The following is a 96,860-nucleotide window of genomic DNA, read 5'->3' as shown; positions in this document are numbered from 1 at the left end:
GCGGGAATAGCTCAGTTGGTAGAGCACGACCTTGCCAAGGTCGGGGTCGCGAGTTCGAATCTCGTTTCCCGCTCCAAAAATCATATCCTTCATCTATACTTATTCACATCTTTGAGATTCGACTATTAGCGTCGATGTTTTACCTTTTTGGTATCAAAAATGGAGTAAGTGTGCAGTTCATGAAAAGTCTCATTTGGGGCCTCCTCAGTTTTTTTGTTTTTTTCTCGTTACACGCCAATGCTGAAAACATGTGTTCTTCGGTTTCTACGTCAGCAGCGTCGGGCAGTTTGTTTGATTCGGGAGGTAGTAGTGGTCAGTATTCGAGCCGAGAAGATTGCACTTTTTTGATTCAACCTTCAGGGGCTTCTAGCGTAACACTTACGTTTTCAGGCTTTGCGCTTGAGAGCGGTTACGACTATGTCTATTTATATGACGGTACCAGTGCATCCTCACCTCAGATAGCGCGCTTAAGTGGCTCAGCCGCAGGGACCTATACTGCTAATTCTGGGGCTATGCTAGTTCGTTTTACAAGTGATAGTTCTGTTACTGATAGTGGTTTTTCAGCAACGTGGTCAGCAGCGACCAGTAGTTGTGCAGCACAAAGCGTAGGTGATAGTTTTCCTCGTGTCTCTTACAGCCAAAGTAGTGGTAGTGCTAATTGGGCGGGGAGCTGGGTTGAAATCGGCGAATCTGATGGTGTTAGTGCAGGTATTGCCAGAGTGCGTAGTGATTTATGTAGTAGCGGGAACTGCCTGCGTTTAGGTGTTCCATCCGGCAGTCGTGCACAAACCTTCAGTGACCTTGGTGTTTATCGAGAGGCTGATTTAAGTGGTGCTACCAGTGCCACTCTATCATTTGTCTATCGTAGAGGGGTTAATCAAGGTAATCAGACTGTAGTGCTCTCGGTTTCTAATAACGGCGGCAGTAGTTGGACCAATTTACAAAGCTACTATATCGATAGGAGTAATACATCGGTTGTATCCGCTTCTTTTGATATTTCCGCTTACGCAAGTAGCAATACAAAAATCCGCTTTTTGGCATCAGGTAACAGAGCTGTGGTTGGTATGTATATTGATGATATTAATATTCGTTACCAGCCCGCCTGTGAGCCTGAAGTGCAAGCCGCATGGTATTTTGATGAATACTCTTGGGCTGCGGTGGCTGATGAGGTGTTGGATTCTGGTGATAATGGCTATCACGGAACAGCAGGTAAGCCGATAACAAATTCTACCGATGGTGTTGTTTGTAGTGCAGCAGACTTGCGTGAAGATGGTGTTAGTGATTATGTGTCATTAAACGGTTCTGCGCTTAACGGTCTTGATGACTTTTCAATCTCTGTTTGGGGGAAGTTAGATTCTACACGTGGTGGAGCTCAAGCTCTTTTTGCTGCAGCCTCTAGCTCGCATATAAACGGTGTGTTGATGTATTTCAACAGCGTAAGCTCTCTGCAATTATATTTTCGAAACGCAATAGTAGCAACATACTCATTACCGGCCATTAATGATGATCTTTGGCATCATTATGTGTGGACGCGCAGTGAAGGAAAGCACTGTCTGTTTATGGATGGTGTTAGTAAGGGGTGTCAGACTGACACCTATACGGGGGCTATATCAGTATCTTCTAATGGTTTGATTGTTGGTCAAGAACAGGACTCTGTCGGTGGTGGGTTTGCTGCTTATCAAGATTGGGAGGGCTTGGTTGATGAGCTTATGGTTTTTGGTGGTGAGCTTTCTGCGCTGAGTGTGCGTTCAATTTATACCAACCAATTGGCGGGAAGTAATTGGGACGGTACTTCAAGGATCTGTCCGGACCCTCCTCTTCCGCCTGACGGGACTCTCCCGCTGCCTAATGCTGATTGGCATCTTGATGAGGCCATTTGGGAAGCGGAGCCTGGTGAAATAAAAGATTATAGTGCTAACTCGTTTCATGGGGTGGCTAGTCAGTCCATGGCAACGAGTAGTGATGGTGTTGTGTGTCGTGCAGCAGATCTTAGTCGTGATGGTATTAGTGACTATTTATCGTTGGATAATGCGGCTCTTGATAATTCAAATGACTTTTCTATCTCTGTTTGGGGCAAGCTGGACTCTGCGCGTAGTGGAGCTCAAGCTATTTTTTCTGCAGCATCTAGTACGCATACAAATGGTGTGCTGATGTTTTTCTCTAGTACAAGCAGTCTGCAATTATATTTTAGGGATTCAATAGTAGCGTCATATTCACTGTCACCTATAAACGATGATCAATGGCATCATTATGTGTGGACACGTAGTGCAGGGCAGCATTGTTTGTATCGCGATGGTGTGGCTCAAGGCTGTCAAAGCTCATCTTATACGGGTGTTATTGATGTAGATGCTAATGGGCTGATAATCGGTCAGGAGCAAGATGCTCTGGGAGGGCGTTTTGATTCTTCCCAGGACTGGGAAGGGCTGGTAGATGAGCCTATGATCTTTTCCTCTAAGCTAAATTACGCGCAGGTTTCTACTTTATATGATAACCAACTAGCCGGTAAAAACTATGACGGTACGGAGCGGCGTTGTGAGTTGCCTTCTCCTGTCGTTAATTATCGATTCGATAGTTGTAATTGGTCTGGTGGGCAAGATGTTGTGGATAGCGGCCCTAATGGTTTAGATGCTTATGCGGTTAATGGCGTGCTCTCTACCATTGATGGGCAAGTATGCGGTTTAGCTCAGTTTGATAGTGAGGATGATTACATCAACCTAGCTGACTCAAATTTGGTTGGTTTGCCAGCCGCAATGACAGCGATGGCCTGGATTCGTCTGAGCAGTACACCGACTGAATTAAAGACCTTTATATCAAAAGATAGTAATTATGAAGTACACATTAATAGCAGTCGCCAAGTGTATTGGTGGTGGCAGGACTCCAATAATGTGACACGTAGCTTTACATCTGGAAGTACTATTAATTTGGGGCAGTGGCATCATGTTGCTGTTACTTACAAAGATGGGCTTCAGGTTATGTATATCGATGGGCAAGAAACAGCCCGTCAAACCCATGCGGGGCTGTTGAAAACAAATAGTAATGCCCTGCAGATTGGCCAGGATCACAATGTTGCTGCCAGATTTTTTGATGGTGACGTTGATGAAGTGAAAATTTTTGATGTTGACCTAACGGCTTTTGAAATTGAAAGTATGGTTGCTAATGAAGCTGCAGGTAGGAGCTATGACGGAGCTTTGCGCCCTTGTAACTGTACTGAGCCGGTGGCAGTAGATCATTATGCGATTACGCATGATGAGTCGATGGTTAGCTGTTTGGCAGAAGAGATTACCTTTACTGCTCATGATAATACAGATACGGCTGTTGATGCTAAAGATGCGTCATTGCAAATATCGACCTCGACAGGAAAAGGTGAGTGGTTGTCCGTTGTTGTTGGATCAGGAGTACTAAGCAATTCAGGCGGTGGGCAGGCGACTTATCAGTTTCCCGATAATGGTGAAACGAGTGTGACGCTGCGTTTCTCTTATCCGGATTTGATTTCAGACCCTGAGGTGCTGAATTTTAATGTAACGGATGGTGTTTCTTCTGATAAAGGCGATGCATCCCATGCTGAAGATAAAAACTTGTCAGTATCGGATACAGGTTTGGTATTTTCTATTCCGGATACGCAGTCATGCCAATCTTCAGGGGGGGTTGTTGTACGTGCAGTGAAAAAATCTGATAGTTCGGCTAGTTGTGAAAGTGCGGTTGCGGGTGATCAAAACGTTAACTTTTATAGTCGTTATGTGGCCCCAGCGACAGGTACTAAATCTGTGCTTTTGAGTACAGAGGGCGGTGGTGATTATTCGTTGGCGTCTACTGCCCCCGGGACGCCAGTCTCAATGAGCTTTAATGCTCAGGGAGAGGCTGAGATGACTGTCCAGTATTCTGATGCGGGTGAAGTGGAGTTAAATGCTGAGCTTACCGTTGATGGTAAAACCTTATATGGGGCGGATACATTTGTTGCATATCCTGCAGGGCTGTCTTTAGTGGCGGACAATGGGCTGGCGTCTCCTGAGACGCTGAATAATACGGGTGTTTCTGGTGGGGCTGTGTGGTCTGCTGCAAGGCCCTTTACTGTACGTGTGTCTGGGCAGTGTGCAAATGGTGATGTGACGCCTAATTATCAGCCATCAAATACAGAGCTGGGTTCTGCTTTGCGTATACCCACTTTATCTGAAGGTGGCTCTAGTGGTGTGATGACGGTTACTGCAGGGAGCTTATCTGTAAACGATTCTTTGGGTTGGCTAAATATTTCGGCCGACTTTAGTGATGGTGTTTTTAAAGATGAAGATGCTCGTTATTCGGAAGTAGGGGTGATTAATTTGTATGCCCGAGATACTAATTATTATGGGCATAGCTTGGGGCAAGCTAGTACGCCAGTAGGGCGCTTTATTCCGGGGTATTTTAAGGTGGTAGCCAATACTCCAGAATGGGATACGCATTGTTCCTCAGGTACGTTCTCTTATATGAATGAAGAGGTTGATTATGCCGCAGCGCCAGAGGTTGCTGTGAGTGCTTTCAATGCAGCAGGAGGGGCTATTAAAAACTATGGTAAAGATCTTTGGAAGTTGTCTGAGAAGCGGTCAGGGCGCTCTTATGCAGATGTGAGTATGGCTGTATCAGCAGCATTAGTGGAAGATATTGATTTATCTGCAGATACGTGGAGCGGTTCTGAAGATGATTATGATGGAGAGGCTACTAATACTCTAGGTGGTGATTCGATTCTGTATGACCGTGTTGCGCTAGAGGCGCCGTTTGAGGGGCTTGTGGATCTGTCTTTTACTGTGGCTGATTTTACTGACGCGGATGGCGCGTGTTACCGCATTGATTCTGATGGTGATGGTGACTTGTTGGAAGAGGTCTGTAGTGGTTTTAGTATAGAAAATATTTCCGCTAAGGAGATGCGTCTTGGTCGTCTTAATGTAGTGGATGCGTATGGGCCTGAAACTGAGTCTTTGGCTTTTCCTTGGCTTGCTGAGTACTATGATGGAGCTAACTTTATAACCAATACAGATGATAGCTGTAGTGCTTGGTTAGAGTCTGACGTAACTTATGCTGACGTTGAAGGCTCGTTAATAGCGTCTGGGCTTACAGCGCCTAGCTATGCATTTGCGGCGACTCCGGTGACTACTTTTAGAGTGGATAAAGGCGATGCTGGCGCTATGATGAGTGCTCCGGGTGCGGGTAATACGGGGGTTGTGAATGTGTCCGTTGACTTAGCGGCGGCTCCTTACTTTAAATTTGATTGGGATGGTGATGGCAGCTTTGAAGAGGAGCCTTCTGCGAATATTGTCTTCGGGCAGTTCCGTAGTAATGATAAAGTAATATTTCAGCGACAATGGTGATATTTATCCTTGACATAGGTCCTTGGAATCACTAAGATTTGCGCCTCTTTAAAGGGTACTGCCTTTAAGAAGAAGTCCCATTCGTCTAGTGGTCTAGGACACCGCCCTTTCACGGCGGTAACAGGGGTTCGAACCCCCTATGGGACGCCATATTTTGGCTGATAATTGGCTAAAATAATGTTGCGGGAATAGCTCAGTTGGTAGAGCACGACCTTGCCAAGGTCGGGGTCGCGAGTTCGAATCTCGTTTCCCGCTCCATATTTACAGTAAGCTTTAAAAGTGCTTTTTCTAAAAAGTACTTATGATATGTCCCATTCGTCTAGTGGTCTAGGACACCGCCCTTTCACGGCGGTAACAGGGGTTCGAACCCCCTATGGGACGCCATTTTTTCTTCTTGAAACGCTCACATTTTTTCTATTTTTCGTATATAATCAGTCGCTTATATGGGATTTTTATCTGCTTTGTCGCCTTACGAGGGACCGTAGTGACGCGCAATTTACGAAAACACCTGGCTATAATGTTACTGGCGCTACCGCAGGTATCGCAAGCAGGTATCGTTATCGCGCACCCAGGTGTCGCTATTAGTAGTATCTCTTCGCAAGGATTGCGGTCGGTTTTTTCTATGCGTTCCTCTCGTTGGCCTGACCAAAAGCCAATACGTGTTTTTGTGTTAACAGATAAGCACCCACTTCATCGATCCTTCGTAAAATCTAATCTCGGTATGTTTCCGTATCAGTTGCGGATGATCTGGGATCGTTCTGTTTTCAGTGGCGCTGGCTTTCCTCCAATACTGGTTTCTTCACCTCAGGAAATGCTTTTACGTGTTCAAAGTTCCGAAGGCGCTGTGGGTTACATGGATGACAATAGCTTGCCTTTGTTGAAAGGAGTAAAGATCATTGAAGTACAGTAGATGGTTATCTTTATGGGGTTTCTTATTTATCTCCTGTAATGCGTTGGCACAAGAGGGTTTGTCTGATTGGTATTGGGGTGGCTTTCTGACTCAGGGGCTGTCACTCTCGGACAGTAATAACTTTGCTGGAAAGAGTAGCGAGAAAGTAAGTTCTGATTTTCGAGAGTTTGCTGTTAATGCAACATGGCGTGCTACAAGCCAGTTACATCTTGCAGGCCAAGTGATGTCTCGAAAATTTGGGGCCGTGGACGATGGCGAGTTACAGTTTGATTATTTGTTGGCTGACTTTGGCTTATCTTCCGATGTTTCTCGTGAATATGGCGTACGTATTGGCAGGGTTAAATTGCCTTATGGTTTTTATAATGAAACACGGGATGTTGCTTTTACAAGACCATCTATCGCCTTGCCCCAATCAATATATTTTAATACCACAAGAGAGCTACAGCTTTCAGCTGATGGAATGGTGCTCTATGGTAACTTTCCTGTTGCAGATATGCGATTGGATATAGATGTTCTTATAGGTAGGCCAAGAGGGAGCGTTAATACTGAGTATGCTTACTTTCGAACAGATTTTTCTGGAAAATTTGAAGATGATCTCGGAATCCTGTCACGTGTTTCACTCGTAGATAGCGCTGATGCGTGGCTAGTGGGTATTACTCTAGGTCAGTTTGATTTGGTCTATCACCCTGGAGTATTGGGTGAGTTGGGGCTTGAAGAAGGGGGGGGTAGTATTGATGTTGCTATTTTGGGTGGGCAATATAATACCGAAAGTTTATCCTTTACTGCGGAATATATGCTTTTACGCGTAGATAGAAGTGACTTGGGTGGTGCTTTTGAAAGAAATGGAAAAAGCACCTCGAAATCTTATTATTTACAAACAGAGTATCGCTTCGCTAAAAATTGGGATTTGATGCTGCGTTATGATGTGTTCTTTCTTAATAAAAATGACCGCAACGGTTTCAAAGCTGAGCAGCGTTCAGGCCGTCCCGCTTATGCTCAGTGGGCAAAAGACTATTCGTTAGGCATTGGGTGGCAGGCCTCGTCTAATATGAGTTTTCGTGCTGAATGGCATAGTATTAAGGGCACGGGTTGGTTGGCGATACAGGATAACTTGGATGCTAGTAAGCTCGAAAAAGACTGGAATCTTTATCTTTTGCAGGCGGCTTATCGTTTTTAAGAAAGGAGTTAAGCAAGGATGATTGTGCGACCTGCTTTTGTGAGCCTGCGTTGGAAAATACTCGTTCCGTTAGTATTCTTAGTTGTTGTGATTAATGTGCTGCTTTATGGCTACATTAATCAACAGCTATTACTCCAATATGAAGCAACGCGTAGCGAGTCCCATGCCGCAAACCTTAAAGCACTGAATGGATCATTGACTACCTCCTACCATAAGTTATTAGAAGTCGCACAAACCATTACGGCACTAACGCAAACGTCTGGTTCAGATCAAAACCAATATGTGCAGATAGTATTTGATTATGATTTTGCACAATTAGAAGCCCAGGGGGTATTAGACAGCGCTGTGTTGTTTAGCCCAGAGGGTGAGTTAATTATGACGTGGGGTGTAGCTACCTCCTCTTTTGATTTTATAGTGAAAAAAGCGATTGCTCAGGAATATCCTGTTCGGGATTTGGTTTGTCTTGAGCAGTGCTCGCATTATATTGCGATACCTTTGTTAAGTAATGGCCATGTCAGTGGTGTACTTGTCGTCGGACGGGTTATACAGGGAACCGTTTTAGATTTTAAGCAGTTAACCGGTGTAGACATCGGTATTGCTAAAAAGATTAAAGAAAGTGAATCTGCAGTTACCCATTGGCCATTACTTTTTACTCAAATGACACAAAAAAACCAAAACATCCAACTGTTAAATTTGTTAAGCCAGACGGAGCCTAAATTTGTACAGGATACCCTGTACTCGGTACGTGCGTTTGGCCATAGTTATGACGTCTTTTTTACTGTGCCTGATAGTATTGAGTCCGATGAAACCGTGTGGGTACTCATCGCTGACAAAACACAGAATGTGAATCGCTTAAAAGAAATCCAATTTAAGTATAAAGCAGGAATGATTGTTGCGAGTATGATGCTGATTTTGCTGATTGGCGTGTTGGTTGGATGTGTTATTAAGCGTTTAAAACTAATATTGAAGCAAGCACCGTCAAGGTCTTTGCTCAATACTCAGAATGTACTTACTAAGACTGCTTTTACTGATGAGATCGACCAAATACGCCAGTGTATTGTCAGAAATGAAGAGTACACTTCTTTAAGCAATCATGAACTACAAGTAATATCCCCCCAGCTTTTTGAAAAAGATATTATCGCAAATTTGATGGGTAACGCTAATAGTGTTGTGTTAACTCAGTGTATGGATGGGCGAGTGCTAACGGTGAATGAGCTTGCCAAGCAACTGTTCGGTGAGTTTAAAGATTGTCCAGAGCAAATGTTTTCTGATTCTTTCTTGGTTGGAGATCATAATAAAACGGCGTTAGATGATATTAATAAGCTTTACATCGGACGTGAAAATTTAGTTTGTTTTGAAGCAAGGTGCCTGGATATTAAAGGAGAAACTCGCTATTTATATTGGATACATACGAATATGGAAAGCAACTTGGATCACCCCGTCATCCTCTCTATTGGTATTGATATCACTTCGAATAAAAAAGCTGAAGAGCGACTGGCTTGGTTAGCCTTTCACGACCCGGTGACTGAGGTGGCTAATAAGCATCTTTTCTTGCAGCTGTTGCCTGAGATGATGGCAAGCAGTTTGGAAAATGAAAGTTCATTAGCTGTTATGTGTTGTGAAGTGAAAAAACTCACGGATAGTCATTTCTTGATGGATCCTGCTGATGGTAATGTAACGTTGTTTTCTGTTGTTGCTAAACGTGTTTCTAGTTGCCTGCGTGGTGATGACCTGGTTGCTCGCTTTGGTGATGATCTGTTTATGATCATTCTGAATAACATTAAAACTAAGGGCAATGCTGCGAGTGTTGCTAAGAAAATCATAACGGCTTTTGAGGAGCCCTTCTTCACTAATGGTTGTCATTTTAAGGTGAGTATTAATATTGGTATTAGTATTTTTCCAAACCAGTCTAGTGATGTTGCTGAGTTGGTTCAAAGTGCAGAAATGGCAATGTACTTATCAAAGGAAGAAGGGTTAAATAACTTTGAGTACTCTGTAGAAGAGCATTCATTGGCTTCTCATTAGTGTGTACTGATAATACAGAGGGCAGAAGCACTTCGTTTGAAGTTGTAGTATAAAAAACGGCTGAGAAAGGGAGTAAAGCGACTCCCATTTTTTGCTTGAAATCTGGACAGGTCTTTGCCAAAACGTTATTAGTTCTGGCCGAACACACTTGCTCTCTTATTGAGATAGTCGAACTCTTCACCTTTCTCTTGTGCTTCAAAACGAAGTTCATCAAGACGTTGGAAGCTCTCAATCTCATGATCCGGCATGTTGTGAAGACAGCTTCCACCGAAGTACCACAGTAAATCACGAGCGATCAAGTGTGCTATTTCAGGGTACATTCTGAAGGCCCGCTCAAGAGCCGCTTCACCGTTGGTGTATACCTCTTCAGAACCCTCTTCAAAGTCTTTAACGAGTTGCTGAAAATCCAGTATGAACTGCTCATCTTCTTTAGAGATGTTTTCGAGCGTGAATGGCTCTTGCTTAATGAAGTTGTTATAAGCAATTTTCAGGAAGTTAAGATGATGAAATTGATACGGTGTCATTTGTGTCTCCGGTAAATTCAGGGAGACATTGTAGCGAGAGAGAGGTTAATCAGCTAGAGGTAGTATTTCGCTACCTTGTATAGTTAGGCTAGGGTAGGAGTTGCAATATATAATTAGGTGTTTGTTTTAGTGGGGAGGTAGAGGTGAGAGAGATAACTATTTTACACTTGGGATAACTCTGTTGCGTTTTTCAAACTGCTGTTTTTACCTGATATAATATCAAATATGCTGAAAGTATCTTATTTACCCTCCCGTGCTGATTTAATAACTAGGATAATGAAAAATGACAATAGCGCTATCAATTAAAGATTTGCGTAAAGTCTATGGTAATGGCTTTGAAGCTCTTAAAGGAATTTCATTTGATGTTCAACAAGGTGATTTTTTTGCATTGCTTGGGCCTAATGGCGCAGGCAAGTCGACAACGCTGGGTATCGTTTCGTCTTTAGTCAATAAAACCAGTGGGCAGGTTGAAATTTTTGGGTTTGATCTTGAGAAAGATAAGGCTGCAGCTAAGCGTAGTTTAGGTGTGGTGCCACAAGAATTTAATTTTAACATGTTTGAAAAAGTGGGTGATATTGTGCGTACTCAAGCTGGGTACTATGGTATTCCGGTTGAGCTTGCAAAACAACGTGCTGAATTTTATCTAAAGAAACTTGGCTTATGGGATAAGCGCGACAGCCGTGCTCAGATGCTTTCTGGTGGTATGAAGAGACGTTTGATGATTGCTCGTGCGCTTGTACATGAGCCCAAACTGCTAATCTTGGATGAGCCTACCGCAGGCGTTGATATTGAGTTGCGCCGTTCCATGTGGGCATTCTTGCAGGAAATAAACGAGGCTGGAACGACCATTATTTTGACAACGCATTATCTGGAAGAGGCTGAAAGCTTATGCCGGAATATAGCGATTATTGATCATGGGTCAATTATTCATAATACGTCTATCAAATCGCTTCTTCAGCAGCTAAGTACAGAAACTTTTATTTTGGATGTACAGCCTGATCAAGCAGAAAGTGTTGTTATTGACGGCTATTCAGTCCGCCTTGAGGACCCTCATACATTGGTTGTGCAAGTCAATAAAGGGCAAGGTTTGAACGGCTTATTTGCGCAGCTAAAAAACCAAAATATAGAGGTGACGAGTATGCGTAATAAATCGAATCGTCTGGAAGAGTTATTTGTTTCCATGGTTGAAAAAAATCTAGAGAAGAAAGACGCATGAGTCATCAAGAGTTATGGATTGCTTTTAGCACTATTGTTAGAAAAGAGATCAGACGTTTCACACGTATTTGGGCGCAGACCTTGCTTCCGCCAGCGATCACAATGACCTTGTATTTTATTATCTTTGGGAACTTGATTGGTAGTCGGATAGGTGAAATGGGAGGCTTCAATTATATGGAGTTTATCGTTCCCGGATTAATTATGATGTCGGTAATTACCAATTCATACGGGAATGTGGTTTCTTCATTTTTCAGTACTAAGTTTCAGAGAAACATTGAAGAGCTATTGGTGTCACCTACCCCTAATTGGGTGATTTTATCGGGTTATGTACTCGGTGGCGTTGCACGAGGTCTTGCCGTTGGCTTTATTGTTACGTTACTGTCTCTATTCTTCACCAAGTTACAGATTCATAGTTTTGGTGTGACTATAGCGACGGTGCTAATGACATCTATTTTGTTTTCATTGGGTGGCTTTATCAATGCGGTTTTTGCTAACTCATTTGATGATATTTCAATTATTCCTACTTTCATATTAACGCCGCTAACTTATCTAGGAGGGGTGTTTTATTCGATACAGTTACTGCCTGAATTTTGGCAGGGCGTTTCTCAATTAAACCCTATTTTATATATGGTTAATACGTTTCGTTACGGAATCCTAGGCGTCAGTGATATTAATGTTGGTTTCGCGTTTGCGGTCATAGTTCTATTTAATGTGGCGTTATTTTTGGTGGCGTTAAAGCTATTGAATATGGGTAAGGGGATTCGTCAATAATGAGTGAGCAAGATATTCTTGATCAGTCGCCGTTAGGCAATGGTACTGTTTATATTAACGAATATACACCAGACCTTTTGTTTCCCATTCAACGCGATTTGAACTGGAAAAATCGAGGAATTGAGAGAGCTTCGTTGCCATTTGTGGGTGAGGATATATGGAATGGTTATGAAGTTTCTTGGCTGAACCCCAAAGGGAAGCCCGTTGTTAGGGTAGCGAGCTTTTTTATCCCGGCGGACTCTCAAAGTATTGTTGAGTCAAAATCATTCAAATTGTATTTGAACTCCTTCAATTTGAGCCGATTTGATAGTGATGACAGTGTTATAAACCAGATGCAAAAGGATTTATCAGCATCGACTGGTGGTGCTGTAAGGGTAGAGCTGTATCATCCCGATCAAATGCCAGGCTTAAGCTGCTTTGAAGGGGAGTGTCTGGATGAGTTGGATATTACGGTTGATGATTACCAGCCGGCGCCACATTTGTTGAGTGTTGGTAAAAACAAGGTAACACAAGCGTTGTATAGTCATCTGCTTAAGTCAAATTGTCCTGTAACAGGGCAACCGGACTGGGCATCTATTCAAGTGCAATATACGGGTTTAGAAATTGATCGGGAAGGACTACTGAAGTACTTTATTTCTTATCGTGAGCACGGTGATTTTCATGAGCAATGCGTTGAAAATATCTTTATGGATATTTGGCAGCGTTGTCAGCCTGAGTCGTTAACGGTTTACGCTAGGTATGTGCGTCGTGGTGGGTTAGACATTAATCCTGTGCGTAGTAGTGAGCCTGTTAAACCTCTCAACCTTAGATTAAGTCGTCAATAAGGAACGAATATGGACGCTATTGAACTGTTGCATAACCGAGTATCTGCGCCGGTATTGTTTGAACCTGCTCCTTCTAAGGAGCAGTTAAATGTGATGTTTAATGCAGCACTAAGAGCACCGGACCATGCTGGGCTTCAACCATGGCGGTTTTTGATAATTGAAGGTGATGCTAGAAACAATTTGGGTGAGCTTTTTGTTAAAGCTATACGCACTAAAGGAAATGATCTTGCAGAGGACAAAGCGGCTAAGCTTCAAAAAAAGCCAATGCGTGCTCCAATGATTGTAGTGGCGATAGCTAATATACAGCAGCACCTTAAAGTTCCCGAAGTTGAGCAGGTGATAACAGCTGGATGCGCTGCTCATAGTTTGATATTAGCCGCTTATGCTCAGGGCTTGGGCGCTATGTGGAGAACCGGTGAAATGGCTTTTGATCCTGTTGTAAAGGCGGGGTTGGGGTTGCAGGCTCATGAGCAAGTCATAGGTTTTCTTTACCTAGGGACAGCAAAAAGAATGCGTGAAGTTAGCCAAGATAATGTAGGGCATGTCTTCTCTACTTGGAATGGAAATAGCTAATGCCTATTCAACATTCGGAAGGATTTCTTGAATGGCTTAAAACGCAAATACCCTTGTTAAACCATATGGGGTTAGGCCAGCTGACGTATGAAGGCAAGCAGCTAATTTTGCCGGCAGAGTTAGCGCCAAATGTTAACGATAAAGGAACAGGCTTTGGAGGATCGTTAGCCACATTAGCAACAATTTCTGGGTGGTGCCTAACAACATTATTGTTGAAAGAGCAAACGTTGGATTGTGATGTCATGATTCGCGATTGTGAAATGCGCTACCTTGCCCCGGTTACAGGTGATTTTCATGCACAAGTAGATACTCCATCTGTACTTGAGCTTGATAGCTTCCTATCGCGTTTAAAGGAAAAAGGGCGAGCCCGTCTAGCGCTTGAGGTGTTTATTGTTCAGGATGGGGTTACTGCGTTAAGCATGAAAGGCAATTATGTCGCCGTTATTCGTAACTAACAGGTGGCTATTGATCACCTAGTTTTTTTGACAAAGGTGATCAATACGTACATCAATACTTATATGTAACAGGGAAGAGCTAAAGGCGCTTAGCGCTTAAAATCAATATAGGGTCAACAGGTACGTTGCGGTAACGTGAGCGTGTGGTTGTTTTAACTTTTCCTATCTTGTCTATCACTTCTATACCCTGGCTTACTTCACCGAAAACTGTATATCCTGCACGATTTCCAACCTGATTAAGATTGAGGTTATCGACTAAATTGATAAAAAATTGGTTGGTTGCACTGTCAGGATCTTGAGTTCTAGCCATGGCAATGGTACCGCGTTTATTACTTAACCCGTTTGATGATTCATTCTTTATTGGCTCATGGTTTTGCTTTTTTTTCAGGTCCTTAGTGAACCCTCCTCCTTGAATCATAAATCCGCTGATCACTCTATGAAACTGCGTATCGACATATAGGCCTTCATCAATATAGCGCAAGAAGTTTTCTACCGTCACAGGCGCTTCGTTTGAGAATAGCTCTATCATAATGCTGCCAGCTGTTGTTTCAAGTGCAACCCTAGGGTTGGTCGTTGTGTCTTGAGCGTAGGCAAAATGGCTGAATAGAAAGATAAAAGTAATTAAGAGTAACTTATTGAGCTGAGTAAGCATGGCGTCAATCTGTCCTTTTAGATATGAATAAAAAAGCCAGTCTAAAATAAATAAGTGGTGCCGAATAGTAAGGATATGATCTTAGTCACTATAAAGTCTAATCTGTTTTATGTGTTTTATGTATTGTTGACTAAACTATTGATAAGAATTGTGAAAGCACGACTTACGTATTAAACAAAGGTCTGGTATAGGGGTGTTTTTAGATAGCCTGCTCCTACATCTTGGTTATTAGAGCATTTATGTCTTTGTGTGATTATTACAATCTTAATTAAAATAACAATGCGAGTTGAGGCTTACTACTATGAGTGCATTAAAGCTCAAACATAAAATGCTATTGCTAACGATTATCCCACTGGTTGTGGCCATTCTCGTCGTCATGCTAGTGGTAAAAGTAAAACTAGAAGAGATGGGTGTGCATGAAGTCGCTGCGATTCGCTCAACCATGATGCAAGCAAAGCAAGAAACGGCCAAAGCTTATATGGATATGGCATACACAGCGGTTAAGCCCATTACTGATAAAGCTTCTGGCCCAAACGATGTTGAGGCCAAGAAAAAAGCAGCAGAAATACTTAGATCAATCACTTATGGGAAGAAAAATGATGGCTATGTATTTGTGTATGACTACTCAGGTACAGCCATCGCTATGAGGCCTAAGCCTTCATTGGAGGGAAAAAATCTCATGGGGCTTACAGACCCCAATGGTGTCTATATTATTAGAGAGTTAATTGATAAGGCTAAGCAAGGTGGTGGCTATGTTACTTACTTTTGGAGCAAGCCTTCGAAAAACATGGATGTTGAAAAACTTAGTTATGCATTAGGCATCTCGAAATTTGGTTGGATGCTAGGAACGGGTTTTTATATAGATGATATTGATGATGCTGTAGCAGAGGCTCAGCAAAGTATTGATTCTAATATGGCAAAAACCCAAGTGTTTATTGCCGGAACAGGTATCGTGTTACTCATTTTCTTTGTGTTTATTGCTTTGTATATTGCGGGTAAGGTCACTCAGCCGTTACGTGATACTGCTGAAGCACTGACTGATATTAGCCAAGGCGAGGGAGATTTAACTCGTCGTTTGAAAGTTCTGTCTAATGATGAAGTAGGGCAGGTTTCGCAGGGCTTCAATGATTTTGCAGATAAAATTCAAGGCTTGGTGGTTGATTTAAAAGGCGGGATAGCGGACCTTTCAAAATCGACAGTGCAAATGAATAATGTAGTTACTAAAACACATACTGATGTTCAAAAGCAGAGACATGAAACGGCACAAGCTGCGGCTGCAGTACATCAGATGGCCGCTGCTGCACAAGAAGTGGCTGGAAATGCTGTTGGTGCCGCTTCCGCTGCGCAAGAAGCGGACAATGAAACTCAGAGTGGGCAAACAATAGTTGAGGACACCATCGTTGCTATTCAGGCTTTATCAGATGATGTGAATAAAGCATCGGATGTTATTGGCCAGCTAGATGTTGATGCCGACAAAATCGGTACTGTTGTGAATGTTATTAAAGAGATAGCAGGGCAAACTAATCTACTTGCGTTAAATGCCGCCATTGAAGCTGCTCGTGCTGGTGAATATGGGCGTGGTTTCTCTGTTGTTGCTGATGAAGTTCGAACGTTAGCAAACCGAACTCAGCAGAGCACACAAGAAATTCAAAGTATGATTGAGCGTTTGCAAACAGGAGCAAGAGAAGCTGTTGGCGTGATGGATACCAGTAAAGCCCAGAGTATTGCAACGGTAGAAAGAGCAGCGCAAGCCAGCGGGTCGTTAACGGTTATAACGGGTTCGGTCAGCACTATCACTCAGATGAATACTCAGATTGCCAGTGCTGCTGAGGAGCAAACGGCAGTTGCAGATGAAATTAGCCAAAATGTCCAGCAAGTTGCAGATATTGCAGAACACTCAGCTAGTAATGCCGATGCCCTATCAGCAACAACCAAAGAGATGTCTGCATTGGAGCAGCGCTTAATGAGAATTGTAAACCAGTTTAAAGTATAAATTTTATTTAAGAGAGACGATGCCGATAGCGTGACTTCACGCTATCGGTTTTTTTATGTCAATATAAGCCTTTGATAGCTACAGACAGGGAATAATGAAATGATGCGCTGGGATAAACTACTAACAGTAAAGCGTTATGGTCATGAGTCGATAGCTTCTCCTGAGGTAGGGCGTAGTCACTTTCATAAAGACCACGACCGTGTGGTGTTCTCCAGTGCGTTTAGACGGTTAGGGCGTAAAACCCAAGTGCACCCGCTAGTACTAAACGACCACATCCATACACGTTTAACTCATTCGATTGAAGTCGGAAGTGTCGGGCGTACACTGGGTATTAGAGTCGGTGAATTACTGACACCTGACCTGCCCGAATGGGTTAGCTCTCATGATATTGGGATGATTGTTCAGTCTGCCTGTCTGGCTCATGATATTGGTAACCCACCTTTTGGTCATGCTGGTGAGTATGCCATCAGGGATTGGTTCAAGCAGTCAAAAGGTGCTGAGTTCTTACAACCCTTATCATCGTTAGAATGCCTTGATCTTGAAACTTTTGAGGGAAATGCTCAAGGGTTTAGAGTGGTGACCTGTATTGAGAATCATCTTTATGATGGCGGGTTGCGTTTAACATACCCTACGTTAGGTACCTTACTTAAGTATCCTTGGACAGCGGAGCATGCAATAGGAAAAGGAAAATTCAGCTGCTACCTAACTGAAAGTGAAACACTCAATAAACTAGGCAATGAGCTAGGCCTAGTGCCTTTAGGAAAAAATCGTTGGTGCCGCCACCCACTTGCTTATTTAATGGAAGCTGCTGATGATATTTGTTATGCAATACTAGATCTAGAAGATGCGATTGAACTTAATATTCTTACTTTTGATGTGATTAAACCTATCTTATTGCAGTTGTGTGGTGATCTAGAGTTTGAAGATGGAATATTTTATAGCCAAGCATCTGCACGGCGTAAGGTCTCAGCGTTACGTGGTAAGGCCATGGAAAATATGGTTAATTCTGCGGTTGATGCTTTTAAGAATAATTATGCACAAATTATGGCAGGTCAGTATCAAGGAGAACTATTACTTGATGGTGATGTGGGTGTAAAAGAAGGGCTAAGTGCTGCTAAAGCTCTCGCAAAAAATAAAGTGTTTCCTGATACAAGAAAAACTGAACTTGAAGTAGGTGCCTATAGTTGCTTAGGGATTCTATTAGATGCTTTTTGCTATGCTGTTTATGAGCAGTACCAGAAAGGAAGTGCGGATAACTTAAGCTACCGAAGTGAAAAAATAATGAGTTTAATGGGGATTCATGCCCCGGATCCAAGTTGGTCGTTGTATCATGCCTATATTAGGGCACTGGATTTTATCAGTGGCATGACTGACAACTACGCCGCTTATTTGGCTAGACAAATAGGCGGGTTATCCCGTTAGGACCGAAAATATGGCCTCATTACAAAATCAACTAAGTCGACTGGTTTACTCAACTGAAGCGGGGGATGTTTGCCCGAATTGCAGAAAGCCTAAAGATGCATGCTGTTGCCAAGAAAATACCGATACTGATCGTATTGCTTCTTTAGATGGTGTTGTTCGTATTAGGCGAGAAACATCAGGACGAAAAGGCAAAGGTGTAACAACGATATCAGGTGTTCCGTTAGTTGATGCTGAACTGAAAAAGCTCACGAAGCGTCTCAAGCAGCATTGTGGAACAGGTGGAGCATTGAAGGGTGGTATTATCGAAATTCAGGGCGATCACCGAGAGAGTATCAAGTCTCTACTTGAACAGCTCAATTACACAGTGAAACTTGCCGGAGGTTAAATGCCTAAGAAAAAATGCAGGCGCTGTCAGCAAATAAGAATGGCCGCTATTTTATTGAGTATGATTGCTATTTTACTCCTTATGATGATGGGCAAGTCACAAGCAGAAATTTATAAATACACAGATGACAATGGCAAGCGCGTTTTTGTTGGCAGTCTAAGTCAGGTTCCTCAAAAATATAAAAACCAAATACAGCTCCAGATGCCTTCTGACGAAGTTAACAATACAAGTCACTTCTCTGAAAAAAACAAGAAAGCATCAGCTTCTATGAAAGTGCGCTCAGAAATTCGCAGGCTTGAGAGAATGCTAGCGCAGATGGAAACACCAGTGAAAATACAGAAAAATCAGATATTGATACCTGTTTCTGTGACTTATCACGGTAAGGAAGCCAAGGTACATATGCTGATGGATACGGGTGCCAGTGGTACCGTGTTTCATCGTGATGCTTTAGCGCGCCTTGATGCAATGAGTGAAGCTGCTGGTTATGCTCGTGTTGCTGGTGGCGGGGTTATTAAAGTTAGTAGTATAGAGTTTGATCGAATAAAAGTTGGGCCTTTTAAAGCACAGAATATCCGCTCTTTTGTGATTGATAATAAGTCGCCTGGAGGAAAATTTGACGGTCTATTAGGAATGGATTTTCTAATGAATGTTAAATATGAAGTCGATTTTGATAGAAAAGTTATTATATGGGATCCGAAACGTTACAAGGCAATGGAAGTGCTGCTAAAAGAAGCACAGTCCACGCCTTGAGTTTTTCTGCTATTAGCTTAGAGTGAATTCTCTGCTAGCTTCAAATCTAGTGTGGCTTTGAGTAGTTTGAAAAGACGAATAGCGGCATCGATCTCATCCTTCCGGTTAGTAAGGCTCTCAATATTTAATCCTAAAGGAATGCCTAAAGGGATACACGCTTCAATAATTTGTTCTAAGTTGCTGCGACAGATCCGAATTGATTCTGCTAACGGGTTATGTGCATCCAGAATGCGATAACTGGTTGCTTCTGGTACGGATATACCGAGCCACTCCATAAACTCTAATGTTTTAGCGCTACCACATGGTGTAAACGTCAGAATGACTCGCTGTGGTGTAATGCCTTGTTCTTTGCATTCACGAGCGTAGCGGCTCAGCATATCAACAGTTGCTTGTGGGTTATAGACGGCCTGCGAAACAAAAAATGAACACCCCTGAGCACTCTTTTTCAATAGTCTCTGATGCTCATCACCTTTTTTCGCATGCCTTTCTGCAATAGTGACACCGCCAAGATTATAATCTAGCTGGTGTTCTGTGAGCGCTTCATACGCATCATTCAGCGATAGCTGAACCTTGCCTTCGGAAGATGGGCTGCCTACCATGACAATATCGCGTATCCCGTAGTTGTTCCATGCCTCTTCTAGCCATTGTTCAAAGTCGTGTCGGTCTCGTTGCGAAACGCTTTTATAGGTAATAACAGGGTGCTGTGACTTTTCACGAATGAGTCGAGAGTAATCTCGTGGATCATGTGTTTGCATAAAGGGAAACGGGCGAGGTTTATCAATTCGGCTACTCTCATCCTGTATGTCATAGACAATAACACCATCAAAATCGATGGCAGAAAGACGCCCCAGTAGTTTATCAGCGATGTCGCTAACCTGATCAGAGGGTGTGTTATCCCTTGGTGGAGTCGTACCAATAAAGTAAACGCCACGCTGTGGATCTGAGAAACGGTCTTTCAATGATGAGTTCATAAGTGCCTAGCGTTTGATAATCGTTAATATGGAGCCAGTTTAACAGTGAATAGGATTCATGTGTTTGTATAAATGGATGAAATTTTTTCGATATAAGTTGAGATAATTTAATGGAGGATAGATGATGGCCTATATGTATTGAGTAGGAATAGCGAATAATGGACGTAACCAAACCAACTTTTGACTTTGCAGAAGTCAGTCGGCAAATTGATAAAGCATCGGGCAAGGGAGTGCCACCAGTGGATAAGTGGCATCCAGATTTTTGTGGCGATATAGATATGCGTATTTTACGAGATGGCCAGTGGCTGTATAACGGCTCGCCAATTGGTCGTCCTGCGATGGTTAAACTATTTTCGACTGTTTTATGGAAAGAAGATGAAGCTTATTATCTTAAAACGCCTGTCGAAAAAATCGGCATTCAAGTTGATGATGTGCCTTTTCACTTTATTCATGTAGAGACAGTCGCCCATGAACTTGGTGAGGCATTATGCTTTATAAGCCTTACAGGAGATAGAGTTATAGCCAGTGCTGATAACCCGATTCGAGTGGAGACAGATCCTATAACTGGAGAGCCGTCTCCTTATCTCTATGTGAGATTTGGTATGGAAGGCCTGATCACACGATCAGTTTTCTATACTCTTGTTGAAAAGGCTCATGAGGAGCAACGCGATGGTGTTACACAGGTGGTGATTAATAGCGCAGGGGAGACTTACGTTTTAGGCAATGTTGAGTAATTCTCGTGCTCTAAGGCCTTAACAGGGTAGTATCTTATCGTGCTTTAGCGAGTAAGCTATCTAGCTGATTAGCAAATGTTCTACGATCCTGCTCATTAAATGACTTCGGTCCACCTGTTTCAACGCCGGTGTTACGTAATGTGTCCATAAAGTCACGCATGGAAAGCAGTTGTCGAATATTTTCTAATGTATAGAGCTCCCCTCGTGGGTTTAAGGCTATACCTTTATTCTCAACTACTTCTGCAGCCAAGGGGATGTCGGCGGTAATAACTAAATCGCCTGCCGATAGCTTTTGCACAATGTAGTTATCGGCCACATCAAAGCCTGCAGGTACACGAATAGCATTAATCAATGGTGAGGGAGGAGTACTAATGAGTTGGTTCGCCACCAATGTCATTGTTGTATTAGTACGTTCTGCAGCTCTAAATAGAATATCTTTAATGACGCGTGGGCAAGCGTCTGCATCAACCCAAATGTGCATAATTACTCCGCTAATTTAATTATTATCAGGAATCATCATTCCTTTTTGAACAGCCTCTAATGTTAACATTCTTTGCATCCAGTTCTTTACATTAGGGTAATCTTCTAGAGCGATTTTTTGCCATGCATAACGTGCTGCCCAAGGGTAAATTGCAAAATCAGCGATGCTCAGTTGGTCAACGACATACTCTCTGTTACATAAGCGCTTATCGAGTACGCTCCATAATCTTTGTGCTTCGTTGTTGTAACGCTCTAGAGCATAAGGCACTTCTTCTGGGGCAAAGCGATTAAAGTGGTGTGCTTGGCCAAGAAAGGGGCCAAACCCGCCCATTTGCCACATTAGCCACTCCATCATCTCGTATCGTTTGATGAGTTCTGTGGGGATGAATTTTCCAGATTTTTCACCTAGATAAATTAGGATTGCTCCCGTTTCGAAAAGCGATATATGCTTGCCGTTCGGGCCTTCTGAATCGACAATGGCAGGGATCTTATTGTTAGGGCTGATTTTAATAAAATCAGGTAAGAACTGCTCATCTTTCAAAATATTAACAGTGAAAGTTTGATACTTGGCACCGATGGCTTCAAGCATAATCGAGACTTTTCTGCCGTTAGGTGTTCCCCAGGTATATAGGTCGATCATTCTGATTGGCCTTGTTGGCTATAGTGTTTATACACATTAAGTAGCTCATCTTCAGTAAAGGTCACAATAATCAATTGTTGCCCTGGCGTAATCAAATCTGGGTTCTGCCCAAGTAGGCCTTGCTGGAAATTATAGATGTGAGTAGTCGCTACTTTCTCATGAAGTAATTTGCCAAGAAAAGAACTCTTCTTATTTGTTAGGGTCTCGTCTGCCTCTTCTGGAATAGTCGCTTGAATGAGGGTTTTGTTATCCGATAATGTAATCCCTTTAGCAAACGTTTCTGTTAACCCATTTTGCATGATACCCCAAATGCCTTGCTCGTCTTTTTGATTAACTGCGTGTATATAAAACACTTTTTTTCCATTGCTATCTGATTGGTCCAAAAGCTCTTTTAATTTAATCTGAGTACCAATGGGTGTTGTATCAGTTATAGATGTTGGCTGCTCTTTGTCAGTCAACGTATTATTTTTTGGATTGAATACAGGGATGCTAACGCCAAAAGTTTGTGCCGTTTTGTTGTTACTGATGTCACCACTTTTTTTAACTAAAAGGCGAGCGTCTGCTGTATCTGGTAGCTTAATTAATTGATCCTCTGTGACAAAATGACTGGCTGTTGAGGCATCAATTGTTTTCTCAGAATGGTTGGTGATTTTTTTAATATGAGTGAGTGCTTGAGAACGTTCTTTGCTACTGACGGTTTTACTTGGATTGGCATTTTGTGCTGATTGCGTTTCAGTATTTAAGGCGTTATCGGTCGCACTTGGTACTGTAGGAGGTAAATAGAAATAGCCTGCTATGATGAGACCTAAAAGAACTAAAACTAGTACTGTACGAGTCATTTTTCCTATTCCTCATAGATGTAAAAATCCATTGTATTACATGACTCTAAATCAGTTTCGGTCTTGAATAAAGGGTGGCAACACAGAATAGTTATTTTAGCTGTATTGTTGATGAAACCTTATTAAGGTAAACATATAACATAAGTGCATGTATATTTTGCTTAGCAATGTACTTTTTATTTGGCAAAAGCTTATTTTGAAAAACCTATACGCTATTAATCGTTTTTCATCGGAGAAGGGGCATGAGAGTCGACATTGATGAGGTGTTACAGTTTTGGTTTGGCGATCTTGAAAATGGATTCCCTCTAATGAATAGGGAGTCCATTTGGTGGCAAGGTGGCGCTGAGCTTGATAGAGAAATTGACAAACTCTTTGGTGCCAAAGTTAATGCTGCATTACGGGGTGAGTTAGATAGTTGGAAAGGCACTCCAAGGGGGAGGCTTGCGTTAGTCATCTTGCTTGATCAATTTACACGTAATATGTATCGGGGCATGGCGGAAGCTTTTAAAGGAGATCATATTACTAGGGATATTGTTCTTGAGAGCCTTAGTTGTGGGCATGATGATGCATTAGAGTTTTCTGAGCGCATGTTCTTCTATATGCCATTGGAGCATAGCGAATCATTACAAGATCAGGATTTATGCATTAGCCGGTTAGAAAACTTATTGACTGAGGTGCCGCTAAAGGAGCGCCACAGAGTTGATTTTGCCATTGATTTTGCATCACAACATCGGGATATGATTATTCGTTTTGGCCGCTTTCCACACCGCAATCAAGTATTGGGGCGAGAGTCGACAGCAGAAGAGTTAGCATATTTGCACCAGTCTCATAACCGTTGGGGACAATAAGCATTTAGCACTAGTTATGAAGTAAGGGTATCTGCGTTATACTTGGCCTATATTGAATTGCAAAATAACGGGAACTGAATTGCCAAAAGTGCAAAATTTACAGCTTCATGAAATTGACGCCCACGCGCCAAAAAGCCAAAACGGTGTAATCAAGCCATTGGTGCTAGCAGTATGTATTATGGTTTGTCTTTTATTGGCAGTGCTAACTCTCCAGCTGGCATTAGTATCGTCTCAATCTTTGTTGTGGATTTTTTGGGGACTATCAGCGGCTTCTGGTGTTTTAGTTTTTCTATTAATAAGGTTTTTAAAGAAGTATAAAGAGCTTCAGGTGCGTCTTGATCTTATTAGTAGCGGAAAAGATTTAGTAACAGGCCTACCTGATCCTCATGAGTTTGGAGTGAGAGTTGATATAGAGTGTCGTCGCAGTGTAAGAGAGTTCACTCCCTTGACATTAATGTATGTCGGCTTTGATATAGAGGAGCTGGAAGAGCAGGATGCCGTTAAAGTGGCACAAAATCTTATTCATGCGGTTTGCCGCCCAGGCGATATGGTAGCGAAAGTGGATGCAACGACCTTTGGTCTTATCTTACCGGCTACGAATGAGTTAGTTTTACAGCTAGCTGACCGATGCTTGAAAGGACTTCAGCAGTTAGACATTAAGCACCCGGTGAGTATTGGCTTATGCACGTTTCAACCAACATCTGATTTAAACTGCGAAACAGCAACAGCTTGCGTTCAACAGCTATTGATTAATGCCAAAACCCGCGGTGGAAATCAGGTGTGCTCAGATGCAGAGCAGCATGTTAATCCTTCAGTAACTTATTCTTATTGATCTATATGTCTTGCTCAGCACCGAATAGTGTTCAAACGCTTCTTGCTCGGTTGATGTTTCAGGCAGAGCAAGGAAATATTCGTTACCCCTGTTGGTTAACAGGCTCTCCCGAATGGACAGCTGAACAAGCTCTTACCTATATTCAAAGCAATGATTCTCTGCGCTGTATTGTTATTTCATCTCGCGAGTGGGAAGGGCAGGTTACTTGCCCTATTCATCAAGCACATCGTTTATTAGGCCAGGAAGTAGACCTACTGATCTATGATGGTTTTAGTGGTATTAATCCTGATACGTTAGGCCAGATTTCGGGTTTGCTGAAAGGTGGCGGGCTATTCGTTTTTTTGAGCCCACCTCCTGAATTAGCTAGTTTTTTTGATGATCCCGAGAAGCAACGATTACGTGTTGAACCCTATACAAGTTTACAGGTGGGTAATTACTTTCTTGAGCATATGAAGCGTTGTTTTAATGAAGAGCGTTTCCTGTCGCGTTTTGATCAAGCCGGTGGTTTATTGTCACCGTTACCGTCTTCCTTACCTCATGTTTCAGCTGACGTGGGGCTATTTGATCAACATAAGGTTGTTGATCAAGTTACTCAGTATTTTGCTCTGTCTGGGCCGCAGTGTTGTGTTTTAACTGCAGCAAGAGGTAGGGGCAAGTCTGCTGCGCTGGGGATCATAGCGTGTCATTTGTTGGGTCAAGGGCGTAATGTGGTTGTGACAGCGCCTTCTGCTGATGCGCTTGATAGCTTGTTTCAACATGCATCGGCCGCTGAGGGCTTTCATCGGACGCGTTATCAAGTTATTGAAGAAAAACAGCAAATGCATTTAACATTCCAGCAACCTGTGGATGCTTGTTGTGAGCACAATGATGCTGATATTTTGTTAGTGGATGAAGCTGCCGGAATTCCAGTAAATCTATTAACTGGCTTTTTAGAGAAGTACTCAAAAATAGTATTCGCCACGACGACTCAAGGTTATGAAGGCACCGGGCAAGGGTTTGTTCTGCGGTTTTTATCTATTCTGAAGCGCCGAGCTAAAGCGCTGCATTGTTTTTCACTTGAGAAGCCAATTCGTTGGTCTGAGCACGATCCGTTAGAACCTTTTATTAACAAGCTTCTGCTTTTAGATACGGGTTATTTGAATCGTAAAATACCAGAAAAAACAGTGAAGCAAAGCCGTCCAGTAGTTCAGTATCGCTGTGTTGATTCTAAATGGCTTGTTGATAATCCAGACCAGCTACGAGCTTTGTTTGGTTTAATGATCAACGCGCATTACCGGACAACTCCAGGCGACCTAAGAATCATGCTGGATAGTCCTAATTTACAAATCTGGATTGCTGAAACAGTTGAGGGCATTGTTGGGGCTTGCCTTGTCGCCAAGGAGGGAGGGCTTGAAGGAGAGCTTGTACAGCATATATGGGAAGGGCGGCGCAGGCCTCGAGGGCATTTAATCCCCCAATTGCTGGTTGCTCAGGAGGGCTATTTAAATGCGACTGAGTTCACTGTGCTGCGAGTTGTGCGTATTGCTGTACGTGATCAATATCGGCGCAGCGGTATAGCTGCTGGTTTATTGCATGCAGTTGAGCACTCGATAGAAAACAGCCAATACCATATGATTGGGGCGTCGTTTGCCGCAACAGCGCCTCTGCTTGATTTTTGGCAAGCTGAAGGATATCAAGTTACTAGAGTTGGGACGCAGTGTGATCCTGTTAGTGGTTCTTATGCAACCCTTGTGCTTAAGGGGTTATCGGCTGATGCTAATAAGGCGATATGTGGATGGCAAAGTGAATTTCAAAAACGCTTTCTGTATTTGCAAGGCGAGTGGCTTCAGGCATTAGATAACAATATTTTAGCTCGCGTTCAGCGCCCCATGCTTGTTGAGTTTGCCCGCTTAGAGCATGAAGAGTGGTATGACTTATCCGGTTTTGCATTTCATTATCGCGCTTATGAAAGCAGTGCTTACATTTTTGCTCGGTTGGCAGAGCGATATCGATATCTTTGGGATATCGATTCAACAGGTAAGCAGATCAAATACTTGCTCGAAGAGCGCGTTATTCAACAAAAAAGTGAACAACAAATAATAGATGATATCGGTCTACAAAATCGTAAAGTACTATTGAACTCGCTTCGTTTAGCGGCAGGCTTCCTTTATCAGAAGGCTCAGCGAGAAGGTCTGCTTAACTAGTTGCTTAGGTAGCAACTTATATAGTTATCCATGCTTTTTCAAAATGAAGATTTCACCTGCAACGGGTTGGTTTTTTTCTAAGCGAAGATCGCATATGGTTGAGTGTTCTAACGAAAGATTATTTTTATTTAATAATGAGTGAATATAGTTTGCGCTGTGCTGGTAGCGTCCGGACTTGTCTAACCGCCAATGCGTAGAGCAAGATTCAACACTAAACGCAAAGATACCATTATCTTTTAGCGCATGGCTGACATATTTGAAGAGTGAGGTAAGCTCACCTATATAGATCAGCACATCGCCGGCCATAATGAGATCAGTATTTTTAGTGGCCTGTAGATTGCTCAGAACATCATCGTGTATGAGCTGATGATAGAGTTTAGTTTTACCTGCATGTTCGAGCATTACCTTCGAGACATCAACACCAGTGAGTGAAGAGATAGATGCTTTAGATGATAAAGCCTTACCTAATAATCCTGTCCCGCAACCAAGATCAACCACAGATATTGCAGTATTTGGTAAAAAACCGGCTAATTGTTTTACCATCTGTTCTGGCAAAGTGTACAGAAGCTGGTTTACTAGACGGTCTTCGAATTGGTCAGCACAACTGTTAAATAGTGATTCAATATATTCGCGTGGTGCTTGTGTGGAAGAAATGCCTTGTAATGCATTGAGTTGGTGATTAAGAGCTGCATGATTAGGGCGTTTCTTTTGCATTAACAAATAGAGCGCTTGTGCGATTTCAGGGTAGTTCTGCTCTAGTGCATAATCTCCAAGTGAAATCATGGCATCATCGCTGAGGTTTAAAATACTAAGTTGTTCCTCTACTTTATCTATACGGTTATTGATACCGCTCAATAAAGCCCACTCATTGAGCCAATCTTGTTCGGTATATTCAGGGCACTGCTCCAGTAACTCTAAGGCCGTATTCGAATCACCAAGGTGTCGTTTAGCTAGTGCTAAACTAATATAAGCCTCTGGAATATTAGGAGAGATCGAAATAGCTATCATCAGATCTTTCTGCATTTCTGACCAGCGCGAAAGTTGCTCAAAAATATTCGCACGGTTGCAGTAGAAAAGAGCTTGTTGTTTAAGGTTTAGCGCTTGATTAATATATTCTAAAGCTTCAAGAAACCGCTGCTGATAGCTCAATGACAAGGATAAGTTGCTAAGTGCTTGAGCTTTGTCGTGCTTACTTTTGGCGTTTTTCTGGGCAAGCTGTAAGTGCTTTTCTGCAATGCTGAGCTTATGGGTGTTGAGGGCAATCACACCTAGCAGTAAATTTGCTTGATAATGCAGTGGCGCACGAGCAATAATTCTTTTACAAATTTTATGTGCTGAGTCGTACTTGCCTTGATTTAGTAAAGTCATCGCTTTACTGATAGTTTGTTCGGTTTGTTTCATCGCGCATTATCAGAAGTGAATTTGGGATGCATTTTGTACTCAAAATTAGTGGATAGCAACGATACAACTTATGATGTCTTTTCAACCTCAACAGCTTAAAAAGCTGGCTACAATGAAAATGCCCTTTGGGAAATATGCTGGACGAATCTTAGTAGACCTTCCAGAACCTTATATATGTTGGTTTGAAAAGAAAGGGTTTCCATCTGGTGAGCTGGGTGATCTCTTACGTACATTATATGAAATTAAGCTCAACGGACTGGAGTATTTATTGCAACCATTGAAAGAGCCGTCATCAAGGTATGAGCGTTTCTCGTCAGAGAAAAAATCATGACGCCTGCGATTAATATTGTTAAAAAGGCGCAGGTTTTTTATAAGCTGCATGAGTATCAGCATAACCCTTCAAGTAGCTCTTATGGCGAAGAGGCGGCTGAACTATTGAACCAAGACTCAGCTCAAGTGTTTAAGACTTTGTTGGTAGCAGTAGAAGGGGATCAGAAGAAACTCGCGGTGGCTGTTGTTCCTGTGAGTGGGCAGCTGAATATAAAAGCAATGGCCACCGCTTTGAAAGTGAAGAAAGTTGTGATGGCTGAGGTTGCTGCGGCTGAGCGCATTACGGGTTATATCGCAGGAGGTATCAGCCCATTGGGGCAAAAAAGAGTGTTGCCGACTGTGATTGATGAGTCGGCAAATAGTTATGAAAGCATTTTTATGAGTGCTGGAAGAAGAGGTCTAGAGATTGAGATGTCTGCAGGGGACCTTGCCATCCTTACATCTGCTAGGTTTGCAAATATTAGCCGTTAAAATCAACTGGCTTGGCGAGACTTGATTAAATCAGCCTGGGCTTGGGCAGCAGCAATAGCTGCTGGCTTATATTCCGCTGCTTCGATGCTATGTCTATTGAGAAGTTTATAAAAATCGGTTCTATTTCGTTGAGCAATACGAGCCGCGTGTGTCACATTGCCTTCAGTAACTTGCATCAACTTAATCAGGTAGCGCTTTTCAAAGTCAGCTCGAGCTTCGTTGAAAGACGGTATGACAAGGTCTTGGTTAGACAGAGCATTTGCAACTAGGCCCTCTGATATGACTGGGCTAGCACTTAGTGCAACCACTTTCTCCATAACATTTTGAAGCTGCCTTACATTACCCGGCCAAGCTGCTTGGGCTAATAAGTGTAGGGCTCCTGGTGAAATGTTTCGTACTTTACGGTTATGTTGGTGTGTTGCTTTAGCGAGAAAGTGTCTTGCTAGTACAGGAATATCTTCAGGCCGGTCTCGTAAAGGAGGTAGCTCGATGTTAACGACATTCAAGCGATAGTATAAATCTTCTCTAAAATCTTCACTCTGCATCGCTTGATCCAAGTTGCGATGAGTTGCGGAGATAATACGCACGTCAATTTTGATATTATCGACAGATCCTACTGGGCGAATAACTCTTTCTTGTAATACCCTGAGTAGTTTTACCTGCAGGGGCTGTGGCATATCACCTATTTCATCAAGAAAAAGTGTGCCGCCATGAGCTGCTTGGAAAAGACCTTGATGGTTTGAAATAGCGCCAGTAAAAGAGCCTTTAGTATGTCCAAAAAGCTCAGATTCAAGCAATTGTTCAGGTAAGGCTCCACAGTTTATCGCTATAAACTTGCTACTTGCTCGTTGGCTAGCTTGATGAATAGCGCGGGCCATTAACTCTTTACCACTGCCGCTGGGGCCTGTGATAAGGACGCTCACATCAGATTCGGCCACTCGGTGCGCTTGATCTAGTAGATGTAGCATGATCGGGCTTTTGGTGATTATATCATCACGCCATTTTGTATTTCGTCGCCGCTCAGCCGAAACCAATGCCGCTTTTACTGTATCGAGTAACTGTGTCTTATCGATGGGTTTGGTTAAAAAGCCAAAAACACCTTGTTGAGTTGCCGCTACCGCGTCTGGAATAGAACCGTGGGCTGTAATGATAATGACAGGTAGCCCAGGCCAGTTCTGTTGCACATGCTTAAAAAGGTCAAGACCATCCATTTCGTCCATGCATAGATCAGTCAATACAAGGTCTACACGTTCAGTAGGTAATAGACGCAATGCTTCTTCGCCACTTGAGGCTGAAAGCACCTGGTATCCCGATGCTTCTAGGCGCATTGTTAGCAGCGATAGCACACCATTGTCGTCATCGACTAGAAGGATTCGTGGAAGTTGCGTCATGATTTAAGGTTCCTCACGTTGACGGGTAATGGCTTGTTCAATCTGAGTGAGAGCATCAATTTGCTGCTGTTGCTTTTCTATAGTGAGCTTTGCAGCGTTTAACCGAGCAGTAATAAAGTCTTTCTCTTCAATCGCGGCTAAGTTTGCCTGAACATGCCTGAACCTTAGATAAAGATAGCGATCTGCAGTGCAAGATTTATTAGGTAATAGTGGAATTTGTGCGAACAGAGGAAGTGACTGCTCTAATGTTACTTTATTCCTCGCAATGCTGAGTATGTTTGCTTGCCGTTCAAGAGAGTCTTTGGATGCGTCTAAAATTAATTTCTGTTGTGCCGTATCCGCTGTGATGAATTGGTGCTCATCTTCTAAAAATTGGTTTAGTGCTGTTTCTGGTAAAAAACAGTTAGGTTGAGGTACTTGGACTGGCTGAATAAATTTAGGCAGTGGGTGGCAGCCACCTAAAAAAAGTAGAGGAAATGTAAATAATAAAAAGTGCTTAGTCATATAAGTAGCTTGTTCAAAACGATAATTAAATTATATGGGTTTTAAAGGTAGTTCTAGGCGAAAAACGATTTCACCTTCTCTGTTCGTTCTTAGATTGAGCTCGCCATGCATGGCTTTACTTGCCTCCATTGCAATACTTAACCCTATACCAGAGCCTTTTAATGGACCTGAGCGTTTCTTTTTTCCTTGATAAAAAGGCTCAAAAATATTTTCTGCATCGCTTGCTGAGATTTGAGAGCCATTATTCTCGACATCAATGATTAGCTGTTTTTCAGATGCATAAGCGTCAATTGTGACATGTCCATCCTTGTCGGTATAGTAAATAGCATTAGAAACTAAGTTGCCTAGTACTCGGTGCAGCATGTCAGGGTCGAGTTGTACAGCTAAAGACGTTTTTGGAAGTGTTAGTGCTATCGATTTCTCCGAGATGAGTAGCTGTAACGGAGTGATCGCTTTCATTATTATGCTGCAGATATCCACATGCTGAATTTTTAAGGTGTGAGATTGTTGGAGCTTGTTATAGTCCAGTAGTTGTTCAATCAATCTTTGTAAGTTAATACTGCTACTTTGAAGAAGTGATACAACATGGTGCTGGCGCTCATTGAGTGTGCCTGGCACCTCTTCAGCCAATAGGTCCGCGCCTTCACGTAATGTTGTTAACGGTGTTTTTAGCTCATGAGAAATATGCTGAATAAATTCTCTTTTTAGTCGTTCTAGTTGCAGTAAATGCTGGTCTAACCAAAGAAGTTGATTGTTTAGTTGAACAATTTCTTTTGGTCCATTTATTGGGTTTTTGGGTAAATTTTCTCTGCGGCCTATAGCTTCTATACGACTCGTAAGTTTTGTTATTGGTCGCGTAATAGCGCTTGATAAAAATAGCATAAACAAGAATGTTGCCACAGCTAAGAAAGCTGTTTGCAACCACAGGTTTTCTCTGGTTATACGTGCTTGTTCCTGCAGGTTTGCTAACTCAATACCTGCTTTGTTAAAGCTCTCTTCTGCAAGCTCGCGTGTGAGTTGCGGTAACTCGTTAATTGTTTCATCGAAAGGGTCTTTTTGTATAGCCGCAAACAGGTTTTGAAACTTCTGTTGTTTTTGATTCTGTTCTGTAATAAACATTTGAATAGATAGGTGATTATTGAACCTTTCAATCTGATCAGTTAAACGTTCTTGTATCTCAGTTTTTTTGAGAATACGAAACTGTGTAGCAGCACGAACAATATCTTCAGCTAAACGTTCGAGTGAGTTATTTTGTTGGCTGAGCTCGAGCGAGATTTGCGCTAGCCTGTAACTCTGTTGTAATTGGTTTTCCAGAACCATGCTGCTTTTATACAGCATGAAGCCGATAGGCACATTAACCAGAAAGAAGGCAATAAACACCCATTGTTTTAGTGAGCGAAGCTGTAAGGCTCGTGTGAGGAGCGTCATATTACCTTGTTCTCTGTGCTATTGATGTGTTGATTATCCTTAATTTTTAGCCTTAGGTTAAGTATGTAGATGCTTAATAGTGATACCTATGTGCTTTCTTTTCCTCTAGATGCATTGAAGAGAGGCGAAGGTAAGCAATACTTTCAGTTGGTTGGCATCCATTTTCTTCGGTACTGACAACTCGTTTAAACTTAGGAAGCCATTTTTATTTGTATCCATTTGAAGAAAACGATCAGAAATTTCGCTATCGGCCATCGCTTCTAAATAGTTTAAGCGACCATCATTATTACTATCTAGGTTCTTCAAGAGAGCTTCAGGGTTTAAATATTCTTGTGGGACTGTTCTGTTTAACTGCGAAGATTCAGCTAATAGTGGCACGGTTGTCATGAACGAGATGGTAAGGGCAATAATTAAACGCATAGAAGGGTCTCCGCCAGTAAAGTTATGACAGAGATAGCAGATGTTGTGCCTATTGTTTGTTAGTTGTTAATTATCAATGATTTATGGGTTTTTTTAGTGGTTTAATAGAAAGAACATAAAGTGCTATGGATAAAAGTGTCTCTAATAAGAGTCTTTTTAGGATAGTGTGTTTAAATATATATATATTACAAGTACTTATGTTGTCTCTTTAAAAGGACGTTTTAATTTTCTAAGTACTGTATTTAACTGCATTTTATTTTTTCAGTACCTGGCTCCTTCAAGTGAAGCAAGCAAGTGGCTAATGATACCTTTGTAGATGACAGGGTCTGGTCGTGTGGTACTCATGACGCGTAGTCCCCAAATTCCAGTCATTAGCATTTTTGCTAAGCTATCACAGTCAGTATCTGACTTTATTTCACCTCGTAGGCGAGCATTTTCAAGTGAGAGATAAAAATGGTGTTCTATCCGGTTTAAGTATTCAGTGACTCTAACTCTGATGTCGTCGTCTTCTGTGGCAAGCTCTAGAAGTGTGTTTACCATCAGGCAGCCTTTACCTATTTCATCACATTCCATTTCTTTGCATATGCGGGAAAAAAAATGTGCAATAGCATCGATGGCAGAATCTGATTGTTCCATACATTCGCTGATGCGTGTTAAGCTGCGGTTCGCGTAATTATCGATAACTTCAAGAAAGAGCCCCCGTTTACTATTGAATGCTCCGTATAGGGATCCTGGTTTAAGACTAGTCGCATGCACAAGATCAGTAACCGATGTGGCGTTATACCCTGTGCGCCAAAAAACCTCCATGGCTTTATTGAGTACTTCGCTTCTATCAAACTCTGCTGGTCTTGCCATTTATCATGGTCCCTGAGTTAGTAGCGTGTTAGAAAAATTATTAAGTTTAATTTATGGTACATAGAAAGGGTTTCGTCAACCATGAATGGAATAAATAAGTCTTCTGTTTTATGTGTTTTCACTGCTTTTTTCTTATCAGGTTGTATAGATTCTCTTGGTATAAAACCCCAAAACACTGAGGTTGAGTTTGTAAGAGGAGTGGTAAGTAAAGACGGTGATGGATTTGCTATGACTCCTTGTTATAGCCAAGAGCGCCGCCGGTTAAATGACTCACGAGGGTTATTAGCTAAACGATTTTCTGCCCAGTCATCAAGTGTGGAGCTTCCTGTATATATGGAGGTAAAAGCTGAGCAGGGTGTTGATTTAGTATGGCGGGTGGATGATGTGATGATTGCAGGTGGTGGCAGTAAAATGTGTCATGTTAATTTATCTGCTATTCGCTTTCGTGCGCAAGGGGTTAATCCACCATGGTTAGCCGATATTTTGCCTGATCGAGTTCGCGTTCAATCTTATGAGACATTACAAACATTAAACTTCCCTATCGATGAATACGAAGGTGTTCAGGGTATTTGGGAAAGCTCACTTGAAAATACTAACGGCCAGTCTCACTCATTCCGTTTAGAAGTTCGTGATCAATCATGTACTGATGTTCTGAATATTTGGTATCGCTGGAGCGCAAGTATGACTTTGGATGGTAAGTCTTTTCAAGGTTGTGCTCGACAGGGTGATTTAACTAACCGAGCTTTATTGGGTCGCTATAGCAATGTTTTGACTGATAACGAAGCATTTGTTGTGTTGGATTTACTTCCTGAAAATGCCGTATTTATGTTGTTGGACTACCGTAATGGTCAGTCACTCATTGTCATGCAGGGAACTTGGCAATGGAAAAGCAGCGATAAATTAATACTTCATTTTACGCAGCAAGATGGTCGTAAGCAGGAGTCAGTTTTGTTATTGAAAAGAGCGCGCTCTGGTGAGTTTGTGCAAGAAGGCTTCTCTGCAGCATTTGGGCGAGCGGGTCTTTCACTCAAGCGCTCAGAGTAATTATTCTTCTAGGAGTAAGGATCTAGCTTCGTTAATTTGAGCCGCTAGGTAGTCGCTGCCACCTTGGTCGGGGTGAAGTTTTTGCATGAGTTTTCTATGCGCCTTAATAATATCTTCTTTAGTGCAGCCTTCAGCTAACCCCAGAATGTCTAGTGCATCCTGGCGAGTCATATTTGAACGGCTTTGTGAGCTTTCATTTTGGCGTTGATTTGGGCTTTTGAATAAGTGTTTTAGAAAAGGTAGCGCCCTGAAAATAAAATTATATTTTTTAAAGAGAAGAAAAAAACTGGCCAGTAATGCGCCTATCCAATGAAGACGCCCTGTGATTGTCAAAATCACAATGATGGCTATTAGTAGTAAAACCACTAGTTTAAAAAGAGCAAAACTGCGCCGTTGTGCAGGCAATGCTTTTATCCAGAGCATTCCTGTGATCAGAATTATTCCTAAAATGATAATAACTACAGGACTCATTATGTACTCAGCGTTTCTAATAGTTATTACAGAATATCGCGCAGTGCTCTCTTAGGGAAGTTTTAGGTTATGTTGTTACTGGTTTTTCATGCGCTGGTAGCCGAGCGCCTACATATCGTTGGTATTTTTTGTCTTTAACAAAATGCATATCGACCATTACTAAGCCATCGACGCAATAGTTAAAATCGGCATCAATACCAAAATCCATAAAGCAAACACCGCCAGCAGAGCAAAGTTCACTGTATTGTTTATAAAGTGTGGGGACTGATACACCTAAATAGTCCAGCTGTTCTTTAAGAATTTTAAAATCAGACTTGTAATCGTTACCAGAAAACAGGGTATGTAAGTTGTCTGTTTCTTCGCCTGATAATCTATAGGGCATATTGGCTTTTGCCAATTGGGCACTGGCAGCAAAATAATGTTGGTAAAACCAGACCAGCATATCTTTAGCGGGTTTTGGGTAGCTATTGCTTAGGCTCACTGGGCCGAACATATAGCGTACCTCAGGGTGTTTCTTCAAATATGCGCCGATACCATACCATAGATAATCTAAACTTCGCCTTCCCCAGTAACGAGGTTGTACAAAACTGCGTCCTAGCTCTATTCCTTGTTCAAAGTAGGGAACCATAGCATCATTGTATTGAAACAGGGTTTCGCTATAGAGAGGGCTTGCGGGGTCATGAATGAGCTTGTGTACTTCTGCTAACCTGTACGCCCCAGCGATCTCGAGATCTTCCTCGTCCCATAGAATCAGATGTCGGTAGTAGTGATCATACTTATCTAAATCTTTTTTCTCGCCGGTGCCTTCACCAACACAGCGAAAAGATATTTCTCGTAATCTTCCTACTTCTTGCATAACGGCTGAGTCGGGACGGTAGTCAAATAGGTATATTTTTTTTCCGTCAGCTGTTTCACCCAAAAGCTCTGATGATCTGAGTTCGTGTTTTAGTATACGTCGGTCTTGAGGGTGAGCAATAGTTTTTTCTGTGATAAAGAGAGGGCTTTTGCGTTTTGCTATACGGTATAAATGTTTACGTAAAAGCTTGGTCTTTTCGGCGGTAGAGACAGGAACGGCATCTATGTGGCTATACGGAATTGCTTGGCCTATACGAATCGGAATGATGACCGATTGCTTATTGAACATCTCTCTAGGTAAGAGCAGTGCGGATAGTGACTTATTAATATAAGACATGCCGTAAAAAAGAGGGGAGTTTTTTCCGCCTAAATAAACAGGTAAAATGGGTGCATTGGCTTTGCGTGCAAAGCGTAAAAATCCACTATTCCATTTTCCATCTTTAATGCCTGTCATGCCCGCTCTAGAAACTTCCCCCGCCGGGAAGACAATCACCGCTTCTTCGTTTTGCAGAGAGCCTGTAATGCGTTCAATGTCATTTTTTCGGGTACTTTGTCCCAAATTATCGACGGGTAAAAATAGCGAATGGAGCTGTTCAAAATTACTTAGCATATCATTGGCAACAATACGCACATCACGGCGAATCTCACCGATAAGTTTAAGCAGTGCTAAGCCATCTAAAGCACCTAAAGGATGATTTGCAACAATAACAACTCGGCCTGATGATGGGATATTCATTCTGTCAGCATGACTGAGACTGTAGCTGAAATTAAAATAATCTAGAACTTTATCAACAAACTCGAAACCTGTAGCTCCTTGGTTTTGAGTTAAGAATGTATTGATTTCATCTTCATGAACTAAACGGCGTAAGCAATAAACAGCTGAGCGGCGAAAGGGTGCTGGCTTTTGGGAAAAAGCAGGATATTTATGGGTTAAAACTTGCTCTACATTAATCACATGGTGACCCTGTCAAAAAACAATATGTAGAAAATAATATGGCAGTTATGTGGCAATTATTTGACGAGAAAATGACAAAGGTGTGACGAAAGAACTATGTTCACCTGACTCATATAACGGGCACTAGGCGGTATGTAAAGTTTTAGTTATACTGTTTTTATACACAGTTAATGTGTTCCGTTGTGCGAAAAATATATGAGAAAAATTATTCACTGTGATTGTGACTGCTTTTTTGCAGCTGTTGAAATGCGTGACAACCCTGAATATATAGATATTCCACTAGCGATTGGTGGGCGTGCTGATAGGCGAGGGGTCATAGCGACATGTAACTACCCAGCACGTGCATATGGTGTTCGTTCTGCTATGGCAACTGCACATGCGTTTAAACTTTGCCCTACATTGACGGTTATACCTGGGCAGATGGAAAAATACCGGAAAGTATCGGCTCAAATTATGGCCATTTATCGTGATGTCTCAAGCTGTATTGAGCCCTTATCTTTAGATGAAGCGTATTTGGATGTGACTGATAGTGAAGAGTATCAAGGAAGTGCAACTCGTATAGCGCAGATGCTGCGTGAAAGAGTCTTTGAGGAAACGGGAATCACTATTTCAGCAGGAGTTGCCCCTAATAAGTTTCTGGCCAAAATAGCCAGTGATTGGAATAAACCCAATGGTTTATTCGTAATAACACCCAATCAGGTAGATAGTTTTGTGCAAACCTTACCGGTTGGAAAGCTTTTTGGTGTGGGGCGTAAAACTGCGGAGAAACTAGAGTCAATTCATGTACAAACGTGTGGCGACTTGAGAGAGCTTTCAATAGTCCAATTAACTGAAAATTTTGGCCGTTTCGGACAAAGGCTTTATGAATTGAGCCGCGGTATTGATGAGCGTGAGATAATTACAGATAGGGTAAGAAAGTCTATTAGTGTTGAGCATACCTTTGCAAGTGACCTTCTTAGCTTGAATGAATGCTTATCTCATATCCCTGCGCTAAGTGACGAATTACTACAGCGCTTTGGTAAGCTTCAGCAACAACGGTCAATGCAAGGCTTGTTCGTTAAGCTTAAATTTAATGACTTTAGCCAAACAACCATTGAGCATCGTTCTTTAATACATAATGAAGAGCTGTGGTCAGCTCTTATGAGCCAAGGCTACCAACGGGTAAACAAACCTGTCAGGTTACTCGGTGTTGGCTTTCGCTTAAAAGGCCAAGAAGCCGAGTCGCTACAACAGTTAGATTTTTGGTCTTAAACTCTCGTATGAGCGCTATGAAATTTAGGGTAAGGATCGACTAAGAGTAAGGTAGAGATAATGGATATCGATGAACTGGTCCAACTCGTAAAAAAATATCAAATTAATCCACACTTTCGTGATGAAGAGGTTAGCTTTCGTTGTTGTGAATTAGCATTGAGTGCACTGCTATCAGGAAATTACGGTGTGGGTGCTGTGTTGTTAGATGCAGATGGTCAGGTTTTGATAGAAGAAAAGAACGCTGTTTTTTCTACTCAGTTTTGCTCTTCCGCGCATGCAGAGATGAGAGTGCTTGATCGGTATGAGGCCTGCTTTATAAAAGAGTACCCAGCGGCCCAGCTGAAGCTAGTTGTATCTTTGGAGCCTTGTCCTATGTGTCTGTCCCGCATATTGCTTAGTGGTATTGGTATCGTTAAGTATGTAGTAGAAGATGTTGCGGGTGGCATGGTGAGTCACATGAGCCGTATGCCACCTGCTTGGCAAAACTTAGCGAGTTTGCAATCGTTTTATCATGCCCATGTGAGTCCTGAGCTACGTCAGCTAGCAAAGGAACTCTCACAGCATAACCTTACCTACTTACGCACGGCTCTATTACAGCAGCGTAGTAACGGTGCGTAATTATACTTTGTAGCAGAGTTGGGTGGTGCCACAAAGTTGTCATGATTTTATGAGAGCCTAATGCTTTTAGATGCCGTATATGGTTGAGTCTTTTCTGACAGTGCTATGCATTTCTGTTAAAATTTGCGCCTTTTAAATTTCCCTAGAAATTATTTTTAATTTCAAACATCCCTTAAAAAATTCAATCGGGGCTATGAATGTTTCAACTGCTCGTATCTAAAACTCAAAGTATGAAAAACGATGTGCTTTCTGGGTTAACTGTGTCTCTGGCGTTGGTGCCTGAAGCCGTTGCCTTTGCTTTTGTTGCCGGCGTCGAGCCTTTGGTGGGGCTGTATGCCGCATTTCTTGTTGGTTTAATTACCGCGACTATAGGTGGCCGTCCAGGAATGATTTCGGGTGCCACAGGTGCTCTTGCTGTTGTTATGGTGAGCTTGGTTGCTCAGCATGGCGTTGAATATCTGTTTGCTACTGTGGTGTTGATGGGTATTTTACAAATGCTTGCAGGGGCGTTCCGATTAGGGAAATTTATCCGTTTAGTGCCTCACCCCGTTATGCTGGGTTTTGTAAACGGTTTAGCTATCGTTATCTTCTTAGCGCAGATGAAGCAGTTTAAATTTGCTGATGAAACGGGAGCGTTTCAATGGCTGCAGGGCAGTGAAATGGGCATGATGTTAGGGCTAGTCGCTTTAACCATGGCGATTATTCACTTTCTACCAAAATTAACACGTGCCATTCCATCGTCACTCGCTGCTATTTTAGTGGTCTCTTTGTTGGTTATTTTCCTCGATTTAGATACGCGGACGGTTCAGGATGTGTTGGCCAACATGACAGGTAATGCCGATGCTACGATAGCTGGTGGTTTACCTGCTTTTAGTATTCCAAGCGTACCAATGACGTTTGAAACGTTTTATATCATCTTGCCTTATGCTGTGATTTTAGCTGCGATTGGTTTGATTGAATCCTTACTAACATTGACCTTGATTGATGAAGTAACTGAAACCCGTGGGCGCGGTAATAAAGAGTGTGTGGGCCAGGGTGTTGCAAATATCGTTACAGGTTTCTTTGGCGGTATGGGTGGTTGTGCCATGATTGGTCAAAGTATGATCAATATTAATTCAGGTGGGCGAGGTCGTGCATCGGGTATTTCTGCCGCTCTGTTCTTGCTGGCGTTTATTGTCGTAGGTGCATCTCTTATAGAGATGATTCCTGTTGCTGCATTAGTTGGCGTGATGTTTATTGTTGTAATAGCAACGTTTGAGTGGGCTAGCTTTCGCTTGTGGGGCAAGGTGCCTAAAGCAGACTTACTGGTCGTCTTAACCGTAACTGTAGTTACTGTAATGAGTGATCTGGCTATTGCTGTTGTGGTGGGCGTTATCATGTCAGCTCTTATGTTTGCTTGGAAGCATGCTAAACATGTTGAGTTTGAAACATGGACTGAAAGCGAAGGACAAACAAAAGTTTACCTTTCTCACGGGCCGTTGTTTTTTGCGTCAGCGCAAAGCTTTAGAGATAACTTCAAACCTAAAAGTGATCCTGATGATGTGATTATTGACTTCAAAGACTCGCAGGTAATGGATCATTCGGGCATTGAGGCCATTGATGCGGTAGCTGAGCGTTATATGGCAGCAGGAAAAACGCTGCATTTACGTCACTTAAGCCAAGAATGTGTCGTGTTGCTTGAGAAGGCGGGGAGTCTGGTTGAGGTTAACTTGATAGAAGACCCTGATTATAAAATTGCAGACGACCGACTCGCATAGTTGTAAGTCGGTTGTATAAACGGGTGGGCGCTTACTTTTTAGTGAGCGCTTGTCCTTCAAAGCGAATGCCTTTCCAGCCATCACACATAAAGTTACGAATATTACCGTGGTCATCACCTTCAGGTGTGTTGAGAACATCCTGATAAAACCTACCAAAGCAGCGTAATGTCTGCTCTTCGCCAAGCTCTAATAGTTGTGAAAAAGCAAAGATTTTGCATGAGCCTTCATTCTTACCCGCTTCATTAGCTACTTTTTTGTCACTTAGACCGTTAGTAAAAGCGGTAGGCACATAATTAAAGTGCTCATTGATGACGGCCATGGTGTCTTCGAAATCAATTTTTCCTGATGTGCTAGATTGAGACATGAGTTGTGAAATAAAAATTTCAGGTGTCATAGGAGCTCCACTTTTAATGATTAATAACTATCTGTATGAAAATAAAGGCTGTTTGTAACATGGATAGGTTCGTTAATCACGGTTAAGAGGCATAAAAAAGCGACCTAATGGTCGCCTTTTAAAAATGTTACCCAGTTAATGTTGGATAATCTGGCTAAGGAAGAGCTGTGTACGTTCATGTTGCGGGTTGTTGAAGAACTCATGAGGCTCATTTTCTTCAATAATTTGTCCTGCATCCATGAAAATAACACGGTCGGCCACTGTTTTTGCAAAACCCATTTCATGAGTTACGCATAGCATGGTCATACCACCCTCATCTGCCAGTTCAATCATTACATCGAGCACTTCCTTAATCATTTCTGGGTCAAGTGCCGATGTAGGTTCATCAAAAAGCATTACGTCAGGGTTCATGCAAAGGGAGCGTGCAATGGCAACACGTTGTTGTTGCCCTCCTGATAATTGCCCTGGGAATTTTAAAGCCTGTTCCGGTATCTTTACGCGCTCTAGGTATTTCATCGCAGCGGCTTCTGCTTGTTTACGCGGCTCTTTCCTGACCCAAATAGGGGCTAAGCAGCAGTTTTCAAGAACCGTGAGATGTGGGAAAAGGTTGAAGTGCTGGAAGACCATGCCTACATCTTTACGGATCGTTTCAATGTTTTTTAGGTCGTTCGTTAGCTCCATTCCATTTACAATAATGTCACCTTTTTGATGTTCTTCTAGGCGGTTAATACAACGAATCATCGTTGATTTTCCTGAACCTGAAGGACCGCAAATAACAATACGTTCCCCTTTTTTAACCTGAAGATTTATATTTTTTAAGACGTGGAAATCGCCATACCACTTATTCATTTCTTTTAGTTCTATCATCAGTTGATCTGATGCTTCGTGTGTTTCTTGTGTACTCATAATAATCTCCACGTCTTTTAGCGCGTGTTGTGTCCGGTTTGTAAGCGTTTCTCAAGGTTTTGGCTATAACGAGACATACCAAAACAAAAGACCCAGAAAACAAAAGCAACAAAAATATAGCCTTCCGTTGAGAACCCGAGCCAAGCAGAATCACTATTCGCTGCTTGGACGATCGCAAGGATATCGAACAGGCCAATGATAAGTACTAGGCTGGTATCTTTGAACAGTGCAATAAAGGTGTTCACGATACCCGGAATCATCAGTTTAAGTGCTTGCGGAAGAATGATTAATGACATCGATTTCCAATAACCTAAACCTAATGCATCAGCTGCTTCATATTGACCTTTGGGTATTGCTTGAAGACCTCCACGAATAACCTCTGCCATATAAGCTGACTGGAAAAGTATGATGCCGATCAAAGCTCGTAGTAGTTTGTCGAAGGTGATCTCTTCAGGGACAAACAGAGGTAGCATGACCGAAGCCATAAACAGAACTGTGATTAGTGGAATACCGCGCCAAAACTCAATGTATATCACTGAAAAGGACTTCACGATTGGCATATTAGAGCGTCGACCTAACGCCAGCAGTATACCGAAGGGCATCGCTGCAACAATACCAATAACGGCAAGTACCAGTGTGAGGCTCAGGCCTCCCCATTTGTGAGTCTCCACCACCTCTAAGCCAAAGCTGCCACCATAAAGCAGGTAAAAAGCGATGATAGGGTAGATGAAAAGAACAAATACTGAGACATAGCCTTTGTAGGGTGTTTTATCAACAACCAGCCAGACAATAGCAACGGCAAAGATAAGGAAGGTAGTATTGATGCGCCAATATTCAGTATCAGGGTAAAACCCATACATGAATTGGTCCATACGGTAAGTGATAAATGCCCAACAAGCACCTCCACTGGTGCAGGCTGCAGGTGAATCACCAAACCAGTCTGAGTCTATAAATGTCCATTGTAATGCTGGACCAAGTAGTGTGACTAAAAAATAGCCAATAATAAGTGTGGCAATTGAGTTAGTCGCATTACTAAATAGATTTCTTTTTAGCCAGCCTAATACTCCCGTTGTACTGGGAGGTGCTGGTAGGGTGGGTTCTAAATCATATTTCATATTTTCTCTCCACCTATCGCTCAATCAAGGCTTTACGGCTGTTATACCAGTTCATAAAGATCGACGTCAGAATACTAAGCGTCAGGTATACGGCCATGGTCATGAAAATAACCTCAATGGCTTGTCCCGTTTGGTTTAGTGTTGTGCCTGCAAATACTGAAACCAGATCAGGGTAACCAATAGCGGTTGCTAGAGATGAGTTTTTTGTGAGGTTAAGGTATTGGCTAGTAAGCGGAGGTATTATGACGCGCAGTGCTTGAGGAAGAATAATGAACCTTAGTGTTCTTGCACGAGGAAGACCTAAAGCGCTTGCTGCTTCTAGCTGGCCGTTTGGCACAGAAAGAATACCACCACGTACTATTTCTGCGATAAAAGCGGCTGTGTAAATTGTGAGTGCAAGCCACAGAGCCATCAGCTCGGGAATTAATACCATCCCGCCTACAAAATTAAAGCCTTTAAGTGCTGGTTGCTCAATCTCTAATGGCATTCCCATAATGAGGAACACAACAAAAGGTAAGCCTATGATAAGCCCTAAACCTGCATATAAAGTAGGAAAATCCTGCCCAGTATCATCTTGGCGTTTATCTGCCCAGCGTTTTAGTAGCCATGTAGCAACTATGCCTAAGAAAAAGGCTATCCACACGTAATTGAATCCATCAGTCCCTATAGGTTCAGGCATATATATACCGCGAACGTTTATAAAGCTTCCTAGAAACTCAATACTTTGCCGTGGGCTTGGTAGTGTTCGAAGAACAGCGAAGTACCAAAAAAAGATTTGTAGTAAAAGAGGGATATTACGAAAAATTTCAATATAGACAGTACAAATTTTTGCGATTAGCCAGTTTTTTGATAGCCGGCCAACACCTAAGAAAAAACCTAGGAATGTCGCAGCAACTATACCCATTAAAGATACAAGAACAGTGTTTAACAAACCGACTAAGAATGTACGACCATAACTGTCTGTTTCAGTATAAGGGATGAGAGATTGTAGAATACCGAAACCCGCTTCCACATCAAGGAAAGCAAAGCCGGTAGTAATACCGCGTTGCTCAAGGTTACTTAGCGTATTGTTTATAATATAGAGGAAGAAGGCTGCAAGCCCCAAGACAAGTAATACTTGGAAAAACAGGGCGCGTTTATCCGGGTCGTTCCAGAAACGACCACTGCTTGGTTGAGTTGCAGAATTCTTTTGGTTTGATCGATCAAGTGTCGACATCGAATTCTCCACGGAACAGGTAGAAAGGGGTCTAAGAAGAACCCCTATCTGGAATCAACTATAGAGGGATATGGAACCTGAGCTCCATATCCAACTAAAAATGATTAACGCATAGGTGGTGCGTACTGTAGGCCACCATTTGTCCATAGTGCATTAATACCGCGACTTACTTTCAATGGTGAGTTAGCACCGACATTGTTTTCAAATGCTTCGCCGTAGTTACCTACTTGCTTAACAATTTGGTAAGCCCAGTCGTCATTAAGTCCAAGTCCTGTTCCTTTTGGTCCTTCAAGGCCTAGTAGGCGACGTACGTTTGGATTAGAAGACTTCAGCATTTCATCTGCATTTTCTGAAGTAATACCCAGCTCTTCTGCGTTTAGCATGGCATTGTGAGTCCATTTCACAACGTTAAACCACTGATCGTCACCTTGGCGTACGACAGGGCCGAGTGGTTCTTTAGAAATGACTTCTGGTAATACCATGGCAGCATCAGGTTTTTCTAGTTTGATGCGAATAGCATATAGCTGAGATTGGTCAGAGGTTAGTACGTCACAACGTCCTGCATCGAAACCTTTGGCCGTCTGATCAGATGTGTCGAATACAACAGGAGAGTATGTCATACCATTTTGGCGAAAATAGTCTGCTAAGTTTAGCTCTGTTGTTGTACCTGCCTGAATACAGAATGCTGCACCATCAAGCTCTGTTGCACTTTTAACACCCAGAGATTTAGCTACCATAAAGCCTTGGCCGTCATAGTAATTTACGCCGGCAAAGTTAAGGCCTAGTTGAGTATCACGAGTCTGCGTCCATGTAGTGTTACGAGATAGAACATCGATTTCACCAGATTGTAGAGCGGTAAAGCGTTCCTTAGCGGTTAGAGGAATATATTTAACTTTACTGGCATCACCTAACGCTGCTGCTGCAACTGCACGGCATAGATCAACATCTAAACCATTCCAGTTACCCTTTTCATCCGGATTAGAAAAGCCTGCGAGCCCAGTGGTAACCCCACACTGAACAACACCTCGGGCTTTAACTGCATCTAAAGTTCCTTCTGCCATAGCGTGGCCAGCAAAGCTTACTGTAAGAATTGCTGCTGTAATCAAACTCGTTTTCATCATTAGAGTAATCCTCCTAGGATCAGGGAAATTATTTTTATAGTGGTCTGTTGTGTGCTGCATTTAGATGCAGCACCCGTTGGAGAATAATGCAAAAGTCGTACCTATTTTTATTATTGTTGGTTTTATAGTTGTCAATTTCAGTGTAGTTGATATTTGATAAATTCCCCGCCTAAGGGTTTTTGCTTTATCTAGTGAATTATATTTCCAAAAATGAACAGCTAATACAACGCTTATACTACGTAGGGGTTATTACTTATTTTTTGTAAGGGCGTGTTTGAATTTGTTTATAGGGGCTTTGTCAGGTGAGTAAACTAGGTGCGCTGCACTGGTTTAGCGCATAATTAAGTCGTTTAAAAAGTCTGTAGTAATTAAGTCTTTAGGCGAAAAAAAGGCCCGTACGGGCCTTTTTATTGGAGTATTAGATAGCTATTTAATACGCATACCCGGTTGAGCTCCTTGATGAGGCTCTAAAATCCACAGCTCTTCACCGCCTGGACCTGCTGCTAATACCATACCCTCAGACATGCCAAACTTCATTTTACGAGGCGCTAGGTTAGCAACCATAACGGTTAGCTTCCCTTGCAGGTCTTCAGGTGCATAGGCTGATTTTATGCCAGCAAAGACGTTACGTGTCTCTCCACCTAGATCCAGTGTCAAGCGTAGTAGCTTCTTTGCACCATCGACATGCTCAGCTTTAGCTATCAGTGCTACTCGAAGATCAACTTTTGCAAAGTCATCAAAAGAAATAGTATCGCTGATAGGGTCATCACTTAGCGGTGATGATTCTGCTGGAGCTTGTACGGCAGGGGTTGCTTCCATTGTTTGACGGCTATCTTCAATCAGTGCTGCTATTTTATCTTCATCCACACGCTGCATCAGCGGTTTGAATTTATTAACAGTATGGCTGGTTAGCGGCTGTTTGACTGTATCCCATGCAAGCGAGTCCAGGTTTAGGAACGCTTTTACATCTTCAGAAACCTGAGGAAGTACAGGGGCTAAGTAGGTGCAGATAACGCGGAAGAGGTTAATACCCATGGAGCAGCAGTCTTGAACTTCTTGTTGTTTGTCTTCCTGCTTTGCGAGTACCCAGGGTTCAGCTGTATCAATGTATTGGTTGGCTTTATCAGCAATCGCCATGATTTCACGCATGGCTCGTCCAAATTCACGTTTCTCATAAGCATCGGCTATGGAGTCACCAGCAGTGACTGCTTCTTGGTATAGCTCAGGAGATGAAAGCTCTGCTGAAAGTTTCCCATCAAATTTCTTGTGAATAAAACCGGCACAACGAGATGCTATATTGACCACCTTATTAACTAAGTCTGCATTAACGCGCATGCGAAAGTCTTCAAGGTTTAGGTCAATATCGTCAATGCCTGAGCCCAGTTTAGCGGCAAAATAGTAACGCAGGTATTCTGGGCGAAGGTGATTAAGATATGTTTCCGCCATGATGAACGTGCCACGTGACTTCGACATCTTTTGGCCATCTACGGTCAAGAAGCCGTGGCAGAACACACCATCTGGCTTTTTAAAGCCTGCGCCTTCAAGCATTGCTGGCCAGAATAATGTATGGAAGTAAGCGATATCTTTACCAATAAAGTGATATAGCTCGGTGTTTGACGCTTCATCCCAGTATTCATCAAACTCTACACCCGTTTTATCGCACCAGTTCTTAAAGCTAGCCATGTAGCCAATAGGAGCGTCTAACCAAACGTAGAAATACTTACCCGGAGCATCTGGGATTTCAAAGCCCCAATAAGGAGCGTCACGGGAAATGTCCCAGTTCTGTAAACCAGACTCAAACCATTCATTTAGTTTATGAACCATCTGCGATTGAACATGCTTATCAACCCAGTTGCGTAGAAACTCTTCAAAATCTCCGAGTTTAAAGAAATAGTGCTCAGACTCTCTTTCTATTGGCTTAGCACCAGAAACAGCAGAATAAGCATTTTTTAGATCTACCGGGCTGTATGTAGCACCACATTTTTCACATGAGTCGCCATATTGGTCAAGAGCGCCACATTTAGGGCAGTCGCCTTTTACAAAGCGATCGGGTAGAAACATCTCTTTTTCAGGATCGTAAGCTTGTGTGATGGTCTTTTTAGAAATATGACCTTTATCGCGTAGTCGCGTGTAAATCAGCGATGCAAAATGCTTATTTTCTTCTGAGTGAGTCGAATAGTAATTATCGAATCCCACCATAAAACCCGAAAAATCTTTCTGGTGGTCTTGGCTGACTTTCTGGATCAGCTCTTCAGGGGTAATGCCTAGCTGGTCGGCTTTAAGCATAATGGGTGTGCCGTGCGCATCATCAGCACAAACGTACGTGCAATTATGGCCGCGTTGTTTTTGGAATCGCACCCAGATATCGGTCTGAATATATTCAACCAAATGGCCGAGATGAATAGGGCCGTTGGCATACGGCAGGGCGCTTGTAACGAGTATTTTTCGCTGAGTATCTGGCATGATTTTAAAGACGTAGCTACGTGAGTGAATATAAAAAGGATAGTTTACGGTGTTAAGTGAGGTTAATGAACCTAATTTGCATAAAATTAGTGGACAGTTTCCTTATGCTTGACTAAACCTTATACCAATAAGTGGTTAATATTGAGTTAAGGGGTTATGCATATGGATGCAAAAGTGAAGCTCACGCTGCATGACAAAAATATCTTGGTCTGTCGCTCAGCTTCGCTCAAGGATGAGGATATCAATACCGTAGCTGATCTTAACAATTGGTCAGTGTGTCGTGTAGATTCCGCTGAGAAAATGCTTGAACGTATTCAGCAGCAGCATTTTGATATTATCATTGTTGGGGTGTCTGATAATCCAGAGCAGATGCTGGCGGCGTTAATGTTGGTTATACAAAAAAGCCCAAATTCGATACGAATAGTAGTATCGGGAAATTTATCTCCGACTATTGCTGCTCGTGTTTCGGAAGTTGCACACTCTTCATTACCTGAAAATTGTACCGACGTTCAACTTTCTTTGTCGGTAGAGCAGGCCTTAAAAGTTGCTGGCCTGATTCACAAGCCAGAGATTAGGGACTTTATAGGCCGTATTGAACGTCTGCCGTCTTTGCCTGATATATATGAAGCCTTAAATAGGGCGCTTATGTCTGGCCAGTCCAGTGCTCGTGAGATAGCTCAAATTGTAGAGCGTGATCCTGTTATGTCGGCCAAAGTGTTGCAGCTGGTGAACTCGGCTTTTTTTGGTTTGGAAAGGCAAATCTATCGTTTGAATGAAGCTGTGACTATTTTAGGTGTTCGACTTATTCGTGATTTGACCTTAGCATCTCATCTTTTTGAGGCGTTTCCACAAAGCTCCGCATGGACTAGTTTTTCTTTTTCAGAAATACATAGCCGCTCAATGCTAGTCGCACGGTTCGCTCAAGATATTTGCCGGTCAGTAAAAGCTGATAGACATTTACAAGGGCAAGCCTTCCTGGCTGGCTTGTTACACGATTTTGGTATGATTGTTCTAGCCTCGCATGATCCTGAAAAATATCGAATTGTAATGAGTAAAGCGACTGAGTTATCTCAGCCACTGTATGTGGTAGAGAAAATGAACATCGGCGTATCTCATGCAGAAGCAGGGGCGTATATGTTGGGTTTATGGAATTTGCCGCCTAAGGTAATAGAAGCAGTACTGTTTCATCACTTTCCGGGAAGTAGCCCGTCCAATGACTTTCAGCCACTCACGGCAGTGCATATTGCTGATGCCTTGCTACCTTCCGTTGGTAATGGGATTGGTTGTTCTGTCTCTAGCCAGCTAGCGCTAAAGTATGTTGAGCGGTTAGGTTTGAAAAATCATTTGAATCAGTGGGAAATGATGGCCAACGAGTATGCAGTAAAAGTAGCTGATTAGCTTTGATTTCTTATGGTTATAAATAAAGAGGCTTTGAGCCTCTTTTTTTTCGATTGACCTCGATGTGATGACTGATAAAATGCGGCCTTCTTATTTACCCCCCCTTCCTATTTTTAAAAGTTTAGAGGTATTCAATGGCACTATCTGACATCCAGCCCGAACGCTATGATGAATTATTGGCTGAAAAGGTTGCAGGAGTGCGTGATAATTTTACTGCCTTTGAGCTTCCCGATATAGAAACCTTCGCATCACCTAAAACCCATTATCGATTACGTGCAGAGTTTCGGGTGTGGCATGAAGGAGATGATCTCTACTATGTGATGTTTGAGCCGGGTGATAATCGTAACCCTATTCGTGTTGATGAGTGTGCCATGGTGGCTCCTCGTATTCACGAAGTGATGTTTGATTTACTAGATGTAATTCGAGCAAATTCTTCGTTGCGCTTTAAGTTATTCCAAGTTGATTTTCTTAGCACCTTGTCTGGCGAGCTGTTAGTTAGCTTGCTATATCATCGTCCAATTGATAATAGTTGGGCTGAGGAAGTACAAGGGCTTCGTAAGCAGTTTAATATTGATATCGTTGGCCGTTCACGTAAGAAGAAACTGATTGTTGAGCGGGACTTTGTTATTGAAAACCTTGATATTAATGGTAGAACTTACGAGTTTAAACAGGTAGAGAATAGCTTCACACAGCCTAATGGGGAAGTATGTAAAGACATGATTCGCTGGGCTTTGGATGTAACTAAAGATGCCGGTGGTGATTTAGTTGAATTTTATTGTGGTAGTGGCAATTTTACTTTGCCTCTAGCGCAAAATTTTCGACGAGTGGTCGCAACTGAAATCTCTAAGACCTCGGTTCGGGCTGCTGAGTACAACATTGAGGTTAATGGGATAACTAATCTGGACGTACTGAGAATGCCCTCAGAAGACTTAACGTTAGTGCTTCAAGGGAAGAAAGAAACACGTAAAGTACAGGGGCTTGAATTAGAAACGTGTGAGTTTTCAACAGTCTTAGTAGATCCACCGCGTTCAGGGCTCGACGATGAAACTGTCGCGCAGATTACTGAATACGAAAATATTGTTTATATCAGCTGTAATCCAGATACATTGCATGACAATCTAATGTCGATAACTAATACCCATAAGATTGAGCGTTTCGCTGTGTTTGATCAATTCCCTTATACCCACCATCTTGAGTGTGGTGTTTACTTGACGCGAAAATAGAATTGATGCGACGCTTATGTTGAGCGTTAAGTTTGGGCACTTGGCTGTGTTGCTAAGTGCCTCACCATTTATAAATGGCTTCTTAAATTAGTGGTCTTTTAAGTAGGGGCATGTGTGCTAGCACTTTTAAGGGTTAAGGGTTTTTTAGCGTTTATAGGTGTCGCATTTATCAATGCTTTTGTTGATCTTGGCCATAAGATTATTGTTCAGAATACCTTGTTTAAGTCTTATGAAGGGCCTGAGCAGATTATCTTAACGGCTATTGTTAATAGCCTGATTCTATTGCCATTTATTCTACTACTCTCGCCAGCAGGGTTCATTAGTGATCGATTCTCAAAACCGATAGTGATGCGTTGGTCTGCGCGGTTAGCGGTGATCTTCACGCTCATTATTACGTTAAGTTATTATCAGGGGTGGTTTGAGTTAGCCTTTACTATGACGCTATTTTTGGCCTTGCAGAGCGCACTATATTCTCCTGCAAAATATGGATTTATTCGTGAATTAGTCGGCACGGATAATCTTTCCAAAGGTAATGCATGGATACAATCAGCAACCATGGTGGCTATATTGTCAGGCATTGTGGTTTTTTCATTACTTTTTGAAATACTATTGACTGACTTATATGTAACTGGAGAAGATCCTGCCGTTATTCTTCAGCATATAGCACCATTAGGCTGGGCTTTAGTGTTGGCAACAGTAATGGAGGCTGGATTAGCGCAACGCTTACCGGTTACATCTTACGCGAAGTCTTCGCTAGCGTTTGATTGGTCAGCTTATCGGCGTGCTGCTTTATTGAAGAGCAACATGAATGCCATTATTGAGCGCAAGTTGATTTTTAAATGTGTTCTTGGTCTGTCGATTTTTTGGACAATCAGCCAAGTGATGCTTGCTGTATTTCCCTCTTTTGCAGAAGAGACGCTAGCAGAACAGAATACTTTTGTGATTCAAGGAACTATGGCGTTAGCGGGTGTCGGTATAATGTTTGGCTCATTCTTAGTGGGGCGCTGGTCAAAACAGAGTATTAACCAAGGGCTGATTCCTTTAGGTGCTATCGGCGTGATGCTTGGGGTGTTTAGTTTACCTTTGGTGAGTTCATTACAATGGGCTAGCGTTGCTTTTTTGTTGATAGGCATTAGCGGCGCTTTAATGACGATCCCTTTAAATGCTTTGATCCAATTTCATGCACCCGTTGATAATATGGGCAAGGTACTAGCGGGAAGTAACTTTATTCAAAATATTTCCATGCTGTGTGGTTTAGTGCTGACCGTCATGTTTTCATTATTAAAGCTGGATGAAACGTGGTTGTTATATGCTATTGGCGTGCTTGCTATGATTGGTGCTTTTCATACAATATCGATGAAACGTAATGCTGCTTAGTCGTGCTCCAAATTAGTTGCTAAATAGCTTTGTATTCGGAGTGTGCGGAATAACCCCTTTCATGCCAAAATTAGTCATTGCCTGGTTCTAGTATGAATGCAGGTTGGTCATTGGCATTCAATCAAAATCTATGCATAATAACCAACTATAATACTGGGTTATTGGCGGCGATGTCGCCTTCAAGTGGAGAATATAATGCAAGCACCCGCAAAAGCTTCTGGTTTGCCAGGGGTTAAATACGTTATAGCTATAGCGTCCGGAAAAGGTGGCGTAGGCAAGTCAACAACGACTGCAAATCTAGCTTTAGCCTTGATGGCAGAAGGTCAAAATGTTGGTGTTTTGGATGCGGATATTTATGGTCCAAGCCAGGGGATGATGCTCGGTATACCTTCAGGCACACGACCCCAGCCTGTAGGCGAAAATGCCATGAAGCCGGTCTCTATTCATGGATTGCAGGCGATGTCGATTAGCTTGCTGATCGATGAGAATACACCGATGGTGTGGCGCGGCCCAATGGCCAGTGGTGCCTTGCAGCAGCTAATAACTCAAACACAGTGGGAAAACCTTGATTATCTATTGATCGACATGCCACCAGGAACGGGTGATATTCAGTTAACTCTTTCACAAAAAGTTGCTGTAGATGGGGCTGTTGTTGTTACTACGCCTCAGGATATTGCTTTGTTGGATGCTAAAAAAGGCATTGAAATGTTCAATAAAGTGAATATTCCCGTGTTAGGTGTTGTTGAAAACATGAGCACTCATATCTGTAGCGCATGTGGGCATGAAGAGCATGTTTTTGGCGCAGGAGGTGGGCAACGGATTGCGCGTGACTACGATACTGAATTACTCGGCTCGTTGCCATTAACTATGGAAATTTGCCAGCAGGCTGATTCGGGTACTCCTACTGTTGCAGCAGAGCCTGAAAGCGCGGTTTCTCTTATATATCGCGATGTTGCAAAAAAATTGATGGCAAAAGTACAGAGCCAGCCTGATGGTGCTTCTAAAATACCGCAGATCAATATTGTTGAAGATTAGCCTGCTGATAACAGCCTGATCACTTAAACCGCATTTTCTATTAGATAAATGCGGTTTTTTTTTATAAAAAACACTATAATTGCGTGCTTTTAATTTTTAGTTTGCGGAAGGTGTAATGGGCATTAAATCAGATAGCTGGATTCGTCGTATGGCGCAGGATCACGGGATGATCTCTCCGTTTGAGTCTAATCAGGTTCGCACGACTGAAAACGGGCCTATTGTCTCCTATGGTACTTCAAGCTATGGATATGATGTTCGTTGTGCAAGCGAGTTTAAAGTCTTTACTAATATCAACTCTACGATTGTTGATCCCAAAGACTTTGATGCGGGCAGTTTTGTTGATGTGCACTCTGATATTTGTATCATTCCGCCGAATTCTTTTGCGTTAGCACGTACTGTTGAGTACTTTAAAATTCCTCGTGATGTACTGACTATTTGTTTAGGTAAGAGTACTTATGCTCGTTGCGGTATTATTGTAAACGTAACGCCATTGGAGCCTGAATGGGAAGGTCACGTTACACTTGAATTTTCTAATACGACGCCGCTTCCTGCAAAAATTTATGCACATGAAGGCGTCGCTCAAATGCTATTTCTCGGTGCTGATGAAGTGTGTGAAACATCTTACCGTGATCGTAATGGCAAATATCAGGGCCAGACTGGCGTCGTAGTGCCACGTACTTGATGATGCAGCAAGACATTAAAAGAATTCAAGATTTCTGGCAGCAGTTAGAGCTGACAATTGATCAGTTGTTGAGTAGTCGGCAAGATAATCAATTTGATGCGGATAGTTTGTTGTCAGACTATCGAGATACATTGCAAAAAATTGATGAAAACCTGACATTTCATTTCGAACGAGATGAAGATGATGGGCCAGTAGAGATGATTTTTGGTTGTGATGGCTACCCCGAGTCTATCCATTCAGTCTTAAGCCTTGTAGGGGCTGCGCCTGACCTTAGCGGTATTCGCTTTACCGCGTTCAACCATCGTTACGACCCTATTCCAAATTATATCAATGTTGCTGATGAAGTTTGTGAGCTTTCAGATTACTGGTATTCACTACACACTATCGAGAACAAGCTCCACCTGAGTATCTATATGCATGATGTTTCTTTTATGCTGGATATCGACCCAAGAGTTGAGGCTGTCATGATCTTTCTTGACGCGTTGATTGGTGAATATGAGCTTATGACTCGTGTATGGTCATTGGATTGGTTGGAGCTGCCTACTGACCCAGTAGACTTTCATCTTAGGCCTTTGTCAGAATTACGCGAAGGCTTCGACCAGCTAAAGCATGCGGCTACACCGATTGGCATTACCGTCCACTGATTTTTCTGCAGCGATACGTTATTAAATTAAACATGGCGAAAGCCGCACTAAACTTCATGGCGTTGTTGTGCTTCAATAACAGTATGGACGTTTATTATTCTGAGAAAACCACATGAGCCAGATACTGAGCGATATTCTTGAAAATATTCGACAAGAATATCTGCAACTGATGGATGCTAGCCAGCGTACTCAGCCATTTTTGACGGCAGAAAAGCTCTGTCATGAGAAGCTTTATCTGGAAACAGACGTTTTAGCGCAAATAGTTGAAGAAGACCCTACCTTGCTGGCGACCCGTGCTAGTGATTTGATCGCTGACTCAAAAGAGAGAGACAATCCGGCTGTTGGCGCGATCATCAGTAGTAATATTGTGATGGCGGCTTTAGAGAGTTTGTTGGCATTAGCGGTCAGTAATAAATGGTTAGAAGTAGATGCTGAAGGGCATATTTTGGTAGAAGAGGCGGAGCTTAATCCGCATCGTGAATATAAGGTTTTGGCTGATTATAGCCAATCAGATACAGCAACGAAAAACTTGACTAAAAAAGGCGCTAGCCGATTAAGTTTGTTGCTGCAGGCAGCAGAAAGTGAATTTATGGAGCTGCTGGAAAGCGAAGTGCATGATGCTTACCAGTTGGCGTTGCAAGTATCAGGAAACTATGCAATTTTTGCACCTGAAGATATCGCGCCATTAGTCGCTGAAAACCCTCTGTTGTTAGGGCTAAGGCCGGACGATATGGTGGATGAGGAGCTGTTTGAGGGTGACCCTCCAGCGGGGATTATCATCAGTGGACACTTGACGCATATTCTACTGGATCAGTTGTTAGAGCTAGCAGAAAGTAAAGGGGCGTTGGCACGAGATGGCGCGGGGCATATTATCTTGCCAGAAGGCGATGACGATAGCCCAGTCATTCACTGACATTAGCTTTAATGGCAAAGTGAATAGCAGATATAAAAAAGCCCAGAATACCGGGCTTTTTTGTGTGTAAAAACAGGTTTATATAGTCAGAAATCAGTCTTCAGCTTTAACTTTCAATGACAAGCCATTTATCTAAACCAGATAGGTCTTCAGGGTTGAGTGTCCCTACCTGTTGCTTAAAAGTGAATAGGTTTAAAACGTAGTCAAATCGTGCCGTCGCATAGTCTCGTTTAGCTGTATAGAGTGCTTGTTCTGCCGCTAATACATCGACAACGTTACGGGTACCAACCGAAAAGCCTTCGCTGGTAGCATCAAGAGCTGCTTGGCTAGAAATAATGCTTTGCTGGCGCGCGTAAACGCTCTGTACATTGGTTTTAATGTTACGAAGCAGGCTACGTGTCGACTGTTTTACACCGCGTGCAGTGTCGTCATACGTTTGAGTGGCAGCATCAAGTTGGGCGTAAGCTTGGCGCGAACGTGAGCTTGTTGCACCGCCTTGATAAAGAGGTAGGCTAAACGTTAAGCCAACAACGTGGCCGTCATTCCAGTTATTACTGTTGGTGGTGCCTTTATCACGATCGTAGGTGGCATTAAGATCAAGCGTTGGGTAGTGGCCTGCTTTAGCTATTTGTGCACTCTTTCGGCTTACATTAATATCGGCTTTGACTACTTTTAGTGCGATATTGCTGGAAAGTGCTTTGGTCAGCCACTCTTCTGGCGCTGCGGGTGTTAGTTCCTGAATAGGATATTCTTCGCTTAGTAGGTCTGTTCTAGTGATGGTTTCACCTGTCAGGCGCTCTATCGCTTCATAACTATTATCCAGTGCGCCTTCCGCTTCAATTAGGTTAACACGAGCATTATCATAAGATGCCTGAGCTTCGTGTACGTCAGTAATGGCAATTAGCCCAACTTCAAATTGTGCGTTGACCTGGTCTAGGCGACGCTTGATGGCGCGCTCTTGCGACTCCGCTGTTTCTAGGTTGCTTTTGGCTCGTAGTACGTTGAGGTATGTTTCTACGGACTGAAGGATCAGATTTTGTTGCGCTAGGTCGAAACGTAATTGCGCCTGCTCATCAAGTGTTTCTCCTTGCTGGTAGGTAAACCATCGTGCTGCAGAAAAAACAGGTTGGACCAAGCTAACGGTGTAGCCATGGTTGTTAAAAGAGGCTAGATCAGAATCTGTATAGCTGGTGTTCGCTGTTGCGTTAATGTTAGGTAGCAATCCTGCACGCGCCTGCGGAAGCGCTTCTTTATTCGCACGAAACGTAGCTTCCGCAACTTTTAACTGAGCATCGTTGCTCAGTGCTTTTAGGTAGATATCTTCTAGGGCAGCGGCATTTGCTAGTGTTGCTGAGCCGCAAAGGCTGGCAAACATGGCTGCACGAATGGCATATGAGACAAATTTCATTGAGCTAATCCTTACTGTATCGTTTCTGCGTATGCTTGTTCAGTTGTGTTTGGGGTGCGTTTACCCAAGAAGCTGTAAACGGTCGGAATAACAAATAATGTCATCAAGGTACCAAATAACATTCCTCCGACAATAACCCAGCCGATCTGTTGGCGAGATTCTGCGCCTGCACCAACGGCCCATGCTAACGGTAATGCACCTAAAACGGTAGCACCGGTCGTCATTAAAATAGGGCGTAAACGCAATGTTGCGGCTTCCATTATGGCTTCGCGTACACTGTGTCCTTGCTCCTGAAGTTGGTTCGCAAACTCAACAATCAGAATACCATGTTTGGCGATCAAACCAATCAATGTAATGAGGCCAATCTGGCTATAAATACTCATGCTTCCTCCAGTGTAGTACAAAGCGAAGAGGGCGCCGAATATAGCGGGTGGAACAGAAAGTAAAATAATGAATGGGTTTCTAAAACTCTCAAATTGCGCGGCCATCACTAAGAAAATAAAGGTAAGAGCTAATACAAAAGTCATTTGTAGGCTATTGCTAGAATCTTTAAACTCTCGTGATTGCCCACCAAAGTCTTGTGATGCTTCAGGTGCTACTTCCTGGAGGGTTTTCTCTAAAAATTCGAGCGCTTCGCCAATACTAAAGCCTGGTGCTAACATGGCTTGCAGCTTAACGGCTTTCACCTTATCAAAGTGGTTTAGTTCTCGAGGCGCTACTGTTTCTGTGACACTTGTCAGGTTAGACATCTGGATCATGTCACCTCGATCACTGCGTACATACAGGTTGGATAAATCAGCAGGGTTATCACGTTGTTGTTTTTGAACCTGCACAATAACATCGTACTGATCACCTTCTTTTTTGAAGCGAGTCACATCACGACCTGCTATATAGCTTTCTAAAGTGCGACCTATACGCTCAATTGGAACGCCTATTTCAGATGCTTTATTACGATCAATGTCGATATGTAGCTCTGGCTTATTAAGCTTCAGGTCGGTATCTGGTTGAACAAACATCGGGCTTTGATAAACTTTGGCGAGCACTTTGTCAGTGATAGCTTTCAATTCGTCGTAAGTACCATTGGATTTGATAATGAACTCAACAGGGCGAGAAATAATGCTCTGTCCTAAGGAGGGGAGATTCATCGCAAACGACATATTGCCGGTAACGCCACCGAACAGTTTAGGGGTTAGTTCTGCCGCAATATCTTGTTGCTTCCTTTCGCGCTCATCCCATGGTTTTAAACCTAGGAATGCAAGGGAATTGGTTTCAGAAGGAAAGCCGACCACAGTAAAGTAGCGGTTATGTTCTGGCACGGTCGATATAATGCCTTCAACACCTTTAGAGTATCTATTTACATAATCAACAGATGCTCCATCAGGGTTGATTGAAAATGACATGATAGTACCGCGGTCTTCTACTGGTGCGAGCTCTTTTGGTAATAAATCATAGTAATACCAAGCACCAGAAGCGCTGGCTACCATGATGATGAGGGCCAAAAAACCGTTACGTAATAGCTTGTTAAGCAGTGCTTGGTAGCCATTAGTAATACTGTTGAGGAAGCGCTCAATAATATTAAAGATGAATGAATGCTTTTTCTCATGCTTCAGCATTTTTGAGCCCATCATGGGCGAAAGTGTTAAAGCAATGAATCCTGATATGAGTACAGCACCGGCGAGCGTTAAAGCAAATTCAGTAAACAGTTTTCCTGTTCTTCCTGGGGTGAGTGCTACGGGCACGTAAACAGCAACCAGTGTTAATGTGGTCGCAATAACGGCAAACCCTACTTCACGGCTTCCTACGAATGCTGCTTTAACGGGAGACATGCCGTTTTCGACATGCCGGAAGATATTCTCCAGCATGACGATGGCATCATCCACTACCAGTCCTATAGCTAACACCATTGCCAGTAATGTGAGTGTATTAATGGAGTAATCCAACACATACATGACAGCAAACGCGCCGACTAATGAGAGAGGAATAGTAACAACGGGAATCAAGGTAGCGCGTAGATTACGTAAGAAGAAGAATATAACGATAACAACGAGAATGCCGGCTTCAATCAATGTGGTAAACACGGAATCAATCGATGCTTGGATAAAGATAGATGAGTCATAAGCGACGTTAACTTGCATGCCTTCAGGCAAGACCTGTTTAATGCGCTCCATCTCGGCTTTAATACCATTAGATACGTCGAGAGGGTTCGCTGTAGATTGCTTAACGATACCCATCGCAACAGCATTTTTGCCATTATAGCGGCCTATAATACGCTCTGATTCAGGTGCTATTTCTACTGTCGCTACATCTTGGATACGAATAGGGTAGTTTGCATCATTACGAACGATAACCTGTTCGAACTGCTCAACCGTATTCAAATCGCTGTTAGTTAGCACGCTAAATTCACGTTCAGCGCTTTCGATTCTACCTGCGGGTACTTCAAGGTTTTGTGTTCGCAATGCCGATTCAACATCAACAGGCGTCATTCCATAAGACGTTAAGCGATCGGGATCCAGCCATACGCGCATAGAGTAGCGACGCTCGCCGGCGATACGGATACTGGCAACACCTGGTACAGTCTGCAGCGGATCTTTAACACGCTTATCAGCGAAAGAAGATACTTCCATTGGTGTGTGGCGATCAGATGAAAATGCCAGCCAGATAATGGGCTGAGCATCTGCTTCAGATTTAGCAACAATGGGTTCATCTATATCATCAGGTAATGCGCCGCGGACGCGGCCGACACGGTCTCGCACGTCACTGGCTGCTGCATCTGGATCGCGGTCGAGTTTGAAATTAATAGTAATTTGGCTCTTTTGCGAGCGGCTGATCGATGTCATGAAATCGATCCCCTCAATACCTGAGAGAGAGTCTTCAATAATCTGCGTGACCTGAGTTTCAATAATAGAGGCGCTGGCACCGGAGTAGTTTGTTTCTACGGTAATGACAGGTACATCAATTTTGGGGTACTCACGAACGGTAAGTTTGTCATAAGAGATAACGCCTATTAAAAGCAGCATCAGGCTCATGACCATAGCGAGCACCGGGCGTTTTATACTGATATCTGATAAAACCATGAGCGTTTAGCCTTCCTGCTTAGGAGTATTCTTGGGTTGTGGGAATATAGGAGTGATTGGCATACCCGGGCGTAGTTTTAAGTGTCCTGCAGTGACAATGACATCGTCTGCATTCAAGCCATTCAGTATTTGTACCTGGTCGCCTTGGCGTAAGCCTAGCGTGACAGGAACCATGGCAACGCTGTTATTTTTATCCATACGCATAACAAGAAAAGCACCGTTGTTTGGGATGATGGCTTCTTCGGGGACGAGCAGGGCGTTGTTATCAGCGCTTAATAAAACGCTAATTTTACTGAATAGTCCCGGACGTAATTGACCAGATTCATTGTTTACAATGGCTTTAATCTTAATGTTATGACTGCGGACATCAGCAACGGGAGAAATAGCATATATCTCACCACTGAATTTTGCCTGCGGGTAGGCCGCTACATTCAATGAAACGGTTTGGCCGGTTTTGATTTGGCTAAGTGTTGTTTCAGGCAGGCTGAATTCAACTTTCATTTTGCTAATGTCTGTCAGTTGAACCAGATCTTGACCTGAGGTTACATAATCACCGGGGCTTACATTTCTTAATCCGATGACTCCATTAAAAGGTGTTTTGATAGTCATTTTCTTTAAGAGTGTTCTGGCCACTTCCAGTTGTGCCTCATCAACACGTAATTGTGCCAGTGTTGTATCTCTATCATTGACAGATCCAACACGTTTTTTGAGCAGCTTTTCAGCCCGTTTAAACTCATTAAGGCTGAGGCTAACGCGTGCTTTCGCTTGAGATACCTCTGCACGATAAGAGTCGGCATTAAGCTCGAATAAGGTGTCGCCTTGCTTTACCGCATGGCTTTCTTTAAACAGAATTTTTGTAATGAGACCGTTTTGTTCTGGACGAATGACGACACTTTCCCATGCTTCTAGCGTACCGACTGCGTTTAGCTCATGACGAAGTGTTTCGGGTTGGATTTTGACAACCTCTGCTGGTAAACCACCTGGTTTTTCTGCCGCCGTGGCTAACATAGGTGCTGTAGAAATCAGTAGTAGCGTGGTGATCAACCACTTTTTTTTATGATTAAACATATGTTTTTGTTCCATTTTGTGGCGGTAGAATGTGATTCCAATAAAGGTCGAGCAATTCTCGTAGTGGCGCTGTTGAGCTTTCTACTTTCATGCGCAGTAGTGCGCCTTGCCAGCTATCCCAAAAAAGGTGTGCTAGCTGTTGCGCGCTAAGGTCAGCGCGGAGGTCCCCATCTGTTTGGCATTGTTGAAAATCCTTTTCTATGGCTTGTAATACATCAGATGTTGAGCGACGAATCGCTTCTTTAAATGCATGTGAGGCATTGCCCAACTCGCCAGATAGATTGGCAATTAGACAACCAAAATGTTCTTTTTCAGATTCAAATTCCTGAATTTCTCTTTCGAGCATTACGCGCATTTTTTCAAACTGCGGGCAATCCAGCTTAGATAGCTCCACTTCCCAGCGCTCACACTCTATTGAGTGATAATGATCGATAATCTCAACAGCAAACTCTTCTTTACTGCCAAAAAAGTTATAGAAGGAGCCTTTAGATACCTGGCAGGCTTTTAGAATGGCGGTTAAGCCAGTTCCGTGATAACCCTGTTGGTTAAAGAGTTCCATACCTTTTTCTAAGACTTGTTGGCGACTATGCTCTGGGCGTCTACCTTGAATCATATTTAACTAGACCGGTCGTTCTAAATTTGAATTGTATTGTACGCGGATAAGAATGAGACTCAAGTAGAGGGAAGGTGAAAATTGTTGTTTTTTTAGCAATAGACTGTTGATGATTGCGGAATTAAAAACGCCGGATAAATCCGGCGTTGAAGGTGGTTAACTATTAAGAAAGCATATTAGGCTTTGAGCGCTGCTTTTATACGGCCAATAGCATCTTCTAAAATGCTCATGCTGGTAGCAAAAGAAAGACGCATGTTACCAGGGGCACCAAAAGCAGAACCCGGCACCAGAGCAACACCCGCGTCGTTCAGCAAGAATTCGGCAAGCTCGATATCATTATTAAAGCGCTCGTCGTTATCAATTACTTGCTGAAAACTTGGGAAAGCGTAGAAAGTACCATCGGCAGGGATGCACTCAACACCTTTGATCTCGTTTAATGCAGACACAACATATTCATGACGCTCTTTAAAAGCGACCACCATTTTATCAACACAGGCATTACCGCCTTCAAGAGCTGCTTGCGAAGCTACTTGGGAGATAGATGTCGGGTTTGAGGTGCTTTGTGATTGCACTTTTTTCATGGCGCCAATCAGTTTAGCCGGGCCTGCTGCATAACCAATACGCCAGCCAGTCATCGAATAAGCTTTTGAAACACCGTTAAGCACGATGGTGCGATCATATAGCTCAGGGCAAGCGTTTAGAATGTTGCAAAATGGTAAGTCGTTAAAACGAATATGCTCGTACATGTCGTCAGTAACGACGAGTATATTAGGGAATCGTTTAAGTACTTCGCCAAGTTCTTTTAGCTCTTGTAGCGTATACGCAACCCCTGTTGGGTTGGATGGGCTGTTTAATACCACTAGACGGGTGCGATGAGTAATCGCTTCTTCCAGCTGAGCCGCAGTGATTTTGAAGCGCTGAGCTTGGGTTGTAGTAATAACCACTGGCTTGCCGTTAGCAACCAGTACCATATCAGGGTACGAGACCCAGTATGGTGCAGGGATAATAACTTCATCACCGTCATTGAGTAGCGCCAGAGACAGGTTGAAGAAGCTCTGCTTTCCACCGCAAGAAACCAAAATCTGATTAGCTTCGTAGTTTAAGCCATTATCATTCTTAAACTTGTTAATAATTGCATTTTTCAGACTCGGTGTACCATCAACAGCTGTGTACTTAGTGAAGCCATTATGAAGGGCTTCAATAGCAGCATCTTTAATATGCTCGGGAGTGTCGAAATCCGGCTCGCCAGCGCCTAGGCCAATAATATCTTTGCCTGCGGCGCGCAGTTCTGCTGCACGGTTGGTTACAGCTAATGTAGGAGAAGGTTTAATGCTGTTAACACGATCTGAAAGTTGGACGTCCAATTCATAGTCCTCTATGAAAAAATTAAGGAAAGTCGCTAAATAAAGCTGAAAAATTATACAGGATTAGGCATAAGCAAAACATCAAAAAACCTAATATTTAGTCGTAAAAATCTTCAAGTTTGAATTTATAAAAAAGAATGACTCACGAGCGTTTTTTAGAAGGGGTATAGGTTACAGCTTCAATAACCAAGACGTTAAGGATTTGAGTGGGTATACTAGCGCGTTCGATTCTTTGGCGCACGCGATCAACAGATAGCAGGGTATTATGAAAGAACGTTTCAAAGTTAATTCACCTTTTTCGCCTGCTGGCGATCAGCCAGAAGCTATTAAAGGGCTGGTTCAAGGGATCAACGACGGCTTGGCTGCACAAACCCTGTTAGGTGTGACCGGTTCAGGTAAGACATTTACCATTGCCAATGTAATCTCAGAAGTACAGCGACCTACTATTGTTTTAGCACATAATAAAACATTGGCGGCACAGTTATACGGTGAGTTTAAAGAGTTCTTTCCTGATAATGCCGTTGAGTATTTCGTATCTTACTACGACTATTATCAGCCAGAAGCTTATGTTCCTTCTTCAGATACCTTTATAGATAAAGATGCATCGATTAACGAGCATATTGAGCAGATGCGTTTGTCAGCTACCAAAGCGTTGCTGGAGCGTAGCGACGTTATTATCGTAGCAACGGTATCTTCTATTTATGGTCTGGGTGATCCTGAATCATATTTATCGATGATGTTACATCTAGATCGTGGTGATGTGGCTGACCAGCGTAAAATTTTGCGTCGCTTAGCCGAGCTGCAATACAAGCGCAATGATGTGGAATTACACCGTGGTACATATCGCGTACGTGGTGATGTTATTGACGTTTTTCCTGCCGAATCGGAAAGAGACGCACTACGCATTGAGCTGTTTGATGATGAAATTGAAAACTTAAGTTACTTCGACCCTTTAACAGGAGAAGTACTGCGTAAGGTTCCGCGCGCCACTGTTTATCCTAAATCGCATTACGTCACACCACGTGAAATATTGGTAGAAGCGGTCGAGAAAATAAAAGTTGAGCTACATGAACGCCTTACGTTTTTAAAAGAGATAGAGAAGCTAGTTGAGCTACAGCGCTTAGAGCAGCGCACCATGTACGACATGGAAATGATCATGGAGCTTGGTTACTGTTCAGGTATTGAAAACTATTCACGGTACTTGTCGGGACGCGAGCCAGGCGGAGCGCCACCTACTCTTTTTGATTATCTTCCTGATAATGCGCTGGTGGTGATTGATGAATCACATGTCACTATTCCGCAGCTAGGGGCAATGTATAAAGGTGACCGCTCACGTAAAGAAACACTGGTTGAGTATGGGTTCCGTTTGCCGTCTGCGTTGGATAACCGCCCTCTACGTTTTGAAGAGTGGGAAAGCCTCGCACCTCAAATGATCTTTGTTTCAGCTACGCCAAGTAGATATGAAGCGGCAAATGCCGGACAAATTGTAGAGCAGGTTGTACGTCCAACAGGCCTGATAGACCCTATTGTTGAGATACGTCCTGCTTCTACTCAGGTGGATGACCTGTTAGAAGAAATTAATAAGGTTGTTGTCGATAACTGCAGAGTTATTGTGACCGTATTAACCAAGCGCATGGCAGAAGACTTAACGGAGTATTTAGCTGAGCACGGTGTCAGGGTGCGATATGTGCATTCTGATATTGATACGGTTGAACGTGTAGAAATTATCCGTGACTTACGTATTGGTGAGTTCGATGTGCTGGTAGGTATTAACCTATTAAGAGAAGGTATTGATATGCCTGAGGTCGGGCTGGTGACGATTCTAGATGCTGATAAAGAAGGTTTCTTACGTTCAGATACTGCTTTGATTCAGACAATCGGACGTGCTGCTCGTAACATTAATGGGCGTGCAATTCTTTATGCAGACCGAGTTACAGGTTCAATGGAGCGTGCGATTGCAGAGACTGACAGGCGCCGCGAGAAGCAAGTCGCACATAATGAGCGACATGGAATTACACCAAAAGGGATTACTAAATCAGTTGCGGACATCATGGAAGGTGCTTCTACAATTCCTGGACGAAAGGCTGCACGTACGGCGAAGAAAGTAGCAGATAAAGCCGGTGATATTGAGTTTGATCCAAGTACTATGACATCCAAGCAGTTGGTTAAAGCGATGAATCAGCTGGAAGATAAGATGTATGAAGCATCTAAAAATCTTGAATTTGAACTGGCCGGCCATTACAGAGACCAGCTAGAACAGTTAAAACACGCCGCTATTTAATTTTTATTAAAGAACGACAAGTAGTGCTTACGAATGGACTGCTGAGTTTAGCTCGGGAAAGTCTTTAGCAAATCTTATAATCCATTCGTGAGCCGCATCTTCGCTACTTAATGTTCTGCCTTCATCGTGCTTTATCTCTTGTCGGTACTGCTCGATATGACAAATCTGCTCAATCATTCTTACGGCATAAGCGGTTGCCGGATCATCAAACACTAACCCGGTACGAAAGTTTCCATCTCTTTCAGGGATACACCATGCGACATACCCAGAAGCTTTGAAAGCGGGATCATTAATGGCAATTTCAATCTCAAGGGCGGTACCGATAGCGTAAAAGTTCTCTGTAGAGAGACTGACGCCTATTCTTCCTGAGTGACTGGCTGTATTTGAAGAAAGAATGTTCTGTGAACAGAGTGAGATCTGAGCGGGGATGTCATTAGGATGACGAATGTAACCGTGCGTTAGATCAGAAGCCATGATATGCACCTATATGCACTTAGATGTGGGCTAAAATTCGCTTGGTATTTGAAGCCAAACGTTTGAAACGATGACCACACATAGTAAATCGGCTATTTTTCATTCAACTTTAATACAAAATATAATACACCAGCTTAACGGATGATGAGCAGCACACTATAGTCTAAAATACAGCGTATTATAGGCGTACATGTTGCGGTAACTACGTAGTTTCCTCCTGATTACTACGTAAACCTGGATACAAAAGTGGAACAACAACCTAAGGTCAGGCAGGATACGCTGAGTTTTAAACACAAGGCGTTCATTATGCCACTTAAGCTCAAAATACTTACATTGGCTTTGTTACCGCTGTTATTGGTAACAGGCATCATCACCTTGATGAGCGTTAAGCAGTCGCAATCCCTCTCTGAGCTTGAAATCAAAACATTCGAACAAAACCTGCTGGCTTCCAAGCGAAGTGAATTGCAAAACTACGTTGGGTTGGCTTTAACCTCTATTGATCATGTTATGAATGCTCCATGGCTGCATGACTTTGAAGCGCAGGAAGAGGTGAAGCGGATTCTTGATAGTTTAACTTACGGCGAAGATGGTTACTTTTTTGTTTACGATGCCGATGGTGTTAACTTAGTTCACCCCGCGCAGCCTGAGCTGGTTGGGCAAAACCTGTTTGACCTTCAAGATGATAACGACACTTACGTATTTCGGGATCTATTTGCCGTTGCCAAGAAGGGCGGCGGCTTTCATCGTTATGTATGGCGTAAGCCTTCAAAAGGTGGCAATGAAGATAAGCTGAGTTATGTGGTTTTGTTGCCAGAGTGGGGTTGGATGGTAGGTACTGGCCTGTATGTTGATGACATCGCCAAAGAGGTGGCCAGGGCTCGGCAAGAAGTGACACTAAATATACGTAATACTTTTTTTACCGTATTGGTTATCACGGCAGCAACGGCGATTATTATCGTGATGATAGGTATCGCTATTAACGTGCATGAAAGCCGATTAGCCGATGCTCGTTTGCGTCACCTCGCGCATAAATCGGTGCAATTCCAAGTTAGCCAGCGGCGCCGCTTTGCCAGAGAACTTCACGACGGTATTAATCAGCTAATGGTCTCGGTTAAATTCCGTGTAGAGTTGGGTATTAATAAAATTAAAAAGGGTGACGAGAGTGCCATTCAAGACCTTTCAAAAGGGATGGATGTGCTCAATCAAGCGATACAAGAAGTGCGTTTGATCTCCCATGATCTGCGCCCCAGCCTGCTTGATGACATGGGGCTGACCTCTGCACTTAAAAGCTTACTCGATGAGTATGAATCACGAACGGGCATTATGGTAGAAACGGATCTGGATTTTCCGCAAGCACGTTTGCCCGATGATATAGAGATCACCTTGTATAGAGTTATTCAGGAAGCACTGTGTAATATAGATAAACATTCTGGTGCAGATGAAGTGCGTCTGAAAACATGGGTGCAAGGAAAGTACGTGTGGGTATCGCTAAAAGACAATGGAGATGGCTTTGATATCAAAGGCGCCGTGCTTAAAGAAGGCATTGGATTACGCAACATGCATGACCGAATAGAATTGTTAAGTGGTGAATTTGTACTAACCTCTGAGGTAGGTCAAGGCACTCAACTGCGGGTAAAGCTACCTTTAGTGTAAAGATGTTTGGGGAATAGGATGATACGGGTTTTACTGGTAGATGATCACCCCTTAGTACTGGACGGTATAAACGCCTGTTTATCCAGCCAAGAGGGTATAGAAGTAGTAGGCCAAGCAAACAATGGTCTTGAGGCATTAGAACTTGCAGAAGCACTAACGCCAGATGTTGTCTTGATGGATGTTTCTATGCCGGTCATGAACGGCTTAGAAGCGACTAAAGAGCTTAAAATACGCTTTCCGGATTTTCGGGTGTTGATACTATCAATGCATGAAAACCGTGAATATATTTTGCAACTGATTCAATCCGGTGCGGCAGGTTATGTGTTGAAAGATGTATCCTCTGAAGAGCTCGTAAAAGCGATTGAAGTGGTACATCAAGGCGGGACTTATTTTAGCTCACGTGCATCAGAAACGCTGGTAAAACATTTTGATTCAGGGCGCCGCCACTCAGTGACAGACGACTCGCGCCCGAACCTGACAAAGCGAGAAGAAACAGTACTTAAGCTATTAGCAGAAGGTGGCAGTAATAAAGATATAGCGCGTGAGCTTGATATTTCGGTGCGCACGGTTGAAACGCATCGCCAGAATATAAAACAGAAATTAAATATACAAACCGCTGCAGGTTTGGCGAAATATGCTATTGAAAATGACATCGTATAAAAAAAAGATGAAAAGTGAAAAGAAGCACTTGCGTCCGCCTCCCGCATCACTATAATACGCACCACACTTTAGGACTATAGCTCAGTTGGTTAGAGCGCTACCTTGACATGGTAGAGGTCGGCGATTCGAATTCGCCTAGTCCTACCAAATTACAGGGTTTCGACAGTAAGTAATCACTATCGGGACACCGCAGGGACACGAACGGGACACGGCTTAAGTGCTCGTTTTTGTCATCAGCTTCACTCAAAACCATCTCCTTCTAAGCAGTGCGCTATATAGTAGTCATACCAATCAAGCGGCTTGTTGTCACGTTTACATAATCCATCAATATTTTCACTACCGCCATCAGCCATAAATGGGCAAGAAGGGTCGCAATGAAAATCGCCCGTTATAATAGGCTCTAGCTTGTCGCTCATTAAAAGCTTCCTCCTAATTTCTTTAAACTCAACTCTTCAATTCCTATTTCAATATCTTCTATCTTGTGACCTGACTGGTAATGCTTAGTCATTTCAATATCACTGTGGGCCATAGCATTCATAAGCTTTGTTTGGTCGTCTTCGTCTTCATAAAGATGCGAACCAAGAGAGCGAACTTCATGTAACCCTGGGCGATTAGCTTTAGGTAATTTGTTGTATATACCGGTGTGGTCCCGCACTAAAGCGAAATCATCAGAAAGTCTGTCTGGTAGTATTTGGTGCTGGTGGATTTTCACATCACCCATAACAGAACGCTTTGACATATGAGACAGCAGGAAAGGGCACCGCTGGTGGCGCATTGATTTCTCTCTGCACCGTGAAACAATGCTTCTCAGTTCAGGCCACTGACTGAATAACCACCTTAAGCGGCGTGGCTTGCCCTGAGCTGTTGATTTACTAATTAGCTTCCATAGACTTTCGCCGTCCGAGTGTTCATCAAAGCGTAGGGCGCAGAGGTCGGCACGGCGCATAAATGTAAGTAAAGCGAGTGCCATAGCATCTTGAATGTAATCCAAGCCGACTTCAGGCGCAGCGTTATAGATTGTCCAATATTCTTTAAGCGTCATGCGTGGGCGTAGTTTAGCCCCAGCAGGCCGCATCATTAACAGGTTGAAAGGGTGCGGCTGTAAATTGTTTGCTACTTCTTCAGCTATCAGGTGATTGCAGAATCTATTTAGCTCTGATTTCTTATTACGCTGAGCGTTACCTGTTAGCGAGTCCCACCAAGGGCGTATATGTTTTAACGATAGGTGGTAAATTGGAACCCCGGCGAACTCTTTTGAAAATTCACGTATTGCTGAACGGTTTCTGGTTTTCCATGCGGCTTTATTTACTAAATTAGGGTCGATAGCTTCACGGTGAGTAATGTATTTTTCTGCCCAAAACTCACAAGCGTTTTCAGGTATGGCCGGATCAGCTAATTTCTCGCGCTGCTGATTGGCTTCCATTGCAAAATTGTTGGCTTCTTGTACCGTTTTGGCTTCAAAGTTCTGAAGAGAACCATCAGGCCAGCGATAACGCCACCGGCCTTCACGCTTCCTGTTATCTTGAAGCAGATTCTCAGCCAGTGGAACGCCATTAAAATACAATGTCTTAGCCATAACTCTTCCTTAACTAACAGCTCTTAATAACGGGTTTCTGCTTTTCTTCTCTGGTTGCCACGGCTCTTTGTTGTATAGAGCATCATCAGCAATCCAGACTTTCCCACAAACGATAGTGCCGCGCATTGTTCCAGACTCGACCGCTTGTTCTAGTTCGTCATCTGTTGGGCCTTTGCTCTCAAAGTAACGGCGACGAAATGCGTCTGTTTCTAGTAGCTTTGCCATAATTACCTCACTTCAATAACTGGTATTTTGCTTAACGCTTCGTTGCGCGGGACAGAGCCCGCGAACAGGGTTGTTACTTGGTGCTCAGTAGCACCCTTGAGAGTCAGTTAGAGCTGCATTAATCTGGTGATAATGCTTCATTCCTTCTGATCGTAAGCAATAAAAACAATCAACCTGGTCGCCATCGGTAGTTACTTCTTTTCTCACATACCCACAGGCCGCTTGATGAGAGTATTCAAATTCGGTTTGTCCTTGATTCCTGCAATCAACACCGATTACTTTGAAATGTTTTTTTGCCATACTTACCTCGCTTATCGCTTGCTTACATGCTGTATGAGAATTTAAACCAGCGGTCTATTGAAACTGGAATATAAACATCACCTGCATAGTCGTCGCCTGAATAGCCACCATTGCATACTTGGTTAACATGCCGATAACCATGCTCAAAGCCTTCTTCACAGTCTTGAATATCACCAGTAGGCTGAGAAACAATTTCAAACTGGTCTGTAAAGCCACCTTCTGAAAGCTCTTCAGTTATGTTTAAAAAGTCTTTAGCTGAAACCATGTCTTTTACTTGGCTTAGAATCTTTTGATTCTCTTGGCGCTCTACTTTCTGCTGTTCGCTAATTTGAAAAACTATGGATTTGCACTCTTCGGACTCGGTGTATTCTTTAAAGCTTTGCTCGCCCATACCTACCTCACTTATCGCTCATAACGTTTTTAATTGCGCTCAATCTCAACTTTCATCCCTGAATCAACACCCCATAGTGCAACGTTTATCTTGTCTAAAGCGGTAGCTAGCGCCCTTAGCTCATCGTATGCCTCGCCTTGCCAATAGCTTTCAAGATTACCATTGTGATAAAACCGGACCGTAAACGCGGTCATGATTCCTTCCCGTACTCTTCAACTTCTTTTGCTTGCTGCATGACCTCGAAAGACTGAGATAAATCACATGTGTATATTTCCTTTTCTTCATCCCATTCGCCGAACCAGTAGTCGCCACATACAGAGGTTTGTATCCAGGCAATCGAATAGCCATCTGGAATACTGTCTAAGCTTTTCTTGATCAGGTCTGCCTGATCTGAAATAGAGGAGTTCTCATTATTTTCGCCATATTCTTTAAAAGCAGTGAGTAAGCCATCGATTCCAGCTTTATCTACAATCGCTTTATCCATAGTTGACGCAAGAACTATTAGCTCAGCAGTGGTTAAAGGCTTCTCGTTTCCAGCGTTCCATACTCGGCGCTGCATGTCTTCATCAAAGTGCGGGAAGCTCTCAAGGCCGAAATAGCGCTTAGCAATATCGTTCCAAACATACATGGCGCCACGAAATGCGTTGCGGCATTCGCCTATTGAGATTGGCTCTTCATCCTGCTTAACCGCATAAATTAAAGTTGAACTCATGACTTCTTATCTCCCGCTGGTTTCTTTTTAGCTTTACGCTTTGGCTGCTCTAACAAATACAGCTGATCCATGCTTTTAATGATTCGCTTTTTCATAGGTAGAAACCTCTGATATCAGGCTGCAACCGGCTTCTGGAAAATTGTCTTCCCACCAATATTCAACGGTTACTAGATAATGGCCTTTGGGGAGATTGTCGATACCATCAATAACTTCCCAAGGGCTTTCGTCATTTAATAGCTGTACGATTTCCTGATCTGTTTTTTCCACATCAGTTACAGCCATGCATCCAAATCCATCAGAGAATGCCATAAGAGTTGTTTGCTTCACTTCTCACCCCCGAACATGTCAGGAGTGTCATCGCAACGCTCTGCTGTAGATTCAAAATGAGTACAGCGCACAACTTTAATACCAGGCTTAACTTTTTCGATTACTCGCATATCTGAGAACGGTAGGTCGCTGCAATTATCATTAGCCTTAGTGCAAGCGGCACACATAGAGCCTTTAGGTGTATGGCTCATGATTTAAGCTCCTGCTCTAGAGTTTCTTTAGCGAATTTACTCATCGCTTCATAATCAGCACCGCTAATAGCTGCATAACTCAAGCCGACTACAGCATTTGCACTGACCTCTTTCCATAATTCTTCAAACCCGGCCACCCGCGCCTTTAGGTCCAGACTTCCTGCTCGAGTAACACTTTCAAGGCTCTGCTTTGGCGTAGACTCTAAAACAGTCTCAGCAGACATAACCGCTTGCATTAAGCCTTCACCAGTTTTAGCGGCATGCGTAAAGTTCTTAAGTGATTCGGTGACCGCAAATAGATGAGCCTCTAGCTCTTTGACGCGTAGTCCTTGTTGATTAATGCGCCCACATGCCAATCTAGCGAGCTGAGTTATTGATACAGTCCAGCATCCTTCATTTCCATTAGCGTCTTCTCCGCATACCTCGATAGAATCATCTTCAATATCGGATGATTCATATGTAGCCAGAGTTAACAGCTCATAGTGCAGCAAGTCATCTTGTGTTGTTTTCACAGGTAGTTCTGCAGACTGGTTAGCGCCACGGTTTCCATAAACCGATACAGCGCCAAATACCTCATCTGAATTATTCATGCGCTCATCTCACCTAGATTGCTATCAATGCCACACTGCGGATCTCTACTAGAAAGCTGCGCATCTAAGCTTACTTTTTGGGCATCTGCGTGCCCTTTGCTTGCAGCAGCCTGCTCTTGCCAGCTGGGTGTTCTTATGCGCGGCCTTGCTGCGATTTTTACTGGCTCAAAATGGGCTTTGATTAATTCTTTCTTGCATATGACTAAAGATTTTCCATCTGTAGTTATGATTTTTTCTCTGTCTTTTACTATTGCAAGTATTCTGCGAGCGATCTCATCGGCAAAACCTAAGCGGTAGAAATTTCTTTCTGAGCGGCCTGTTATTTCTGTTTTTTCTAGCAATCGCTCGCACGCTTCTACTATGTAATCGTGCATATGCTTAGCCACAACAGCGTCTGCTTTAAATCCTCTGAAATTAAATGAAACAAACCCGCTCCGCTGCGTGATGCATTCACAGTCATTCAAGTAAGCAATGCTGGCGGCTATCTGCGCTAACCAGGAAGGCTTGTTTTTTGTTTGCTTGTGCCCAGTCGTTTCTCCAAACACCATACCTTCAGCCTTTAGCAGATCTTTTTTAGAGATCTGATGCTTATCCATCAAGCTACGCGCACGCCTTGCTGCAATTACTGCCTCGTTCGGGCTAGATAGATCGCCCGCCATTGCTAGAAGGTTTTTTATGCGCGATAAAATCTTTTCGTCGCTCATTTCACAATCCTCACTGAACTACCTACACCGAACCACTGAACCACAAGAGACTTAGCTGCTTCTTTGGTCATGCGAAGGGAGCTGATATTACCGATAGGCTTTCCGTCCTGGTTGAATATGGCGTAGTTCATGCTGGCTTTACTCCCATAACTACCCACCCATCAGAAAGACCGTAGCCGGACACGATCGATGTAATCTCTGTTACTAACTCGCTACCGGTATACTCAAGCGGTGCACCTTCTTGAATTCTGAAGCCTGTAGTGGTGGTTTCTTGAAGAACCAATATGTCACCTACAGCAAAATCACGGTCATTAAGGCGAATCTCAAAGGGCTTAAGCCCCGCAAGGTTTTGCTGAAATATTTGCGGGTCTGTTTTTAGGTGGTGCTTTTTCATGCTGCAATAACCCCCATCTTCCGCAAGCTTTCAAGGCTTACTAATTCATCAAAACGTGACTTGTCACAATCAAGCCACGCGTCCATGCTGTGAATAAGCACTGTTAGGACTTCAGCATCTTGCTCATAGCCACCAGCTTCTTTAATTCTGGCTAGTGCGTCGCTAGTGCCACGGAACATATCCATGTTGAAAGCCTTTGCGCCGACTGCTTCAAGGTGCTCTCTTTCGCCATCACGCTGTTTCTTCTTACGCTGATTGACTGTTAGGGCCATGGTTATTCGCCTCTACCGCTTTCAACGCGAAGATTGTCGCCATCTGGACCAGCTTTGCTTTCAGTGTTTTTCTCAGCCTGAATGCGCTCATAAATCTCTTCACGGTGCACAGCAACATCTTTAGGAGCATTAACACCAATACGCACTTGGTTGCCCTTAGTGCCCAACACAGTGACGGTCACCTCATCACCTACCATTAACGTTTCACCAACACGACGAGTAAGAATTAGCATTGTTCGGTTCCTTCCTTTTTGGGTTGAGTTTCATCAAATACTTTGCGGGCTTCTCTTTCGTATAGGCCCATTTCTAATATCAGGCGCTCTGTAGCTGGGACTTTATCCAGCAAATTTATGCCTGAAGGTGTTTTTATTGAGATAAGGTCAACGACGGTTTGGCCGCACCCATACTGGCCACCCATACGATCAGTGACGCTATAAGTCACATTGCACATAAGAGTGCTTGAAGGTAGGCAGACTAAACGTGCTGTTGTATGTGTGCCGATCATTAAAAGTTCCTCAAGCAGTGCATAACGGATGCAACAAAAGGCGCGCCGTGGTGATACTGAATAACGCCATGAATCACAGCAGTAACCGGGATGCACACAACCACCAGCGCTAAAAAACCAAATCCAAACATAAGTAGAGCGAAGTATTCAGGCAGCATAAGAGGCTCCAAAATCTGAACCGTTATAGAGGTCGTAAACAGCATCACCCACCAGCTTTTCAATATCGTCTAAGCGTGTGTTTCGTGTTCTGCTGGTGGTTCTTGTACGTCGACTGGTACGAGTGCGGCGGCTTAGTTCAATATCGGCGTCAGCGTCTATTTGCAGGGCTGGAAGCGTTAACCAGGTAAAACTCATAATCAGAATCAAACCAAGACGGTGAAGCGCTCCAAGATCCATTAATGAGTTGATAGCAAGTACCACATCGCTGGTGGAGGTTTTGAAGTAGATGGACTGCCACATTTGAACGATGTTGCTTTTACTGCAATGCATCTCTTGAGCTGCCTCTTTCTGAGAAAGTCCACCCATTCGGCATAAAACAGTACGAGCCTCTGTGGGTGTAAGATTGCGACCGTTGGGCAGTTTCATTGGTCGGCATTCCCACTTTGCTCGCGCATATCCTTCTGCTGTTCGTTCAATCATGATATGGAACCAATTGTTCTGTTTGTTGAGTGAATAATAGAACCGATAGTTCCATTAGTAAAGCTTTAATGGAATATTTGGTTCTTTATTTTTGCGGAGTATAGTTTGTGAGTGATAACGAAGTATTTTGAAAAGGGATTTATTAATGACGATAGGGAACGATGTTAATGGCCAGTCTGTAACCGCTCGGTTGCACGCCGCTAAACGCATGACTCGCGAAAAAAATGAGCTGTACGGCATATGTCGCGGGATTATCTTTGATGGTGAAGTAAATCAAGCTGAAGCCGAAAATCTTTTACTATGGCTGAACACCAACCCTGAGCTTACTCAGCATTGGCCGGCGAATGTTATTTATAAGCAGCTTACAGAAACCCTTTCTAACGGTGGGCTTAATCAAGAAAACGCCGCGGCTTTACTAAAGCTGTTGCGTGATGCTGTAGGGGATAAGCAAAAGCAAGAATGTATCGATACAAGTACCGGAGAGGTGCTGACGGACTCAATAAGTACCAGCTTGCCAGTCATAGAAATAGATGAGATTAAGACTGAAGGCGCGGCCTTTGTTTTGACGGGGAAGTTTGCATCAGGGACTAGAACAGAGTGCGAGGCAATGGTTATTTCTGGTGGTGGATCGTGCGCGAAAAGTCCAACTAAAAAGACCAATTATTTGATCATTGGCGATCTTGGCAGCAGGGATTGGGCAAGCACATCATCGGGCCGAAAGATAGAAAAAGCAGTGGCCATGCGAGAAGCTGGCCACCCTATAAAAATTATTAGTGAAAAGAACTGGGCTGAACTGCTATCTAGCTGAAGCGCCTATTTGCAACTCAGGGTAATCGAATTAATTGGTTTTTGCGCACACATACAATTGATATATTGTGTGCTCAAATACTCATCATCGCTGAATACTGCCTGCATTTGGTTGTCTTGAAAGCCAAAGAAATAAGCGCTTTTTCCTGCATAACCGCCGTAGCTGTTTTTCGCATTTACAGTTGCGCATACGAAGTAGCCGAATTTATCGCCAGAATAGTACCAGTGGCCTTTTTTAGGCTCGCCCGCGTATTTTACCCGCTTTGATTCAGGGTCTTTTAATGAGCCATCTAGATAGTCATTAATGGTTGCTTTGTAGGCAGTAGGCGGATGTCCGTAGGATGCGTTTTCAAGCTGCTCTTTTGTTACGTTTGGAGTGCAACCAGAAAGCAAGGTAAAAGCGGCCGCAAATATTAAAATCCCTTTTTTCATTTCTCTCTCTCGTTTATAGCAAGCTTCTCTCAACCACAAAAGCAGCCTGCCCAATAATTCTAAGTTGGTTGATGTTGTGTGCCGAAACAACTTCGTCACGATATAGGTTTTTATCTTCATTATCACTACTGATAAGCCACGATCCATCTAAGCGCTTATTAAAGCGCTTTATTCTAAGATCACCATCAAAATCGAACGCAAATATTTTACCACTTATAGGCTTGCGAACCGACGTATTGACTAGTAATAAGTCGCCTGAAATTAACGTTGGCTCCATCGACTCTCCTCGAATCGGAGCGATTGTTGCTGTGTTCTCGTTGATTTGGTACTTTTCCAGTCTATCGCGACCTATTTCCATATATTCACTTATTACATCTTCTGTTGCGTATGATCCAGCACCCGCAGCCAAAGATGCCTCAATGATAGGGATTTTTATAAATTTAGAATAAGGGCTGTAGAGCTGTGGATCTTCATGAGCCCCGCCTTCTGAGTCATCAGAGTATCTAGCCTCACCTCTGCCTGTTGCCAACCATTCTTGATTAACATCTAGAAGTTCGCAAATCACAGGAAACCTCTTTGTTTCACAAAAAGACTCTCCCTTACACCACTTTTCAACTGACTTGTAATTAAGGGACTCGTTTGCCTTTTTTACATACGCAACCGCGAATGCGTTGTGATCCGGCATCGTCTCGCCTTTATTTTTGCCACGACCAGGCTTTGAAAAACCATTTTCAATAAGTAGGGCGCTCATTCTTTTGCCGAATGCGGCTTTTTCTAAGCTTGAGTTCATTGTCATCAGACACCGGTTAGAACTTGAGGTTCTATTTTCTAGCAAATTAATGGAAGTATCAGTTCTTTACAATTGGAACTATTGGTTCTAATATATTTTCTGAATAATCAGGGGTAGTTATGAATAACAGCAAAGCAATACAGACATTGATTAAGAAAGCTATTACCGATGCTGGCGGCGTTGATGCTGTTGCAGCTCGCTTTAATGTCGGTGCTCGCTCAGTCCGCAAATGGTGGCAGGTTGGACGCGTTCCGAGTGACAACCTGTACACGCTCTGCGAAATGGGCTCTTTCAGCACTGATCCTAATCAGATCAACCCAAAAGCATTTCCTAAACCACTACCCCAAGCCACATAACCCATTATCCATATTTTCAATCGTTTTTTTATACAACGTGTTTCATGTGAATTTATACAGTACAGCGTGACCCTTGGCGTTTGCCGGTTCTTACCGGCTTTTTTTAAAGATCATTCAATGAGTGGTTTTTAAAAAGTTGTTCATAACAGCTAACGAGGTATCGGGATGATTGATCGAATTAAGCAGCACACTTTAAAAGCAGCGCAGTTTATCAAGCAGTTATTTTGCATTCATGATGATGAGTTTGTTGGGTTTGATCATCACATGAGCATTATGAGAACAAGATGCCCAAAGTGCGGCGCTTCTCAGTCTTACTGGGTTGGAACGTCGCCTAAGAAGATACAAGTTAAACCAAACGTGACATGTCACGATTTATAAGCAGGCAATAAAAAGCCCCGATATCTGTGGAGGACGCCGGGGCTAGTAACTCAAAAGTCGAGGTAATTATGAAACAGACACCGATTAAAAGCAATACAGGTTCCAGCGTATGAGTCGCTTGCTAGTCAATGAACACCCTTTGATTGTGTTGCCTTCTTTGGCTGCTGCTATTGGCTTAAACGAAGCTATGGTACTTCAGCAGGTACATTTTTGGGCTAACGTATCTGATAAGGAACATAAGGGTCATAAGTGGTTTTATCGCACAATGGAAGAGTGGCAAAGCACCTTTAGGTTTTGGTCGAAAAGCACGCTTGAGAGGGCTATTAAGTCATTAAAAGCACAGGGTTTAATAAAGGCTGAAAAGCTGGCAAAGCATTTCAATCGTACAAGTTTTGATCAAACCATTTACTACACCCCTAATTATGAAAATTTAGCCAAAATAGAGCTAGAGGCCAACAGCAACCCATACCGTCAAAATGATGGTATGGATACACCAGAAACAACCCGCTCCAGTGGTGGCCCATTACCTCAAATTGACGGTATGGGGAGTGGCAGTTTGACGGATTCTGAATGTCAAAATGACGGTATCAGATCACATCAAAATGACGGTATGTTAACAGAGAATACAACAGAGAAAACAACACACATCACAGCAGGCGAGATGGCCCCTGTTTTAGGATCTATTCCACAAATCGCACCACCAGATTTATTTAACACCTCGCTCACTGATCAACAACGCTTTTTCCCATTGCATGCCGACTGGCAACCAGACATCAAAAACCTGACTGAGCAATGCCGCTTAAATCGCGTCAATCTTTCCAAGTTTGATGATATGGATCGTGAAGATGCGTTGAGAGAGTTTGTTTCTCATTGGCTGGCCTCGGGCAAAGAGTTTACTCAGGCCCAGTGGGAGCAGCGATTTATTAAGCAGCTCAAGTATTTGCAGGATAAGCGCTCAGAACAGGTGCTAAGCCCTAAAAACAAGCGGGCTGAAGTGTCGGCGGCGGTCATGAACTTAGGGGATACAGACTGGTGAGTACTCAAGAGCGTGTCCGATTCAGCATAAGCAATCCTGATCGTCCTAAGAAAGAGACTCTTACAACTGCTGATCTGGGTGTAGATTTTGTTGCTATGCCAGTTAAAGGCCCAGCCCACAAATTAGCGCTGATTAATCAAAGCATCCAAATCATGGGCGAGCTCGCCGCCAAAGCGGAGAAAGAAGAGGCTTTGAAATCATGACCGCCTATAAGCCTGGACTAGAAGCCGTTGTTTTGCTGCCTTCTGCGCCAATGAGTCGCAAGGAAATCATCGAGATGATGCACGCAATAGTAATAGCGAACTATGCAATCAAAAAGATGATGGAGCAAACATTATGAATAGCACTACTCCTAACTCAATCACTCGATTTTGTGGATGCTGCGGAACCCCGCTGGCCCGTAAAACGTACAACGGCGGCAGGCTAGAAGCGCTAGCTATGTTTAAAGCCCGTAAAACCTGTGACCGAAAATGCACAGGTCTACTAAAGAGCAAGAATGAGAGTGAAAAGTCGTGTGAGCAATGCGACAAACCTTTGGTCAGGCGGAGCGATGAGCCCTCTGGAAATTTCAAAGTAAGAAAATTCTGCAACAACATATGCCGTGGTAAACACATGACAGGAAACAACAACTACAAGATGAAAAAGCCCGTAATTACGCCGGTTATTACTGCACCGCCTAAAGTTGTCAGTCCCGCCCACGCGATGCGCAGCAGCGTGTTAGTTCACTCTATTACAAAACCACAGAACGCGGCGTTTTCCGTCATGACGGTTATGAGTGGGTTAAATCAACCATGTCACTACAAAAGTTAAAGCGAGCGGCAGCGCGAGAAAAATCAGAACGGAGCTGTGTTTGATGAAAGATCCTGAAAAGGTCGTTGAATACGTACTGACAACGCAGCGCGATATTCCTGCTGTTCTGAATAAGGTCAGGCGCCAGATGGAGCTAGGGCTAAAAGATGGCCCGCTCGTTGTCCATATAGGCCGTCAAGTTGTTGATGGGTGCCGTTCTGGTGACCATAAAGACCACCAGCAGATTAAGGAAGTTTTAGAGCGCATAGCGGCTGAGGCAAACAATGGCAGCTAAACAGAAGGCATTCAGAAGCCCTAAGTATCTAAAGTGGGTTAAGTCTCTTCCTTGCTGCATGTGTTTCGGTAATGCGGACGATCCTCACCATATAAAAGGTGTCGGCCACCTTAGTGGGGGATCAATGACAGCTCCCGACAACTTCGTTATGCCTATGTGTCGAAATTGCCATGCTGAAATGCACCGAAATCCTGAGCTATGGCCCGACCAATGGGAATATGTCGCCCGTACCTTAGCGCAAGCAATTAGTGAAGGGGTGGAGGTATGAGCAAGAGAGAGCTGAAGGGTTTTAACATTACAGCGAGCGCAGCAGATTTTAATAAATCGATCAAAGCGGTGGCTTGCGCTTTTCAAGCATTAAAAGCGTCAATGGAGGTTGAAATACTCCCTGTTTCAGATGGTCGCCAGCGATGCAAAGCACCAGGACACTCGACGAGGTTAGCAACTCACTATACCGAGCATGGGCATTTCTGCCCCGAGTGCGTCCATAGGATTAAGCATCAACACCAATACGGCGGTCCGGCAATTATTCGGGAGATACAGCATTGAAAGAATTCATTATTGGTATTGATCCTGATTTAGAAAAAAGCGGTGTAGCAACTGTCTTGGATAACAAGATAGTTGCGCTCGATGCTATGTCATTCTTTGAGTTGATAACTTTCATTAACGAGCATATTAGAGTGGCTAGATTTGTTGTTGAAGATGTAGAGCACGACAAAGCCACGTACTACCGTCCTGGAACAACGCAAGCCGGCATGAGGAAGATTGCTCAGAACGTTGGTCAGGTTAAAGCTATTGGGCGCTTATTGGCTAATTACCTACGTGATAGTGATGCTGATTACATCTTGGTTAAGCCCCTAAAAGGTCACTTAAAGCGGGCTAAAAAGGATTCAGAATTCTTTAACCAATTAACGGGCTGGGTTGGTCGCACTAATGAAGATAAGCGCGATGCTGGGTTGCTGGCTCTGTATGGAGAGCCTCCAAGGAAGCTTGGCAGATGAAAGAAAAATCAAAACCTTTAGCCGTTGTTATCCCTGATCTAATCCGTTGTGATAACCCTGCATGTCATGGGGGCGTTATTAGCGGTTTGTTTGGCAGCAAAAACCCTTGTTATAAATGTAATGGTTCTGGTCTACTGGATAAAAACACAGTAGAGGCGGTTGATCCTGTTTTAATGGTCTACGCGCTAACGGAGCAGATAAAACAGCTACAGATAAAGATTAAAGCGTTAGAAGCAAACCAGAAGCCCGCGCCAGAGTTTAACCCTCATGCGGGCGCTTCAAAAAGGCATGGCGGTACATACAGGGGCGATTGATGGACAGCAAAGTAACAAATGTAGTTGATCGATATTTATCTGTAGTGCTGGTGGATGATCTTAATAAGGATGCTGGATGGAGACGTTCACACCAAATTGATCAGCTAATTGCTTATAAAGGCGACTTGCCGCGCTGTACTGGCGGCATTGGTGAGCATGACGATCAGATGATTAATCAAGTCTCGATGATGTTTGATCGAATTGTGAGCCCGTATAGCCAATGGTGCACTAAAGCAATGGAGCTACTCCAAAAGCAGAACAGCAAGCGCCATGATTGCCTAGTAGCTGATGTGTATTACTCTAAGCGTCCAAATATAGAGACTGGATCTGATTTTCACTCACAAGCAGAGATAGCCGCTATGGTTGGCTTAAGTCGTGCGGCGTACCAGGACAACGTATATAAGGGTGCTCAATACGTTAGAGACTTGGTTGATTTGCGGAATATTGAGGCCGCGTGAAACTTTATTTTGATTAATTGATATAGTGCCTTGATTAATCAAGGCAGAAAGAGTACCGTATTTTGTATTGTGGGACGGTTGCGAAAGCACTCCCTTATATTGTTTGTACACTGATTTTAGAGCCTCGCTTATGCGGGGCTTTTTTGTGCGCGTTGATAATTATGGATAGGGATATGAACCAGCATTCTACCGAGCAGATCGTTATTACAGGGAGTAGTTACTTCACGAAAGGCTCGGGGTTGGTTGCAGTTGCTGGCGGCGCATCGCAGAAATCAGCAAATGACTCGGCTGATGTTGCTAAAGGCATAGCAGAGAATGGCGTTGATGTAATTCAAAAAGCCGCCGATAGTGGTGTTGATGTAATGTCATTTGCTGATATGGGTGTTGTGTTTGGCATGATGGGCGTTGTGCTTGGCTTGATAGTGAATTCGTATGCGCTGGCGCGCCGCGATAAGCGTGAGAAGGAATTACACGCAATCAGGGTGAATACGCTTAAAACACATGGCAACTTGCCGAGCGAATATCATGAACCAGAATAGATTTGCTGTGTCGGCTTTAACGATAAGCGCTTTGGGGTTTGTCAGCATTACGGGCTACGAAGGATACCGAGAGAAAGCGTATATACCCGTTGTTGGCGATGTGCCCACGATAGGATTTGGCACAACCGAAGGTGTGAAAGCTGGCGACACCATAACGCCAGAGCGGGCACTTGCTAGAGCTCTTCATGATGTAACCAGATTCGAGGGCGCATTGCGCTCTTGTGTAAAGGTTCCGCTCCATCAGTATGAATACGACGCTTATATATCCCTCGCTTATAACATTGGTAGTAGTGCGTTCTGTAGATCAACTCTAGTTCGTAAGCTGAATGCGGGTGAATACTCGGCAGCATGTGAGCAAATCAAGCGATGGTCGTACTTCAAGGGGCGAAAGCTTAAAGGGTTAATCAAGCGGCGGAATTCTGAATATAAGCAGTGCATAGGAAATTAAGACGGGGTGAGTCATGGCAGCGTATAAAGCCGATTATCTATTGTTCGGAAGAACGACTGTTGAGAAGCGCTATTCTTGCCCTCACTGCTTCCGGTATGTGTTGAGGTATGACTTTGTTGATGAGTCCACTTTCACTGCCACCGTCACCGTTGAAGATAGACCGGCTGCTGATGATGGTAGTCGCACTATGTATGTGTGCATTGCTCTCTCTCAAAAGCCAGGTAACGGACACCTCACGCGAATGATTGCTGATACTCGTCAGTACTTTAAAGACGAGGGTTATACGCACGCTGAATATGTGATTGATAAAGAACAGCACCGGACAGAGTTATGACTGCTGATAATCGCTATCGTAGCCGTAAGTTCTGGCTGGCTGCCACTGCTGATTTGGTTTCTCATATCGCATTGTTTGCTGGGAAGTTAGACGGTGGAACATGGGTGGCAGCTCAAGCATTGATTCTTGCCATGTATAACGGCGCTAATGTTGGTGAGCTCTATGTTAGTAATGATAAGTAGGTTTCTAGCATCAAAGGTAGTGACTGTTGTGTTAGTGCTGATGATGGGTGGTGGTGCTTGGTTCATCTATTCAGAGCTGCAAGCCAAGGCCGTTATCGAGAAAGAACTTAAGGATATCAAAGACAACCAAGCGGTTGTTAATACTGCTGATCATGGCTTAGTGCAGGTTGAGGCAGCACTTAAACGTAATGCAGAACAGATCAAAGCGGCGGTACGGCATGCGACCAATACAAACACTAATGATCTTACTGATGAGTCTATCAGTATCATCCTGTGCTCTAACGGATTGGCTCACCCCTCGGCGTGTAGTGATCCCTGATCGATACCTAGCCGACTGCCACCAACCATTAGCAATGGGATTCAGTAAGCAGTTATTACTTGAGTGGGGATTAGACCAGCATGAAGCGAGTGATCTTTGTAATGCTCGTCTTCTATGTGCTCGGGAGATTAATAGCGGACGAATTAAAGACTGCAAAGTTAAGGAGTGAAAGCATGCCGCCACGGACGCCGAAAGCATGCAGGCTGCAAGGATGCCGCCACACCACACAGCATAAGCATGGCTACTGTGATGAACACGCGCACAAGGCAGAGCGCAAGGCATGGTCCAACTCAGGCAAAGGAAGAGGCGGCAGGCCTTGGCGACGTAAGCGCGACATAGTTAAAGCTAATGCTGATGGGTTGTGTGTCTTGTGTCGGTTGAAGGGAATTGTTTCGACAGGTTCTATCTGTGATCACATCGTGCCAGAGGCCGAAGGCGGCAGCTCAGACATGAGCAACCTTCAATGGTTGTGTGAGCCTTGCCACAACGAGAAAACCGCTAAGGAATCAAAGCGTGGAGTATCACGCACACCCACAAGGGGAGGGGCGGGGTAAATCTCTACAACCTACGCACACGGACACCGTCCCCCTTAGTCAATTTTTTACGTGTCTAGAATATAAATTTAAAACTGGGGAATTCAAATGGCTGGCGTCGCTGGAAAATCGGGCGCGAAGAAAAAGCCGAACGAGCAAAAATTATTATCTGGTAGTAGGAATGCGAACCCGGACGCAGTTGTTTTTGATCTCGTCGTAAATATTGATCCGCCCTGGTGGATGCAGGAAGAAGGCCGCGAACTTGCTCGCGAGATGTGGGAAAGGTTATGTCCTCATTTATGTAGTCAGAAAATATTAGCCGCTACCGATCTGCATAACCTTGAAATCTTTTGCTCTGCATACCAGACCTTTCGGGATGCAGATGCTCTTGCCTTAAAAGATGGAATTGTTGTAACGGGCGCCACAGGTGGTCCGATAAAAAACCCAGCGCTAACCGCAAAAAATGAAGCGATTCGACAAATTGACTCAATCGGGTCATCTCTTGGATTGTCTCCCGCAGCGCGCGGTCGCTTGATGGGCTCCACTGGTGGCAATAAGAAAGGGAATGCATTCGAGGAATTTTAATTAATGGCCAGCTATCCAAACGTCAATGCGGCCAATAAATACGCGCGCGATGTTGTAGCCGGTCGCATCCTAGTTTGTCGATACATTCAATTAGCATGCAAAAGACACCTTGACGATTTAAAAGAGTCAGAAAAGCGCTCTTATAAATACAAATTTGATAAGGCCGCAGGCGAGAGAGCTTGTCGATTTGTTCAAAAACTACCGCACACAAAAGGAAAGTGGGCACGGTCTAGGTTAAGTATAAAGCTTGAGCCTTGGCAGTTATTTCAATTCGCTTGTGTGTTCGGCTGGAAGATAAAGAAATCAGGATTTAGACGGTTTAGAGAGGCTTATTCAGAGATACCACGAAAGAACGGGAAGTCAGTAGTTGGGGCAGGTTCTGGTATCTATATGTTCGCTGCAGATGGAGAGGCTGGGGCCGAAGTTTACTCGGGTGCCACAACAGAAAAGCAAGCTTGGGAGGTGTTTCGCCCCGCGCGGTTAATGTGTACCAGAACGCCCGATCTGGTAGAGCGTTTTAGCATTGAGGTTAATGCTAAAAATATGAACATTGCTTCTGATGATTCGCGTTTTGAACCTCTGATTGGTGATCCTGGCGACGGTAGTTCGCCACACTTCGCCATAGTTGATGAGTATCACGAACATACTGACGACAAGCTATACGAAACAATGATTACCGGCATGGGTGCGCGGGAACAGCCTTTAATATGGGCGATAACGACAGCGGGCACTGATATCGCTGGACCTTGCTATGAGCATCGTCGCCGTGTGATTGAAATGCTAGAAGGCATAACGTTAGACGATGAGCTGTTTGGTGTTATCTATACCGTAGACAAAGAGGATGATTGGACTTCTGAAGCTGCTTTGCGCAAAGCTAACCCCAATATGGGTATCTCAGTTTTTGCAGAGTACCTTCTAGCCCGTCAAGAGAAAGCGATCAAAAACCCGCGTATGGCAAACGCGTTCAAAACAAAGCATTTAAACATATGGGTATCCAGTAAAAGCGCTTTCTTCAACATGGAAGAGTGGGCGAAGTGCGAAGATAAAACACTCACTGCTGAACAATTCAAAGGTGAAGACAGTTATTTAGGCGCCGATTTAGCCCGCAAGCTAGATATGAACTCGGTCCCGCGTGTGTTTGTACGCGATATTGATGGAAAGCTTCACTACTACTGTATAGCGCCTCGCTTCTTTGTTCCTTATGACACTGCCTTTGATACTGATAACCAGCGTATGGCCGACCGTTTTCAGGGTTGGTTTAACGAAAATCTGTTGATATTGACGGATGGCGCAGAGATTGATTACCGCGAAATACTTCATGAATGCCTTGGAATGCGCGAGCTCGCACCTATCCGAGCAATCGGTATCGACCCCGCTGGTGCAACTAGCTTATCTCATCATTTGCTTGATGAAGGACTAGAGCCGGTCACGATCACGCAGAACTTCACAAACATGTCAGACCCAATGAAAGAGCTTGAAGCCGCGATTAAAACCGGGCGCTTCCATCATGACGGCAACCCCATCATGACCTGGTGTATTTCTAACACCGTAGGCGCTCATGTTCGTGGCAATGACGACATAGTAAGACCTGTTAAAGAAGGCAATGACAACAAGATTGATGGAGCCGTTGCTTTAATCATGGCGATAGGTCGAGCGATGCTTGATCAGAACACGCCGCATGAAGATGACATTTCAGACCACCTTGAAACACACGGAATCAGGACTTTATAAATGGGCTTATTTTCTTGGTTTAGCCGTAAATCATCGGTAGAAATCATAGATACACCGGACAAGCTCGCCGCTGTTGTTGGCTATGGCCACGACACCTATACAGGTCGGGCCGTTTCAAGTAGTCAGGCGATGCAATTAACCACTGTTTTCGCGTGCGTTCGTGTGCTATCTGAATCAATGGGGATGCTTCCTTGTAAACTATTTGAACAAACAGACCGAATCCGTAAGCCTGCGACAAAGCACAAACTTTATTCACTGCTAACTATAGCGCCTAATGACTACATGACAGCCCAAGAGTTTTGGGAATTGCTTATGGTGTGCTTATGCTTACGTGGCAATTTTTACGCTTATAAAGTCAAAGTGATGGGTGAAGTGGTCGAGCTATTACCCATTGATCCGGGGGCGGTTACTCCAACGCTCGATACTGATTATGAGCCTAGTTACCAAGTTAAGTTTAAAAATGGCACTACTGAAACGCTAACACAAGATGATATTTGGCATGTTCGAGGATTAACGCTGGATGGGCTAACCGGATTAAATCCAGTGGCCTATGCGCGGGAAGCAATAGCGCTAGGGTTAGCGACAGAAGAGCATGGCGCCAGAATGTTCAAAAATGGCGCAACCCCAACAGGGATATTGAAAACAGCCGAATCTTTATCAGATACCGCATTTAATCGCTTAAAAGAACAATTCCAAGAAAACCATCAAGGCATGGCCAACAGTCATAAGCCAATGATTCTTGAAATGGGTTTGGACTGGAAGCCGATCAGTCTAAATGCCGAAGATTCGCAGTTCCTTGAAACCCGAAAATTTCAACGTGATGAAATATGCGCAATCTATCGAGTGCCGCCGCACCTTGTAGCCAACCTTGAAAAAGCATCTTTCAACAATATTGAAGAGCTTGGTTTGAGCTTTGTGAATTATGGGCTTGTTTCATACATGACCCGCATTGAAAGCCGTATAAATGTTGGATTACTTAAGCCCTCAGACCGTGGCCGGTATTACGCAAAGTTTAATGCGGCTGCTTTGTTACGCGGCAACCTAAAAGCGCGCTATGAATCATACGGCCAAGGTATTAACTGGGGAATCTTAAGCCCGAATGATTGCCGTGAACTGGAAGACATGAACCCGCGTGAAGGCGGCGACCACTACTTAACACCTCTTAACATGACCACAAACCCGGAGAGCAATAACAATGCTGACAAAGAAACGGCTTGATGTTGCCCTAAACATCAAGAGCGTAAGCGATACAGGCGAGTTTGAAGGTTATGGCTCTGTATTCGGTGTTAAAGATAGCCAGATGGATATCGTGGTACGCGGTGCATTTGAGAAAAGCTTAGCTGCCTGGAAAGAAAAAGGCCGCATGCCTGCACTGCTCTGGCAGCACAACATGAATGAGCCAATTGGTATTTATACCGAAATGAAAGAAGACGAAACCGGCTTGTATGTTAAAGGCCGGTTGCTGGTGGATGATGACCCATTAGCTAAGCGTGCACACGCCCACATGAAAGCGGGCTCTCTGTCAGGCATGTCTATCGGTTATATGCTGAATGATTACGACTACGACAGTGAAAAAGACGCCTTCATATTGAAAGAGCTCGATCTATGGGAGGTGTCGCTAGTTACTTTTCCATCTAACGATGAAGCCCGAATTTCTAACGTAAAAACCGCATTGGATCACGGAACAATTCCGCGTCCCAGTGAGATAGAGAGAACCCTGCGAGAGGTTGGGTTTTCACGTTCGCAAGCCAAAGGCTTTATGGCTCATGGCTTTAGTGCTCTCGATCTGCGAGAGGCAGAAACAGATAAAGCACTGCAATCCCTTAAAACAATTTCCAACCTCTTTACGGAGCAATAAATATGTCAGTTGAATTAAAAGATATTGAACAAGTCGCCGCCGAATTCAAAGGCAAGTTCGATGAATTTAAAGAAAAAAACGATAAGCGTTTTGATGCTATCGACGCAGAAAAAGGCAAGTTGGCAGAGCAGGTTGACGGGCTTAACGGCAAGCTGTCTGATCTGGATGAATACAAAACCGCGCTAGAAAAAGAATTGGCAGGCTTAAAGCGTCCAGGTGCAACGGGCGTGTCTAAAGAAGTGGAAGCGCACAAAACCGCATTCACTCAGTTCATGCGAAAAGGCAGTGATGATGGTCTTCTTGAGTTACAACAAAAAGCGCTGAATATCACAGCTGATGCAGATGGCGGTTTTGCTGTTCCTGAAGATCTAGACCGTACAATTATTGAGCTGATGCGCAATGAGTCGCCTATGCGACAAGTATGCAACACCATTACCATTTCAACAGCAGACCATAAAAAATTAGTGAACTTGGGGGGTGTAGGTTCTGGATGGGTAGGCGAAGAAGCTGCGCGACCTGCTACTGGCACACCAACACTGGCTCAGATCATCGCTACAATGGGTGAGATTTACGCTAACCCACAAGCCACACAAACGTCATTGGATGATGTGTTCTTTAATGTAGAGGCTTGGCTTAATGGTGAAGTAGCAATGGATTTTGCAGAAAAGGAAGGCTCTGCATTTCTTTTGGGTGATGGCACCAATAAGCCAAAAGGGATCTTGGCTCACACATTGACACTCACGGCTGATAATGTTCGCGCTTTCGGGCAGATTCAGAAAATTCATTCCGGCACATCAGGCGACTTTGATGGTGACGACCTGTTAAGCCTGATCTACGGATTGAAAAAAGGCTATCGCAACGGTTCTCAGTTCATGATGGCAGGTACGACATTGCATAAAGCCCGCACATTAAAAGATGCGCAGGGTAACTACTTGTGGGCGCCTGGCTTACAAGCCGATGAACCTTCGTCTTTACTTGGCTATTCAATCGCTGAAAACGACGATATGCCAGTGGTTGCCGCAGATGCAAACTCCATGATGTTCGGGCATTACAAGCGTGCTTACACCATTGTTGATCGAATCGGGACTCGAATCCTTCGTGACCCATACACCAACAAGCCTTATGTAGGCTTTTATACAACAAAACGAGTAGGCGGCATGCTGACCGACTCTAACGCGGTTAAAGTCCTGACTTTATCTGCATAAGAAGTAGTTTAATTAGTTAAATATAAGGCTCCTTCGGGAGCCTTTTTATTGGAGTAAATAAAATGCCTAAAGTAATCATTGCTGAAAAAGAGTTTCTACATTCAGAAGATGGCAACACTGTTACTGAATACGAAGCAGGCGAGCAGCTAGTAAGCGACCGCTGTGCTGAAGTTGCAATTAAGCAGCTTAAGGTAGCGAAGGAAAGCAAAACAAAGCCCGCAGATTTTATTGCCGCGCAAGAAAAGCAGGCCGCTGAACAGGCAGAATAACCATGCCAATCATTACCCTAGAACCTGCAACCACTGAGCCGGTATTGCTCGAAGAAGTGCGAGCTCAATGCCGTATCGATAGCGATATAACCGACGAAGACGCGTTATTGCAGGGGCTAATATCAACCGCGCGTGAGTATTGTGAAAAACATACAGGGCGTCACTTTGCTGCTAAAACACTGCATTACATCGGTAATTGGTGTGCTGGCAAGATTGAATTATCACCAAACCTTAAAACCGTTAGCTTTATTCAGTACCGCGACCATGACAACGAACAACAATCGTTTCCAGATACAGAATACTACGTTGATTCAGCCTCGCTGATGGGCGCAGTTATCCCGTTCAGTACTTGGCCTAGCACCTACCCGGCACACCCGCAGCCGGTCACTATCGAATTTGAAGTGGGTGACACCGACGAAAGCGGCAATTCATCATGCCCTTATGGGGTGAAGCAGGCCATTTTATTGCTGGTGGCTCATTGGTACGAAAACAGAAGTGCAGTTGCCTTTAGTGGCACCAGTAAAGAAGTTGAGTATTCCGTTTCTGCATTACTAGCACCCCACAGAGTTTTAAATGTATGAAGCGATTACATGCCGGGAAGCTAAACCAGCGCATAACGCTTTATAAGCCGGTCACAGGAAAAACCGCTTCAGGCGCACCCATTACTCATAAATTTGAAAAAGTAGGGGTAATGTGGGCGGCTGTTGAGTTGGTAGGTATTGCCGAAGACAACAGCGGCGAAAAAAATCAGGCGACAGGGAAGCACCTCATTACTTTTCGTTGGCGGCCGGTTGGCAAGAACTGGATATGCATTTGGCGTGATCAGATTTATAGAGTGATTGGCGTTGATGATACCGACCCACAAAAACGGCAAAAGCAGCTAACAGCAGAAACTGAAAACGCTGTTACAGAAATGTGGATCAACGAAAACACTCTGGTAGATGGCGCTATTACACAACTGAACTAAGTCGTGAATGAGGGTTAGTAATTATGATGAATGAGAGCTGGGAAATAACCGGCCTAGACGATCTTGAGCGGCAGCTCACTGCACTAGGTGGTAAAGACGGACTAACAGCCTTGCGCCGTGCGTCTCGTGCTGCCATGAAGCCAGTAAAAGAGCAGATGATAGCGAATGCTCCCTTTGATGATGACTCTCAAGCTGAGCATATGCGCGATAAAATCAGCATGACCACCAAAAAGACCGACAAACGCAAAGCCGGTAAAAATAATGCATTAGCGGTGCGGGTTGGTCCAACAAAAAAACACAGTCAAAAAGCTATAGCGGCAGAGTATGGTACCGAGAATCAAGAAGCCATCCCGTTTATGCGCCCCGCGCTTTACGATCAGCGTCACCGAGTCGTTGACGGTATGCGTACTAAATTAGCAGTTGAGATAGAACGCATCGTTAGGAAAAACGCCCAATGAGCATAGAGCAAGGGTTGCTCGTGTGGCTTCAGGCTGAACTCAGTCTTGATGCGTATTGGCTAGAGCGTCCGGAGGGAGTAAAGCGCTGCTGTGTTTATCGCTGTATTAGCCCCGGTACCATCAGCGGTAATCTAAAAAGCCCAGGTATAAAAGCCGATACGTATTCAATTACGGTTTACCACGACGACCCCGAAAAAGGCCGAATTGCTGCTGACATTATCAGAACAAAATTAAATGACTTCAACGGTGATTTAGGCAGCTATCCAGTCCAGCACATACAGCCAACAGGTGGCTTTGATCAGATACTCAATACAGAGGCCGGCATCAAAGTTTATCAGTTTAACCGTGACCTACTTATTAACCACTAAGGATAAATATCATGTCCGTTGCAGATCCTAGCACCTATGCAAAACTCCCCGCAGGGACGCGCACCCTCTGGGGGCCACTTGGTACACCAACCGTTGATCTAAAGCTTTTAAAGGATGCCAACGCGGTGGGTGCCACTGGTAAAAAAGGCGGCTTTGTTGAAGCCGATCGCCTGATTGATACTGAAAAAAAATACATCGCAGATATGAAAGACGGTGAAGACAAAGAGTTCGTCTTTCTGGACGACCCTACTGATGCTGATTTAAATGCATTTCTAGCAGCTGCAGAAGCAGAGCAAACAGTTATCGTGCGTATTGAGTTCCCTAATGGGCGTTTTGCAAATATGGATGTAGCTCTTAACGGTTGGTCTACCCAAGAGCTCGATAAAGGCAAGCCGATGATGTTGGTTGTCTCTGGAAAGCAGAACGCAATTTCCCGCGGCATGGTTTAGTCGCCTTTTACTAACATTTGGAATAGATCATGAAAACAAAATCATTAAAAGAAAGAGTACTAAACCCCGCTAAGTTGGCCCCTCATACGGTTTCTATTTTGGGTGATTCCTATCAAGTTGCACGTTTGTCAGCTGCTAAAGTGAATGCGGTTAATGGGGATCTACAAGGGAAAAAAGACCCTGATGAGTTGGCTAAAACTACAACTCAATTCATTCTTGATTCGATCATTGATGAAGACGGAGTTTCATTATCGAAAAGCATTGCATTAGAAGAGTTTCACCAGGTTTATGATCATTGCTCTATTCAAGAAGCATATACAAAAATAATGCAGGTTAATTTTGGTAATGTAGAAGGTATCGAAGAAGCAAAAAAAGACTAACCAGCACTCCAGCCTTAAGCTTTTGTTTTGAGCTGGGCGAAATGCTGGGCTTAGCCGATCCGCGCGATATCTATCATGCAGATGCAGAACTCCTCGCCTTATGGCGTGCTTATTTCAATCTGAAAAACAAACCACAAACCCCCATCGAAAACACCAATGATATCGATTCGCAGGTCGCTGCCTGTGAGCGTATTTTAGGGTAATAACGCGCAGGTATTTAAATGTCAGATATAGCAAAGCTAACGGTTGCGCTATATGCCAACTCTGCGCAGTTTGTTAGTGAACTGCAAAAATCACAGCGTAAATCTAATGAATGGAAGCGTGAAGTTTCAGCAGCCTATAACACGGTTAAAACAGCCGGAGCTGTAGCGGCAGCGGCAACCGTTGCAAGCCTTACCCTCATCTATAAGCAGCAATCAAAACTCATTGATCAAACCGCAAAGTTTGCCGACCGAATTGGCATTAGCACAGAGTCATTGAGCCAGTTTCGCTATGCGGCAGAATTAACGGGCGTAGGGCAAAAGTCACTTGATAACTCTCTTCAAGCAATGGTTCGTCGTCTTGCTGAAGCTGAGCAAGGAACGGGGGAGGCTGCAAAATCTCTTAGGCAGCTAGGGCTTGATGCTGAAGAGTTAGGACGGCTAACACCAGATGAGCAGCTCTATGTATTAGCTGATGCGTTCAAAGGCGTAGAGAGCCAATCAGAGCGCGTAAGAATTGCATTTAATCTGTTCGGGCGCGAAGGCGTAAGCATGGTTAACATGCTCGCTGGTGGCGCAGATGGTTTGCGCGCTATGGCAAAAGAGGCCGACGATCTAGGGCTTTCATTGTCGCGTGTCGATGCCGCCAAGGTTGAGATAGCTAACGATGCTTTTTTGCGGGCGACCAAGGCTAGCACCGCATTTGAGCAACAGATTACAACACAACTCGCGCCGGTTATCGCTGGCCTCTCTGATGAGTTTGTCAGAATGGCGAAAGAACACGGCGGCATGAGTAAAGTTGTGACTGATGGTATTTACTCAACAGCCAAAGGGGTTAGCTATGTTGGTGATGCTTATAGAGGCTGGACATTCATTTTAAAATCAGTAGAGGTTGCGTGGCTGCAATTAAAGCTCGTAGGAATGGAAGCCATGAACGCAATGGTGCGTGCCGCTTATGATTTCGGCACGTACATTGTTCAATATATGGTTTGGCCGACACTAAAAGCACTGGATGCTATGGGGCTTGTAAATGACTCAGCTAAAGAGATGGCCGACAGTTTACGTGAACTAACCACGATCAGTGGCCCGCCAATATTCAACCTAGAAGACACCTATCAAACGCGTAGCGAACTAAAGCGATCAGTAGATGAGTTTAGAGCGCTACTCTCTGAGCCTTTGCCCTCTGACAACATTGAAAATTGGTATCAAGAAAACAAAGCGCGAGTCGAAGCGTTAGCGCAGGATATGGCCAGCAGCGTTAACCGAAATTCAGCCTCAGCAGGAGCATTAACCCCTGAAGGCAAGCCAGCAAAAGAAGGCCCAACCGAGCAAGAAAAAGCACTAGAGCGCCACCGCTTAGAAATGGATCGAATCCGGCAGGGGTTTTTAGAAAAAGACCAGCTAGAGTATGAGCAATGGCAGGAGCGACAAAGCAAGCTAGCTGATTGGTTCCTTGCTGAATACGAGGCGTCAAAAAGTAATAAGGCTCAAATGGCTGCGTTAGAAGGTCAGTATCTAACGCTAAGCCAAAACAACCATAAAAAATACCAAGACAATATTAATAAGATTGAGTCAGCTCGAATGCAGACGCGGTATAAAGCCGCTTCTAGCATGTTCGGGTCAATGGCTGATCTCGCTAAAACATTTGGTGGCGAGCAAACCGGCGCATATAAAGCACTATTCGCTGTTAGCAAAGCTTTCTCTATTGCTGAATCAATCATGGCGATTCAAACCGGCGTAGCTAAAGCGGCCGCGCTGGGGTGGCCTGCTGGTATCCCTGCAATGGCGAGCGTGCTATCTGCAACATCAGGCATTATTTCAACAATTCAAGGCACAGCCATGCCGACTTATCACACAGGCGGTATGGCGGGTTATGGCTCAGATAACTTCAGTGACTCTTTAAAAAGAAACGAAGTCCCCGCGATATTAGAACGCGACGAAGAAATACTTCCAACCTACGACCCACGCCATCGCAGCAACCTACGGAAAAGTAGGGGGGCTGGTGGCGGTTTTGTCTGGACTGGCAACATCATCATGAACAACAACGGCGAACCAGTGAGAGCAGAGGCCAGCATGGACGATGAAGGCAATCTTCAAATGTGGTTAGAGCGCGCAGATGAATTTATTGCTCAAGGCTTTATTGAAGGAACGGGCCAAACCTCACAAGCAAACGATGCTGTTAATGGCAGTGGTCGCGCTAACACTGCAATTAGATAGGGTAAAAAATGGATATAACCGATTTAGAACCCTGGCCGCTTGAGCAGTTAGATTACCCTCTAAAGCGCGGCTACAGCTACGCGGTGCGAGACAATCGAGAAATGTCGAGCATGTATTCTGGCCCTGGTATCTCGCGCCTAATATCACGCTTTACCATTACCGATTATCAAGCCTCATTGCTGTTCTCGAAGGGCGAGGAGCTCTATTTCAGGTGGTGGATAGCTAATAAGCTAAACCACGGCAATGACTACTTTGCTATGCCGTTATTAACCGGCGCAGGAATTAATACCGTTGCAGCAATGTTTAGCAAAAAGGGTATAGGCGCAAGTGTCTTAGACGGTAATAGATACCGAATTAGCATTAAGCTCACGTCGTTTGCTCTTCCAGCGGAATTGCTAACAGAAGCAGAAGCGCTTAGTTTGCTATCAAGTGAGGTAGTTGCGGTTAATTCTGCACCAGTAGCAAGCAATATATCTAAAAGCGTTGATCAGGATGGTTCTGTTGTTATTGCTATTGTAGCAACTGACTACGACGGTTCTATTGACTACACAGCTACCGCCATTACTGCTGGCCCGAATCACGGCACGGTTTCTGTTCATCCTGTAACGGGCGCAGCCACTTATATTCCTACTACCAATTATTACGGGCCTGATGAGTTCAGATATACCGTTGCTGATAATAATGGTGCCGTCTCGAATGAGGGCATTGTATTGATCGCGGTTAATGAGCTGGGCGCGCCGGTTTATGATGTCGTTGGTGTTGTTGGCGAAACACTGATTGGCGGTATTGAGATCGATGCGGTAGGTGTGGTGGGTGAGACGATCATTGGCGGTATTGAGATCGATGCAGTGGGTGTTGTAGGTGAAACGATTTACGGCGGTATGAGTCCGCCGCCGCTCCCTGAGAGTTTTGAATTTTACCCTGACAGAGATGGTTCTGGTGTCGTGACTGCTGACAGCTTGCAGTCGTTACCTGTTAGGTCTGAATCTTCATTGGCAATGCACAAAATAGTCGGGCTTGACCCTGTTGCGCAGATCGATGCGGCTATTACCGCTACAGGTTTTAATTTAGCTACTCAGACGTTTGGTAACAGTGGTAGCAGTTCGCGCAACACATTTACTGCTTATGCAGGTCAGGTTTACGATCCTGTTTCTAAAATTGCATACAGAGCATGGCCGGGTGGTCATGCAGAGTCATCCCTCAATCATGTTGATAAGTTCGACGTTAACAAACTTGAATACGGGTTAGTTGCAGCGCCATCGAATCCAGATGCGCCTGGTCTTGAATGGTCGCAACCTTATCGCGATGTAGGTAAGGCGCGTCCGGGTGATCCATTTAATGGAGTGCCTGCGGATAGCGGGTCTTTTACGCCCTACGTTAGCGGTGCTACTGAAACCATTGATGGTTTTACGCAATACACGCGGGAGTATTACTTGCCCGACGGTCATCCGACATCAAGCCATCATTATGCAGGGACATTATTTCACGACAATAAATTGATCACTGTTCGAAACGTGCATTCGATGTATGACATAGATGCAGATTTGTTTACTGTTTCTGACTGGTCAGATGAAGATGGATACCTACGACCAGATATTAATCATTTCATGTTTGGGTATAACGGTGCGTTCTACGGCGTTATGAACAAGAAATATGATTCATATGGCTTCTACAAAGTGCCCGATCCTACGCAGCCGGTTGCCGTTCATATGCCGGGTGCTCCTTCTGGGGTTTACTTTAATGCAGAGCATTTGCTTGTCCAGCTTGATGAGCTTCGGATTTGCGCAATAAACAGCACGCATAAATTCGCAATTTTCAACATGAGTACTGAGACATGGGGGCCGGCGATTGATATGTCCGGAGATCTTCCGTCTTATGACTCAGTTCAAGAGTTACAGGTGGGAATCTCTATTCCTGAATGGGGCGCGGCTGGCAAGGTTCTGCGACAGTTTACTTATAGCTCAATGAGAGGTGACTGGTATTTATTAGACTTGGATACTGGTGTGCAAACCGCCGTGACATTTGGCGGGTATGACGCAAGCGCCCCTTGGTTAACATCAAACAAAGCATTCAGAGTGTCTGTTGGCGGTATTGAAGCAATTTTATACGTTAACGTAACGCCAGAAGGGCTATCGGAAGTTTATATAATGAGGATTGCATAATGTTGGATATGCTCATAGCGCCTAATAATACGTCGTTAGGGGCTTTGTCTGGTTGGACAAAGTGGATTGGCGCAAGTGATATTGTTATTAATAGCCAAAACGAGGCGCGTTCAGACGGCGGTATTGTAAAGTATTTGAATGATGTAGACCTCGGTTCGGGTGGTGTTGATGTATCTGTCCCGTTTCGCAATACCCTTGCTAATAATGGCATTGGCGGAGTCTTAATACATTCAGATCCCAGCAACCCATCTGATGGTTACTTTGCATATTATAGCGGTGGCACGTTGTCGCTATACAAAAGTGTATCTAATGTTTCAACGCTGTTGGGGTCTTCTCCGCTTTCTGTTCCTGCTCAAATTGTTGGCGAAGAAGACTATTTACGTTATACAGAAGATGGCGCCGGGAACCATGAAGTGTTCTTTGCGGGCGAATCCAAAATAACCGCAGTGGATACAACTTATACCAGCGGTCAAGTCGGTATTCGTTTAGATAATGCGGATTTTCGCGTTGCCTCTTTTGAAGCAATTCCCTTTGCTGGCGCTGGGGATACAGTAAAGCCTGTTATCACGCTAAACGCTCCCGCTATTGTTACGCTTGAGATTGGCGATACATACACGCAGGCGCCGGCAACAGCTACGGATAATGTTGATGGTAGTATTACGGTTGATGTGGGTGGTGATACGGTCGTTACAACAGGTGTAAATTCGTTCACAGCCACGTTTGACGCCACTGATGCAGCCGGTAATGTGGCCACACAAGTAACACAAACGATTAATGTTATCGAGCCCATCTCTGCTGA

113 protein-coding genes and 5 tRNA genes are annotated in these 96,860 nt (G+C 43.6%); 72 read left to right on the top strand and 46 right to left on the bottom strand.

Going from position 1 to position 96,860, the window contains the following annotated elements; translation table 11 throughout:
* The 8 genes from G511_RS0120925 to G511_RS0120890 all read left to right on the top strand — a co-directional run bounded on the left by G511_RS0120925 (position 1) and on the right by G511_RS0120890 (position 9,451).
* A tRNA-Gly gene (locus G511_RS0120925) sits at positions 1-76 on the top strand.
* 103 nt (positions 77-179) lie between these two features.
* On the top strand, positions 180-5,339 hold the full coding sequence (locus tag G511_RS0120920; protein WP_028471375.1) for a DUF6701 domain-containing protein: 5,160 nt from the start codon (positions 180-182) through the stop codon (positions 5,337-5,339).
* Positions 5,340-5,413: 74 nt separating this feature from the next.
* Positions 5,414-5,489, top strand: a tRNA-Glu gene (locus G511_RS0120915).
* Positions 5,490-5,521: 32 nt separating this feature from the next.
* Positions 5,522-5,597, top strand: a tRNA-Gly gene (locus tag G511_RS0120910).
* A gap of 50 nt (positions 5,598-5,647) precedes the next feature.
* Positions 5,648-5,723 (top strand) — tRNA-Glu (locus G511_RS0120905).
* A 100-nt stretch (positions 5,724-5,823) separates the two neighbouring features.
* Entirely contained in the window at positions 5,824-6,249 is a 426-nt protein-coding gene (locus G511_RS0120900; RefSeq protein ID WP_028471374.1) for a hypothetical protein, read from the top strand.
* Positions 6,236-7,426: a hypothetical protein gene (locus tag G511_RS0120895; protein WP_028471373.1), complete on the top strand. Its 1,191-nt coding sequence runs from the start codon at positions 6,236-6,238 to the stop codon at positions 7,424-7,426. Before G511_RS0120900 ends, G511_RS0120895 begins: the two co-directional genes overlap by 14 nt.
* A gap of 18 nt (positions 7,427-7,444) precedes the next feature.
* The gene (locus tag G511_RS0120890; protein WP_028471372.1) at positions 7,445-9,451 is read left to right on the top strand and encodes a diguanylate cyclase domain-containing protein; all 2,007 of its coding nucleotides are present in this window, start codon (positions 7,445-7,447) and stop codon (positions 9,449-9,451) included.
* A 128-nt stretch (positions 9,452-9,579) separates the two neighbouring features.
* On the opposite strand, the gene G511_RS0120885 is transcribed toward G511_RS0120890, so the two are convergent.
* Complete coding sequence (locus tag G511_RS0120885; protein WP_028471371.1) at positions 9,580-9,975, bottom strand: PA2817 family protein; 396 nt, start codon at positions 9,973-9,975, stop codon at positions 9,580-9,582.
* A gap of 283 nt (positions 9,976-10,258) precedes the next feature.
* On the opposite strand from G511_RS0120885, the gene G511_RS0120880 reads away from it, so the two are divergent.
* From G511_RS0120880 to G511_RS0120860, 5 genes are read left to right on the top strand one after another with little or no spacing between them, the layout of a single operon-like run.
* Positions 10,259-11,191, top strand: a complete 933-nt coding sequence (locus G511_RS0120880; protein WP_028471370.1) for an ABC transporter ATP-binding protein — start codon at positions 10,259-10,261, stop codon at positions 11,189-11,191.
* Positions 11,188-11,961: an ABC transporter permease gene (locus G511_RS0120875; protein WP_028471369.1), complete on the top strand. Its 774-nt coding sequence runs from the start codon at positions 11,188-11,190 to the stop codon at positions 11,959-11,961. Before G511_RS0120880 ends, G511_RS0120875 begins: the two co-directional genes overlap by 4 nt.
* Positions 11,961-12,785: an NADPH-dependent 7-cyano-7-deazaguanine reductase QueF gene (queF, locus tag G511_RS0120870; protein ID WP_028471368.1), complete on the top strand. Its 825-nt coding sequence runs from the start codon at positions 11,961-11,963 to the stop codon at positions 12,783-12,785. Before G511_RS0120875 ends, queF begins: the two co-directional genes overlap by 1 nt.
* Before the next feature lie 9 nt (positions 12,786-12,794).
* Entirely contained in the window at positions 12,795-13,358 is a 564-nt protein-coding gene (locus G511_RS23645; RefSeq protein WP_051222316.1) for a nitroreductase family protein, read from the top strand.
* The gene (locus G511_RS0120860; RefSeq protein ID WP_028471367.1) at positions 13,358-13,813 is read left to right on the top strand and encodes a YiiD C-terminal domain-containing protein; all 456 of its coding nucleotides are present in this window, start codon (positions 13,358-13,360) and stop codon (positions 13,811-13,813) included. The genes G511_RS23645 and G511_RS0120860 overlap by 1 nt, the downstream gene beginning before the upstream one ends.
* A 79-nt stretch (positions 13,814-13,892) precedes the next feature.
* Here the strand turns inward: G511_RS0120860 and G511_RS0120855 are convergent, their stop codons facing one another.
* A complete protein-coding gene (locus tag G511_RS0120855) occupies positions 13,893-14,465 on the bottom strand; it encodes a peptidylprolyl isomerase (RefSeq protein WP_028471366.1) in 573 nt (190 codons plus the stop codon).
* Between the two features lie 301 nt (positions 14,466-14,766).
* Here G511_RS0120855 and G511_RS0120850 point away from each other — a divergent pair, with 301 nt between their 5' ends.
* The 4 genes from G511_RS0120850 to G511_RS24085 all read left to right on the top strand — a co-directional run bounded on the left by G511_RS0120850 (position 14,767) and on the right by G511_RS24085 (position 19,015).
* A complete protein-coding gene (locus tag G511_RS0120850) occupies positions 14,767-16,458 on the top strand; it encodes a methyl-accepting chemotaxis protein (protein WP_028471365.1) in 1,692 nt (563 codons plus the stop codon).
* Positions 16,459-16,557: 99 nt separating this feature from the next.
* Complete coding sequence (locus G511_RS0120845; RefSeq protein WP_028471364.1) at positions 16,558-17,880, top strand: deoxyguanosinetriphosphate triphosphohydrolase; 1,323 nt, start codon at positions 16,558-16,560, stop codon at positions 17,878-17,880.
* 10 nt (positions 17,881-17,890) lie between these two features.
* Positions 17,891-18,265 (top strand): translation initiation factor Sui1, encoded by a 375-nt coding sequence (locus tag G511_RS0120840; protein ID WP_028471363.1) that lies wholly within the window; start codon positions 17,891-17,893, stop codon positions 18,263-18,265.
* Positions 18,266-19,015, top strand: a complete 750-nt coding sequence (locus tag G511_RS24085; protein ID WP_051222314.1) for a retropepsin-like aspartic protease — start codon at positions 18,266-18,268, stop codon at positions 19,013-19,015.
* A 17-nt stretch (positions 19,016-19,032) separates the two neighbouring features.
* On the opposite strand, the gene G511_RS0120830 is transcribed toward G511_RS24085, so the two are convergent.
* Positions 19,033-19,986: a hypothetical protein gene (locus tag G511_RS0120830; protein WP_028471362.1), complete on the bottom strand. Its 954-nt coding sequence runs from the start codon at positions 19,984-19,986 to the stop codon at positions 19,033-19,035.
* Between the two features lie 158 nt (positions 19,987-20,144).
* Here G511_RS0120830 and G511_RS0120825 point away from each other — a divergent pair, with 158 nt between their 5' ends.
* A complete protein-coding gene (locus G511_RS0120825; RefSeq protein ID WP_028471361.1) occupies positions 20,145-20,720 on the top strand; it encodes a DUF1285 domain-containing protein in 576 nt (191 codons plus the stop codon).
* A 34-nt stretch (positions 20,721-20,754) separates the two neighbouring features.
* On the opposite strand, the gene G511_RS0120820 is transcribed toward G511_RS0120825, so the two are convergent.
* From G511_RS0120820 to G511_RS24080, 3 genes are read right to left on the bottom strand one after another with little or no spacing between them, the layout of a single operon-like run.
* Complete coding sequence (locus tag G511_RS0120820; protein WP_028471360.1) at positions 20,755-21,201, bottom strand: YaiI/YqxD family protein; 447 nt, start codon at positions 21,199-21,201, stop codon at positions 20,755-20,757.
* 15 nt (positions 21,202-21,216) lie between these two features.
* Positions 21,217-21,840 carry a glutathione binding-like protein gene (locus G511_RS0120815; protein WP_028471359.1) on the bottom strand — a complete coding sequence of 208 codons (624 nt, stop codon included), beginning with the start codon at positions 21,838-21,840 and terminating at the stop codon, positions 21,217-21,219.
* Positions 21,837-22,679, bottom strand: coding sequence for a hypothetical protein (locus tag G511_RS24080; protein ID WP_028471358.1), 843 nt, complete (start codon positions 22,677-22,679; stop codon positions 21,837-21,839). The genes G511_RS0120815 and G511_RS24080 overlap by 4 nt, the downstream gene beginning before the upstream one ends.
* A gap of 242 nt (positions 22,680-22,921) precedes the next feature.
* Here G511_RS24080 and G511_RS0120805 point away from each other — a divergent pair, with 242 nt between their 5' ends.
* The 3 genes from G511_RS0120805 to G511_RS0120795 all read left to right on the top strand — a co-directional run bounded on the left by G511_RS0120805 (position 22,922) and on the right by G511_RS0120795 (position 26,542).
* The gene (locus G511_RS0120805) at positions 22,922-23,527 is read left to right on the top strand and encodes a DUF924 family protein (protein WP_028471357.1); all 606 of its coding nucleotides are present in this window, start codon (positions 22,922-22,924) and stop codon (positions 23,525-23,527) included.
* Between the two features lie 88 nt (positions 23,528-23,615).
* A complete protein-coding gene (locus G511_RS0120800) occupies positions 23,616-24,359 on the top strand; it encodes a GGDEF domain-containing protein (RefSeq protein WP_245574237.1) in 744 nt (247 codons plus the stop codon).
* Between the two features lie 5 nt (positions 24,360-24,364).
* Positions 24,365-26,542 carry a tRNA(Met) cytidine acetyltransferase TmcA gene (locus tag G511_RS0120795; RefSeq protein WP_028471355.1) on the top strand — a complete coding sequence of 726 codons (2,178 nt, stop codon included), beginning with the start codon at positions 24,365-24,367 and terminating at the stop codon, positions 26,540-26,542.
* Positions 26,543-26,566: 24 nt separating this feature from the next.
* Here the strand turns inward: G511_RS0120795 and G511_RS0120790 are convergent, their stop codons facing one another.
* Positions 26,567-27,943: a methyltransferase gene (locus tag G511_RS0120790; RefSeq protein ID WP_028471354.1), complete on the bottom strand. Its 1,377-nt coding sequence runs from the start codon at positions 27,941-27,943 to the stop codon at positions 26,567-26,569.
* Positions 27,944-28,013: 70 nt separating this feature from the next.
* Here G511_RS0120790 and G511_RS23630 point away from each other — a divergent pair, with 70 nt between their 5' ends.
* Positions 28,014-28,274: a putative quorum-sensing-regulated virulence factor gene (locus G511_RS23630; RefSeq protein ID WP_051222312.1), complete on the top strand. Its 261-nt coding sequence runs from the start codon at positions 28,014-28,016 to the stop codon at positions 28,272-28,274.
* A complete protein-coding gene (ybaK, locus tag G511_RS0120780) occupies positions 28,271-28,744 on the top strand; it encodes a Cys-tRNA(Pro) deacylase (protein WP_028471353.1) in 474 nt (157 codons plus the stop codon). Before G511_RS23630 ends, ybaK begins: the two co-directional genes overlap by 4 nt.
* A 2-nt stretch (positions 28,745-28,746) precedes the next feature.
* Here the strand turns inward: ybaK and G511_RS23625 are convergent, their stop codons facing one another.
* The 5 genes from G511_RS23625 to G511_RS23610 form a co-directional block, all read right to left on the bottom strand.
* A complete protein-coding gene (locus tag G511_RS23625) occupies positions 28,747-30,135 on the bottom strand; it encodes a sigma 54-interacting transcriptional regulator (protein ID WP_036552621.1) in 1,389 nt (462 codons plus the stop codon).
* 3 nt (positions 30,136-30,138) lie between these two features.
* Positions 30,139-30,639, bottom strand: coding sequence for a hypothetical protein (locus G511_RS0120770; RefSeq protein ID WP_028471352.1), 501 nt, complete (start codon positions 30,637-30,639; stop codon positions 30,139-30,141).
* Between the two features lie 30 nt (positions 30,640-30,669).
* Positions 30,670-32,067 carry a sensor histidine kinase gene (locus G511_RS23620; protein WP_051222310.1) on the bottom strand — a complete coding sequence of 466 codons (1,398 nt, stop codon included), beginning with the start codon at positions 32,065-32,067 and terminating at the stop codon, positions 30,670-30,672.
* Between the two features lie 105 nt (positions 32,068-32,172).
* Positions 32,173-32,487 (bottom strand): EF-hand domain-containing protein, encoded by a 315-nt coding sequence (locus tag G511_RS23615; RefSeq protein ID WP_036552619.1) that lies wholly within the window; start codon positions 32,485-32,487, stop codon positions 32,173-32,175.
* Between the two features lie 261 nt (positions 32,488-32,748).
* Positions 32,749-33,342: a TetR/AcrR family transcriptional regulator gene (locus G511_RS23610; RefSeq protein ID WP_036552618.1), complete on the bottom strand. Its 594-nt coding sequence runs from the start codon at positions 33,340-33,342 to the stop codon at positions 32,749-32,751.
* An 81-nt stretch (positions 33,343-33,423) separates the two neighbouring features.
* Between G511_RS23610 and G511_RS0120750 the strand changes: the two genes are divergently transcribed.
* Entirely contained in the window at positions 33,424-34,386 is a 963-nt protein-coding gene (locus G511_RS0120750; RefSeq protein ID WP_028471351.1) for a hypothetical protein, read from the top strand.
* Here G511_RS0120750 and G511_RS24075 read toward each other — a convergent pair whose 3' ends face one another.
* Both G511_RS24075 and olsF read right to left on the bottom strand, forming a co-directional pair.
* On the bottom strand, positions 34,387-34,857 hold the full coding sequence (locus G511_RS24075) for a DnaJ domain-containing protein (protein WP_051222308.1): 471 nt from the start codon (positions 34,855-34,857) through the stop codon (positions 34,387-34,389). It abuts the gene before it with no gap.
* Positions 34,858-34,924: 67 nt separating this feature from the next.
* On the bottom strand, positions 34,925-36,667 hold the full coding sequence (olsF, locus tag G511_RS23600; protein ID WP_036552617.1) for a bifunctional ornithine lipid synthase OlsF: 1,743 nt from the start codon (positions 36,665-36,667) through the stop codon (positions 34,925-34,927).
* A gap of 195 nt (positions 36,668-36,862) precedes the next feature.
* Here olsF and dinB point away from each other — a divergent pair, with 195 nt between their 5' ends.
* The 3 genes from dinB (at position 36,863) to G511_RS0120725 (ending at position 40,293) form a co-directional block, all read left to right on the top strand.
* Positions 36,863-37,918 (top strand): DNA polymerase IV, encoded by a 1,056-nt coding sequence (gene dinB / locus G511_RS0120735; protein ID WP_028471350.1) that lies wholly within the window; start codon positions 36,863-36,865, stop codon positions 37,916-37,918.
* Between the two features lie 60 nt (positions 37,919-37,978).
* Positions 37,979-38,536, top strand: coding sequence for a nucleoside deaminase (locus G511_RS0120730; protein WP_036552614.1), 558 nt, complete (start codon positions 37,979-37,981; stop codon positions 38,534-38,536).
* Between the two features lie 197 nt (positions 38,537-38,733).
* Complete coding sequence (locus G511_RS0120725) at positions 38,734-40,293, top strand: SulP family inorganic anion transporter (protein WP_028471348.1); 1,560 nt, start codon at positions 38,734-38,736, stop codon at positions 40,291-40,293.
* A 31-nt stretch (positions 40,294-40,324) separates the two neighbouring features.
* On the opposite strand, the gene G511_RS0120720 is transcribed toward G511_RS0120725, so the two are convergent.
* The 6 genes from G511_RS0120720 to metG form a co-directional block, all read right to left on the bottom strand.
* Positions 40,325-40,687: a HopJ type III effector protein gene (locus G511_RS0120720; RefSeq protein ID WP_028471347.1), complete on the bottom strand. Its 363-nt coding sequence runs from the start codon at positions 40,685-40,687 to the stop codon at positions 40,325-40,327.
* A 135-nt stretch (positions 40,688-40,822) separates the two neighbouring features.
* The gene (locus G511_RS0120715; RefSeq protein ID WP_028471346.1) at positions 40,823-41,593 is read right to left on the bottom strand and encodes an amino acid ABC transporter ATP-binding protein; all 771 of its coding nucleotides are present in this window, start codon (positions 41,591-41,593) and stop codon (positions 40,823-40,825) included.
* A 17-nt stretch (positions 41,594-41,610) separates the two neighbouring features.
* Complete coding sequence (locus tag G511_RS0120710) at positions 41,611-42,708, bottom strand: amino acid ABC transporter permease (RefSeq protein ID WP_028471345.1); 1,098 nt, start codon at positions 42,706-42,708, stop codon at positions 41,611-41,613.
* Positions 42,709-42,721: 13 nt separating this feature from the next.
* Complete coding sequence (locus tag G511_RS0120705) at positions 42,722-43,924, bottom strand: amino acid ABC transporter permease (protein WP_028471344.1); 1,203 nt, start codon at positions 43,922-43,924, stop codon at positions 42,722-42,724.
* 104 nt (positions 43,925-44,028) lie between these two features.
* Positions 44,029-45,042 (bottom strand): amino acid ABC transporter substrate-binding protein, encoded by a 1,014-nt coding sequence (locus G511_RS0120700; protein WP_028471343.1) that lies wholly within the window; start codon positions 45,040-45,042, stop codon positions 44,029-44,031.
* A 429-nt stretch (positions 45,043-45,471) separates the two neighbouring features.
* Positions 45,472-47,508 carry a methionine--tRNA ligase gene (gene metG, locus G511_RS0120695; protein WP_028471342.1) on the bottom strand — a complete coding sequence of 679 codons (2,037 nt, stop codon included), beginning with the start codon at positions 47,506-47,508 and terminating at the stop codon, positions 45,472-45,474.
* 162 nt (positions 47,509-47,670) lie between these two features.
* Between metG and G511_RS0120690 the strand changes: the two genes are divergently transcribed.
* The 7 genes from G511_RS0120690 (at position 47,671) to G511_RS0120660 (ending at position 54,780) form a co-directional block, all read left to right on the top strand.
* Positions 47,671-48,906, top strand: a complete 1,236-nt coding sequence (locus tag G511_RS0120690) for a response regulator (RefSeq protein ID WP_028471341.1) — start codon at positions 47,671-47,673, stop codon at positions 48,904-48,906.
* Between the two features lie 134 nt (positions 48,907-49,040).
* Complete coding sequence (trmA, locus tag G511_RS0120685) at positions 49,041-50,129, top strand: tRNA (uridine(54)-C5)-methyltransferase TrmA (protein WP_028471340.1); 1,089 nt, start codon at positions 49,041-49,043, stop codon at positions 50,127-50,129.
* A 114-nt stretch (positions 50,130-50,243) separates the two neighbouring features.
* Positions 50,244-51,506 (top strand): MFS transporter, encoded by a 1,263-nt coding sequence (locus G511_RS0120680; protein ID WP_028471339.1) that lies wholly within the window; start codon positions 50,244-50,246, stop codon positions 51,504-51,506.
* A 195-nt stretch (positions 51,507-51,701) separates the two neighbouring features.
* On the top strand, positions 51,702-52,541 hold the full coding sequence (gene apbC, locus G511_RS23595; protein WP_084629182.1) for an iron-sulfur cluster carrier protein ApbC: 840 nt from the start codon (positions 51,702-51,704) through the stop codon (positions 52,539-52,541).
* Between the two features lie 115 nt (positions 52,542-52,656).
* A complete protein-coding gene (gene dcd, locus G511_RS0120670) occupies positions 52,657-53,223 on the top strand; it encodes a dCTP deaminase (protein ID WP_028471338.1) in 567 nt (188 codons plus the stop codon).
* Entirely contained in the window at positions 53,223-53,867 is a 645-nt protein-coding gene (locus G511_RS0120665) for a hypothetical protein (protein WP_342664816.1), read from the top strand. Before dcd ends, G511_RS0120665 begins: the two co-directional genes overlap by 1 nt.
* Positions 53,868-53,979: 112 nt before the next feature.
* Positions 53,980-54,780 (top strand): hypothetical protein, encoded by an 801-nt coding sequence (locus tag G511_RS0120660; protein ID WP_028471336.1) that lies wholly within the window; start codon positions 53,980-53,982, stop codon positions 54,778-54,780.
* A gap of 106 nt (positions 54,781-54,886) precedes the next feature.
* On the opposite strand, the gene G511_RS0120655 is transcribed toward G511_RS0120660, so the two are convergent.
* The 5 genes from G511_RS0120655 to G511_RS0120635 form a co-directional block, all read right to left on the bottom strand.
* A complete protein-coding gene (locus G511_RS0120655; protein WP_028471335.1) occupies positions 54,887-56,188 on the bottom strand; it encodes a TolC family outer membrane protein in 1,302 nt (433 codons plus the stop codon).
* Between the two features lie 11 nt (positions 56,189-56,199).
* Complete coding sequence (locus G511_RS23590) at positions 56,200-59,262, bottom strand: efflux RND transporter permease subunit (RefSeq protein WP_036552612.1); 3,063 nt, start codon at positions 59,260-59,262, stop codon at positions 56,200-56,202.
* A gap of 6 nt (positions 59,263-59,268) precedes the next feature.
* Complete coding sequence (locus G511_RS23585) at positions 59,269-60,330, bottom strand: efflux RND transporter periplasmic adaptor subunit (protein ID WP_036552610.1); 1,062 nt, start codon at positions 60,328-60,330, stop codon at positions 59,269-59,271.
* A complete protein-coding gene (locus G511_RS0120640) occupies positions 60,323-60,943 on the bottom strand; it encodes a TetR/AcrR family transcriptional regulator (protein WP_028471334.1) in 621 nt (206 codons plus the stop codon). Before G511_RS0120640 ends, G511_RS23585 begins: the two co-directional genes overlap by 8 nt.
* Positions 60,944-61,119: 176 nt before the next feature.
* Entirely contained in the window at positions 61,120-62,307 is a 1,188-nt protein-coding gene (locus G511_RS0120635; RefSeq protein ID WP_028471333.1) for a pyridoxal phosphate-dependent aminotransferase, read from the bottom strand.
* Positions 62,308-62,572: 265 nt separating this feature from the next.
* Here G511_RS0120635 and uvrB point away from each other — a divergent pair, with 265 nt between their 5' ends.
* The gene (uvrB, locus tag G511_RS0120630; protein WP_028471332.1) at positions 62,573-64,588 is read left to right on the top strand and encodes an excinuclease ABC subunit UvrB; all 2,016 of its coding nucleotides are present in this window, start codon (positions 62,573-62,575) and stop codon (positions 64,586-64,588) included.
* Between the two features lie 27 nt (positions 64,589-64,615).
* Here uvrB and G511_RS0120625 read toward each other — a convergent pair whose 3' ends face one another.
* Positions 64,616-65,062 (bottom strand): hypothetical protein, encoded by a 447-nt coding sequence (locus tag G511_RS0120625; RefSeq protein ID WP_028471331.1) that lies wholly within the window; start codon positions 65,060-65,062, stop codon positions 64,616-64,618.
* 306 nt (positions 65,063-65,368) lie between these two features.
* Here G511_RS0120625 and G511_RS0120620 point away from each other — a divergent pair, with 306 nt between their 5' ends.
* From G511_RS0120620 to G511_RS0120610, 3 genes are all read left to right on the top strand, one after another.
* Positions 65,369-66,715 (top strand): cache domain-containing protein, encoded by a 1,347-nt coding sequence (locus G511_RS0120620; protein ID WP_028471330.1) that lies wholly within the window; start codon positions 65,369-65,371, stop codon positions 66,713-66,715.
* Between the two features lie 18 nt (positions 66,716-66,733).
* A complete protein-coding gene (locus tag G511_RS0120615) occupies positions 66,734-67,375 on the top strand; it encodes a response regulator (protein WP_036552608.1) in 642 nt (213 codons plus the stop codon).
* A gap of 70 nt (positions 67,376-67,445) precedes the next feature.
* Positions 67,446-67,522 (top strand) — tRNA-Val (locus G511_RS0120610).
* Between the two features lie 92 nt (positions 67,523-67,614).
* Here the strand turns inward: G511_RS0120610 and G511_RS24475 are convergent.
* The 18 genes from G511_RS24475 to G511_RS0120515 all read right to left on the bottom strand — a co-directional run bounded on the left by G511_RS24475 (position 67,615) and on the right by G511_RS0120515 (position 74,201).
* A complete protein-coding gene (locus G511_RS24475; RefSeq protein WP_156905276.1) occupies positions 67,615-67,791 on the bottom strand; it encodes a hypothetical protein in 177 nt (58 codons plus the stop codon).
* Entirely contained in the window at positions 67,791-68,951 is a 1,161-nt protein-coding gene (locus G511_RS0120600; protein WP_028471328.1) for a tyrosine-type recombinase/integrase, read from the bottom strand. Before G511_RS0120600 ends, G511_RS24475 begins: the two co-directional genes overlap by 1 nt.
* A gap of 9 nt (positions 68,952-68,960) precedes the next feature.
* Positions 68,961-69,176, bottom strand: a complete 216-nt coding sequence (locus tag G511_RS0120595; protein ID WP_028471327.1) for a hypothetical protein — start codon at positions 69,174-69,176, stop codon at positions 68,961-68,963.
* 84 nt (positions 69,177-69,260) lie between these two features.
* Complete coding sequence (locus G511_RS0120590) at positions 69,261-69,476, bottom strand: hypothetical protein (protein WP_028471326.1); 216 nt, start codon at positions 69,474-69,476, stop codon at positions 69,261-69,263.
* 22 nt (positions 69,477-69,498) lie between these two features.
* Complete coding sequence (locus G511_RS0120585) at positions 69,499-69,867, bottom strand: hypothetical protein (protein WP_028471325.1); 369 nt, start codon at positions 69,865-69,867, stop codon at positions 69,499-69,501.
* A 29-nt stretch (positions 69,868-69,896) separates the two neighbouring features.
* Positions 69,897-70,061: a hypothetical protein gene (locus G511_RS24470; protein WP_156905275.1), complete on the bottom strand. Its 165-nt coding sequence runs from the start codon at positions 70,059-70,061 to the stop codon at positions 69,897-69,899.
* Positions 70,058-70,579, bottom strand: a complete 522-nt coding sequence (locus G511_RS0120575) for a hypothetical protein (protein WP_028471324.1) — start codon at positions 70,577-70,579, stop codon at positions 70,058-70,060. Before G511_RS0120575 ends, G511_RS24470 begins: the two co-directional genes overlap by 4 nt.
* Before the next feature lie 75 nt (positions 70,580-70,654).
* Entirely contained in the window at positions 70,655-70,906 is a 252-nt protein-coding gene (locus G511_RS0120565) for a hypothetical protein (protein ID WP_156905274.1), read from the bottom strand.
* On the bottom strand, positions 70,903-71,097 hold the full coding sequence (locus G511_RS23580; RefSeq protein ID WP_036552604.1) for a hypothetical protein: 195 nt from the start codon (positions 71,095-71,097) through the stop codon (positions 70,903-70,905). Before G511_RS23580 ends, G511_RS0120565 begins: the two co-directional genes overlap by 4 nt.
* On the bottom strand, positions 71,094-71,687 hold the full coding sequence (locus G511_RS0120555) for a hypothetical protein (protein WP_028471322.1): 594 nt from the start codon (positions 71,685-71,687) through the stop codon (positions 71,094-71,096). The genes G511_RS23580 and G511_RS0120555 overlap by 4 nt, the downstream gene beginning before the upstream one ends.
* A complete protein-coding gene (locus G511_RS0120550; protein ID WP_028471321.1) occupies positions 71,684-72,391 on the bottom strand; it encodes a DUF2786 domain-containing protein in 708 nt (235 codons plus the stop codon). Before G511_RS0120550 ends, G511_RS0120555 begins: the two co-directional genes overlap by 4 nt.
* Positions 72,388-72,522 (bottom strand): hypothetical protein, encoded by a 135-nt coding sequence (locus G511_RS24880; protein ID WP_281170435.1) that lies wholly within the window; start codon positions 72,520-72,522, stop codon positions 72,388-72,390. The genes G511_RS0120550 and G511_RS24880 overlap by 4 nt, the downstream gene beginning before the upstream one ends.
* Positions 72,519-72,785: a DUF3850 domain-containing protein gene (locus G511_RS0120540; protein WP_028471320.1), complete on the bottom strand. Its 267-nt coding sequence runs from the start codon at positions 72,783-72,785 to the stop codon at positions 72,519-72,521. The genes G511_RS24880 and G511_RS0120540 overlap by 4 nt, the downstream gene beginning before the upstream one ends.
* Complete coding sequence (locus G511_RS0120535) at positions 72,782-73,057, bottom strand: hypothetical protein (RefSeq protein WP_036552602.1); 276 nt, start codon at positions 73,055-73,057, stop codon at positions 72,782-72,784. The genes G511_RS0120540 and G511_RS0120535 overlap by 4 nt, the downstream gene beginning before the upstream one ends.
* 2 nt (positions 73,058-73,059) lie before the next feature.
* Complete coding sequence (csrA, locus tag G511_RS0120530) at positions 73,060-73,290, bottom strand: carbon storage regulator CsrA (RefSeq protein WP_028471318.1); 231 nt, start codon at positions 73,288-73,290, stop codon at positions 73,060-73,062.
* The gene (locus G511_RS0120525) at positions 73,284-73,562 is read right to left on the bottom strand and encodes a hypothetical protein (RefSeq protein WP_028471317.1); all 279 of its coding nucleotides are present in this window, start codon (positions 73,560-73,562) and stop codon (positions 73,284-73,286) included. The genes csrA and G511_RS0120525 overlap by 7 nt, the downstream gene beginning before the upstream one ends.
* Positions 73,562-73,720, bottom strand: a complete 159-nt coding sequence (locus G511_RS24465) for a hypothetical protein (protein WP_156905273.1) — start codon at positions 73,718-73,720, stop codon at positions 73,562-73,564. The genes G511_RS0120525 and G511_RS24465 overlap by 1 nt, the downstream gene beginning before the upstream one ends.
* A complete protein-coding gene (locus G511_RS0120515) occupies positions 73,710-74,201 on the bottom strand; it encodes a helix-turn-helix transcriptional regulator (RefSeq protein WP_156905272.1) in 492 nt (163 codons plus the stop codon). Before G511_RS0120515 ends, G511_RS24465 begins: the two co-directional genes overlap by 11 nt.
* Before the next feature lie 145 nt (positions 74,202-74,346).
* Here G511_RS0120515 and G511_RS0120510 point away from each other — a divergent pair, with 145 nt between their 5' ends.
* Complete coding sequence (locus G511_RS0120510; protein ID WP_028471315.1) at positions 74,347-75,009, top strand: BRCT domain-containing protein; 663 nt, start codon at positions 74,347-74,349, stop codon at positions 75,007-75,009.
* 5 nt (positions 75,010-75,014) lie between these two features.
* Here the strand turns inward: G511_RS0120510 and G511_RS24070 are convergent, their stop codons facing one another.
* Positions 75,015-75,440, bottom strand: a complete 426-nt coding sequence (locus tag G511_RS24070) for a hypothetical protein (protein ID WP_051222306.1) — start codon at positions 75,438-75,440, stop codon at positions 75,015-75,017.
* A gap of 13 nt (positions 75,441-75,453) precedes the next feature.
* Complete coding sequence (locus G511_RS24065) at positions 75,454-76,236, bottom strand: S24 family peptidase (protein ID WP_084629181.1); 783 nt, start codon at positions 76,234-76,236, stop codon at positions 75,454-75,456.
* Between the two features lie 113 nt (positions 76,237-76,349).
* Here G511_RS24065 and G511_RS0120495 point away from each other — a divergent pair, with 113 nt between their 5' ends.
* The 33 genes from G511_RS0120495 to G511_RS23550 form a co-directional block, all read left to right on the top strand.
* Positions 76,350-76,586, top strand: coding sequence for a helix-turn-helix domain-containing protein (locus G511_RS0120495; RefSeq protein ID WP_028471313.1), 237 nt, complete (start codon positions 76,350-76,352; stop codon positions 76,584-76,586).
* Between the two features lie 487 nt (positions 76,587-77,073).
* Positions 77,074-78,000, top strand: coding sequence for a DnaT-like ssDNA-binding domain-containing protein (locus G511_RS24060; protein ID WP_051222304.1), 927 nt, complete (start codon positions 77,074-77,076; stop codon positions 77,998-78,000).
* On the top strand, positions 77,997-78,203 hold the full coding sequence (locus G511_RS0120480; protein ID WP_028471311.1) for a hypothetical protein: 207 nt from the start codon (positions 77,997-77,999) through the stop codon (positions 78,201-78,203). The genes G511_RS24060 and G511_RS0120480 overlap by 4 nt, the downstream gene beginning before the upstream one ends.
* Positions 78,204-78,336: 133 nt before the next feature.
* Positions 78,337-78,810, top strand: a complete 474-nt coding sequence (locus G511_RS0120470) for a hypothetical protein (protein WP_028471310.1) — start codon at positions 78,337-78,339, stop codon at positions 78,808-78,810.
* Between the two features lie 43 nt (positions 78,811-78,853).
* Complete coding sequence (locus G511_RS0120465) at positions 78,854-79,084, top strand: hypothetical protein (protein ID WP_028471309.1); 231 nt, start codon at positions 78,854-78,856, stop codon at positions 79,082-79,084.
* The gene (locus tag G511_RS23560) at positions 79,074-79,352 is read left to right on the top strand and encodes a DUF968 domain-containing protein (RefSeq protein WP_051222302.1); all 279 of its coding nucleotides are present in this window, start codon (positions 79,074-79,076) and stop codon (positions 79,350-79,352) included. The genes G511_RS0120465 and G511_RS23560 overlap by 11 nt, the downstream gene beginning before the upstream one ends.
* The gene (locus G511_RS0120455; protein WP_028471308.1) at positions 79,349-79,633 is read left to right on the top strand and encodes a hypothetical protein; all 285 of its coding nucleotides are present in this window, start codon (positions 79,349-79,351) and stop codon (positions 79,631-79,633) included. Before G511_RS23560 ends, G511_RS0120455 begins: the two co-directional genes overlap by 4 nt.
* The gene (locus G511_RS0120450; RefSeq protein ID WP_028471307.1) at positions 79,630-80,085 is read left to right on the top strand and encodes a RuvC family protein; all 456 of its coding nucleotides are present in this window, start codon (positions 79,630-79,632) and stop codon (positions 80,083-80,085) included. Before G511_RS0120455 ends, G511_RS0120450 begins: the two co-directional genes overlap by 4 nt.
* Entirely contained in the window at positions 80,082-80,399 is a 318-nt protein-coding gene (locus G511_RS0120445) for a hypothetical protein (RefSeq protein WP_028471306.1), read from the top strand. The genes G511_RS0120450 and G511_RS0120445 overlap by 4 nt, the downstream gene beginning before the upstream one ends.
* Complete coding sequence (locus G511_RS0120440; RefSeq protein ID WP_028471305.1) at positions 80,399-80,857, top strand: hypothetical protein; 459 nt, start codon at positions 80,399-80,401, stop codon at positions 80,855-80,857. Before G511_RS0120445 ends, G511_RS0120440 begins: the two co-directional genes overlap by 1 nt.
* 173 nt (positions 80,858-81,030) lie before the next feature.
* Positions 81,031-81,396: a hypothetical protein gene (locus tag G511_RS0120435; protein ID WP_028471304.1), complete on the top strand. Its 366-nt coding sequence runs from the start codon at positions 81,031-81,033 to the stop codon at positions 81,394-81,396.
* On the top strand, positions 81,383-81,844 hold the full coding sequence (locus G511_RS0120430; RefSeq protein ID WP_028471303.1) for a lysozyme: 462 nt from the start codon (positions 81,383-81,385) through the stop codon (positions 81,842-81,844). Before G511_RS0120435 ends, G511_RS0120430 begins: the two co-directional genes overlap by 14 nt.
* 13 nt (positions 81,845-81,857) lie before the next feature.
* Positions 81,858-82,178, top strand: a complete 321-nt coding sequence (locus G511_RS0120425; RefSeq protein ID WP_028471302.1) for a hypothetical protein — start codon at positions 81,858-81,860, stop codon at positions 82,176-82,178.
* On the top strand, positions 82,175-82,360 hold the full coding sequence (locus G511_RS0120420; protein ID WP_028471301.1) for a hypothetical protein: 186 nt from the start codon (positions 82,175-82,177) through the stop codon (positions 82,358-82,360). Before G511_RS0120425 ends, G511_RS0120420 begins: the two co-directional genes overlap by 4 nt.
* Positions 82,341-82,679 carry a hypothetical protein gene (locus G511_RS0120415; protein ID WP_028471300.1) on the top strand — a complete coding sequence of 113 codons (339 nt, stop codon included), beginning with the start codon at positions 82,341-82,343 and terminating at the stop codon, positions 82,677-82,679. Before G511_RS0120420 ends, G511_RS0120415 begins: the two co-directional genes overlap by 20 nt.
* A complete protein-coding gene (locus tag G511_RS24595) occupies positions 82,669-82,848 on the top strand; it encodes a hypothetical protein (RefSeq protein WP_169565812.1) in 180 nt (59 codons plus the stop codon). Before G511_RS0120415 ends, G511_RS24595 begins: the two co-directional genes overlap by 11 nt.
* Before the next feature lie 4 nt (positions 82,849-82,852).
* Complete coding sequence (locus G511_RS0120410; protein WP_028471299.1) at positions 82,853-83,233, top strand: HNH endonuclease; 381 nt, start codon at positions 82,853-82,855, stop codon at positions 83,231-83,233.
* 87 nt (positions 83,234-83,320) lie between these two features.
* Positions 83,321-83,797: a phage terminase small subunit P27 family gene (locus tag G511_RS0120405; RefSeq protein ID WP_028471298.1), complete on the top strand. Its 477-nt coding sequence runs from the start codon at positions 83,321-83,323 to the stop codon at positions 83,795-83,797.
* A gap of 3 nt (positions 83,798-83,800) precedes the next feature.
* Complete coding sequence (locus G511_RS0120400; protein ID WP_028471297.1) at positions 83,801-85,528, top strand: terminase large subunit; 1,728 nt, start codon at positions 83,801-83,803, stop codon at positions 85,526-85,528.
* Positions 85,529-86,746: a phage portal protein gene (locus tag G511_RS0120395; protein WP_028471296.1), complete on the top strand. Its 1,218-nt coding sequence runs from the start codon at positions 85,529-85,531 to the stop codon at positions 86,744-86,746.
* Positions 86,724-87,386, top strand: coding sequence for an HK97 family phage prohead protease (locus tag G511_RS0120390; protein WP_028471295.1), 663 nt, complete (start codon positions 86,724-86,726; stop codon positions 87,384-87,386). The genes G511_RS0120395 and G511_RS0120390 overlap by 23 nt, the downstream gene beginning before the upstream one ends.
* A 2-nt stretch (positions 87,387-87,388) precedes the next feature.
* On the top strand, positions 87,389-88,591 hold the full coding sequence (locus G511_RS0120385; protein WP_028471294.1) for a phage major capsid protein: 1,203 nt from the start codon (positions 87,389-87,391) through the stop codon (positions 88,589-88,591).
* A 62-nt stretch (positions 88,592-88,653) separates the two neighbouring features.
* A complete protein-coding gene (locus tag G511_RS0120380) occupies positions 88,654-88,860 on the top strand; it encodes a hypothetical protein (RefSeq protein WP_028471293.1) in 207 nt (68 codons plus the stop codon).
* Between the two features lie 2 nt (positions 88,861-88,862).
* Positions 88,863-89,441, top strand: a complete 579-nt coding sequence (locus G511_RS24055) for a head-tail connector protein (protein ID WP_028471292.1) — start codon at positions 88,863-88,865, stop codon at positions 89,439-89,441.
* Complete coding sequence (locus tag G511_RS0120370) at positions 89,438-89,827, top strand: head-tail adaptor protein (RefSeq protein ID WP_028471291.1); 390 nt, start codon at positions 89,438-89,440, stop codon at positions 89,825-89,827. The genes G511_RS24055 and G511_RS0120370 overlap by 4 nt, the downstream gene beginning before the upstream one ends.
* A 23-nt stretch (positions 89,828-89,850) precedes the next feature.
* Positions 89,851-90,285 (top strand): HK97-gp10 family putative phage morphogenesis protein, encoded by a 435-nt coding sequence (locus G511_RS0120365; protein WP_051222298.1) that lies wholly within the window; start codon positions 89,851-89,853, stop codon positions 90,283-90,285.
* Positions 90,282-90,653 (top strand): tudor domain-containing protein, encoded by a 372-nt coding sequence (locus G511_RS0120360; RefSeq protein WP_028471289.1) that lies wholly within the window; start codon positions 90,282-90,284, stop codon positions 90,651-90,653. The genes G511_RS0120365 and G511_RS0120360 overlap by 4 nt, the downstream gene beginning before the upstream one ends.
* Positions 90,654-90,664: 11 nt before the next feature.
* Positions 90,665-91,102, top strand: coding sequence for a hypothetical protein (locus G511_RS0120355; protein ID WP_028471288.1), 438 nt, complete (start codon positions 90,665-90,667; stop codon positions 91,100-91,102).
* 29 nt (positions 91,103-91,131) lie between these two features.
* Entirely contained in the window at positions 91,132-91,482 is a 351-nt protein-coding gene (locus tag G511_RS0120350) for a hypothetical protein (RefSeq protein ID WP_028471287.1), read from the top strand.
* A 41-nt stretch (positions 91,483-91,523) separates the two neighbouring features.
* Positions 91,524-91,685, top strand: a complete 162-nt coding sequence (locus G511_RS24455) for a hypothetical protein (protein ID WP_156905270.1) — start codon at positions 91,524-91,526, stop codon at positions 91,683-91,685.
* Positions 91,686-91,703: 18 nt separating this feature from the next.
* Positions 91,704-93,899 (top strand): hypothetical protein, encoded by a 2,196-nt coding sequence (locus tag G511_RS0120340; protein WP_028471286.1) that lies wholly within the window; start codon positions 91,704-91,706, stop codon positions 93,897-93,899.
* Positions 93,900-93,907: 8 nt separating this feature from the next.
* Positions 93,908-96,061, top strand: a complete 2,154-nt coding sequence (locus G511_RS0120335) for an Ig-like domain-containing protein (protein WP_028471285.1) — start codon at positions 93,908-93,910, stop codon at positions 96,059-96,061.
* Positions 96,061-96,860: immunoglobulin-like domain-containing protein (locus G511_RS23550; RefSeq protein ID WP_036552598.1), on the top strand; the 800-nt coding region annotated here is incomplete at its 3' end. The genes G511_RS0120335 and G511_RS23550, both read left to right, overlap by 1 nt.

Origin of the sequence: Neptunomonas japonica DSM 18939, from assembly GCF_000422765.1 — a bacterium.
Lineage (GTDB): Bacteria > Pseudomonadota > Gammaproteobacteria > Pseudomonadales > Balneatricaceae > Neptunomonas > Neptunomonas japonica.
The sequence above is the reverse complement of the archived record's forward strand: the minus strand, read 5'-3'. Positions and strand labels throughout refer to the sequence as shown.

What these genes read in the sequence shown, in the direction of transcription:
- G511_RS24075 (WP_051222308.1), bottom strand. Translation starts at nt 34,857, where the DNA reads ATGAGTCCTGTAGTTATTATCATTTTAGGAATAATTCTGATCACAGGA.
- G511_RS0120710 (WP_028471345.1), bottom strand. Translation starts at nt 42,708, where the DNA reads ATGAAATATGATTTAGAACCCACCCTACCAGCACCTCCCAGTACAACG.
- G511_RS0120820 (WP_028471360.1), bottom strand. Translation starts at nt 21,201, where the DNA reads ATGCACATTTGGGTTGATGCAGACGCTTGCCCACGCGTCATTAAAGAT.
- G511_RS24060 (WP_051222304.1), top strand. Translation starts at nt 77,074, where the DNA reads ATGAGTCGCTTGCTAGTCAATGAACACCCTTTGATTGTGTTGCCTTCT.
- G511_RS23610 (WP_036552618.1), bottom strand. Translation starts at nt 33,342, where the DNA reads ATGGCAAGACCAGCAGAGTTTGATAGAAGCGAAGTACTCAATAAAGCC.
- G511_RS0120600 (WP_028471328.1), bottom strand. Translation starts at nt 68,951, where the DNA reads ATGGCTAAGACATTGTATTTTAATGGCGTTCCACTGGCTGAGAATCTG.
- G511_RS0120430 (WP_028471303.1), top strand. Translation starts at nt 81,383, where the DNA reads ATGAACCAGAATAGATTTGCTGTGTCGGCTTTAACGATAAGCGCTTTG.
- G511_RS0120665 (WP_342664816.1), top strand. Translation starts at nt 53,223, where the DNA reads ATGATGCAGCAAGACATTAAAAGAATTCAAGATTTCTGGCAGCAGTTA.
- G511_RS0120370 (WP_028471291.1), top strand. Translation starts at nt 89,438, where the DNA reads ATGAAGCGATTACATGCCGGGAAGCTAAACCAGCGCATAACGCTTTAT.
- G511_RS24070 (WP_051222306.1), bottom strand. Translation starts at nt 75,440, where the DNA reads ATGAAAAAAGGGATTTTAATATTTGCGGCCGCTTTTACCTTGCTTTCT.
- G511_RS0120620 (WP_028471330.1), top strand. Translation starts at nt 65,369, where the DNA reads ATGCCACTTAAGCTCAAAATACTTACATTGGCTTTGTTACCGCTGTTA.
- G511_RS0120365 (WP_051222298.1), top strand. Translation starts at nt 89,851, where the DNA reads ATGATGAATGAGAGCTGGGAAATAACCGGCCTAGACGATCTTGAGCGG.
- G511_RS0120405 (WP_028471298.1), top strand. Translation starts at nt 83,321, where the DNA reads ATGGCTGGCGTCGCTGGAAAATCGGGCGCGAAGAAAAAGCCGAACGAG.
- G511_RS0120885 (WP_028471371.1), bottom strand. Translation starts at nt 9,975, where the DNA reads ATGACACCGTATCAATTTCATCATCTTAACTTCCTGAAAATTGCTTAT.
- G511_RS0120355 (WP_028471288.1), top strand. Translation starts at nt 90,665, where the DNA reads ATGTCCGTTGCAGATCCTAGCACCTATGCAAAACTCCCCGCAGGGACG.
- G511_RS23620 (WP_051222310.1), bottom strand. Translation starts at nt 32,067, where the DNA reads ATGACGCTCCTCACACGAGCCTTACAGCTTCGCTCACTAAAACAATGG.
- G511_RS0120510 (WP_028471315.1), top strand. Translation starts at nt 74,347, where the DNA reads ATGACGATAGGGAACGATGTTAATGGCCAGTCTGTAACCGCTCGGTTG.
- trmA (WP_028471340.1), top strand. Translation starts at nt 49,041, where the DNA reads ATGGCACTATCTGACATCCAGCCCGAACGCTATGATGAATTATTGGCT.
- G511_RS0120725 (WP_028471348.1), top strand. Translation starts at nt 38,734, where the DNA reads ATGTTTCAACTGCTCGTATCTAAAACTCAAAGTATGAAAAACGATGTG.
- G511_RS0120385 (WP_028471294.1), top strand. Translation starts at nt 87,389, where the DNA reads ATGTCAGTTGAATTAAAAGATATTGAACAAGTCGCCGCCGAATTCAAA.
- G511_RS0120920 (WP_028471375.1), top strand. Translation starts at nt 180, where the DNA reads ATGAAAAGTCTCATTTGGGGCCTCCTCAGTTTTTTTGTTTTTTTCTCG.
- G511_RS0120825 (WP_028471361.1), top strand. Translation starts at nt 20,145, where the DNA reads ATGGACGTAACCAAACCAACTTTTGACTTTGCAGAAGTCAGTCGGCAA.
- G511_RS0120890 (WP_028471372.1), top strand. Translation starts at nt 7,445, where the DNA reads ATGATTGTGCGACCTGCTTTTGTGAGCCTGCGTTGGAAAATACTCGTT.
- G511_RS24475 (WP_156905276.1), bottom strand. Translation starts at nt 67,791, where the DNA reads ATGAGCGACAAGCTAGAGCCTATTATAACGGGCGATTTTCATTGCGAC.
- G511_RS0120440 (WP_028471305.1), top strand. Translation starts at nt 80,399, where the DNA reads ATGGACAGCAAAGTAACAAATGTAGTTGATCGATATTTATCTGTAGTG.
- G511_RS23615 (WP_036552619.1), bottom strand. Translation starts at nt 32,487, where the DNA reads ATGCGTTTAATTATTGCCCTTACCATCTCGTTCATGACAACCGTGCCA.
- G511_RS0120790 (WP_028471354.1), bottom strand. Translation starts at nt 27,943, where the DNA reads ATGAAACAAACCGAACAAACTATCAGTAAAGCGATGACTTTACTAAAT.
- apbC (WP_084629182.1), top strand. Translation starts at nt 51,702, where the DNA reads ATGCAAGCACCCGCAAAAGCTTCTGGTTTGCCAGGGGTTAAATACGTT.
- G511_RS0120855 (WP_028471366.1), bottom strand. Translation starts at nt 14,465, where the DNA reads ATGCTTACTCAGCTCAATAAGTTACTCTTAATTACTTTTATCTTTCTA.
- G511_RS24065 (WP_084629181.1), bottom strand. Translation starts at nt 76,236, where the DNA reads ATGACAATGAACTCAAGCTTAGAAAAAGCCGCATTCGGCAAAAGAATG.
- G511_RS0120445 (WP_028471306.1), top strand. Translation starts at nt 80,082, where the DNA reads ATGAAAGAAAAATCAAAACCTTTAGCCGTTGTTATCCCTGATCTAATC.
- G511_RS0120495 (WP_028471313.1), top strand. Translation starts at nt 76,350, where the DNA reads ATGAATAACAGCAAAGCAATACAGACATTGATTAAGAAAGCTATTACC.
- G511_RS0120720 (WP_028471347.1), bottom strand. Translation starts at nt 40,687, where the DNA reads ATGACACCTGAAATTTTTATTTCACAACTCATGTCTCAATCTAGCACA.
- G511_RS0120750 (WP_028471351.1), top strand. Translation starts at nt 33,424, where the DNA reads ATGAATGGAATAAATAAGTCTTCTGTTTTATGTGTTTTCACTGCTTTT.
- G511_RS0120625 (WP_028471331.1), bottom strand. Translation starts at nt 65,062, where the DNA reads ATGGCTTCTGATCTAACGCACGGTTACATTCGTCATCCTAATGACATC.
- G511_RS24455 (WP_156905270.1), top strand. Translation starts at nt 91,524, where the DNA reads ATGCTGGGCTTAGCCGATCCGCGCGATATCTATCATGCAGATGCAGAA.
- G511_RS0120525 (WP_028471317.1), bottom strand. Translation starts at nt 73,562, where the DNA reads ATGATCGGCACACATACAACAGCACGTTTAGTCTGCCTACCTTCAAGC.
- G511_RS0120830 (WP_028471362.1), bottom strand. Translation starts at nt 19,986, where the DNA reads ATGAACTCATCATTGAAAGACCGTTTCTCAGATCCACAGCGTGGCGTT.
- metG (WP_028471342.1), bottom strand. Translation starts at nt 47,508, where the DNA reads ATGCCAGATACTCAGCGAAAAATACTCGTTACAAGCGCCCTGCCGTAT.
- G511_RS0120395 (WP_028471296.1), top strand. Translation starts at nt 85,529, where the DNA reads ATGGGCTTATTTTCTTGGTTTAGCCGTAAATCATCGGTAGAAATCATA.
- G511_RS0120435 (WP_028471304.1), top strand. Translation starts at nt 81,031, where the DNA reads ATGAACCAGCATTCTACCGAGCAGATCGTTATTACAGGGAGTAGTTAC.
- uvrB (WP_028471332.1), top strand. Translation starts at nt 62,573, where the DNA reads ATGAAAGAACGTTTCAAAGTTAATTCACCTTTTTCGCCTGCTGGCGAT.
- G511_RS0120805 (WP_028471357.1), top strand. Translation starts at nt 22,922, where the DNA reads ATGAGAGTCGACATTGATGAGGTGTTACAGTTTTGGTTTGGCGATCTT.
- G511_RS0120555 (WP_028471322.1), bottom strand. Translation starts at nt 71,687, where the DNA reads ATGAATAATTCAGATGAGGTATTTGGCGCTGTATCGGTTTATGGAAAC.
- G511_RS0120400 (WP_028471297.1), top strand. Translation starts at nt 83,801, where the DNA reads ATGGCCAGCTATCCAAACGTCAATGCGGCCAATAAATACGCGCGCGAT.
- G511_RS23585 (WP_036552610.1), bottom strand. Translation starts at nt 60,330, where the DNA reads ATGTTTAATCATAAAAAAAAGTGGTTGATCACCACGCTACTACTGATT.
- G511_RS0120715 (WP_028471346.1), bottom strand. Translation starts at nt 41,593, where the DNA reads ATGAGTACACAAGAAACACACGAAGCATCAGATCAACTGATGATAGAA.
- G511_RS0120875 (WP_028471369.1), top strand. Translation starts at nt 11,188, where the DNA reads ATGAGTCATCAAGAGTTATGGATTGCTTTTAGCACTATTGTTAGAAAA.
- G511_RS24085 (WP_051222314.1), top strand. Translation starts at nt 18,266, where the DNA reads ATGCCTAAGAAAAAATGCAGGCGCTGTCAGCAAATAAGAATGGCCGCT.
- G511_RS0120515 (WP_156905272.1), bottom strand. Translation starts at nt 74,201, where the DNA reads ATGATTGAACGAACAGCAGAAGGATATGCGCGAGCAAAGTGGGAATGC.
- G511_RS0120415 (WP_028471300.1), top strand. Translation starts at nt 82,341, where the DNA reads ATGTTAGTAATGATAAGTAGGTTTCTAGCATCAAAGGTAGTGACTGTT.
- G511_RS0120540 (WP_028471320.1), bottom strand. Translation starts at nt 72,785, where the DNA reads ATGAAAAAGCACCACCTAAAAACAGACCCGCAAATATTTCAGCAAAAC.
- G511_RS0120615 (WP_036552608.1), top strand. Translation starts at nt 66,734, where the DNA reads ATGATACGGGTTTTACTGGTAGATGATCACCCCTTAGTACTGGACGGT.
- G511_RS0120380 (WP_028471293.1), top strand. Translation starts at nt 88,654, where the DNA reads ATGCCTAAAGTAATCATTGCTGAAAAAGAGTTTCTACATTCAGAAGAT.
- dcd (WP_028471338.1), top strand. Translation starts at nt 52,657, where the DNA reads ATGGGCATTAAATCAGATAGCTGGATTCGTCGTATGGCGCAGGATCAC.
- G511_RS0120470 (WP_028471310.1), top strand. Translation starts at nt 78,337, where the DNA reads ATGAATAGCACTACTCCTAACTCAATCACTCGATTTTGTGGATGCTGC.
- queF (WP_028471368.1), top strand. Translation starts at nt 11,961, where the DNA reads ATGAGTGAGCAAGATATTCTTGATCAGTCGCCGTTAGGCAATGGTACT.
- G511_RS0120770 (WP_028471352.1), bottom strand. Translation starts at nt 30,639, where the DNA reads ATGACTAAGCACTTTTTATTATTTACATTTCCTCTACTTTTTTTAGGT.
- G511_RS0120700 (WP_028471343.1), bottom strand. Translation starts at nt 45,042, where the DNA reads ATGAAAACGAGTTTGATTACAGCAGCAATTCTTACAGTAAGCTTTGCT.
- G511_RS0120575 (WP_028471324.1), bottom strand. Translation starts at nt 70,579, where the DNA reads ATGAGTTCAACTTTAATTTATGCGGTTAAGCAGGATGAAGAGCCAATC.
- G511_RS0120590 (WP_028471326.1), bottom strand. Translation starts at nt 69,476, where the DNA reads ATGGCAAAAAAACATTTCAAAGTAATCGGTGTTGATTGCAGGAATCAA.
- G511_RS23630 (WP_051222312.1), top strand. Translation starts at nt 28,014, where the DNA reads ATGATGTCTTTTCAACCTCAACAGCTTAAAAAGCTGGCTACAATGAAA.
- G511_RS0120730 (WP_036552614.1), top strand. Translation starts at nt 37,979, where the DNA reads ATGGATATCGATGAACTGGTCCAACTCGTAAAAAAATATCAAATTAAT.
- ybaK (WP_028471353.1), top strand. Translation starts at nt 28,271, where the DNA reads ATGACGCCTGCGATTAATATTGTTAAAAAGGCGCAGGTTTTTTATAAG.
- G511_RS0120845 (WP_028471364.1), top strand. Translation starts at nt 16,558, where the DNA reads ATGATGCGCTGGGATAAACTACTAACAGTAAAGCGTTATGGTCATGAG.
- G511_RS0120425 (WP_028471302.1), top strand. Translation starts at nt 81,858, where the DNA reads ATGGCAGCGTATAAAGCCGATTATCTATTGTTCGGAAGAACGACTGTT.
- G511_RS0120335 (WP_028471285.1), top strand. Translation starts at nt 93,908, where the DNA reads ATGGATATAACCGATTTAGAACCCTGGCCGCTTGAGCAGTTAGATTAC.
- G511_RS0120340 (WP_028471286.1), top strand. Translation starts at nt 91,704, where the DNA reads ATGTCAGATATAGCAAAGCTAACGGTTGCGCTATATGCCAACTCTGCG.
- G511_RS0120690 (WP_028471341.1), top strand. Translation starts at nt 47,671, where the DNA reads ATGGATGCAAAAGTGAAGCTCACGCTGCATGACAAAAATATCTTGGTC.
- G511_RS0120585 (WP_028471325.1), bottom strand. Translation starts at nt 69,867, where the DNA reads ATGGGCGAGCAAAGCTTTAAAGAATACACCGAGTCCGAAGAGTGCAAA.
- G511_RS24880 (WP_281170435.1), bottom strand. Translation starts at nt 72,522, where the DNA reads ATGAACTACGCCATATTCAACCAGGACGGAAAGCCTATCGGTAATATC.
- G511_RS0120815 (WP_028471359.1), bottom strand. Translation starts at nt 21,840, where the DNA reads ATGATCGACCTATATACCTGGGGAACACCTAACGGCAGAAAAGTCTCG.
- G511_RS23580 (WP_036552604.1), bottom strand. Translation starts at nt 71,097, where the DNA reads ATGAGCCATACACCTAAAGGCTCTATGTGTGCCGCTTGCACTAAGGCT.
- G511_RS24465 (WP_156905273.1), bottom strand. Translation starts at nt 73,720, where the DNA reads ATGCTGCCTGAATACTTCGCTCTACTTATGTTTGGATTTGGTTTTTTA.
- G511_RS23625 (WP_036552621.1), bottom strand. Translation starts at nt 30,135, where the DNA reads ATGACGCAACTTCCACGAATCCTTCTAGTCGATGACGACAATGGTGTG.
- G511_RS0120850 (WP_028471365.1), top strand. Translation starts at nt 14,767, where the DNA reads ATGAGTGCATTAAAGCTCAAACATAAAATGCTATTGCTAACGATTATC.
- G511_RS0120390 (WP_028471295.1), top strand. Translation starts at nt 86,724, where the DNA reads ATGCTGACAAAGAAACGGCTTGATGTTGCCCTAAACATCAAGAGCGTA.
- G511_RS24470 (WP_156905275.1), bottom strand. Translation starts at nt 70,061, where the DNA reads ATGACCGCGTTTACGGTCCGGTTTTATCACAATGGTAATCTTGAAAGC.
- G511_RS0120640 (WP_028471334.1), bottom strand. Translation starts at nt 60,943, where the DNA reads ATGATTCAAGGTAGACGCCCAGAGCATAGTCGCCAACAAGTCTTAGAA.
- G511_RS0120465 (WP_028471309.1), top strand. Translation starts at nt 78,854, where the DNA reads ATGAAAGATCCTGAAAAGGTCGTTGAATACGTACTGACAACGCAGCGC.
- G511_RS23560 (WP_051222302.1), top strand. Translation starts at nt 79,074, where the DNA reads ATGGCAGCTAAACAGAAGGCATTCAGAAGCCCTAAGTATCTAAAGTGG.
- G511_RS0120420 (WP_028471301.1), top strand. Translation starts at nt 82,175, where the DNA reads ATGACTGCTGATAATCGCTATCGTAGCCGTAAGTTCTGGCTGGCTGCC.
- G511_RS23590 (WP_036552612.1), bottom strand. Translation starts at nt 59,262, where the DNA reads ATGGTTTTATCAGATATCAGTATAAAACGCCCGGTGCTCGCTATGGTC.
- G511_RS24080 (WP_028471358.1), bottom strand. Translation starts at nt 22,679, where the DNA reads ATGACTCGTACAGTACTAGTTTTAGTTCTTTTAGGTCTCATCATAGCA.
- G511_RS0120410 (WP_028471299.1), top strand. Translation starts at nt 82,853, where the DNA reads ATGCCGCCACGGACGCCGAAAGCATGCAGGCTGCAAGGATGCCGCCAC.
- G511_RS0120350 (WP_028471287.1), top strand. Translation starts at nt 91,132, where the DNA reads ATGAAAACAAAATCATTAAAAGAAAGAGTACTAAACCCCGCTAAGTTG.
- G511_RS0120795 (WP_028471355.1), top strand. Translation starts at nt 24,365, where the DNA reads ATGTCTTGCTCAGCACCGAATAGTGTTCAAACGCTTCTTGCTCGGTTG.
- G511_RS0120535 (WP_036552602.1), bottom strand. Translation starts at nt 73,057, where the DNA reads ATGGCCCTAACAGTCAATCAGCGTAAGAAGAAACAGCGTGATGGCGAA.
- G511_RS0120880 (WP_028471370.1), top strand. Translation starts at nt 10,259, where the DNA reads ATGACAATAGCGCTATCAATTAAAGATTTGCGTAAAGTCTATGGTAAT.
- G511_RS0120860 (WP_028471367.1), top strand. Translation starts at nt 13,358, where the DNA reads ATGCCTATTCAACATTCGGAAGGATTTCTTGAATGGCTTAAAACGCAA.
- G511_RS23645 (WP_051222316.1), top strand. Translation starts at nt 12,795, where the DNA reads ATGGACGCTATTGAACTGTTGCATAACCGAGTATCTGCGCCGGTATTG.
- G511_RS24055 (WP_028471292.1), top strand. Translation starts at nt 88,863, where the DNA reads ATGCCAATCATTACCCTAGAACCTGCAACCACTGAGCCGGTATTGCTC.
- dinB (WP_028471350.1), top strand. Translation starts at nt 36,863, where the DNA reads ATGAGAAAAATTATTCACTGTGATTGTGACTGCTTTTTTGCAGCTGTT.
- G511_RS0120840 (WP_028471363.1), top strand. Translation starts at nt 17,891, where the DNA reads ATGGCCTCATTACAAAATCAACTAAGTCGACTGGTTTACTCAACTGAA.
- G511_RS0120655 (WP_028471335.1), bottom strand. Translation starts at nt 56,188, where the DNA reads ATGAAATTTGTCTCATATGCCATTCGTGCAGCCATGTTTGCCAGCCTT.
- G511_RS0120660 (WP_028471336.1), top strand. Translation starts at nt 53,980, where the DNA reads ATGAGCCAGATACTGAGCGATATTCTTGAAAATATTCGACAAGAATAT.
- G511_RS0120595 (WP_028471327.1), bottom strand. Translation starts at nt 69,176, where the DNA reads ATGGCAAAGCTACTAGAAACAGACGCATTTCGTCGCCGTTACTTTGAG.
- G511_RS0120550 (WP_028471321.1), bottom strand. Translation starts at nt 72,391, where the DNA reads ATGAGCGACGAAAAGATTTTATCGCGCATAAAAAACCTTCTAGCAATG.
- csrA (WP_028471318.1), bottom strand. Translation starts at nt 73,290, where the DNA reads ATGCTAATTCTTACTCGTCGTGTTGGTGAAACGTTAATGGTAGGTGAT.
- G511_RS0120360 (WP_028471289.1), top strand. Translation starts at nt 90,282, where the DNA reads ATGAGCATAGAGCAAGGGTTGCTCGTGTGGCTTCAGGCTGAACTCAGT.
- G511_RS0120705 (WP_028471344.1), bottom strand. Translation starts at nt 43,924, where the DNA reads ATGTCGACACTTGATCGATCAAACCAAAAGAATTCTGCAACTCAACCA.
- G511_RS0120455 (WP_028471308.1), top strand. Translation starts at nt 79,349, where the DNA reads ATGAGCAAGAGAGAGCTGAAGGGTTTTAACATTACAGCGAGCGCAGCA.